Here is a 115,343-nt window from a genome sequence, read left to right on the forward strand (position 1 = left end):
AAACATTTAAATTTATCATGGCTGTGTGTTATAATTTTGCAATTTAAATATAGCAACTTTGCTATATCCAATCACCGCCACTTTTTAAACGTTTAGGACGCAAGTGATCAAATGTTAAAAAATATTTACGGTGATTTTACTCCGTTTTATCAATGGTCGTTTCTTCTTCATCGAGCGGCGCCGGCGGGATTTTATCGACATTGCGTTCGATTTCCTGTGTCTCTACATGGACCGCAAATTCAGACGGTTCAATTGGTATTTCCATTTCCGTAGCATACTCCCGTGTAAAAATCGCACCGAAATAAAGAATCGCTGCAGTATAATATACCCAAAGCAAAATAAGTACAAATGAACCTGCCGCCCCGTAGGTATCCTGCGTGGCCGAACGTTCGAGGTAGATGCCTATCAGGTAACGACCGATAACAAATAATATAGCCGTAAACAGGGCACCGGCACGAACAGTCTTCCATTGAATATTGACATCGGGCAAGGTTTTAAAGATCACGCTAAAAAGGATGACAATAACCACAAAGGAAATGACAAAATTGATGACGTTCATCAGCACGACCGTTATTTCCGGAAAATAGCGCTGCAGCTGCCCGGTTAGGGCCAAAATAATGCCGTTGACGATCAAGGTAACCACCAACAGAAAGCCCAGGCCGATTACGAGCGAAGACGATAGCAATCGGTCCTGAATTAGTTTTAACCAACCCTTTTTTGGTTTTGGGCGTACATGCCATATTTTATTGATGGAGTTTTGCATATCGCCAAAAACCGTGGTTGCCCCGATAATCAGGGTCACTATACTGATCACCAGCGCCATATTGGATTTGCCCGACAGCTGAAGGTTCTGAATAACCTCTTCAATCTGTTTGGCGGCGCTATTGCCCACTAAACCGTTCAGTTCGGTAAAAACCTTTCCCTGAATGGCTTCGGCACCATAAAATATTCCGGCCAATGCGATCATTAAAACCAATATTGGACCAATGGAAAAAACGGTATAATACGATAATGAAGCGCTGTATTTCATGGAGTCTTCATTGATAAATCCCGATACCGTATTTTTCAGTATGGTCCAATAGGTCTGTAGCTTGCTTGTCTTTTCCTTTTTTACATCCATTGCTGTCGTGTTTTTAATCTTTATTTTTCAAATTCTGTCTTGTCTTATAAGAAAGAAACTCTTAAATAGGCCAGAACGTTTGTTTTTTTTAGGAAAATATAGTTCGCGTTATACATTTTCTGCCTGCATAGTAGCATAGCCTATGCGAGGAAACACGAAATAAGTCCGCTCAAAATCAGGCAGTAAGCCGCCACAAATTATCATAAAAGAAATAAAGCAAACTAATGATTAATCTTCCTTGTTCCTCTACAAACAGCATATAAAATTTAAACAGCATACAAGATTAAAAAATAGTATAACGAAAAGATGAAAAGTAATCAGAACGACCCGAATATATTAAATGACCTTATTAAAATCAACAATGACCGCATCGAAGGATACGAGCTGGCTATTGATCTGGCCAACGAGCAGGGCGAAGGTGCCCGGGAAGCTGTGTTCAGAAAGATGATCGGGCAGTCTGAAAAGTTTATTGCCGAACTCAGTCCACTGGTTGAGCTTGCTGGCCAATACGCGACTGACCGGACAAAATTAAGCGGTGAGCTTTTTCGGCTGTGGATGGTGATCAAATCAAAATTATCGGGCGGTAATATGCAAGATTTATTGGAGCATTGTGAGCGCGGCGAGGCAGCGTTCCGAGAGGTTTACGAAAAAGCGCTGGCGGAGGAAAACAAGCTGTCTATCGGGGCCAAAAACTTGATCCAGATTCAGCTGAGCCAGCAGCGGGAAGCCCATGAAAACATTAAAATTCTGTGCGGGATCTAGATTTTTCTGCATCAATGAGTCAATGCAAAAATAGTAAGAAAAAAAATAGGCTAGGGAACCAATCCCTAGCCTATATAAATACAATAATCTAACTTGCCTAAGTTATCCAAAAAAACCACTGTCAGCGCAAGAATGTTTTAAAAATTTTTCGAAATTTAATTTCCTATTCGCGCCAAACGTCCGTACATCTCCACAAAAGCGCATTGATCTAACAGCCACTTGGATTTTTGCTTTTTCTCCAAAGTCCAGTCGACATCAAACAGCCCGTCGTGATCCCTCATTTTATACCATGCGCGGTCTAGGTTTTTCGCAAAAATGTCCAGATACTTTCTATTTCCATCCTGTTCAAATAAACTGATATATCCTCTCATCATTACAGCATGAAACCATACATTACTATTCTTTAACACTGGAAAAGTATCTTGGTCCATGGACTGAAAAAAATACGCTAGACAAGCTTTTGCCAGCTCTTGGGCATCGACCAGATATTTTTTTTCCTTGGTAAATTTGTAAAGCAACGCTGCTGCTTGCAACATCTGTCCAGCATTATAGGAATACTTGGCTTTACCAATATTTCCATTGAGCTGAATATTATCCCAATACAGCTTGTCCGCAGGATCTTGCAGTCCTGCCTTTGTCCACTCATATAAATGTCGCGCTTCATTCAGATAGTCTTTCTCCTGAGTAGCTTCAAATAGCTTTAGTGCAAACACTGCCGCAGGAGCATTGGAACAGGTATTTTTAGATTCCTTTTTCTGTTCACACCAATAGATTCCACCACCGAGCTTGTCGTCCGCACCGCTTTTTACAAAAGCCCAGATCTCTTTCGCATGCTTGAGATAATCGACCTTTTTTGTCTGCAGATAACTATCGGTAAAGTCAATACCCAACCAGACGTTATCATCATAAAACCGGTCTGATGCCGGAGCAGAATTGATATAGGAAGCATAACCAACGGGCTCCCTGGAATGATCCCTATATTCCATTAATCCTAGTAGCACGCGCTGGTCAAGGATCTTTTGATAAAGGGCTTTGTTCTTTGGGAGCTCCATCAATGTATTTACAGCGGAAAAGCTCCCCGAGAATGGCCATAGGTAGGCATATTTCTTTTGCCCGGCCGCCTGTTCGGAATTATCAAGATAGTCCGCTTTAAAGCTCGCGTCGAAAGGATATTTCTCAGTCAACAGCTGGTTTTTGGTATTTCCATACTTAGCGTAAATAATAGCTAACGTTCTTTGGGCACGTTCGGCAGACTGTCCCTTATTGAGTTGACCATAGCCTGTTAAATAGCATAAACCCGACAGCAGCACGGTCGTCGTTATCTTAATGATTAGTTTCATCAGCATATGTACTTTAAGAAGCCCCCGGAACCTTTTGGGTCAGGAAGACTTCTTTGTATTCATTCCATTATTTTAATTTATTTTCATAGCTTGCTAATCCTTCAAAAAGCATCGCAGCACTTGCATAGGCAGTAATTTCACTATTGCCAATAGGGGGTTGCGCCCAGGACGGACCAAAGAACAGCGTCGGTAGACTTGTTCCCTTGGTCCAGGCAATTTTACCATTATTGACCAGAAATTTCTCAAACTTACTGCGGTAGGCTGCATCAATTCCTTCCTGATTTAAATAGTCTACAAAATATCGTATAAATATCCCTTTAAACAATGCGCCGTCGCCGCTTCCCTCGTCGCGCAAAATATTATTCCCGCCATCGATACAACGTGTGATTGTGTAATAACTAATTTTTTGCGCATCAACCAGATAAAGCTGATCTTTAGTAATCTTAAAAAGCTCCACTGCGGTACCAAGGAACGTCCCCTGATTATAAGTAAGCGTCGTCATATCCACATTACCTGTCTGACCATTAATATTATCATAAACAGCGCCTGTTGACGGATTATACAAGGTTGCCTTTTGCCATTCGTAGATCTTCTTGGCCCAGGTCAGGTAGTTTTCATCTTTTGTCAAACGATATAATCTAGCTGCCAGAATGCTAGCTGGCCCATTCGAGCAGGCATTTTTACTATAGCGCATATCTTTCTTCCAAGCCAATCCGCCGCCTGCATATTGCTCATCCCACGCACCAATAATATCTTTCCATAAAAGTAATACGGTGTCGAGGTATTTTTGCTCCTTGGTAATTTCATATAAGCGCAATATGGTCAGTGCATTCCATTCCATATCATCATAGAATACGTTATAATAGGTATTGCCATTTTTGATCTTCACACCTTCAAACCATTTGCTGAAATAGGCACTATATCTGCTGTCCTTCGTTCGTAGATAGGCATCGATAACAACATCCATGGCATGTGCATTGGGCCAATATTGAAATCCCAGATCGGATTGATTGATCGCATTGTTAAAATACCCGGACTCATTCCAGAACCCGGCAATCATCTTATCGGAAACCTGTGTTGCAATAGCTGTCCAGCTTTCCTCGACGGTGTCTTCATACGGGTAGCTGTCCTCAATCTTGGTGCATCCAAAGAGTAGAAACAATAGGGATGACAGTATAATCATTTTATTCATCGGGTCTCCTCCTTTAATTTGGTACGACAGTATGCGTATAGTCTTTGTCGCCTTGTAAAATCATCGCTATTTTTGTTGGATGGCCGTCTACTGCATCTACAAATTTCCATTTATCATCCCATTGCGAAAGATTGGACAATATGCGAACGAAATAATAAGAAGGAGCTGATGAACTATTGGGCGGACTGTCCGTCCCGTTTTGAGTTCCCAGCTGTAAGGTTTCAGCCTTTCCGGCCTTAACGGTTTCCATTTGGAACTTATAACGTTGGTCGCGGCCCCAACTTTCCTGTTTAAAATTGATGATACCCGTTGCAGCCCAAATTCCCTTCCCTTGATAAGGTAGATCCAACACTACAGCTCCGGATGGCGAGAAATAAACGCCCATGTTTTTGATCTCTGTGTAGGTAACTGCTGCAACATTGAAATCTATTCGAATACGATATACTGCGGTCTTAGCAATGCTGTTACTTCCGGTTTCACCTTCTTTTATTTTGGTTTGATCTTCCGAATAGAAAACACGTCCCTCAGCAGACTTGCGATCCGTAAAAATATATTTTTTACCGGCTTCCAATTTTGTAAAGATCTCATATTCACCGTTCCCTACCAATTTAAAAGGTAAAGATGAGGCAACATCCGTCCCACCCTCAGTTGCCTCTCCAGTGATAAATAATTCATCGGGGATTTCCGCAAAGCCTTCCAGTGTTTTGATGTTCAATACCTTCTTAGCTTTGCTCAACACCCGTTTCATTCCACGGATAGCGTAGACTGACCAGATTACATCGCCGCTCTCACCAGGGTTGATCCCCGCTTTCGTCGCGACCTGATTCAATATTTTGTGACTGATATTGGCGCCGTTTGAGTTTCCATTATTATCCGACGTAACTGTATAAAGAGGCTTGCTAAAATCGCCGTCGAGCTTGTCAAAGACAACTTCATATTGAGCTGCCCCACCGTCGGCAACCAAGGCCGACTCCCATTCAAAATACAGCGCGGCGGAGCTGGAACTTAATAAGTTGACAGCTTTTCCATCTGCAGGGGCATATAGGTTCTCAACAGCAGACACCTCTGCGTCAGCGTATTTCATATCGTCTTTTTTACAGGAAACGATGCTCGCAGCCAATGCGACCATTGCTATAACTTTAAAATACCATTTCATGTCTTTATCCTAAATTTATGGTTCGAAACGTACATTTTTTTAATGCGACGTTTGCGCTAATTTTTTTAATTAAGTTTAGTTTGAGTAGCCCTGATTGTTAGGCAATAAATTTTTATTTAGATCGATCTGGGTTCGTGGTATCGACCAAAGATAGTCTCTACTTTCATCAAATCGACGGATATCCAGTTTGATATTGCTATTGTTACTACCATATTTAGCACCCAATACCTGGCCGTCCAAATAAGTTTTACCGGCCTTCCAGCGCATGATATCATAGTAACGCAATCCCTCAAGTGCGAGCTCGCTTCGCCGCTCATTTCGGACAATTGTTTTCAGATCCCCGGTAGTCGGAAAGTCTAACGCTTTTGATGCTTCAAAACCAGCCCGCTGACGAATAGGTCTGATCGTCATATCCCACACTGCTGCATTGAGTTGTCCCAGTGCTTCTTTTGCTTCTGCATACATCAATAAGATATCGGCGTACCGAAACATGATGATGTTCAATCCTGCATCGTATTTTACCGTTGCTGTTACATCGTAGTATTTCTTTACGTAATACCCTGTGGCAGAAGCGTTGGCACTTGCACCCTGATATTCGTCGAGCCGTTCCTTATCGCTTGTACCCGAGCCGGGTTTAATAAAAATCTTGCGTGTTGTACCGTCAAAATCTGTCCATTGTCCGCCATGGAAAACGATGGTTGCGGCCATGCGTGGATCGCGGTTCACATAGGGATTACTATCGTTATATTGCGGATCCGTTGCAATGGTATTTCCGCCCAGTGTCAAATAATTATCAACCAGACTTTGCAATGGTGCATATCCGTTTAAACGTGCCTGTGCAGAGATCGGTGCTGCATCATATAACTTATTCCAGGTTTTTAATAAAGGTACATAGGCATAATCCAGAATAACCTCTGAATTATATTCATTGGCTGCAGTAAACAACTCCGGATAACTGCGGAATAAAGCGTAAGTGCCAAATTCCGTTTGTTTTTTTATCAGATTTTCACAGTATTCCAATACTTTATTCCAATTGCTTTCATAGAGATAGGCCCGGGCTTGAAAGGCTGAAGCGGCCCCCTTGGTAATCCGGCCACGGTCGTCTACCGGTAAAGCATCTCTGTTCGGTAGATCGGCCATACATTGATCCAACTCTTGATGGATAAAGGCCATGATAGTCGCTTTTTCTGTCCGAGGAAGAGTCTTAGACTCTTCCAATGAGATATCTTTCGTGAAGAAAGGCACAGCGCCATAGAAATTAACAAGTCTAAAATAGAGAAATGCACGGATAAAGCGTACCTCGGCGATACGGCGTTTTTTGAGTGCCGCATCCATTCCGGGTACACGCTCTACATTCTCTAGATAGACATGGCAGGTCTTAATACCACCGTAAAGATCGGACCACTCTGCCCCAAAGCGGCCCAGTGTTGGATCGGCGGTTCCATTACGAATTGCGCGCTGGTCTGTGTTTGAGCGCCCCTCAAAAATATTATCACTCAGGGCTTCATCATTCCACATACGATCTGCTGAATACAGCTGATTATAGGCCATATTGACCATTTTTTCGGCGTTGTCTGGATAGTCCCAAAAATTTTCATCGGTAAAGCGATCTGTTGGCAGCGTATCCAACTTATTACAGGATGTTAATTGGAGAATTGCCATTAAACTCAAGCCTCCAATAAGTATCTTATATAGTTTCATTACATAAAAGGTTAGAATTGAATATTTAATCCACCGCCATAGTATTTCAACGTCGGATAATTGCGGGCACTATTGGCCGAACCACCCATGTTAGAATCAAATTCGGAGGATTCGGGATCTATCCAGGAGTTTTTGCTCAAAGTCAGCAGGTTTTGGGCATTGATGAAAAAGCGAACACGCTGCAATCCCAATTTCGACACGACTTCTTTGGGTAACGAATAACCTACCTGTATATTTTTCAATCGAGCGTATTTCCCGTTGAAAAGATAGAGATCAGAATCTTTCCCAAAGTTGTTGGTCGATGCTGTTGATCCATTTGCAGTCAGTCGGGGCCAGCGTCCATCAATATTGGTGGGCGTCCAGTAATCGAGTTGATGCTGATAAATGGTATATGAATAATTCTGATGAAATGGTTCGATCAACTCTCCCCGGATCATCATATCGCGCTTGCCTACCCCTTGCCAGAACATACTAAAATCAAAATCTTTATAATTCAGGTTATAGGTAAGACCAAATGTAAACCGGGGGAATCCATTGCCCAACACAAAGCGGTCGCGTGCATCGATAATTCCATCGTTATTGCGGTCGACATACTTTACATCGCCGGGGCGCAGATCTGCTGCCGTAATACCGCTCGGCAAGGCCGAAGTTTCAATATCCGTTATATTTTGAAAGAATCTGGCCATCTTGTACCCATAATAGGAATTATAGGGTAGCCCAACACGCGTTAATTTAGTAATGTTATCGACTGTCGAAATACGGTCATCGCCGGGCATCGCAATAATCTTATTGTGACTATCGCCCATATTCGCATTGATCGTATGGTGGAAATCGCCTGTTGTAGCCCGGTAGCTAAGGTTGATTTCCCAGCCCTCATTGTTCATTTCACCTAAATTCTGATTTTTTAGGGAGGTTCCGAATGTGGAAGGTATTTGAGGCGACATCAAGATATCAACTGTACGCTTTTTAAAATAATCGAAACTGGCCGTTAATTTATCATGAAAGAAGGTGGCGTCCAACCCAACATTGAAATTATAGGTTTTCTCCCAGCGTAGATCCAGGCTGGCATAATTAAATCCCGCAGCAGAAACAGGTTTGTTGTTAAATCCATAACTGTTCTGATAGGATTCATAGGTAAAATAATACGCATAGTCGTCTACGGCCTGATTGCCAAGAACACCATAGGTAGATCTGATTTTTAGGCTACCGACATGTTGTTTATACCAATTCATAAATACTTCGTCGGATGCCCGCCATCCGAGGGATCCCGAAGGAAAGAAGCCCCAGCGATTAGCTTTCGAGAACTTAGAAGATCCATCGTAGCGAAAGCTAAATTCGGCAAAATACTTACTTGCAAAGTCGTATCCGGCACGACCGAAGATCGAATTGATACTATTTTGCAGTGTCCCATTTGGTGTCACACGGGCACTCACGGGATCGATAACTGTCCCTGTCGTAGGTGTGCCGAGGACAGGATCAGTAAATTTCATTTTCAGTTCGTTTTGTCGGCGTGTATAGGATTCGTTGGATGCTCCAAACAGACCTGATACATGATGGCTGCCAAAATTTCGGTCATAATCCAGAAGGAGTTGAAAGTTTAACAACGAGGCTTTTTCGTTAAAATCTTCGGTATTGCGGTCTGAATTGACGTAGACCTGAGGTTGCGTGGCATCTGGACTGGAATATAATGGCACCTGGATTCTACGGATAGAACGGTGATCGGCATAGATGTCCGCTCCGAAGATACCACGCAGTTTTAAACCTTCGAACAGTTTTGCTTCGAGATTCAGGTTGATATTAAAATAGTCGTTATCATTTTTAATATAGCCGCCTTCATTCAGTTCGGCCAGAGGATTTTGATCTGTCAGTGCATTGTTGACAAGATATTTTCCATTATCAGCCTGCATGCGATAGTAGTAATAAGGCGGAAGTCTGGAAGCATTGATAATGGCACTTCCGGCCGTGTTGCTCATGTTGTTGTTGCGGGTATAGGCTAAGATTGAGGTCAATTTAAAACGTCCGATCTCTGTACTGAGGTTGCTCCGCAAATTGTACCGCTTAATGCCAAAGTCCTGTCCGACAAAGTTGCTGGGCTGATTGTAAAAGCCGCCGGAAAATAAATAGGAACTTTTATCTCCACCCCCGGCCACACTGATATTATATTTTTGCTGGAAAGAGTTTTTCATGATTTCCGGCAAGTTCCACCGCTCGATATCCTGATGGGCATATAAGTCTGCAATAGCCTCTGGTGAAAACTGCGGATCCATTCCTGAGTTGGTCAGTGCAAGATTACGAAGGGTCGCATTTTCATATCCTGCAACAGGTGAAAATAAAATCTTAGGTTCTTGCACGCCCCACTGGGTGCCGACAGTCACCGCAGGCCGCTGATTTTGGCGTCCTCTTTTGGTGGTTACCAAAATAACGCCATTTGCAGACCTCGAACCGTATATAGCCGTAGAACCGGCGTCTTTCAATACCGACACCGTTTCGATGTCATCCGGATTGATCTTATTGAGTGTTCCGCCTTCTGTAATAATTCCATCGATCACCACCAGCGGCGCATTACTGTTTATGGTAGATATTCCACGAATATTGATATTCATCGAATTATCATTGGGGTCCATGCTTTTCTGTTGGATGGTCAAACTGGGTGAGGCTCCTTGAAGGGCTTGCGTTACATTGCCTACAGGTCGGTTTTCGAAAGTCTTCGCACTGATCTGGTCAACGGCCCCAACAACACGCTGACGTGTCGTGGTACCATAGCCGATTACGATAACTTCTTCGAGCTGACTGTTGCTATTTTTCATGATCACATTGAGCTGCCCCGATCCATCGGTCCGCAGGGAAGACAGTTCTCCGCTCAATGCATCATAACCAACAGAGGAGAATACCAAGGTTGCTTTGGGTGAAAGATTTGTGAGGGTAAATAGACCATCACTATTGGTGGTAGTACCTATAGATTCATTTCCTTTGACCCGCACAGAGACATTTGCGAGCGGTTCGCCACGTTCATTGGTCACACGTCCTTTTACGGGGACTTGATTTGGGGTAATCGTAAACTCCATCGGTACGGACGTTATGGAAGCTTTTGGCTTATCATAAATGACCACAGTCTTATTATCCAACTGGTAGGACAAGGGCTGATCTTTAAAGATCTGGTCTAATACATCCGACAATTGACGGTCCCTAACTTTTATGTCAACAGGCTTCGCGTTTACCATCTGCCGTTCAGTGTACAGAAAATTGTATCCCGTCTGAGATTTGAGTTCCCTAAATATTTTCTTAAGGCTCATGTTGGAGTATTCTAATGTTACCTTTTGTGCAAAGGTGGTAGCGCTAACCTGCATAAAAGTAACTAAGATAATTATGGTTGTCAATCGCATAATAAGCCATAGTTTACGGAATAGCAGATACGCTATCTCCTTTTTTCTGATATAATTTTGATACATTTGTAAGGTTTATTTGCAGTGTATTCGAGTCGTCCAAAACAGAAACATACTGCAGATTGGATAGTTAAAATTTAATTGTCCCAAACGGCAACCGAGCTCCTTCAGGATCTTGGTTGCTTTTTTATACCCCCCTTCGTGGCTATTCGTTTTGTCGTTTTTTGTTCATCGGTTCGTTTATTTAGGTTATTGTGTCATTAATTATTTAGCGGATTATTACGGCAGTACATGTATTTTTTTTCCGTCGATTCTGAAATGAACGGCACCCGTTTTTTCGAGCAGGCTTAAGACTTTTTGAACATCATCAAAACGCGATATTCCGCCACCAAATTTCTCGGTCGTTTTTTTACCTTGATAGATGACCTCCACATTATACCAGCGTGCCACCTTGCGCATGACACTTTCGATATCATCTCGCTCGAACATAAATTCGTTGTTTGTCCAGGCAATAACCGGCGCAGTATCTATTGGACGGGATTTTAGCACCCCATGAGCTGTAAGGCTCGACTGCTCACCCGGTGCTAATAACAATTTTTGACTGTGGGAACTGACCTGTACACGACCTTCCAGTAGGGTGGTCTGTACCGCCGATTCGTCGGCATAACTATTTACATTGAAATGGGTACCGAGCACTTCGACCTGCTGATCTGCTGCCTGCACAATAAAGGGGTGTTTGGAATCCTTCGCTACTTCAAAATAAGCTTCACCGGTCAGTGTGACAGTTCTGTTTTTTTGATTTGCAAAACGAACCGGATAGCTGAGCGAAGAAGCCGCATTGAGCCATACTTGTGTACCGTCAGGTAGCTTAATCCGATAGGTTTCTCCTTTGGTTGTCGATAAGGTATTTTGCTCGATTTCGCCCTGCGAATTATCGCTGACTTCGTAAATCAATTGGCCATCTGTTGTTTTAGAGATTCTTATACCCGATTCTTCCGCAATCCGACCGTTTTGTGTTTCATGTAGATGAATCTGCTTGCCGTTGGCCAGCGTTAAGGTCGCCGATTGTTTTCCGGGTGATATCACATGTTGTGCAGCTTGCGGAGATACGTTTTTAGTTTCAATGGTAAGAAACCAGCGACCAATAAATAATAGTCCGATAACAGCAGCTGCGCTTGCGCCAATACGTTTCCAAGTCCATAGCGATTTTGTTTTTGGTTTATTGATCTGGAGATGCAATTGGTCCCAGGTATTATCCAGTACGGCCAATAAAGTTGGATCGTCCAACAGATGTTGATCGGCGGGATCGTCCAAAACCTCCTGGATGAGTTCTTGAAGTAATATTTTATCCCTGCCTGATTTTACATAGGACAAAAACGCACGGGAATTTTCTTCGCTAAGTTTTCCCTGTATATATCGCCTTAACGTATATCGAAGTGTTTTCTTTTCCACAATTGGTTATCCTCTTTTCAGCTAATACACTTCAGCGGTAAACGTCATCTGCTCTACCTGCAAATTTATTTTACTTTTTTTCTGTGCAATGAAAATTAGATGCGTTAATGCTGTTGGAGAAGTATAAAAGAAATAATGAGCAATGTGGATTTATCCAGGATCCCATGCTTCTCTTTGATATATTTTGTAGCTTTTACGATGTGGTCGTTGATGGTGGATGTCGATATACTCAATAAGTCGCTTACTTCGGCGTAGGTTTTGCCCTCAATTTTACAAAGTTTGTAGATCAATTTGCGTTGTGGCGGCAGCTGGTCAATGGTCTGAGACAACCATTCTTCATATTGCTTTTCATAGAGTTCTTCTTCGACGTGACTGTATAAGGCTGTATTGTGAAGGCTAAGATATGCCTGAACTTGTTTTTCGAGGTTATTTCGCCGGATAAAATTATAGACAGTATATTTGGCGATCTGGAATAGATAAGATCGAAAAGACTGCTCGGGATCAATCAACTCCCGTTTATCCCATACTTTAATAAATACTTCTTGTAATAGTTCGACTGCGTCTTCTTCGGACTTGACCATCTTACGGATGTTGAGATAAATACGCCCGCTATACCTACTGTAGACCTGCCGAAAAGCACGCTGGCAGCCAGAACGCAGGGAGATCAAGACAGACTTCTCTTCAGTATCGTCGTATTTTTGTGCGTACATTGTCACGTTTTACCCTTTCATTACTAGCAAAGATTGCTATTTGTTTATAATATCCGGTTATTGATCTCCAATCTTAACATTTGCTTACAAGCTAATAAGCGTCACAAAAAACAATTACATGATGCAGGAATATTTTATAAGTTGGTCTTTCACGCACTGTGTCTAGTAATTTGTGGATTACTCCCTTAATCTGGTTACGAACAAATATAATAAAACTAAAACGGTTTTGCTTTTTTTAATAAAAATTTAAAACGATTAACAAATTTTGATTTTTCTCAAACATGCATAGCAGGAATTCATCCGGCACATAAAAAGGAGACTACGATTTTACTTCGTGTCTCCTTCATAGCCCAACAGTACCTGTCGAAGCTTTTCTTCAGACCTCCTTCCCACGCTTACTAGGGCAATAGGTGAGATCGGCCCCATCGCCAAAGAAGAAACAGGAGCAAGGCGAAGCCCATGATCCAAACCTGCTGGGCAGAGCGCATTTGGATACCGCTTTTTTCATGGCTGACCTGCTTTTGTTTTTCCTGTTGCCTTTTTTCAGCCAGCTCCAGTACCTGTTTACTGACTCTTTTGGCTGACTCATGCAATACTAAACCTCCCGACCGGGCAGACAGACCACTATCGGGATAGAAACGAAAAGCACTGTCCGTCCAAAAGTACCAAAGGCGGGAAAGCGTATCCTGATGGTCAGAATATAACGTTCGGAGCTGCTCGGTATACTGCCGGTGCGCATCCGTTTCTTGTTGTTTCTGATATTTTTTACTTTCGTAGACCTTGCAGGAGCCCAGCAAGAATAAGAGTCCCCCATAAAATATCATCTGGCATAGCCTTGTGTTCATCCTTCCTCCTTTCAGTCCAGCCAATTTGAAAACGCATAAATGGTAGCCAAGGGGCGCCGCTTGGACAACACACGATTATCCACATTACCTTCCACAGTCACGATCCAATTACCCTCCTTTTTGCGCACAATCCCCACATGATTGATACGCTGGAGACTAGGGCTATAAATGGCGAAGAGATCTGCCTGCCGCACAGTCCCCTGCTCGATCTGCCGTGCCGTATAACGCCGAGTCATTGGAAAAAGTGCCGGGCTCCAGGCATTGCGCGGAGCTGCAAGGCCAGCTTTGCCATAACACCAAGAGACAAAAGCCGCACACCAGGCATTTCCTTTCCCAAGCCCAACATAGCGCAGATAGGTTTCTACCCGCTTACCATCGTTTTTTCCTGTCGCCTCCCGCACGCCGATTTCCTGTACGGCGAGAGCTACAATCCGTTCGCGCGTACGCGGTAGGGTATTGCAATGCGCTGAGGGGAGATTCTGATTCACTGATTCTACATGGATATTTACAGATCCAGCGTAGTTGCCAGATAGATTCGAATACGCTACAGCAGCATTGCGAGCACGGCCAGGAAAGAGAATAGCGATAGAAAGAATACCGAAAAATAGATAATGCATTGTTGCCATGAGGTCAATTGGTTAAAGTGAAGACTAAATTCCTGCCGGAAAAACTTAAAAGGCTGCCAAAGCATTTCCTGAAGCCAAAAGCAGCAATAAATAGCCGCTAGACCAGCAAGTATACCAAAGAGCAGCAAGGAGAGGGTACCAAGATCCAATACCCCAGCTGTCGGATCGATTGCTTGTAGCAAGAATCCCGATAAAATAAAAAATAAAAGAAGACAGGCCAGTACGATGCCAAGCAGCTGCCTTCCCGTTAAAGGCCAATAGATATCCTCGATATCGGAGACCATTTGTTTTTGTACATATTCCATTTTACTTTTTTAAAAAATTATTTAATCAGATAAGTCCCTAGATACTGGCTCCGTGCATACTTTATACCATCTCTTTCGCAGCAGACAATATAAAGCAAGAGCTCTTTTCCGAGCAGTGAAGGCGGGATATCCAAGGCGACCTGTTTCTCGCTGCGCAAGGCTAGGCGCTGACTTCGGATCGCCACACCTTCTTTCACCTGATATGCGATCAGTTTGACATGATCATCCCAGGCACAAAATGAGGAAAAACTATCGTAACTGACCAGTATCCGCCCAGTTTCCTCGACTATATCTGAGACCAACACCCCAGGCAACGTACCGTCGCTGAGCCATACTTTTTCGGGATCCACAAAAGGTCCCTCTTCCTCTTCAGCAATGGCCATGTTAAGTACATGTGAAAGGGCGAGGTTAAAGGGATATACGAGTCTTTTTTTTCGTTTGGCTAGAAATTTATATCCATCAGCCAGAATCGATTTCAGTGGTGACAAAAAACTCATTGCCAGCGCAAAACGTTTCTGCTGGTCAAGTTGGGCAGCAGACCGTTTCTTATTTGATTTTTTCTTCATAATAGAAAAAAATAGAGGGGAATATCATCCATAGCGGACGATATTCCCTATGAATAACTAAATGAGCTGTATCAGCCCCAAATAACTACTTTTGGATACGCGCTTTTTCTTGCGGTCGGCCATAAAGATCCACAGATGCGCCGAGCCACCGAGCAAATGTGCAGGCACTACAAAAGTCGTGGTACCTACCTGGCGGGTTGGCACGATAGAGGGTGCCAAAAACTCGTCCTGTTCGGGATGATACCCGATGATGTACACACCGTCATCGTCTGCTGAGCCGTAGATGTCATTGTTGTTCGAATCCCAGGTGACCGTCATCTCTTCATCGGCGAAAGACGCACCTTGGGGCGGCCCCAGAAAAAAAGCTCCGTCGGCAATTCGGATTTTACTATAGTCCAGTGTAAAGCCCGGATAAGTACCCTGGATAGCCAAAGGCAGATTAAACTGAAACGCAGCATTGAGGGGTGTCTGCCGATCGGCTTTTTTCTGTCCGAATCCGACCTGCAGGTACGAATTGATGGGCATTAAAAAACGCATCAGCAATTTGAACTTTGCCTGCGTGATCAGCTGCTCCTGACTAGCCGGTTTATTACTCTTTTTATAAAGCCCTTTGAGGTAGTTGATACTCTTCCAGCTGGAGCCTATCACGGAGCCGGTCTTACCGCTTATACCTCCGTTTATTCCATTTACTATTGTTCCCATTTTTCTGTTTTTTAAAAATTAAACCCTTGTCAGTGGCTAAGACATACCGGTATTTAAGTCTGACTCCACAAACGTAAAAACTTAAAAAACAAAAACATACAGCAACAAAAAGACTGACAGAACATTGGCAGGAGCAGTTCGGTAATTAGGCAGGGAGCTGGCAGGACAGCCCCCATATACCATCCTTTTTATACACTTGCACCCGACCAACACCCAAGCAAGTCCCGGCCCTGCTCGGGCTTTCCAGCAGTTTTCATGCGGTCCGCTTCGAGTCACACCCGAACAGATCCCGATGGCCACCCGAAGAAAACCCAAGGAACGGTCGAACAAAGGTAGGCGAAAGGTTGAAGATGGGAAGGTGTTGGTCAGGTATTGCTCCGAAAGACAAAATAAAAAGGTCCTCCGAAAACGAAAGACCCCAAAAATAATCTCAATCCATCCTGGATTTACAGATTCCAGTAGGCACGTTTAAACCGTTCTACGCTGGTCTGCAAAAACAGGCGTTTGCCATTTTCCTTACGTACCGTTCCGAGCATCCCCTTATGCTGGTATCGGTATAAGGTTCTCTCGCTGATACCGACAAATTCCTGTACGTAAGCCGCATCCCACCAGACCGCAGCGCCTTCATCAGGGATTTCATTCTTGATTTGCATTTTTTGCAATTTGCTGTACAGCATATGGAGGGCAAACAATATCGTAGCATCATTCCCTTTATGTGTATTTTTTCGTGTTTTATTCAAAATTATCTTCATAAAATCAGTATTAACATTACATCCTTTGACTCGTGTTCGCCATCTCTTTTCCCTCCCTGACGATACCATGTATCTGAAACTTACCACTAATGGAATTCTGCTCAATCCACTGGTCAAAATATTGGTATTTTCCCTTTTCACCGCGGTTTATTTCTATACCAGGAAGGAATACATGATGGGCAGTCACCCCCAGCACGTGCTTGAGAGAAACCGCAACACTTCGGTGTACCTGTGCAAAACTCGCCTTGGGTAACAGGGCGAGCATATTACCGAACGATTCGTTGACTTCAACGAAAGTTTTATCATTCATCCATATTCTGGTCTGATTATTTTTTGCTTCAATATAACAGATCTCATCATAGTTTAGCCTCTTTTTTACAGCCCCCCGTTCCCCATAGAAAAAGCACTTATTATCATCATTCAAGTTATTTAAACCATAATGCTGAATTCTCTTTTTTGCTCTGTCCATAGCTTTATAAAAACGTTCCTGTTCGAAGGGCTTGAGAAAATAATCGGTTACCTCGTAGTGAAACATTTTGTCGCCTACTTCTCTATTCGTACTGCAAACAATCACCTGAAGATTTGCAATACCCGTGTTGCCCCGCTTGAGACTTTCCAGCTGCCCCAAAATATCCAGTCCCCCAACGATGGGCATCTCAATATCAAGAAATAGAATATCCAGTTTTAAGCGACGCAAGGCCACTAAGGCTTCCTTGGGATTGGTCGTCGCATACACACATTCGACACCATCTGTCAAGTCTACGTATCTTTTAAGATCATCTACAACATCAGGATCATCATCCACAATCCCCACACAGATTTTTTGGAGCCGTCCCTCCTGCTTTAATATTTTTTTTATTGTATCCATGTTAAAAATTTATATCCAAGTTCAAGTAAAATATGCCGTCAGCCATTTGTTTTATCAAGGAAAATGCTTCGCCGTATTCCAGACGGAGCAATTTTGTCAATTGTTCTAAACCAGTGCCTCCTTCTTCAAAGATCCAGGCAGACTGTGATGAAACCTTATTGGTACAACTTATTGATACCCTCTCCATATCACTAAACACATAAATAATACTTTCAAAAGAGCTGTCGCTATAATCGCCGTGTTTGACCATATTTTTATACAGGCTCAATAGCATCATGGGAATAATCGGATGGTTCCAGTCCTGAATATCCGACTGCAGATGAATGTGATGCTCACCATACAGGCGCATCAGCTGCTTCAGATAAAAGAGCTCATCTTCCAATTTTCCCGATATATGCTGTCTAAAGTTCATCGTTCGTATAGCATAGGCTTCCAGACCAAAGAACAATTCTATTCGGTTCAGAACTGCAGGTCGCTTTCGTACCAGACGGGTAAAGCTCTGTGTCAGATTGCCCATGAAATGAACGGCCCAGTTACGAAAAAGCCTTGCTTTCAGACTTTCTAGAGAATGTATTCTTTTCCATCCCAAATGCCTGAAAAGACCTGCACTGAGATTGTAAATGATCTCAATAGCCAGAATTAAAATGCCTTTGAGCACAAAAGTCACATAGAAAGTAAATACGTCGATTCCAAAGTCTACCGCTCTGAACAATTTGGGGTTTTTGAGTACTTTCCGGCTAAGCTCTGTCGGAAATTGATATAGCAGCAGAAAAACTGCCAGGGCTGTCAGCAAAAAATAACCGATCATGATGCCCATCCGTTGCAAGGTAAAACGCCTAAATAGCGCACGTCGCAACCAAGCCCGATTCGTATAGCTAATGCCCAACATTAAAGGGGCCATTACTATGATAACAAATACATGCCACCAGCCGAATTTATAGATATTGACTAGGCTAATCAAAGCAAAATAGCATCCCCAGAAAATAAGGTGAAAACTCGTCGATAATGGTTTAAGAATCCTGTCCTTGCTCATAATTGGTTTAGGTAATAAGAAAAAACAAATCTTTATTTTAACAAATAAATTATTTTAAGAGACAATTTATCAATTAAAGAAGATTTACACAACCTTAGCCCAAAAAAAATACGTTTAAACGTTCAACCATATTTTTCTGAACTTTTGACAGGCTATTTCAAATTCCTTGATTCCAATAACCACCGAACGGCGAGTCGCCAGATCAAAGAGCATTCTTTCCTCCCCCACAACAATCGGAAGCCAACAGCTTTGTAAAGGCATCTGCTCTTGTTTTATCTGCAGCTCATGATCAAAGATTGCTGGCAAGCATTCCCATTGGATCAATTCTTCCGCAGCAAGGTCCCCTACAAGATCAAGGATATGCTGCAGTGCCGGTTGGTAGTCGGATTTACTGTTCACATATCGTCCTTCCTCTCCAAACCGAAGGGTAATTTGCCCGTCTACCATTGTCATGATGGCAGTTCTAATCGGTATTCTTGTCCAATAGCTCAGGATAGCGATCCCTTCCCGTAAAAGCAGCTCCGATCCATGCAGTCTGACTGGTACCCATCCCTTTGAGGCGGGACCAGCACTAAGCTGCCCATCGATAAAAAAGATCAGGTCGTAGTTCTTCCGCAGTGCTTCCTTGAGCTTTAAGAGCGGATTGCCCTGATCAGCACGAATGAAGATTAATTCGTCCTCGGTCGCTTCCCGGCCAAAGGAGAGCCGGAACTGCTTCCTGTAAATCTGTCCCTGTGCTTCAAAAACATCCGAACGCAATAATATGGCCAGTTTATGCCCGAGCAGCATCAACACCCTTGCGATCAGGCCATATGGACCAATATGCAAGCAGGCCCAGATGCGAGGTCCCAGATCATTGGTAGGCCAAGCTTTGATCAGCTGCGCTAATAAATTGTCATCTACCTGATAATGCTGCTGATTGGACCATTCCTGATGTATTCGCAGGAAATGGATTAGGGCCCCTGCATGCGTAATCAATTGCCAGTGATATAAGAGTGCTACAGCTTTGAGCGATCTATGCCAGCTGTGGCTATTCAGGGCTAATGTATCTGTCATTAAATCGGGGTCATTCCCCATACTTTGAGGTATATTGTTCATACGAGTTCGACTAATTGGTTATCAAAAAAGGGTGTCCGGATCACCCATCAGGTTACTACTAATACTTAGAAGTAGTAGATATCACATTTTTCCTCTTCGGTGTCGCTCAAGAGCTGAGCTGTTTCCGCATGGGAAAACGTGCAAAGCGCCTGGTTAGCCAAAAGCTGCAATTCTATAAAAAGCTGTTCCATATTAATTTCATCTTTTTTGTATCCGTCCAGCACCAAACTTGCCCAGTTTGGTCACTTTGCTTTCGGGCCAGGAAAGCGAGGTGATCACAGTGGCGAATTTGGCAGAAATCCAAGACATCAACTTCATTTTTGGGTACATAGGTTTTGGATTAGGGTGAAATGCCATTTTTTTACTCCGTTAAAATTCACCCTACTTCTAGACCTGTTCGCCATCTCCCCAGATCTATGTACACTTTTTTTTGAAAAGCTCGCTCCTATTTACTAGAATACATTTTTCAACAGATTAAAACCAATAAATCAAACAGTTAAACCAGCCATTATTAGTTAAAGTTGATCTTTATGGAAAGAAGTTATGACTTTGTCCTGCCACAGGAATATGAGCCTGTTACCTCTCCGATACAGCGTCTGACTTATCCTATTCGCAATGCCCAGGTACAGCATTGGCTATCGGTACATAACTGCATCTGCGAGCAGACTTTTGATGGCCGCTATGGCTATCTCTATTATTATGAATTTTGGATGGAACATGAAGAAACCATCCCAATCTATACCTCAATGGGCGACCTACATCTTACCTACCCTTTGCTAAGTGACTCCCCCTTAAGGCAAAGCCATTACACACAGGATTTTGCTATTGAATTTGCCAAAGGGCGGGGTGCTTATCTTTATCTTGCCAAAGGCGAATACCGATTAACCATTCCAAAAGGTCGTCACATCTTGGTGGGCTTTATTTTGGATGCCGGGCTTTTTCGGCCACCTGCCAACCGGCACTTCGGTTTTTTGGATCATCTGGTACAGGCCAAGAAGAATCAGTCACCGCAGTCGGACAAGAGTGTTACCTTCCGTGTGGGCGATGTCACCAAGCAGCAGCTACAATTGCTTTTCAGCAAGATCAACCCCAATATCCTCGACAATGAACATATGCTCTTAAAGCAGCTGATCTTTCTGATCCAGCTGAGCCGTTTTAAGATACAAGACGATGGCAAGGAAGAACTGATTGAGCAGGCGAGGAATTTACTGCAGATAATGATTTTGCACCAAGGGGCGCAGGTTCGGTTATGTGATATAGCTGGAGTACTGAGGAAGTCCAGAGATTATATCAACGAAGAACATAAAAAAAAGTATAAGTGCACATTTCATGATTATCGGAATCAGCTGCTATTGCATCATATTGCTTCCACTATCGTGGGCAATGAGAAATTGGCTACTACGGCCGAAGAGTGTGGATTTAGCAGTGTTATTGAACTCAACAAATTTATCAAAAACCAAACAGGACTTACTCCGGGATCTTTTAAGCAGCAGCAGGAAAATGCGAGCAATGACCCCTTATCTGCCCGAGGTGCTCAAGAACCGCCTTCCTAACCAATCCTGTTTTCTGCCAACCGATCGCTTGTTTTCTGCTTAACGCTCGGCTTTTTATCGCTGTAATTTAGCATTGTAAAACTTAGTAAGCGATCAACAAAAACGGCAATGGAACAAAACGGAAAATATATACAGTATGATGGGGCTGCAGCAGCGAATACAGTTCAAAACGTGAGGTCACGTAGCTGGTTAGGGCGCAAATTCACTGGGGTGGTTTCGTACATCAGGAAGCATCCCCAGGAGTTTGTCTTGCAGGTATTGACTTTTGCTTTGCTCTGCCTGTGGATCTATGTCGGGTCGAAAAAGGTATTCACCTACGCCGAATTCAGAGCATCCATGATCAGGCAGCCTTTTGCCGATCAATATGGCATTGTACTGTCGTATATCCTGCCAGCCGTGGAATTAGCCACAGGCATCCTCTTTATTTTTGAAGGGACAAAAAGAGTGGGATTTTGGGCAACGCTTATACTGATGCTTATTTTTTCAGGTTATGTGATTCTTGCCCTACGCGATATCTGGGGCAGTATTCCCTGCGATTGTATACTCGAGTTTCCGATCAGCTGGAAAGCCCATCTTTGGGTCAACTGCTTGATCACAATTGCATGTACTATAGGCCTACTGCTTGATAGAAAGATAAGGATTTCGCATCAGAGGAAATTGATGACGAGGTTAGCTTCATAAAAAAATTAGCAATAGTTGCCACAGCGGAAGCTGAGCCCTAGGCTGGTTCGGCGGAAGGGCACGTCTGCCAAAAGACATAGGGCTTCTCGCCCTTGATAAGCTTCACTTGCCGATCAAAAAGAGAATAACTAATACAATTTTTAAACACTAAACATCGATATGCTATGCATATGAGAAAATTCAAAATTAATGTAATGGCCTTAGTAGCTTTGGCCGTTGCAGGAGTAACTGGGGCGACATTGACCTCAGCAGGATTGAGCAAGAAAAGCTCAACTCCATGGATCGAAGTAACAACTAACTCTTCATCCGATCCCAATCAAGATCAATTGGGCGATGAGATTTCAGATCCGACAACAGGTAGTGGTCCTTGTGTTTTGACAGTTAAATCCCAACGTTGTGCTGTGCAATTCAATAATCCAAACGATCATGATCTTACCGACATGACCGTCGAGGAAGCATTGCAGCAGTCTGGTGTATCTATAGCAAAGAAAGCCTATAGGCCCTAATGAAAAAAAAAAAGGGCCTTGCAATATGCAGGGCCTTTTAAGTTTAACGAGGTATCTGTATCACATCTGAATTTAACATCACACTCTGCGGAATTGGGAAAATATATCGTACATCATTAGGATTAAGGATATATTCCTTTCCTTCATAGTTTCTATGTAATACAATTGCGGTTTCTTTCGATAGATTTAATCTCCGAAGATCCATCCACCTAACTCCTCTAAAAAGCAGCTCTTTTTTGCGTTCATTAAGCACAAATTTTAATGCCCCCTCCTGGTTCAATACTGGAATGGACACAGCACTCTCTCGCTTAAACCTACTTGTCAGTAGCCTTTTGAGGTATGACATGCCTTGATTTATCTCCCCTTTCCTGACTAAACATTCGGCCAGCGTAAGGTAAGACTCATCTAGGGATAATCCCGAAAAATCCACGTAATTTCCACCATATGTACCTCTGAACGTTATTTTCTCCGGATCCTCCGATCTAAAAAACAGGGTTTTTCTCAGATCATTTTGATCAAAGGAATTATAAAAGACATCCGGAATTTTTGCATACGTTTCGCTTATCAGTTCGGCATAGTCTGGCATATCATAAAATAATATTTCCGTATTTCCTGATCCATAGGATGGAAATGGAAAATTCAAATTCGGATCAAGGCTATTGTAATTTAGTAATGTATGATCAGCCTGAATCGTCTTCATGGAATAGGCAGAAGCACTATTGTAATCTTCAAGAACGAGATAAACTCTGGCAAGCAAGGCCTGTACGGCAACTTTATCAGCTCTATAAATCGAAAGTCCTTCCTGTGGCAAAAGCGATTCTGCCTCCAACAGATCTGCTATTATCCTATCATAAGTTTCCTGAACAGTATTTCTTGCATTTTTTTGCTCAGGGTCACTTTCTGTACGCAGCGGAATTCCATAGATAGATCGTTGCTTATCTGCGGGTAATGCAGCAAATTGCATCGCCAAATTAAAAAACATTAAAGATCGTTGAAACAAGCATTCACCTTTAATACGATCATAACGTACTTTATTTGTCTCATTTCTTGCAACTTTTTGCAGTCCTTCCAAAATAATATTACAATACAATATCCGACGATATGCACCGTTCCAGTCTTCGCTTTCTGCGTTTCCAAATATATCAGGTTGCCATAAAAAGGCAGCCCTTTCGAAATCTCTTGACACGAGGCCTACGGAGGCATCATGAACTTCGTACTCATCGCCACTTATCATTCCTAATGTATGACTTGAAGACTGGTTCATTGTCATTGAATTGCCTAGCAAACCATCGAAGTCATCCAGCGTTGTAGGAACGGTTTGACTTTTGTCCCGTTTTAGATCCAGGTAATCCGGATTACATGCCAGCAGAAACATGCTGCATAAAAATAATAGTAATGTTTTCATCTTATTAGCTCTTAAAAATCAAGTTGAACGCCTATTGTGTAAGTTCTTGGTTTAGGATAATTAGCTTGATAAAAATCGGGATCCAATCCTGATTTATTCGCCCTATACAGCATGCCTAAATTATTAACGACAGCAAATACCCGGGTTTGAACAGATTTTACATTCCTCCATTTGAAGGTATAAGCCATTTGTATATTGGAAAGCCGTACAAAATCACCTTTCTCAATCAATGCCATCGAGTTTGCATAAAGCGCATCCCTTCTATTATCCACGTTTGTGGGCGTAGCAGGCACCGTCGTAAACTGCTCATCTCCTATTTTCTGCCAACGTCGTTCATAGTCACGATTGCCAATACCATTCGCAAAAAGTTTGCTATAATCAATAGATGCTCTTCTGAGGTAAAATCCCATTTTAAACTCAATGTTTGCATTTAGTTCGAAACCCTTATAATTAAAGCTCTGCATCAGACTGCCCTGCCAGGGCGGGAATCTGAGACCTACATATTCGAGGTCTTCGATCTTCGCATTGTTCATATATTTCAGGTAATCCTGATCACCGCTCGGCGTCAAGATCATTCCATTTTCGGCACTTAGCCCCCCAAATTTCCATGCGTAAAGCTGATCAAGTGACTTTCCTACTGTCGGAACAGGACTAGTTACATAGCTTGAAGTCGAGACCCGAGAAGCAGCCATGTAATCCGTCACCTTATTGCTTGTATAGCTCAATAGTGTATTGACTGACCATTTAAAATTACCCTGCAATAGCAAAGCACGTAAATTGAAATCAAGACCTTTGGTGATCATGTTGGCATAATTCACTAAGTTATCGATGTAATAAGTACCGTCTACAGGACTAATTCCTGTGGTGGGGTCATACAGTTCCTGCCCGATGAGATCGGTTCCTTTTTTATGGAAGTACTCGACCGAACCTGTTAATCGCTGTTTCAAAAAGCCAAAGTCTAGTCCAAGATTTAAGATTTTTATTTTTTCCCAACGAAGATTTGGATTGCCCGCACTGCGGAGCTGGCTATAAGGCAAACCGGTCATCAGATCATAATTATTAAAGAAGGCCGAGGGCAGGGCACTCAATGCGGCATTGATATTTCCATTGACTCCATAGGTAGCCCTAACATCCAGTTGCGAAAGCCAGCTATTTTTAAGGAAGTCAAAGGCAATTAGCTTTTCCTTGGCACCCAAAGACCATAGCGGTACACCTTTTTGATTGGTCTTTACACCAAAGATATTCGAGGCATCCCAACGTACACTGCCGCTGAAACTATGTCGGTCTTGTATGGTTAATGATGCATTTGCAAAATAGGACAAGAATCGCTCGGTGATATCCTGCATATTATTGGGCGGGACAGGAACACGGGCCGAACCGTTTGGTCGCAGCTTGTACAGGGTAGTATAATCGAAAGCAATCTGATTCGTCAATATATCCCTGTTGTAATCAAATAAACGAAATCCAGGCAGATCTTTCGTCAGGTTGGCACTGATCTCCGCTCCAGCCAATGCGCTGAGTTCATAATTAGTAGCAAACTTTTTCTGATAATTTCCTTGCAAACGAAAATTATGATTAACAATATTACGGTTAGTGCCACCTTCCAATATACCACCGTATGGGATGATCCGCGTCATATCGGTCTGCGTGTATTGGTTGACAAGGTTACGTACATAATAACTGTCCTTATCGTACCAATTCTGCGAGCTGTTGCTTATATTCTGGTATTGATATTTGAGATCCAGAGACAATCCGTCAAGCAACCTATAATTTAATCCGGCCGCGAGCAACAGATTCTTGCTTTGGGTCGTTTTATTTAAGAGCTCACGGTCTTCCAATGGCTTAAAATCCCAATTGAGCAAGCCTGTGCTTTCAGCCTGTTCTACATATTCCCGTAGATATTTATAGTTGGTTGAAGCTGCAGTACCATCCACATTACGCAGAAAAGTATATGGAGATAAGGTTCTTGTTCCGTTCAGATTCGTCAAGTTATAACCATTATTGGCATTGTCTAACCTTGCAACCTGCACTTCGGTATTCAGTGTTAGCTGGGATGTTAATTTAAGCTCATTAGCTCCACGCAGCGTGTACCGCTGTGCTTTATTACCGATTACATTCAGTAGATCCTTATTGAAGCTACCCGAAAGCACAAAACGGTTTTTGGTAGAACCACCGGAAAGCATCAAGTTGTAACGCTGCGTTACTGCCTTTCGGTAAAGCTCCTCTTTGGCTTCCTGCCGAATATCCTGCATTTCCATACGGTTTTTAATCTGGTCAAATTCGGTCTGATCGATCTTATTTTCCTTCAATTTGAACAAGAGCGAGACATAATCGGGCAGCATTGTCTGATTGGCTTTCTTATAATAACCACGGTCGAACAATGTTTTTTCGACCTCCATCATGCTTTTGGAATCCAGAAAATTGGGATTGTAAAAAAGGTCGGGCCGATCGGACAGGACAAGCTGAGTACCGAAGCTTACTTTTATGGCATCGCCTGTCCGTCCTTTTTTTGTTGTAAGCACAATCACTCCGTTACCAGCACGTGCCCCCCATATACTGGCGGCAGCGGCATCTTTTAATATCGTGATACTTTCAATGTCATCAGGATTGATCGTATTGATACTTCCTTTGTATGGAAAATTATCGAGGATAATCAATGGCTCAGTGCTGGACTGAATGGAACTCAGCCCCCGAAGCCGTAATGCAGGTTCGCCTACATTTTCATTGACATTAAACTTCCGATCGAACTGGAGGCTTGGAGTAATACCTTCAAGTCGTTCAATGATGCTACCATGGGGATTAAACTGCAGTTGTTTATTGTCAATAGTATTAAACGAACCCGTTACACGACTTTTGTCCACCTTGTAATAACCCGTATTAACCAATACCTCGTCCAATTTTTGTTGACTAGCGGATAGTACAACGCTAATATGCTGGTCCCGCCCCTGTTCCAGTCCTATTACCTTGCGTTCAAACCCAACCATACTAAATTGGATACGGGAGTTACTGCCCAGGAGGAAAGCAAAGGAACCATCCTTTGCACTCGATTGCTGCAGCCCTTGGGGCAACAACACAATTGACACCTTTTCTAAGGGATTTCCGGTACTATCGGACACTATCCCGGTGACCCGATTTTGCGCCCATAATAGTGCTGGGAAGAGATAGATATAGAATAAAATGATATGTTTCATTTTCTAGCAAAGATTAAGGATTAACGATTGATATTTTTGACTTGCGAAACGCGTAGCATAGGTACTTTTTGATCCATGATAACGATTTTCATACCGTAGCGTTTCAGTTCCTGTTGTACAGACTGTAGCTCCGTTGCCTGTCGCATGGATTTAGGGAATGCAAAAGATGCCATGAAATCATTTGGTATATCCGTTTCGTTAATGACAGCATTTTCATCTAGCTTGAGCTGTTTCATATTTCTGAGCGGTGCAGAAACAAATAGCTGAAAATGTGGCTGATCAAAAAAGGCAACCTTTGCCTGTACACTATCGGCAGATTGCTTTGCTGATAAGGGCTGCTGCAATAGCTGTTCTACGGCCGATAATGGCTTAAGTCTTTGCAGTGCAGCGTACCGCTTTCGGGGGCCTCGAATAAGCTCTACTTCTAATCCAAAATGAGCAAGTATTGCCTTTTGAAGCCTTTGCTGTAATAGATGCATGGCGTCAGCATCATTATACGATGCCGGTAGTTGTAGGGCATAGCTATAATAATTGTGCAACATCCAATCCTTTACTTTCAAGTCCTGTGCATAGTCGCCTTGATAGCTTGGTACAGGTTCATTAAAAGATTGCTTTTGCAGGGTAGATGGCAAAACATTCCACTGAAAAGCTGATGTAATATCAAATAGTTGGAAGACATCCTGATGAAAAGCCTGATAAATAAGCTGGTCCAATGGATTATTGATTGAATAGATCAACATACTATCCCTGCCACGATGGATAGTCAGGGGAACCGTAAAATATTGATCCACAAACCCAGCCATCTTAAAGCCCTTTTGATCGACCAAAAGATCTGCTTTACCATTGTTCACTGTAAACAAGGACTTGTTTGGATCTATAGCTTTAATAGCATTGTTCTGCACCATCTTGGGCATATCTTCATGTAGGATCAATGCGATATTCTCCTTGGAGACATAGTCTGACTTGGGCTTAGCGACCACCTTACCTTTGTAGATCCAGATCATATGCGGTAGGCTTTGGTGCGGAAACATTTTGGCCAATACCGTATCCTCGGTAATGGACCGATAGTTCCAAGCAAAACGCTCGGCTATTTTGATCAGATCTTTACTAGACTGATAAGTAACTGGGATAATCTTTACTTTGGACGGATCCAATTCTTTGGAGATGGAATCCATTTTCATCAGGTAGTACAGACAAGGCTTACACCAGTTGGCCCAAAAGTCCAATAGGATTAACTTGTCATAATCGGCACTCAGATCACTGATTGATTCAGCTTTAGATTTAAGGTCAAATAGCTTATACTTTGTTGTATAGAAATTTTCCGGCACTTTATCGCCTACATATAAAGAACTTGAATCGGGCGTATAAAACTGTGCTTTTAGCATAGCTGGAAAGCACAATAGACATAAAGCAATTAAAAAATTCAGTTTTTTAACTGCTGATCTTGAAAGTAGCCCATCGGCCCCGCTGTTCTTGCGGGGCGTCTGAGCTGATAAACTAAACATAGAAACTAAGAAGTATAAGATCACAGGTACTGTGATCTTAAGTATTTGGATATATAGCAGTGCACTGCTATTGGATTGTAATTTGAATTTTTTCATCATTTTAGGAATTGGCGTTGGATTGGGATACGCGATGAAAGAAATCTGAGATCGCTTTAGAAGTATCTATCGCTTCTTTGTTTACCTCTAGTGAAATAGATACCTTACCAAGATCCAATTGAGTCATGTGGATCATTAAATAAGCTATCAGGACCCGGAGAAGTTCGACGGAAAATTCAGACAATTGCGGATTATCTTTCGTTTTTTCGTTATCAACCGTATCGGGATGCAAAACAACAATATAGTCTTTAATTGCACTTAGAGGATACTTATCCCAAAAGTCTTGAACATTTTTCACAGGATCATATCCTGCTCTATGAGTTTCATAAATTACCAAATCCAGTAGAATCAGGTGAGCGTAATTAGATCTCATTCATTAGATTTTTAATGGCGAGTTTAGAGCATACCTATTCCAGTCCGATTGAATCGGTTGCTTTTTAGGCCGTAAACCGCCCGTAATAAAATTGATTAATTGGGATAGCTAGAATTCTATTGAATGGGTATGACTCGGTATATAATTGGGCATCTCGAATTCCATAGCTGATGTGACCAGGCCGTTGCTGGCTGAATCGCACCGAGCTACTCGGGGGATTTTATAAGGTTTTTTGTGATTTGTTTCTTTTGTTTCATAGCTCTAATTTGATAGAGCCTCAATGTCTACTTATTAATTAGGCCGAGGCTACTGAAAGTTCGAGCTCCCGGTGGTAATCGGGGGTAGTTTCCTACCAGACACAATCAGTAAGACCTCGGCCCAACAATATATATCATTGTTCCGAGGTGTCTACTTACTGCTCGTGTCTTAATCAATTACCACATTGCTCGAACGAGATCTTACGAAGTAAACACCTTCTAATTTCCTCAACAGAATAGAAAAGTGAAAATACAGCTTATTTACGTCTTAATCATATATAGTTTTATTTCTATAGTTACAACTATAGACAAATATAGTAATAACTATAGACATTGCAAAAAAATATTTTGCGATGACCAAGAAATCCCAATTTGAGCTTGAAATTGTAAAAAACAGCATACAGATCCGGAATAGTTACAATAAATCACAATCCTATTTTGCGATGTTATTAGACGTGACAGATGGATATATTGGAAACATTGAGAATCCAAATCGGCCGGAAATGTACGCCCATGATCAAATTAATGCAATTGCTATTGATCTTGGAATATCACCACGATTATTTTATCCTGATATAGCCATCGATCAGCTATTACCAAAAAGAGATGCTCAAGCGAAATTAGAAAGAACCAATTTAATCAAATTAGGCGTAGACAATTTGATTAACTCTAATTTCTTCGATTCAAAAAAATCAATTAAAGAAATCATAGTAGAACTTAATCAACAGGATTCATATTTAAAACTAGATCTCACTAATAAGGATTTAACAGATATACTTCGACCTATTGCCAAGTTAAACGCTTTGAAAAGTGTAAAGGTTGGAACAAAAAATTATTACTCGAAGTCTTAGTAACCAATACTAATCTATTTTTTGTAAAAAGGACAACAGTGCGAAATGATATCAAATTTAAGGATATTTATTTGGGAGTCACTATTCTTCCTTTTTGTTTAGATGAGCACAGGTTCTTGAGGTTGGAAGGAGCTAAAACAAGTTTTATTTGTTTGGGAACCTTTCTCCATTTCTTAAAATTGTTTTAATAGCATAATGAAAAACTTTGATAATAAAGCACTTCTGATCATTGGCCTGATTATCGGCTTTTTTTCGGGAATTGCTTTCGTAAATAATTGGCTCATTCTAAATAAAGGATTCCCAGCTGTAGGACTTTTTAAAATTCCTTTCGAAGCTTCAATATGGGGTACTGTAAGCGACTGGGCGATACTTTTTATTACTGCATTTACGGCAATATATCTGGTTAAAACTTTTAGAGAGCAAAGGGTAATTACACAATTGGAACAGAGGAGATTTCTAGACAGTTATCTCCCTATATTGGAAGTAAACGATATTATTTATACTAATTCAAAATCACATAGTGAAACAAAGTTCAATGTAATCATTAAATCCAATGCCCTACAAAATTTAGAGATTAGTCATAATTTCCCAGATTATATTGAAGTTGAAATTCCTTCCGTCATTAAAAACGTAATGCTCGCAAAAGAAAAAAAATTATCGTTCTGTGTTATTATGGAACTAAACCCAGTTTTCATTGAAATAAAACAATACTCAGGGCACACCATAATTTTTCAATATCAGGATTATCTCGGCCACAAGTATAAACAATACTTATTTTTTCTTGGCTCAGACAATGTATACATGCAACCCGCATTCAGAATTGATAATTAACAGTTGATTTAGTTTATATTCATATTTCAGGGTACGATTATCAATTTTGATAACAATCTACATTTCATCCCTTGTTCAATTATCCGATAGAACCAAAATATCGTAATCACTAAATCGTAATCACTAATTTAAAAATATGCCATTCCTTCATTGACATACTCATCTTCCACCGACTTGCCCTTAGCAAGACTTCTAGGCGAAATCACCTTAGACGGAATTGTTATCTCACAGATGATTCTAGCAATTTCGATTAATTCGTCATGCATCGTCGTGGTAAATGGAAAATTTAGTTCATAAGGTAAAAGAATTAATTATTGCTCATTTTATTGATTGTTTGACATATTTCATTTATTATTTATAAATTATCATCATTTATTTATCCAAGTTATGATTGACAAAAATTTTAAGATAGAAGGAACATGTAATGCCATATTTAAGGGGGTTTCAAACACCAAATTCCCAGGACATATTCATTTCAATTACCAAACAGGAGGAACAATAAGTATATCCAGTAAATCTTTTAATAAAATATTGGATCAAAGAGATCTAATTCTAAAACAATCAATAAAAATAATTTCAGGCATTCTCAATAATGGAAAAAAATACACCATATTAAATCCATTTTTAGCAAAAAGAACTGTTTCCGGTGGAATTTATACTCTCGTTTTTACATTCAAATATCTACTGGAAGATTCCTCTTTTTCTTCGATAGAGTCTATATCTTGTCGGAAAATAAGTTTTAAGATATCAGGATTAAACAACTATTTGTATACTGGAAAAATAGAATTTAACCGCGAAAATAAATCAGTACAAATAATCAGCACTCTACCCGAAGATAAAACATTCCAAATTGACGATAATCTGTCGGTAAGTTTTTCTTGGTTACATATCGTTAATACAAAGATGGAGGGATTGAGTAAAACTATATCTAAAGACGTTATTGTGGAGTTAATCCTTACAAAAAAAGCACCTTTAAGACATTTACTCAGCATTTGTGAGAAGATAGAAGTGTTTTTCAGCATCTTATTTAACCAAAAGGTTGTTACATATGACTATACATCTGTTGCTTTTATACAGAGTAAATTTAAAATTTACTCTCAACAATCTGATTTAGATAATAGGTTATCTCAGTTAAGATTTCATGAAAATATTTTAGAATTAAAAAATACCCCTGACATTTTAGAAAGTATTCTTTCAAAATATCTAAAAAGATTTGATGATCTGAGGGATATTTATTTGATTATTTACGATAATTTAAACAATACAGGTCAATTTTCTACAAATCAATTTTTAAATGTGGCCCAAGCACTTGAAGCTTATCACCGCATACTATTTGATAAAACTAAAATTCCATCTGAAGATTTTAAACCTTTAGTAAAGCGTATAAAAAATACTTTAGAAAAGAGTGATTATACATTTATATCTAATAACATCGCTTTTTCAAACCAAATAAATTTAAAAGAAAGGCTTGATAATTTATTAGAGATTTATGGAGGAGATTTTCTTGAACACATTGGATTTGATGATGAATTCTGCAAAAAAATAAAAAATACTCGAAACCTGCATACTCATTTATCTGATAAAAAGAAATCTCAAATATTTGAAAATGATATAATTCACGCAACAATAAAAATTAATATTACATTAATATTTTTCATTTTGCACTACCTTGGAGTAGAAACAAATTTTTTAAATCAATCAATGATAAGGTTCTGGCAACGGAGATATTATTTTATTACCGATATTTAAATTCGATTATATTCAATTCCAATTCAAAATACCAGCTTTAAATGCTAAAAATCACAAATATTCTATTATACTATTTTATTTCATTTAAATTCATTGTATCTTAACTACAAATCTTAAACTAAACCGCCATATTATCAAAATTAAAAAGTATTAATGGGAGAATTATCGAAATCAATTGGAGAAAAGGGAGAAGAAATAGCTAAGTTTTTATTTGAAGAAATATTAGGCTACTCCAATCTTGATACTGGAATAAAGCTGAATTGTATTCATAAAGTGAAACATAAAAGCAACGGAGCTAAAGGCGAAAGAAGTACACATGGTATAGATGGTTTCGTTTCTTTCAAATCACCTGTAGAAGACGAAATATTAGAATTAATATTAATGTCTTCGAAATATACAAAAAGCTCATATCCTTCCTCAACCAAAACTAAGACTACTTTTAAAGATCATCTAAAAGATCTGGCCCAAACATTCGAATGCTTTTCAAATTCCGAATTTAGAAATAACACACTAAAACAGTTCAGTGGAATTAGAAGATCAGATACCACAGGGGTTTTGGTATGGCTTTCCGAGGAAGCGCCAAACAACACGTCCATATTAGGAGAGATCAGTAATTCTATAATTGAATTTGATATGGCTTTTGATAGCGTTATAGTTGTTGATAATGCTCGTATAAATTTTCTATATAATAGCATATTTAACTTAAGACAGTTGGAAGGAAATGATAATATTGATTTTGTTTATATAAACAATTCATTAAATCCAAATTCATTTGCCGAAGAGCCCTTTGGCAAGGTTTTTCCAATTCAATATTTGTATTCTGATATTATCCCTATAAGAGTTTCAAAAGAAGGTAAAGTTGAACTTCATATATTTTTAAATATGGAAATTAATGCATTTGCTATGGAACAGATCATTGGATTAGCCAGCTCAATAAATACATTAGGAGCTATCAATAAAACAGTTTTGAATTTTAAAAATTATAGCTCACTTGATCATAAATCTCTAGTGACAACTTCACTAAGGAATTTTAGACAATTTCAATTTGAGAAAAACTTTTATGTTCAAAAATTTCCAAAAGATTTTAAAAATTAAATCATGAGTGATTTTTCATATTTACCTCAAGGTGACCTAATAAGACAGTTATTAGTTAAAACCAATATAACTGATTTCAAAGTTTATACTCTTTTAAGGGAGAAGGGTGTCTTTTTATCTAATCAAGAAAAAAGCAGTTCTGTACCCTTATTAATGAAAACAGTTATCAGCCCTGGTGACTTCCAATATTTTTTAGAGACACAGAAAACAAAAGAGGACAAAACTAAATACAGAACAGCAAGCATTCATTGTGAGCAAGATTTTTCTTTGACTGATGTAATAGAAAACGGAATAGATATAAATAAACTGATTGAAGAAAGTACTCCTTATAAACAATATTTTAAAGTAAAAGGCAGTCCAACATTCTACCTTGCAGATAGTGATACGGCTATTCTAGATTATGAATTGGAAAGAGAAAACCTATTATTTGATTTTCACAGCAAAACGTCTACGCATTCTGGAAAGGTAATTATCAAAAAAAATAAAGACAAAGGCCTCCAGTTAACTTTACAACAGAATATCACTGCTAAAGAAACCCTCAGCGTTAATGAACTAATCATCAGGAATGTAAAAAAAAGATTGACTGATAAATCAATCATTAAAACTGAATCAGATTTTGTTCGAATTCGATTTTGTGATTTTGACAATAAAAAAAGGGTACAATTTCTTCAATCATTCATTTTAGCTAAAATCGTCTATTTAACATTTTCTAGTATTTCAGATGTTGACCTATATTTAGATGAAAAGGTAGAAAGCCATAAGGATATTCAAAAATTTTTAAATGAAATAGATAATCTAAAATTAAGTGGGAAGGCCTTACAGGATCATATCCTTCTCAATAACTCTGCTTATTATCCGAAGCTTATCTTAAGTATGATAAAGCTTAAGTATAATTTAAATTATCAAGGGTTGACCGGCAAGTGTGATATTACATTTAGTTTCCCAGACTATATCGCCAAGACAAAAGATATCAATTCCGAACTTCAAATAATATTAGATGTTCAACTGGATAAAGAGTTTAAATCCTATCAAAACCAACAAAAAATTAATAAAGAAATTTATGATATAATCGAAAAAATAAAAATATCTAAATTTAATCAATATAAATCGACAGGAAATATTGTTTAAGAGTAGTAATTAAAAATTGAAGGTTAATCACACTTTGTAATCAAATAAATTTTGAATAACTTAGAGAGAATAGTCGAAAAATTCGGCACCTATTTTGATTATATAACCTTATATTTGCAAAAATTTTTGAGTACAGCAAATGGCAGCATTGGAACAAATAAAGAGCTTGATTCGTTCGTTTGGCGAAGGAGACGACAGTCGTTTCTATGCTACTGCTATGCAAATAGCTGCCGCTGAAGCGCGCCAAGGCCATACTGCCTTAGCCGAAGAGCTCAAAAAAATGATCGACAAAGCTAAACTCTCTAAAAGTAAAGAGTCTGTTCTGATCAAAAAGCTTCCTGTCAATAGTGCTCAAAAAGAATTAGAAGATTTACTGGAATTAGTTCGCCCTGAGGTAAAACTTATGGATATGGTACTTTCAAAAAATGTACGAAACTCTATCCAGCGTGTACTCGATGAGCAACGTAAAATAGGCATCCTCGAAAGTCATGGTTTGACTGCTCGTAGAAAGCTTCTTTTTACTGGTGCTCCAGGCTGTGGTAAAACAATGAGTGCGCATGTTTTGGCGAGTGAACTGGGCCTCCCCCTATTCATCATCAGGCTCGATGGGTTGATTAGTCGATATATGGGTGAATCCATTGCCAAACTTCGTCTAGTATTTGACGCAATGCGGGATTTTAGAGCTGTATATCTTTTCGATGAGTTTGATAGCATTGGTACCTCACGCTCCGCTGGAAATGAAGTAGGCGAAATAAAACGTGTACTCAATAGTTTCTTACTACAGATTGAAAAAGATGATTCGAGAAGTTTGATAATCGCTGCAACAAATCTCCCAGATGCTTTGGATGTGGCACTATTCAGACGTTTTGATGATATCATCCAGTTTCCTCTTCCTACTGAGGAAGATATATACCAATTATTTGATTTAGAATTCACTGGGTTTGACCTCCCCTCTACTATAGATCTAAGAAAAGTTACTCATAAAGCCATCGGATTAAGCTTTGCAGACATTCACCGTATTGTAAGTGATGTATGGAAAGATTATCTCGTCTATGGCGATAAAAATGTGAGTGAAGAAAAAATACTACATTATGTAGAAGGAAGGAAAAGACCTTTTTAAGGGACTTATTCTTTTTTCCAATATGCCAGAAAATAACCTACCCCATCTAGTAATAGATGGAAATTTTTATGATGCCAAAAATTACACCTCTAATATTCAAGGTGGTCCTACTGTATTAGCTCGTGGCGGTATTAATCGTCAGCAACAAGGAGATTTCGTCAAAGTCAGATTCGATGAAGCTTTAAATGACTTTTGGAATGGTAAACAGATTCAAGACTTTGTTTATATAGTTTTTAAATCCGCCCCGGACTTCCCACTTGATATTGATAAATTTGATGATAAATCTAGTTTCCGCATTGCATTTACGAGGATACTTGAGGGCAGAGATAATGATGGGAATGCTTTTGAGTACCAAGAGGCTGGAATATACTTAGACAAAACAGCAATCACTAACTTTCTAAATAAAGTAGATGAATTTCTTACTAAGAATACACCTCAAAGTGAAAAGGCGGGCAATCCTAAACCTAGAAATTATTCTTTAATAGCAAATATAGAGGATATTCGTGCTGCCACTCTAGCAGCATTTTGGCAGGAGCCTGAAAATGAATTTCCTAATGCGGACGAAAGTATTTGGTGGGAAGTATGGTTAGATTACGATAATAACAATGACTACATTAAACAGTGCAAAGATTTTCTACAGCAACAAGGAATCCAAATTGGCCAACAGTGGATCTGCTTTCCTGAGCATACTGTAGGATACATTAAAGGTACTCCGCGGCAAATGGAAAACTTACTCTATTTAGAATGTCTAAGTGAGTTACGTACACCTCGTGATTTGACAGATTTTTTCACATATGCTACGCGTATCGAACAAGATAATTGGATTAATGATTTGTTACAACGAGTATCCAATAGCTCTGACCAAAATAAAATATCTGTATGTCTATTGGATACCGGAGTAAATCACGGTAATCCATTATTAACTCCTCATATTGAGGAACGCTATCTCTCTACAGTTTTTGCCGATGGCCATGTTGCAGACAGAACTAATATGCGTAGTGGCCATGGAACTCCCATGGCGGGATTAATCCTGTACGGAGATCTATCTGAAGTATTTGGCCACAACCACCCTGTAAACATTCCCTTTAAATTCGAGAGTGTAAGAGTTATAGATCACAACAAACCACATGACCTCCTGAATTATGGTTTCGTAACGATCGATGCTGTCTCTAATGCCGAAATCATGAATCCCGATCATAAACGCGCAATTTGTATGGCTGTAACATCTAATGATAATCAGCATTTGGGGAAACCGTCACTTTGGTCCGCTACTATTGATATGCTTTCTTTTGGAACAGAAGATATTAATGAAAGAAACTTGTTTATCATTTCTTCTGGAAATTTAGCAGACGAAATTCGTAATGAATATCCACTAATAAATGATGACCATAGTATTAATGATCCCGCACAAGCATTTAACGCTATAACGGTAGGAGCATATACATTGAAAGATCAACTAGATTTTAATCTATTTCCCGAAGCTGAAATTCTAGCAAATAGAGGAGCTATGTCACCGTGTAATACGACATCTTCTATTTGGGCAAATGAATGGCCTAGAAAACCCGACATTGTAATGGAAGGTGGTAATCAAGCGATACAACAGGGCGCTGTATTGAGCCCGGATTCACTTCAATTATTAAGTACTTCCTGTGGAAAAACGTTAAACATGCTTACAGCATTTGGAGACACCAGTGCAGCCACGGCTCTCGCCAGCCGGTTCGCCGCACAACTTTTCATCCAATACCCGCATTTTAGGCCAGAAACCATAAGAGCTTTGATGGTTCATTCCGCTATTTGGACACCGGCCATGTTGGGAAACCGAAACTTGGGGGATTTATCTTTTGCACAAAAAGTCAAACTTATACAAACCGTAGGATATGGTGTTCCAAATCTTCAACGGGCAGTGCATAGTGCCTCAAATTCACTTACTCTAATATGTGAAGCTGAATTAAAACCATATCAATATAATGAGTCGAGGATTAAAACGGACCAATTTCATTTATACAACTTACCTTGGCCGATAGATGCATTAGCAGAATTATATAATACACCGGTAAAATTAACTGTTACCCTATCCTATTTTGTCGAACCAAATCCTGGGAATAAAAGATATGCAAAGGCAAACAACTATATGTCGCATGCATTAAGATTTAAAATGAACGATACGAACGAATCTCCGGATGCATTTGCAGGAAGAATTAGTGCTGAAATGCGGGAAGATGATTATCAAAATGAGGGCCGCGAGCGAAACTGGAAATTGGGTGAAGACATACGGAATAAAGGATCTATTCATAAAGATATATGGGAAGGCAACGCTGCTGATTTAGCAACTCGGAACATTTTGGCAATATATCCGACAACAGGATGGTGGAAAACTCGCAAAAAACTAAAACGCTATGAAAATACAGTTCATTATAGTCTAATCATTAGTATTGCCTCCCCAAATAATGATATTGATATCTATACTCCTGTAAAAAATATGATCGAAGCTAAAGTACCTATTCCTGTTGAAATTAGAGTTTAAACGTATAGGGTAAGTGAATGGTTAAAAACATCAGGATCTGAAACCAGATACATAAATTAGGGGATTCGAAGTAAAAGAATCAAGAGCTCAACTATCAAAATATAGATAAAGTATAATTAGATGATTTATATTAGCCAAATCCGAAATAAAAAACCTACAGAGGGCCGCGACCATTATCCGTATAATATTCCGTCATTGTCTGCACTGGATGAACTAAAATTTCGGAGTCCTGTGACCTTCATCGTAGGAGAAAATGGTATAGGAAAATCAACACTAGTAGAAGCGATAGCCATCAATGCCGGCTTTAATCCTGAAGGTGGAAGCCGCAATTTTAATTTTAGCACCATGGATTCCCATTCCGCTTTATTTGAAGATATCCAAGTAATACGAACGGCATATCGCAACAGAGATGGTTATTTTCTCAGGGCTGAAAGTTTTTATAATGTTGCCACCGCAGTAGATCAATATGAAGCTCAGAAATCCTATGGTGGATCGCTCCACGAACGTTCTCATGGTGAAAGCTTTCTCTCATTATTACATCATCGCCTAAACGGAAACGGACTCTATATCTTTGATGAGCCAGAATCGGCACTGTCTATAATAAGCCAGTTAAACATGCTGAGCCGAATAAGAGAGCTTGTAGAACTGAGATCCCAATTCATTATCGCAACACACTCCCCCATCCTAATGGCCTATCCCGAAGCTGACATCTACCGGGTATCTGAAAATGGAATAAAAATGATTGCATATCAGGATACCGAACAATACAAATTGATGAAGTATTTTATGAATAACCACGAACGGATGCTATCCGAATTTGGCTTCGATTTTTAAATCAAAAAAATGGAAAACAAAAATAAATGCAAAGAACTCATTGGGAAAATAGTTGTGTTATATAATCGTTAATTTCATAATTGATACATAAAATATGGGGTATTTATTATAGTTTTATGGCTAGCTAGTTAATCTAAATTAAAGTCGGCAAGAAATATTTTTCAGCCAATATCAGCTTTAGAAATGAAACGTATAATAACAGTATTCTTAGTTTTTTTATCAATGCAGATTAATGCACAAGATCTTAAACACCTTAATGATGTCGCAAGTAACGACGGCATACCTCGTGGAAAAGCAATTATCTATGGTAATTTCATCCAACGATTAGGATTCAGCAGTGGAGGTTTTCCGCAGGACATACGTTTGATCAATACAGAAACAAAGGAGGTTTTTTCATTTAGAGTGAAGCCGACATTCAAATCATCAAAGGAAAATATCTTCATATATACCATTGAGCCGGGTAACTACGCTATTCTAAATTATTGGTGGACCAATAGTAAGTGGTATGGTGGCAAAATGTATACAGAGTATATTTTTAAGAATACGGATACAACAGATGGCTTTGAAGATAAAGTAAATGCTGGCCTGATAAATATAGATGAATTAGAACGCTTTACTTTTAAGATTACAGAAAACTCATTAAACTATCTGGGAACCTGGCATTTTAAAACGCCTCCTGTTTCATTCACGGATGACAAGGTCATACTCGACAAGAAAATGAAAGATAGGTACAAAGCCATTGACTTTTCACAAGCTAATCTAGTTATACCAAACTAATAAACTCAAATCAGGAATTGACAAAACATGTCATGTAAGAATCTCAAGCATTATAAAATATAACAACAAGACTCTTAGCGCATTGCAATATGAGAATCGAAAATAAAAGAGTTATTAATAGAAGACAAATTAATAAGGCTATTATAGAGGATGATAAAAAAGGTTTAATCTTGACAGATTCAAACCTAAATATTCTAAATAATCTTGGTTTTGAAGAATTCCGCCTCTTAGATTTTGCCCCTAATGGCCATATTATACTTTTGAATTCCAAAAATTGGCTAACAATACGAAATGCAAATAAAACGACAATTACAGCTTTTGACATTGAGACTAAACAACAACTCTTTTCTACAGAAAAGTTCCTGGGATATAGAAGCATAATAGATAAATCATCTAACTATTTTTTACTTGAATATTATCGTGGACTATGTTGTGTAAATATTAAAAACGGTGAGGTAGTTTTCAAAAAAGATAAAGTCGACAAAAGTCTGTACAATGCAGATTTACACCTTAAAAGCAATATTATTTATATTCCAACAGAGAAAAAATCTATTTTAAGGTATCACTTTGACAATCACTGTTTCGATGAAATAAAACTTGATAATGTAGGCGGTACGAGTTGGATCAAATTTGATAATACCCAAGCCTATTTATTGATAAGTGACAAAAAAAATTCATTGCACTGCTTTACACACGACAACATGGTGAAACCGATATGGTCAATAAATTTTTCCAAATTTAAAAAAGATAATAGAATTTGGTGTTACAATATCATAACAACTAAGAGCAATTTAGGTTGTATTCATGGATTTATGCCAGAAAGTGGCCAAAATGCGTACGCAGGAGGTACATTATATATTTTCGATATCCTCTCAGGCGAAATAATTGACTCCTTAGATTATGCAAACATTCAGGAAAAAATAATCACCGATTTTCAAATAGATGAAATCATTATTGATGACTTGACGTCACTATCATTGAAAACTAAAACATTTCGACAGACACTGATGGCGTCATATCTACAATAGCGCTGAATAAATATGGATCATTTAGAACCTATACCATTATGGACATTGGTAGCTAACATCAAACAGGAAATTAGCTATGGTCAAGGGAAAATAGAAACCCGCTATGGCACGAAACAGTTTAGCCCGGGCACCAAAGTGTATATTATTGATTGGTATGCTGGGATGTGCCAAGATATTACCGTAATCGGATTGTCCAGAGATACGAAAAAATTAATTACCATTGTTATACGGGCAGAATGGATCGAAAACTTCCGCGTCAAGTTATGCTACAACCCTAAAGTATGCTCAAAAATAAAGACCTACTTTGATAAGGAGGAAACTGGAATGCAGCGGTATACAGAAAAATTTGTAAATGATATGTTTATCGGTATACCTCAATGGAATGAACCGCTCAGTTAGTTGACGGTGGATCATTGAATAAAATATAACAGCATCAATTCCTGTCGCTCTATAATCCATAATTTAAGATTGTCTTCTCTATATGTTAGAAGTGTTAGTTACTTCATTGAGATCTTACTATCCTAACCTCAATCCCAAAAGATACAATTCTGAATTTCTCCTCCAACAGTATCATAAATAAAAACGTGATGTATGAATTTAGTAAATTGCATTATGGAAAAGAAAACATTTTGACATCATCTGTTAAATTATTCGCGCTATTTTATGAAAGTATACTTCTTAATACCCGTTTTATTTCTTGCTTTCGCTTGTCAAAGCACAACTAAAAAAACACCTAAAGCAAAAGCTCCAGAAGAAACTTTCAATTATTCCGCTTTTGAAAAAGACTATGCGGAAATACTGGAAGCGATATTTAACCATGACACTTACATCAATCGATTGATCATAACTGAAAAACCTGAGACTTATATTGAAAACAAATTTAAAAAAGATCTGATACATACGTCCTATAAGAGGGTTATCCTCTGGGGGATGCTATTGGAATCCGGGAATTGTTTGACCATCTTGGTTATAACATGCAGGATTCAATCGGTTTCCTAAATCAGACAAGAGCCAGGGATACAGTCTTCATTCCCCAATCGATCACTCACAAGTATATGGTTAAAGACAGCAATAGATTGACTGAGGAAGAACGTTTCTTAACGAAACTGGTCTTCCACTTACCTATCCTGACACGTGACGGTCAAAAAGCCTTTGTATCCGTGGATCATATCTGCGGTGGATTATGTGGCCAGGGGTGGTATTTTATTCTTGAAAAAATAAAAGGCAAATGGAAGGTTGTTAAATATGAGGATACTTGGATAGCTTAAGACCAATAGCAACATTGGATGATCACGAACGCGGCTTGAATAGATTATTGGATTATGAAACGAACAGTATTTTCAATGGCGTATTAAAAAATACTATATGCTATTTTTACAGCAAATTTGTATTTTGTAACCAATTGGTAAGAGCAATATGATGGCAGACGACGAACTAGAAAATGTAGATCCAGACGATATCAGCGATTTACTCGTTAAAGTTGAAAAGTCATTTGACATGAAGTTTGAGAGCACCGAACTGATGCACATTTTCACTTTTGGTGAACTATGTGATCACATTGCCAATAAAATTCAACTAGCACATTCGAAAGACTGCACAAGCCAACAGGCTTTTTATAAACTGCGTGATGCAATGGCATCAACATTTCAAATAGACCGGAAAACAATCGCAACCGGCACTACTCTCCTTGGTCTTCTGCCAAAACAAAGCAGACGTTCTATGGTAAAAAAATTGGAAGTGCACTTGGGATTTAAACTTCATATCCTACGACCGCCCTACTGGGCATCCGTTACACTTGCGATTTTACTGGTGACATCTTGCGCTGCACTATTCTTTAATTGGCAGATCGGACTTGCAGGACTTGTATTTTCAAATGCTGGACTTTGGTTTGCAAAAAAATTCGGCAACATACTTAACCTGCAAACAGTTGGGCAATTAGCAAAAAAAATGACACGTGAAAGTTATTTCAAATCTAGACGTAACCCGAACACTTTTAATAAAAGCGAAATTGAAAAAATACTAGTTGATTTATTCAGTAATGATTTAGGGATAGACAAAAGTAAACTAACAAGAGAGGCAAAACTCAGCTAAATCCCAAGGAGGGTACTATATTTGCCACGCAATTACTGAACAACAGACAAATTTAAATAAGGCTATTCTACATGCAAGACCACTAGTTGCATAAAATTTCTTTAAATTAGGTTTGTGGACAGAACAACAGATATAATTATTATTAAGTCAATTGACCAACTTCCATCAATAGATGAAATCAAATCCATTTCAAGAGAAAGAGCCCTAAAACTTGTTTTTAAAGGAAATATAAACAAGCAGCGCGAACAAATTGGCCAAAATCTCGAATATGAACTTTCTGGATTCCAGGTTTTGATCCATACAATAGACCCTGAACTTAACATTGTAAAACTAATTACAGATAAAGAAATTGAAGACCACCAATAATTTTTTGAGCAATGTGCAAAAGATTACAGGCAACTAGGCCAACAATTAGTGTTTATGCTGGTTGACAAACTTGATTTAAATTTAAACAAGGATTTTCCAATGGATACTTTTAATGAGTTAAAGTGGGATGAACGACAGATCGGGAAAGTTGCAGAATGGAAATATTTTGTCCATGGTTTTCATTGTGGTTTTCAAAATATAATAACCCGGCAGTATATTGAGGTTTCGCTTGTTTTCGGGCTTGAGTTTGGGGATTTAGATCCGTATTTTTTTGTGAAGTTTATCCTATCTTCACAAAACTATCACCCACTGCCAATTCCCCTCTTTGAAGAATATGCTGACGGGTCAAGAATAATAAAAAAAATGACCTCATTAGGAAAATTTGAAGAGATTCCTTCTAATGTCCCTGGGCACACTGGCATTGCCGTCACAGATAGAGAGAAAGTTGAGATTAAATCCGACTTGGATTTAGAAAAAATATTCGTAAAACATATTGAGGAAATTAAAAAGAAACCTAAATTCAACCTTTGGAAATTTCTTAGCCTAAAAAGATGAGCCTAGCGATAATGGTGTTTCATATGCGTGATTTACAAAAATTAGGACAGAATTGCTCCCGTTGGAATAAGGAACATCCCTATACTAGTAATAATTAAACAAATTATTACTAGTATACTTAGCAACACGTAGCTAATCCCTCCATTTTTATAAGTAAATGCCAAAGTCTGAAAAGCAGCAATAGCTAAACTTAAAAGCATAAACCAATTCCATATGATTGTAATAGTATCTGCTAAACCAACATTATCAACAGCACTATAGATTATGCTCGTTCTAACCGTAACTGTTATAAGAAACGAAGATATCCCGATAATTAAGTTACACTTGTAAAATGTATTTGGCTCTTCAATCATGTTTGGCGTTGCATTAAGCACTGAATTTATTATTATACATCAGGGTATGATTGTAAATAATGAATCGTAATCACTAATATTTAATTTCAAATTTTAAATCCTAATAATCTTACCACCGTTTATCCATACGGAATTATAGAAGCAATTGATTAGTAAAAACTATATATTGCCTTTAAAGTACGATCTTCAAAATAATGAGCTTTTGCAGCATCCGACTTTCGCTGTATGGAGATCAAAAAACCTTTTTCATCGTAACGCATTTCCAGCTCGCTTACTTTTCGTCCATTCCAGATATCTTCCATCAGTTTCAGGTTTCGGTTTTGATCATAGACATACTTTTCGGTTTTGGAATCAAGGGAAGAAGGTACATCGGTAAGTTGTAGTAAAAGCCCATCCTTGAATTGGTACAATTCTGATGGTGTTTTCTCAACAGCACAGCCATTATGTAAAAACAACACTGCCGGATATCCTTTTACATAGTAATATGTCTTTTTTTGATAACAAGTATCTAGATTACCACTATTCTTGCTAAAATTGAAATATTCGGTACGTTCTTCTGCCTCGAATTCGTTTTCAGTATAGTAACGATATTGCAAAGAAGAAAAATCATTATTTGCCGTCATTCTCTTCCAAATGCTTTCGTCTGGTAAAACACCCTCTAAAATCATTCTGTCCACTCCTCGAACTTGCTCTCCCTGCCAATCATTGTTTTGCGGCCTATTTGGCATCTGGGCGTTCAAAGTGAAAGTTCGGATGATATCAACTTTGTTATTCTTATTGTATTGATAGCTGCTGACTTTTACGATGCCATTGGAATAATCTATCCTTGCTTTTTTATCGATGAAACCATCTGAATTATAGGAGTATCTAGTATAAAAAGCGGTATCAGGTTTTTCGTTATTATATCGTATGCTCCTCATACTTACGATCGTACCGTCGGGGTTAAAATCGTAAATATATTTCATCCCAATCTTCTCTTCACCCTGAAGCAGAATACGTTTTACTTTATTGCTTTTTATAAAATTAGAATTGAATGAAAAAACGGTTTTTGTAAAATAATCATCGTCCTCTAAGGGGTTAACATTATAGAATGGTAGTACCTGAGCTTTTCCCACAGCCACAAAACCAATAAACAACATAAGGGTCAAGAAGTAGCAAATATTATGTTTAGTGTATATCATACTTTCAATTAAGAGGAATTTTGGTCCCATCAAAGTCTACACTCAAAGATAGTCACTTCCCCATTAAGACCTGCACCTTAAAACAAAAAGTCGGAATAAAATCTTCAGCTCACCTTATCAATAGGGTATTTTCCAATATTTTCCATTTTTGCATCCGCTGTTGTCTGATTCGTATCTCAGCTTTTATGATTTATTGAAATCGAAAATTGACAAAATTTTGGTTACCCATCCTTTAACATTTTTATGACTGGTTAAATGGAAATAATTCTTAACTACAAAAGGAATCATTTTTAAGTTAGGAAAGCTCTGAATATATACCAATAAATCAGATTCTGTATTTATCCTTTCTAAAACCGACAGGACTCGCCCCTCGATAAGGCTCCTTAATTGACTAACTCTTTCTTGCTCAAGCATAGAACTGTCTAAACTTAATATTCTGTTAATAAGAAGTAACTCATCGTAATCTGACGCCCCTAGACGTTTAAAAACATGCATTTTAAGGTCGTTCAATTCAAGATTGTTAATAATAAATCCATAATCAATATAATAGCTATCAGAATAATATGATTTGTATACTGAAATTACTTTATTTATTCCAGGGCTTTTCAATATCCAAGTGTTTTTATTTCTAACAAACTTGTGTGGTGATAGAATTTGATCTACTGCTTGCTTAAATTTTATCTTATCCATAATTAATAAAACTCTAAAACCGTATTAAAACTTATCCTAAAATAGTTTTTCCAAAACAGTCTCATATCTTTCTAATTGACTAATTCCTTGTCCCGCAACTGCTTCCAATATCTTATAGCCTTTATGTAGAAGATTCCCTTGCTTCAGGTTCGATTTAGTAAAACTTTCACCTGCCCCAGACTATAACATTAGAGGATAATTTCTATTTGATGGGATTGGTCTAATTGAAAAAACTAATCAAATTTATGTGTTTTAAATGGATTAAATTCGTTGGGAATTCCTTCAGAAATGATGGAATATAATTTCCAAAAATCCGAACTGTACACATTAGTATCATAACACAAAGAGTCACCTAAAATATTTGAGTTCGGCGATAACCGTTCCCTGTTTCAATCACAGGTTTATTAAATTCTTTCAATCTATTTATAAGTTCACAACCAGCTTTAACGGTAAACTTTGTACTATCTGAAATACGAGCTATGACAAAGCTATTATCGTCCCTTTCAGTCAACTGTCCAGACTTAGCAATAGCATGGTTTATTTTTTTGTAACATCTCCATCTTTCAAATGCGTAATTCAAATATTGACCTATATCAAGAATATCAAAATTTATTCAAGAAGGTCTTTACCTCATCACTAACTGGAGAATTATTATAATTTTCTATATCAGTATAGGCTTTACCTAAATCCTGTCCCAACCGTTTTTTTAAATTGGGGGTTTCGGAAAAATCCAATTTACCCAAAAAACTTAGATAAATGGCATTTTGAACTCGCTTATCAACTAAAGGCAAATTTTTCGTTAAAAAATTTACCATAGCATCAAACTTATCTCCATCATTTTCAGCTATCGCTTCCTGCATAAATCGCTTGAAACAACCCATTTGAAAGGTAATAGACGCCCTGTAATCTTCATCTGAAAGCTCCTCTTCCAAACTCGGAAACAAATCGATCAATTCCTTAATAAATAAATCTTGGTCTTTCATCATTATTATATTGGAACAACTTCCTTACTTTCCTCCCACTTTAATCAATAGAACTTGAATACGAAGATAAAATTAACGTTTAATATAATCCCTATATTCTTCCTGAACATGGCCTAGCCACTGCTCTACAGATTTTCCCAGTTTCAGCCTTGTTCTGATTTGATCGTCTGTTAAATACTGTATCATAAATAAAAACCTGATGTATGAATTTAGTAAATTATACTATGGAAAGGAAATCATTTTGGCATCATGTTTTAAACCATTCGATAGATTTATGAAAGTATGCTTTTTAATACCATTTTTATTTTTCATCATAGCATGCCAAAGCAATGATCAAAAACAGGTACCAGTCAAAATCCAAAAACAAGCATTTGATTATGCAATTGTTGAAGATGATTATGCTGAAATTTTGGATGCTATAATTGCCTATAACTCCATTTCAAATGAAGTAGCTAAAACTAATAAACCCATGGCCTATATTCACCAATGGTTCATCAAGGACTCGCTATATAATGCCTACGACAAAAACTTTATGCCTGACGGTCTGAGGATCCAAAAATTGCTGGGCTTAGTAGGCCATAGCCAGCAAGACTCTACAGGCTATCTCTATCAGGTCAAAGGAAGGGATACTGTATTTATTCCATTACAAATCAAAAAGAAATATAACGTTGCATACCATAAAAAAACAGAAACGAAGGAGCAATTTCTATCAAGCTATACATTTCACTTGCCTATCATGTCGCATGATCACAATAAAGCATTTGTATCATTAGACTATGTATGCGGAGCACTTTGCGGTCAGGGTTATGATTTTATCCTGGAAAAAATTAATGGAAAGTGGAAGGTGATAAAACGTGACTTTACCTGGATAGCTTAAAAAGATAGTGTTCATTGAGTTTCTCTCCTATTTTATCAACTAAAAGCTGTTTGCTTTTCCTTCTTACTATATTTACTTAAAAAGGATCGCAACCTTGGCTAGGTTTCGGTCGGGTTATAATACAACATCCAATAGACACAAAATGACACTCGAATTAATACCTGTAATAGAAATTGGATATAACAATCAGGGCATTCCAACACCAGACAAATATCCTTATTGGGAATACCCTATATTATGGGATAAATATAATGCTGAAAGCTACAAAAAAGCAGGTTTTAAAGACGATTTAACTCCATATTTAGCCGGTTCATCATTTTACGGTCTTTCTGAAATCAATAACAAAAAGCAAATAAGAAAAACAGGTCGAAGACCTAAAAAAGATCCTGCTAAAAACAGATACACGATCTCCTTCAATGAAGAAGAACATGCTCGTTTTTTGGCTCTTTTTGACCAATCTGGTATGCAGGTGAAGGCACATTTTATCACCTCCTGTATCTTTGAAAAGACCGTAAAAACAATTCAAATTGATAAAGGAACAGTTGATTTCTATATGCGACTGACTTCTTTTCACAGTCAATTCCGCTCTGTAGGAGTCAATTACAACCAAATTGTAAAGCTGTTATACAAGAATTTTTCTGAGAAAAAGGCTGCTGCTTTCCTCTACAAACTGGAAAAACAGACCTTAGAAATGGTCATTTTATGCCAAAAGATTATAAAAATCACTGAAGAATTTGAAGAAAAGCACCTAAAAAAGCAGTCTTAAAATGATAGCAAAAATTGGAAGAAGTGGAAATTTATATGGTACATTAGCATACAATCAGCTCAAAGTAGAGCATGAAAACGGACAGATTTTGTTTGCTAATAAGATGATTGAAACAGCAAGCGGACAATATTCTGTTACACAATTAGCCAAATCTTTTGCTCCATATCTTATTGCTAACCGCAATACAGAAAAACATACCTTACATATTTCGCTCAATCCAGATCCGAAAGATGAAGTCAATGACGATAAATTCAGGGAAATGACAGAACAGTATATGCGTGAAATGGGGTACGGTGAACAGCCTTTTATTGTTTTCAAACATACCGATATTGATCGTAGCCATATCCATATTGTGTCGGTTTGTGTAGATGAAGAGGGTAAAAAGATTTCGGACAAATTCGAGAAAATGCGGTCTATGAAAGTATGTCGTGAACTAGAAAAACAACACAGATTAATACCTGCAACGGAGAAAGAGCGTAACCAGAATGACAAGATTTTTCGCCCAGTTGATTACAAATCTGGAGATGTAAAAAGTCAAATAGCATCAGTAGTTCGTCATCTACCTACCTATTATAAATACCAAACGTTAGGAGAATACAACGCTTTACTTTCCTTGTTCAATATTACTACAGAAAAAATTGAGGGAGAATTACACGGAAAACCACAGCAAGGTTTGTTATATATTCCATTAAACGAACAAGGTGAACGAGCAGGTAATCCTTTTAAGGCTTCACTCTTTGGAAAGAATGCTGGACTTGCTTATTTAGAACTACATTTTGAGAAGTGTAAAACTGATATCAAAAATCACCCAAATAGGAAAACTATACAATCTGCTATTACTATTGCCTTACAATCTACAAATAATTAAATGGATTTTAAGAAACAGCTAGCTGAACAAAATATTAATGTGATCGTTCGTAGAAATGATGTAGGTCGTATTTACGGGATGACTTTTATTGACCACAATTCTAAAACGGTTTGGAATGGTTCTCGTTTAAGTAAGGAACTTTCTGCCAATACTTTTAATGATTATTGGAACAATAATATAAAACCTGAGATAAAAGAGATTGTGCAACCTCAATCTAAAATATCAAAATCCAACGATGCGGAAGATTTACCCGATGAAAAACCTCATCAGTTATTTGATTTCCTAAACTCGACTAAACAAGAAGACGATTTGATTGAAGGATTAGGCGGCTTGCTTATTCCCGAAACACAAGGCGAGGATTATGAGGAACTGAATTTTGCTAATCGGATTAAGAGAAAAAGAAAACGCAAGAAACAGTAGTAAGTAGCCAAATATAACCATTCAAAGCCAATGCCTACTAGGTAATAACACCTATGGCATAGAGCCTTTAAATTCACGCCCGAACATTAAAACTTTAGATAATGCAGGGAGAAGACGATTTAAGAGGGCTTGCCAAGATAATGGCTTTTATGCGGGCAGTCAGTATTCTTTTGGTGCTGATGCACCTTTATTGGTTCTGCTACGGTTTCTTTTTAGAACGTGGTTGGACGTTGGAAGTAATCAATAAGATATTAGGCAATTTCGACCGAACAGCGGGCTTGTTTTCACACACCCTTTACACCAAAGCATTTGCTTTGGTTTTGCTGGCTTTAAGCTGCTTAGGAACAAAAGGCGTGAAGAATGAGAAGATAACCTTGTCTAAAATCTATGTGGCGTTGAGCGTTGGGTTTGTGCTGTTCTTCCTAAACACACCGTTGCTAAAACTACCTCCGGCAACAGGCACATTTCTTTATATACTTACTATCTCCTTAGGTTATATCGCTTTGCTGATGGCAGGCGTATGGATGAGCAGATTACTGAAAAACAATTTAATGGACGATGTTTTCAATAACGAGAACGAGAGTTTCCAACAGGAAACAAAACTGATGGAAAACGAGTATTCCGTCAATCTGCCCACTAAATTTTACTACAAAGACAAATGGAACAACGGTTGGATAAACATTGTCAATCCTTTCAGGGCATCAATCGTATTGGGTACTCCGGGTTCCGGTAAATCTTATGCTATCGTAAACAACTACATCAAACAGCAGATAGAAAAAGGCTTTAGTATGTACATCTACGATTTTAAATTCGACGACCTTTCAACCATTGCCTACAATCATCTGCTGAAGCATCGGGACAAGTACAAAGTTCAGCCGAAATTTTATGTGATAAACTTCGACGACCCACGCAAGAGCCACCGTTGCAATCCACTCAATCCCGAATTTATGACGGATATATCTGATGCCTACGAAGCGGCTTATACCATAATGCTGAACCTTAACAAGTCGTGGATTTTGAAGCAAGGGGATTTTTTTGTGGAAAGCCCAATTATCCTTTTAGCTGCCATTATTTGGTATCTGAAAATCTATGAAGATGGTAAGTATTGCACGTTCCCTCACGCCATTGAATTACTGAATAAAAAGTATTCGGATGTATTCACGATTTTAACTTCATACCCGGATTTGGAAAATTATTTGTCGCCCTTTATGGATGCGTGGCAAGGTGGAGCGCAAGACCAGTTACAAGGACAAATCGCATCGGCAAAAATTCCGCTATCAAGGATGATTAGCCCACAACTTTACTGGGTAATGACGGGCGATGATTTTACGCTTGACATTAACAACCCGAAAGAACCTAAAATTTTGTGCGTGGGTAACAATCCCGACCGTCAAAATATTTATTCCTCAGCTTTGGGTTTATACAATTCGAGGATTGTAAAGCTGATAAACAAAAAGGGACAGCTAAAGAGTTCCGTTATCATAGATGAGTTGCCCACAATTTATTTCAGGGGACTGGACAATCTTATCGCAACGGCGAGAAGTAATAAGGTAGCGGTATGTTTGGGTTTTCAGGATTTTTCGCAATTAACAAGGGATTACGGCGACAAGGAAAGCAAGGTAATACAGAATACTGTCGGTAATATATTCAGTGGTCAGGTGGTTGGCGAAACAGCAAAAAGCCTTTCGGAACGTTTCGGTAAAGTATTACAGAAACGCCAGAGTATGACGATTAACCGCAATGATAAATCTACCTCTATTTCGACACAGTTAGACAGCCTTATTCCGGCTTCCAAAATCTCAACACTTACACAAGGTTTGTTTGTTGGTTCTGTATCAGATAACTTTGATGAACGTATCGAGCAGAAGATATTTCACGCCGAAATTGTAGTGGACAATGAAAAGGTAGCGGCAGAAAGCAAAGCCTATCAGCAAATACCGCAAATCTTATCTTTTGTAAATGAGCAGGGCGAGGATAAGATGAAGCAGGAAATAGAAAACAATTACAAGCAGATAAAATCAGACATTCTGAATATTGTTGTTAGTGAAATGGAGCGTATCAAGAATGACCCTAACTTACAGCATTTGGTGCAGAAAGAATGATTATACTAAATATTTTTGTGATTTTTCTATTAATATATTGTTAGAAGAATTAAAAGTAACAGCACCATTACGTCAACATATAAAATGCCAAATTTTAATACTCATAATTTAGCATTTGCTTAAATAAACAAATTAGTTACATTTGCATTATGGATAATACTTCTTGTACACGACAACAGGCAGACATTAAACAAATCAATCGCTGTAAAGAAAGAGTTTCGGAACTCCACAGTTCGTTTGACTATTTGTCGAACGCACTTGAATTGACTGGAAACAATGTAAGACTGAAAATTCTGTTTCTTCTTTATGAAGAAAAACGACTTTGTGTTTGTGATGTGAGTGAAATTCTTGGAATGACAATTTCAGCGATTTCTCAGCACTTGAGAAAACTTAAAGACCGAAAGCTTATTGAAACCGAAAGAGAGGCGCAAACCATTTTTTACTCATTGACAAAAGAGTATGAGAAAATGTTGGACCCATTTTTTAAAATACTTGACGATAAAAAAAATTTAGAAACAATATGGTAACGGACGGAAAACTAATTGGGACTGGACTTTTGACAGCAATAGCAGCTTCATTATGTTGCATTACACCTGTTTTGGCTCTCATAGCAGGAACAAGTGGACTTGCTTCAACTTTCTCTTGGCTCGAACCTTTTCGTCCATATTTTATCGGGTTAACTATTTTAGTGCTTGCTTTTGCTTGGTATCAAAAATTGAAACCGCAAAAGAAAATTGACTGCAACTGTGAAACAACTGAAAAATCAAACTTTATGAAAACAAAATCATTTTTAGGAATTATTACCGTTATGGCGGCTTTACTTTTATCATTTCCGCTTTATGCTCACATTTTTTTTCCAAAGACCGAAAGTAAAGCAATTATTACCCAAACTTCCAAAATTCAGAAAGTTGAGTTTACAATCAAAGGGATGACTTGTTCAGGTTGTGAACACCACGTTAAAACGGAAGTTAGTAAACTAAAAGGAATTGTGGAAGTTGTGGTTTCTTATGAGAAAGGCAATGCCATTGTTAAGTTTGACAACAAACAAACAAGTATTATAGAAATTGAAAAAGCTATCAATTCGACAGGTTATAAATCACTAAAAAGTAAAATTATATCATAATGGAAATTAAATTACAATCAATTATAACTTGCCCAAATTGCGGATACAAAAAAGAGGAAACAATGCCAACAGATGCTTGCCAATATTTTTATGAATGTGAAAATTGCAAGACAAGATTAAAACCATTACAAGGCGATTGTTGTGTGTATTGTAGTTATGCCAGTGTTCCTTGTCCATCAATACAACAGGATAAAAAATGTTGCTATTAGAAACCAATTAAGAGAAAAAAATGTTCAGTTTTTTCAAAAAATATTTTCAAAAATTTAAGAAGAATACTTATGCTATCAACAGAAAAAACATTATCAGAAGTAATTGAAGTACTAAGACAAAGGGGTTATACGGAAGACTTTAATCTATTGGAAGAAAACATTTCGTACAAAATAGACGGAGAGAAAGTTAATTTAAGGGACATTGTTATTGATAAAATTTATCGTTTTACTGGGCTTAATGACTTGGAAGATGAGGCTATCTTATATGCGATGAGAAACCAAAAAGATGGAGCAAAAGGTGTTTTCGTAAATGGTTATGGTACATACTCTGACAGTGCAGCAAACAGCATCATTGAGCAAATATCAGTTGACGAGGACGATAATGATGATTGGACGATAGAAAATTAAATCACAATGACTGAATTAGAAAAAATTTTACTGCAAAAAGCTATAAAACCCACCGCTATGCGTTTGTTGGTGGTTGAAAAGTTATTGAAACAACAATATGCAGTAAGTCATAAAGAGCTGGCAGAACAGTTTGAAAAAGCAGATAATATTACTCTCTTCAGAACACTTAAAGTATTCCTGGAATACAAACTTGTCCATACCATTGATGATGGAAGCGGAGTGATTAAATACGCACTTTGCCAATCAGGATGCAATTGTAATTTATCAGAACTGCACACACATTTTTATTGTACCGACTGCAAACATACTTTTTGCCTTACTGAAACAGAAATTCCGAACATCGAAGTTCCTCAAAACTTTAAATTAGATGGAGCTAATTTAGTTCTTAAGGGGAAATGCGACAAATGTAACAAATAGATTTTTTCAACTTTGCAATTCTATTGCACAATCTATTTATTTATATTTGTAGCTGATGAAACTATTTATATTCATATTCAGTATATATTTTCTGGCATTATCCGTAATGCCGTGTACTGATGCGTGTGGTATGGATACCAGTAATACTTCAAAATCAGAGCTTTCTAATACAAGCAATGGTCAAACGAAAAACGGCGATTTATGCAGTCCTTTTTGTTCTTGTGCTACTTGTCATACCGTTGTGAATTTTACGTTTCAAACGTTCAAAATAAACGAGGCAAAGCCAAGTCTTAGCAAGATACAAAAATTCCCACTTCAAAATTTCAATTTCATTTCCAATTATCACGGAAACATTTGGCAGCCGCCAAAGATTAATACTTAATATTTTCAGCAAATGTATTTATTGGTAATGGATGATATATTCATTTACTATTAGATAGGTGTATTATCTAAATTGCACATTTAGCTGTCCTTTCTGTAACGGACAGAAAGTATTTATATCCATTATTATTAATTATTAATCAAATGAATTGTGTTAGACAGTATCATAAAATTTAGCATTAAGAACAAGCTCGTCATTGGAATAATGACATTGTTGCTCATTATTTGGGGAGTGTGGAGTGCCACAAAATTACCCATTGATGCCGTACCCGATATTACAAATAATCAGGTGCAAATAATTACGGTTTGCCCCACATTGGCGGCTCAGGAAGTAGAACAATTAGTAACTTTTCCGATAGAGCAAAGCATTGCTAATATTCCCGATTTAGAAGAAACCAGAAGTATTTCTAGGTTTGGTTTGTCCGTAATTACAGTTGTATTTAAGGAAAAAGTAGACATTTATTTTGCCCGACAGCTCATTAATGAAAAACTGAAAGAAGCAGAAGAAAAAATTCCGAACGGAATAGGAACACCTGAACTGGCTCCGGTCAGTACAGGGCTTGGTCAGATATACGAATATATAATACATCCCAAAAAGGGAAGTGAAAATAAATACAATGCCAAAGACCTTCGTACAATGCAGGACTGGATTGTTGCAAGGCAACTGTATGGTACACCCGGAATTGCAGAAGTAAATAGTTTTGGTGGCGAGCTAAAGCAATATGAAGTTGCTGTTAATCCTAATCGCTTAAAGGCTATGGATATAAGTATTACCGATATTTTCAACGCTCTTGAAAAAAATAACCAAAATACAGGGGGAGCATATATTGATAAGAAACCAAGTGCTTATTTTGTTAGAGGTATTGGTTTGGTTACATCATTAGAAGATATAAAAAACATCAGTGTAAAAAATAATCCTGGCAGTGTTCCAATTTTTATAAAAGATGTGGCAGATGTACGATTTGGTAATGCTGTAAGATATGGGGCTATGACATATAATGGAGAAGTTGATGCAGTAGGCGGTGTGGTAATGATGTTAAAAGGCGAAAATGCCAATAATGTAATTGAAAAAATAAAAGAAAAACTTCCTACTATACAAAAGTCATTACCTGATGATATTATTATTGAACCCTATATAGACCGTTCAGTTTTAGTTGACAAGGCAATGAGTACCGTAGAAAAAAACCTGATAGAAGGTGCGTTGATTGTTATCTTTGTATTAGTACTTTTTTTAGGAAATTTTAGAGCCGGATTAATAGTAGCTTCCGCTATTCCATTAGCAATGCTGTTTGCCTTAGCGATGATGAATGTGTTTGGTGTAAGCGCCAATTTAATGAGTTTGGGAGCCATAGATTTTGGGTTGATTGTAGATGGGGCAGTAATTGTTGTGGAAGCCACATTACATCACTTAGGCTTACGGAAATCTAAACAAAGGCTTACACAAACCGAAATGGATGAAGAGGTTTTCCTGTCTGCCTCCAAAATTCGTAGCAGTGCAGCATTTGGTGAAATCATTATACTAATTGTTTACATTCCTATTCTTACGTTAGTGGGTGTTGAAGGTAAAATGTTCCGTCCGATGGCACAGACTGTAGGTTTTGCCATTTTTGGAGCTTTGATTTTATCCTTAACATACATACCAATGATGTGTGCTTTGTTCTTATCCAAAAAACCTTCGTATAAAGAAACCTTTTCTGACAGAATGATGAATTGGTTACAAAAAAAATATCAGCCTTTGCTTGAAAAAGCGATTAGCATAAAGTATTGGTTCGTGGGTATCGCCATTGCCATATTTGCGGTTAGTATTTTCTTGTTTAGCCGAATGGGAGGAGAATTTATACCCCAGCTACAAGAAGGAGAATATGCGTTTGAATTTAAAATGCCTATTGAAACCTCATTATCACAAAGTATAGAAACTTCGATGCTTGCTTCGAGAATTGCCAAACAATTTGATGAAGTAAAAATGGTGGTAGGTAGAACTGGAGCTGGTGAAGTACCTACTGACCCAATGCCTCCGAGTGCAACAGATTTAATAATTATTCTTAAGCCTGAAAGTGAATGGAAATCCGGAAGGACATACGATGAATTAGGCGATGCAATAGAAGAAAAAATAGCCGTAATACCTGGCATAATTGTCGAAAAAAGCCAACCCATTCAAATGCGTTTTAACGAACTTATGACAGGGATAAAACAAGATGTTGCAATTAAGATTTTCGGAGAAAATTTAGATACACTAGCGTTAAATGCCGATAAGGTTAGCAAAGTTATACAAACAGTAAAGGGAGTTACAGTACCTCAAGTAGAACTGGTAAGTGGGCTACCTCAAATTAATATTGAATACGACCGAACTCGTTTAGCCAATTATGGAGTAAATGTAGAAGATGTAAATAATGTTGTGAGTACTGCCTTTGCAGGAAAAAGTGCAGGTGTGGTTTTTGAGAATGAAAGGAGATTTGATTTAGTTGTGCGTTTAGATAGTACTTACCGGGGTAGTATTGAAGATGTAAACAATATGATGATACCCACCAACATAGGTAGTCAAATTCCTCTATCACAAGTGGCTACAATTGATTATAAATTAGGACCGGCGCAGATAAGCCGTGAAGCGGGAAAGCGAAGAATTGTAATTGGTTTTAATGTAGCAGACAGAGACGTTCAAAGTGTAGTAGAAGAAATTCAAAAAAAATTGAATAACCAAGTAAAATTACCATCAGGATATTATTTCACTTATGGTGGGCAGTTTGAAAATTTACAGGAAGCCAGCAATAGATTACTGATAGCTGTTCCAGTTTCTTTAATATTGATATTTGTACTGCTTTACTTTACTTTCAGTTCTTTTAAACAGGCAGGATTAATTTTTACGGCTATCCCAATGAGTGCAATTGGAGGAATACTAGCTTTATTACTTCGGGGAATGCCTTTTAGCATCAGCGCAGGTATTGGATTTATTGCATTGTTTGGTGTTGCAGTCCTCAACGGAATTGTATTGATAGGTATTTTCAATCAATTAGAAAAAGAAGGAGAAAAAGATGTATTGAAACGGGTAATCGAAGGAACTAAAATCCGTTTGAGACCGGTTTTAATGACTGCAACAGTTGCCAGTTTAGGATTTCTGCCAATGGCTTTGAGCAGTAGCGCAGGTGCAGAGGTACAAAAACCATTGGCTACAGTTGTTATCGGTGGTTTGGTAACTGCCACATTCCTTACCCTATTCGTACTGCCTTTATTGTACATCATCTTCAATTCAAAAATTAATTTAAAAAGAAAACTTAAAGTGAAACCCATTGCGACTATCGTTGTGTTACTGCTATCATTGGTAGGTTTTACAGCAAACGCACAGACGAAAGATTTATCCAGTGTTGATGAAGCAATAAACATTGCGCTGAAAAATAATCAAATCATAAAGGCTTCAGATTTAGAAATTGATGCAAGTAAAGCCTTGAAAAAAACTGCCGGAGAATTACCAAAATTAGGTTTTAATGCACAATTAGGGCAGTACAACAGTACAAAATTCGACCAGTCATTTGAAGTGGCGCAAACTATTCCTTTTCCTACTTTATTCGGAGCAAAAAAGCAATTGATTAATGCAGAAATAAAAGCGAAAGAATTACAGAAAAACCTTACGGTAATAGAGCTAAAAACGCAGGTCAGAACTTACTATTATCAAATCCTGTATTTGCAACATAACCAAAAACAATTACAACAGTTAGATACTCTGTACAGCGATTTTATAAAAATAGCACAGCTTCGTTATAAAACTGGTGATACAAAAAAAGTGGACATCAGTGCGGCAGAAGCTAAGAAAGGGGAAATTAATTTATTGTTAAAACAGAATAAAGTGTTTTTAAACAATGCTGTTGCCAGTCTGAAAACTTTGATGAATACAAGAGAGGATTTTCTCATTGTAGAAAATGGAATTTTTCAACCATTACAAATCAGTAATTTATTGGATAATGATGTAGTTGCAAGTCATCCCGCCATTCAATCCTTATATCAGGATGCTGTTATTGCAGAACAGACCAAAAAGGTAGAACGTTCGCAAGGTTTACCTGATTTTACAATTGGTTTTACAAATCAATCTTTAATAGGTTTTCATACTGTAAATGGCGCAGAAAAATATTTTAATTCTGGTAAACGTTTTAATTCTGTAAATATTGGCATTGCAATTCCTATCACTTATGGTGCTACCAAAGCAAGGATAAAATCTTTGGACTTCAGAAAACAGGCTTCCGAAGCCAATGCTCAGCAGCTGCAAAAAGCATTAACAACACAATTACAAAATGCTTTGCAACAATACCAACAAGATATGCAACAGTTTAATTATTTTCAGCAAGAAGCATTGCCTAATGCCAAAGAAATAGTATCAGCAGCACAATTAGGTTATAAAACTGGAGAAATCAGCTATGTAGAATATCTTTTTGCATTGCAAACCACAACCGATATTCAATTAAATTATCTGAAAAGTATTCAGCAGGTAAACCAGTCTGTAATCAGTATTTATTCTCTCATTAATCAATAAATAAAAAATGAAATTCAATATAAATAAAATCACGTTTGTAACAGTGATAACTGTTGTAATACTTGCTTTTTCCGCTTGCAATAATCATAAAGATGGGGATGGGCAAAACCAGAAGGCAAAAGAAATTCAAAAAGAAGAAGCCCACGAAGAAGTACCAACCATTGCCACACTTTCAGAGGAACAGATAAAGATAGTTGGAATAAAAATAGGCACAATAGAACAAAGGGAGCTGTCTGCAACCATCAAAGCAAATGGAAATCTGAATGTTCCCAATAACAATAAAGCCAATGCTACAACTTTATATGGTGGGGTGATAAGAACATTGAAAGTTCAACTTGGGGATTATGTTAGAAAGGGTGAAATAATAGCAACGATTGGCAATCCGCAGTTTATACAATTACAGGAAGAATATTTGAGTATAGTAAGTAGAATAACTTTTGCAGAGCAAGAGCTATCAAGACAAAAAGAGTTAAACGAAGGAAATGCTGGCGCAAAGAAAAATTTACAAAGTGCAACAGCCGAATTGAACAGCCTTCGTACTCGAAAAGCATCTTTACATCAACAATTACAATTAATGGGCATCAATCCCAGCACCCTATCAAACAGTAATTTGAAATCTGCGCTAACGGTAATTAGTCCTTTGAATGGTACAGTGAGTAATGTTTTCGCTAAAATTGGAAGTTATGTAGATGTTTCTTCTCCAGTAATTGAAGTTGTAGATAACAGCTCATTGCATTTGGATTTACAAGTTTTTGAAAAAGATTTACCACAAATAAAAATTGGGCAAACTATTCATTTTCGATTGACAAATAATCCAGCCACTGAATATGAGGCTACGGTTTTCAATATCGGTTCATCTTTTCAAAATGAGAGTAAAACTATTGTTGTACGTTGCCGCATAAAAGGTAATAAAAATGGGTTAATTGATGGAATGAATATAACAGGAATTGTAAGCTTAAGCAATGTGACCACACCTGCTGTTCCCAATGATGCCATCGTAAATACTGATGGTAAATATTTTATTTTCGTACAAACCGATAAAAAAGCAGAAGAACATCACGAAGAAGAAAGCCATAAAGAAGATGAGGAAACTGAACATAAGGAAGATACAAGCAATATAAATTTTGAAAAAGTAGAAGTATTGAAAGGGGTATCTGATATGGGGTATACCGCAATAACTTTTGTCAAGCAAATTCCTGTCAATGCCAAAATCGTTGTAAAAGGAGCATTTTTTGTAAACGCAAAATTATCTAATGCTGGAGAAGAGGAAGATTAACCAATAATAACTAAACAATGATAAATACAGATAAAAATCACAAGCATATTTATGATGCACACGGCAAGCAACTCTGCTGCACCGAGGAAAGCAAAAACGATGCCCAAACAAATACAGGGCAGAGTACTGATAATGTTTGTTGCTCAACGGATGAAAAAGTCAATCAAAAGAGTAATGAACGAAGTGAAGCTGTTGATAAAAATAGCGTTATAAAAATGTTTTTACCAGGAATTATTTCTTTGGTACTATTGCTAATTGCTATTTACTTAGACAATGCCTTGAAACCTGAATGGTTTCAAGGTTGGGTAAGAACTGTTTGGTATATAATAGCGTATGCACCAGTCGGATTTCCTGTAATTAAAGAAGCTTTTGAAAGTATTAGCAAAGGCGATGTTTTTTCAGAATTTTTGCTAATGAGTATTGCCACTATTGGAGCCTTTGCCATTGGTGAATACCCAGAGGGTGTCGCTGTAATGCTGTTTTATGCTGTTGGCGAAGTCTTTCAGTCATTAGCAGTTAAAAGAGCGAAAGCAAATATCAAGAGCTTGCTTGACCAACGCCCCGATGAAGTAACTATTCTAAAAGAAAATCAACCGAAAACAGTAAAGGCGGAAACAGTAACCATTGGTGACATCATACAATTAAAGCCCGGCGAAAAATTAGGATTAGACGGAACATTATTATCCGAAACTGCATCATTCAACACAGCAGCTTTAACAGGCGAAAGCAAGCCCGACACCAAAGCAAAAGATGATACGGTATTAGCAGGAATGATAAACCTAAATACCGTTGTACAAGTAAAAGTAACAACTGCATATACTGATAGCAAGCTGAGTAAAATTTTAGAATTGGTGCAAAATGCTACTGCTCAAAAAGCACCGACAGAATTATTCATTAGAAAGTTTGCAAAAATATACACACCGATAGTTGTACTGTTAGCTATTCTAATTACAGCATTGCCCTACTTCTTTGTAGAAAATTATGTGTTCAGCCAATGGTTGTATCGTGCTTTGGTATTCCTTGTTATCTCTTGCCCTTGTGCATTGGTAATAAGTATTCCTTTAGGCTACTTTGGCGGAATTGGGGCAGCGAGTAAAAATGGAATATTGGTTAAGGGAAGCAACTTTTTGGATGTTCTTGCCAGCATACAAAATGTAGTAATGGATAAGACAGGTACAATGACGGAGGGCGTATTTAAAGTTCAGGAAGTTGTATTTGACAAGGCATTTGATGAGAAAGAAATTTTAGAAATGGTCAATGCTTTGGAAAGCCATAGTAGCCACCCCGTAGCAACTGCCATTCAAGAATATGTAGGCGATGTAAACCACAATATCCCATTAGAAAATATAGAGGAAATTGCAGGACACGGACTAAAGGCTAATGTAAATGGGAAAGAATTATTGGTAGGGAATTTTAAGCTGATGGATAAATTTTCTATTACTTATGACATAGACCCGAACAGCATTGTCTACACGGTAATCGCAGTGGCTTATGATAGAAAGTTTGTTGGTTACATTACCATTGCGGACAGCATAAAAGAAGACGCACAGGAAACCATAAATCTATTGCATAAGCTCAATGTTAAAGCTACTATGCTTAGCGGAGATAAAAGTACGGTTGTAAAGTATGTAGCGGAACAGTTGGGGATAGATAATGCTTTCGGAGATTTATTGCCTGAAGATAAAGTAAACAGAGTTAAAGAAATTAAAGCCAAAGGCGGAAGCGTTGCTTTTGTTGGCGACGGTGTAAACGATGCGCCTGTTGTGGCTTTGAGCGATGCGGGTATTGCAATGGGCGGTTTGGGAAGCGATGCGACCATTGAAACGGCAGATGTGGTAATACAAGACGACAAACCGAGTAAAATACCTATGGCAATCAATATAGGCAAGCAGACAAAGAAAATCGTTTGGCAAAATATAGCTTTAGCATTCGGAGTAAAAGCTATTGTACTAGTTTTGGGAGCTGGGGGCTTAGCGACTATGTGGGAAGCTGTTTTTGCCGATGTTGGGGTTGCCTTATTAGCTATACTAAACGCAGTAAGGATACAGCGGATGAAATTTTAAGATTAGAACATCCTAATGATGAATAAAACAGACAATTCGTAAGAAAGGCAAAAGTTATCAAATGTCAATTTGTCGAAGGAGAAGAAGAAGAAGAAAAGACCTTCGCTCTTTATGATACTTTTTGGGATATTTTTTAGCTCTGTGTCTTATTGCTTTGATATACATAAAATTAGACACTATTATATCTATCCCTATCACTAAAAATGGACTTATTAGTTCTGTATCGAGCAAAAACCAAAGTTCCAAAAGAGAAACCCGAAAATGCAAATTTCTTTCAAATATGACAGTATTTGGGCTTCTCTATTATTGTTTAAAAAATAGATTTAGGATAACGGATGGATAAATTTTATAACGAAACGCTGGCTAAGCTGGAAAACGAAATCAAAGAATTTGAGATTGAAGCAGACTGTTCGATAGAACGCATTGAAGCAGTTATACAACTTATTATCAAATGTTTATTCGACGTAAAAAAATATATTTTAAAAAGAGGATTTAAGAATGTTGATGAAGAAATTCGCTTTTTTAAATATCAAAAGCCAATTATCGTTTCAAAGCTCATCTATTATAATGCCATCTATAAAATCGAAACGAGAAGACCGTATGGAAATAAGCGTACCAAGAAATATTTTGTCAAAGAACTGAAAAAGCTAAAAAGGTTCTTTGAAAATAACCTTGATTTTTATAAGTATTACCGTAGCAATAATTCTTTCTTTGACGAACAATTTTTTGTACGTGGCAAGCACGATATAAGACTATGGTTAGACACTTTTTATTTTGAGGCAGACCATCGCTTTTCTACTTCGCACGATTATAAGGTTGCCAAGATAATTGCTAATGACCTGATACAGGTATATTTGGAAGACAGGTTAAATAACATCAACGTTAAAAAGGTTTCAGATAATTCGTTGATATGGACAGCAAGCAAAACTGCACTCACGGAACTCATTTATGCACTGTACTCCCACGGTGCATTTAACAATGGGAATACAGAAATAAAATTGATAGCCAAAACGTTTGAAGATGCCTTCAATATTGAGTTAGGCGACTTTTACCATACGTTTATGGAACTTAAAGCCCGCAAAATAAACCGAACGAAATTCCTCGACAGGCTGTGTGAAGCACTGATAAAGAAAATGGACGAACAAGATGAAAAACAGTAAGTATATATGTACACAGGCTTTATTCCTCTTGGCAAGAAGTCAGAGTAATTAAACTTAAATTGTAAATTTGTTTATTGCTTATGTATTAAATACTAAACGTAGTCAGTAAATAAATATGAATACAATCTTTATTAAAAATATGGTTTGCGACCGTTGCATTATGGTGGTACAAAACGAATTGGAAAAACTGGGATTAGATGCTAAAAATATAAAACTGGGCGAAGTTATTCTTTCCAAAGAAATAACATCTCTGGAAAAAGAGAATTTGTCCAAAACTTTAGAGCCATTAGGATTTGAAGTAATTGACGATAAAAAAGGCAGGATAATAGAAAAGATAAAGAACATTATCATTGACCTGGTACACCATCAGGATAGTGATGTAAAAACCAACCTTTCCGATGTATTGAGTGACAAATTGCATCACGATTACAATTACCTGTCCAATCTGTTTTCAGAGGTAGAGGGTACAACCATTGAAAAATACTTTATCGCCCAAAAGGTAGAGAAAGTCAAAGAATTGTTGGTGTATGATGAGTTGTTATTAAGTGAGATTGCGAACCGCCTAAATTATTCGAGCGTGGCATATTTGAGTAACCAGTTTAAAAAAGTTACCGGGCTAACACCAAGCCATTTCAAACAGATTAAAGAGGATAAAAGAAAACCGTTGGATAAAGTGTAAGTAAATCTTACAAATCAAATCCAAAATTTCACAACAGTACCCATAAATATAATAGCCAATTTTGTATTGTAAATTAAAGCAGGCAAATATGGCGACAAACAGAGAAAATATATACATTCCATTGGAGGATGTAGAAAGCGAACACTGTGCATTAATCGTTGAAAAGGGATTGGCACAGGTAAAAGGCGTAGAAACCCATAAAGTAGAGCTGAACAACCGAAGGGCAGCGATTACAGTAGATAGCAATGAAACCGTAGGCGAGGCTGTTAAGGCAATTAAAGATTTAGGTTACGGAGTTCCTACGGTTAAAAGTGCTTTTCCGGTATTGGGCATGACCTGTGCATCCTGTGCGGGCAGTGCCGAAAGCATTGTGAAATACCAACCGGGAGTAGTTAATGCTTCCGTGAACTTTGCAACGGGCAATCTTACCGTGGAATATCTGCCCAATATGACCGATGCCTCCACCTTGCAAAAAGCGGTTCAGGGAGTAGGTTACGACCTATTGGTTGAAGACGAAACCAAGCAGCAGGAAACGCTCGAAGCCATCCACGAAAAGAAATTCCGAACCTTGAAAAACAAGACCATTTGGGCAATTATCCTTTCCCTGCCCGTGGTAATCATAGGAATGTTCTTTATGGATATGCCCTATGCAGACCCGATAATGTGGCTCTTTTCCACGCCCGTTGTAATATGGTTGGGCAGGGATTTTTTTGTAAACGCTTGGAAGCAGGCAAAGCACCGTTCCGCCAATATGGATACGCTGGTGGCATTGAGTACAGGTATTGCCTACCTGTTCAGTGTTTTCAATATGCTGTTTGCCGACTTTTGGCATCAACGGGGACTGCATGCTCACGTATATTTTGAAGCGGCTGCCGTTATTATCGCATTCATCCTCTTGGGAAAACTGCTGGAAGAAAGAGCCAAAGGCAACACCTCTTCAGCCATTAAGAAGCTGATGGGCTTGCAGCCAAAAACGGTCATCGTGGTACAGGCGGACGGAACGGAAAAGCAGACCGCTATCGAAGACGTAAGCGCAGGCGATGTGATACTCGTAAAGCCCGGTGAAAAGATTGCGGTAGACGGCATGGTCATATCGGGCAATTCGTATGTGGACGAAAGCATGTTAAGCGGTGAGCCTGTACCTGTATTGAAAAAAGAAAAAGAAAAAGTATTTGCAGGAACGATTAACCAAAAAGGCAGCTTCCGGTTCAGGGCGGTAAAAGTGGGCAAAGAAACCATGCTTGCCCACATCATCAAAATGGTGCAGGATGCACAGGGAAGCAAAGCACCCGTACAGAAACTGGTCGATAGGATTGCGGGCATCTTTGTTCCCACAGTGATAGCTATTGCCATCCTGACATTTACGCTATGGTTGATTTTGGGAGGCGAAAACGGGGTTGTTCAAGGTCTGTTGGCAGCCGTTACGGTATTGGTCATTGCCTGCCCCTGTGCTTTAGGCTTAGCGACACCCACCGCTATTATGGTAGGCGTTGGTAAAGGTGCTGAAAATGGCATTTTGATAAAGGATGCCGAAAGTTTGGAACTGGCCAAAAAAGTAAATGCCATCGTTTTGGACAAAACCGGAACCATCACCGAGGGAAGACCACAGGTAACGGGCATTAAATGGCTGAACAATGAGGACACTGCAAAAGAAATCCTTTTGAGCATCGAAAAGCAATCCGAGCATCCATTGGCAGAAGCCGTAGTGAAGCATCTTGGCGATGTAGCGGCCACCTCTTTATCCATGTTCGACAGCATTACGGGCAAAGGCGCAAAAGCAGACCATGACAACGAAACCTATTATGTAGGCAACAAAAAGCTATTGGCAGAAAACAACATTGCCATTGCCGGAGAATTACAAGACCAGGCCGAAGAATGGGGCAAACAGTCTAAAACCGTTATCTGGTTTGCAAACAGCAAAAAGGCTCTTGCTGTAATCGCTATCGCCGATAAGATTAAGGAAACATCGGTGCAGGCTATCCGGGAAATGCAGGAAATGGGCATTGACCTGTATATGCTGACCGGAGATAATGAAGCTACCGCTAAAGCCATTGCGGAGCAGACAGGCATCAAGCATTACAAAGCCGAAGTTTTGCCACAGCATAAAGCCGACTTTGTGAAAGAACTGCAAAGTAAAGGAAAGGTAGTGGCAATGGTGGGCGATGGTATCAACGACAGCACCGCATTGGCAACAGCCGATGTAAGTATCGCAATGGGCAAAGGCAGCGACATCGCAATGGACGTAGCCAAGATGACCATCATTTCGTCCGACCTGACCAAGATACCGCAGGCAATACGCTTGTCCAAACAGACCGTAGCCACCATCAAGCAAAACCTGTTCTGGGCGTTTATCTACAACGTAATCGGCATTCCGGTAGCGGCAGGCATCCTTTACCCTGTTAACGGCTTCCTGCTCAACCCGATGATTGCGGGTGCGGCAATGGCATTGAGCAGCGTGAGCGTGGTCAGTAACAGCCTGCGGTTGAAGTGGAAGAAATAAAACAGTAAATCTCACAAATCAAACAAGAAATTACACAACAATAACTAACTGAATAGTACGGAAATTTGCATTATCAGATAACTCTAAAATTTGTAAACAATGGAAAATAAACAATTTCAATTCAAGACGAACATCAATTGCGGCGGCTGTATCGCATCTGTAAAGCCGCACTTGGACAAGGCAGAGGGCATCTGCCATTGGGAAGTGGACACGGCCAACAAGGACAAGGTACTTACCGTGAAGTCCGAGGGCATTACCGAGCAGGAAGTAATATCGACCGTGCAAAAGGCAGGCTTCAAAATAGAACCTTTGGATGCCTAAGCCAGCAACTTTTTGAAATGCCCTTTTTCCGACCGAATTTCCATGAGGTTGGGTTGATGAAAAAGGGCATTTTATCAATTCTGAAAAAAGGCGATAGGTTATTGCGTATATGGCATTATTTTTCCATATAGCAAAAAAAACGTAAAACGATATAAAAAAAACCAATCTAATTTGTAACTTTGTTGCGTTGAAAAATTATAGAATACATATAGGCATTTTGACATTGTTCTGTTTGGTTTTCTTTATGATGCCAAGTCAGAGCTATGCCTGTTCCAAAAATTCAACAAAGACCGAGCAGTCTTTCTGCTCAAAGGAGAAATCCAAAAAATCAGAACATAAAAAAGGTTGCAAGAGCAAATCCTGTAAAAAATGCAAAAGTGACAAATGCGGGGGCGGTTGTTCCCACAGCTCTTGCAGGTGCGGTGCTTCAACCACTTCCCTAAATGTCCCAACCGTAATCGAATTAAAGGCAAAAAATCACTTAGCAGCAGCTAAAAAGCAAAAATTCGGTTTCAAAGAAGCCTACTATTCTTCGGGCTTTTTCTCCATTTGGCTACCGCCTAAAATAAGCTAAAACTATGGCCTGATAGCCATAGGTATGTCCTGTCAGAAGCTGTTCCGGCTTTTGCAAATCCCCTATTTGTATCATTTATTTAAAATTTAAAACAGAAATGGGTTTATCAATCCCCCGTTTCTCAAAATGTAATTATTATGAAATCATTATCAAAAATAGTGATGGTAATCGCCGTATTACTATCATCAATAAACGGCTTCGCACAAATCAAGAATGCGAAAACAGAAACCGTAAAGATTTACGGCAATTGTGGTATATGCAAAACCACCATCGAAAAGGCAGGTAACGTAAAAAAGGTAGCCAGTGTGGACTGGAACAAAGATACCAAGATGGCTACGCTCACCTATGACGGCGACAAAACAAATCAGGATGAAATCCTGAAACGTATCGCTTTGGCTGGTTATGACAGTGAGAAGTTCCGTGCGCCGGATGACGTATATGCTAAACTGGCTGGTTGCTGCCAGTATGATAGACCAGTGAAGACGGTTGCCAAAAACAAGGAGGCGGGAATGGACATGAATGCCGGACATGGCAATCACGACCATAGTCAAATGGCAGCTAACAAAGATGCAGCCCAAAACCAATCACAGCTAAAGGCTGTATTTGACAACTACTTTTCAGTGAAAGATGCTTTGATAAAAACCGATGCGGCGACCGCATCTGCCAAAGCCGCTGAATTGGCTGCATCCCTTAAAGCAGTCGATATGAATAAGCTATCGGCAGAGGAACATACGGCTTGGATGAAAGTGATGCAGGACTTGACGGCCAATGCGGAAAGCATTTCAAAATCAAAAGATGTTGCAAAACAAAGAAGTGCTTTTGCGGCACTTTCGGGAAGCATCTACACACTGGCCAAAGTGTCTAAACAGGATACTCCCGTTTATTACCAGCACTGCCCTATGTACAATGGAGGTAAGGGAGCCAATTGGCTAAGTAAAGAGAATGCTGTTAAAAACCCATATTACGGCTCACAGATGCTTACCTGCGGCAGTACGGTCGAAACCATTAAATAACAGGTCTGAAAGCTATGGTACAGTACAATGACATGGTGCAGGCGCTTAAAGACCTAAGACAGCGTGGATACAGTATGGACTTTAGTCTGTTGCCGGACTGCCTGTACTGTGCGTCAAGGAGCCTGAAACTAAAACCGGAGGATTTTACGGTTACGGAAACCCATAGGTTTGAAAGCCTCGACAGCAGTCCTGATAACAATGCCGTGATTTATGCCATATCGTCCAATGATGGTAAGAATAAAGGCGTACTTGTGGATGCCTATGGTGCTTATGCCGAAGAAATGACCCATGAGATGGCAAAAAAATTAAGTGCAACATAACTTTTAAAACCCCTTATTATGAAAAAATACACGTGTCCCATGCACCCGCAGGTGCTAAAAGACGAACCAGGCAAATGCCCGCTTTGTGGCATGGCACTGGTTCCCGTTGGCGGTAGCTCAGTTTCTCATGTACAAAAATCAGGACATGGGCATTCCGGGCATTCTCATCATAACCAAGCCAGAGATAGCTTTAACAAACATGAGGGGCATCATACAGGCGATTTTCTCGCTCGTTTTTGGATAAGCCTCGTCATTACAATCCCTATCCTGCTCCTGTCACACATGATACAGCAATGGTTGGGTTTCAGCCTTGCTTTCAATGGAGATAAATATGTGCTGCTGGCATTGGGTACAGTGATTTATAGCTATGGAGGCTTGCCGTTCCTAAAGGGAATGATTGGCGAGGTGAACGCCAAAGCCATAGGGATGATGACACTTGTTGCTATCGCTATATCCGTAGCCTATGTCTATTCCGTAGCCGTTGTATTTGGCTTGCAGGGCATGGACTTCTTTTGGGAACTGGCTACGCTTATCGACATCATGCTGTTAGGGCATTGGCTGGAAATGCGTTCCCAAATGGCTGCTTCACGGGCTTTGCAATCATTGGTTGCTTTGCTGCCTAACGATGTCACGGTGGAGCGAAACGGAGAAGCGGTAAAAATAAAGCTTGAAGACCTGCAAAGCGGTGAAACGGCTATCATAAAACCGGGTGAAAAAATTCCAGCCGATGGATTGGTACTGGAGGGGCTTTCGTATATCAACGAGAGCATGCTTACCGGAGAAAGTATTCCCGTGAAAAAGGAAAAGGACGGAAAGGTCATCGCAGGCTCTATCAATGGCGATGGTGCGCTTAAAGTTAAGGTAACAGCCGTTGGAAAAGACAGCTACCTGAACAGGGTTATCAATCTTGTGCAGGAGGCACAAGCTACTAAGTCCAATACGCAAAACCTTGCGGACAAAGTTGCCAAATGGCTCACCTTTATTGCCATTGCCGTTGGCATAGGCACATTTGCCTATTGGTATGCAAGCAGTGGAGATATTGCCTTTGCGCTTGAAAGAATGGTGACGGTAATGGTAACGGCCTGCCCGCACGCATTGGGCGTGGCTATCCCGTTGGTGGTCGCCATTTCCACAACGCTATCGGCGACCAATGGTCTGCTCATCCGCAACCGCACAGCATTTGAAACCACCCGAAAACTTTCCACTGTCATTTTTGATAAGACCGGAACGCTCACCAAAGGTTCCCATGCCGTAGAAAAGGTTATACCGTTAACAGACGAATATAATGCCGATGAGGTTATCCAGTATGCTGCCGCAGTACAGCAAAATTCGGAACACCATATCGCCAAAGGCATTATGGCTACATTGAAAGAAAAGAGCCTTGCCTTATGGAAGTCTGAAAACTTCAGCTATATGCAGGGCATAGGTGTTAAAGGTGTTGTGAACGGGAAAAATGTCGTAGCTGGCGGCCCGAATTATTTCACCGAAAACCACCTTTCCCTGCCTGAAATTCCAAACGAAATCAATCAAGAGGCCGAAACGGTCAACTTTGTCCTCATTGATGACCGGGTAATCGGCATCATTACTTTGGCAGACAGCATCCGTGAGGGTTCGGCACAGGCGATTGAGGAACTCAAAAAAATGGGCATCAAGTCCTTTCTGCTCACCGGGGACAACGACAGGATTGCTGCTGCCGTAGCCGGAAAATTGGGTATGGACGGGTATTTGGCTAATGTGCTTCCGCACAACAAGCAGGAGAAAGTAAAGGAGTTTCAGGCAAAAGGCGAAATCGTAGCAATGACTGGTGATGGTGTAAATGATGCACCTGCACTGGCACAGGCAGATGTGGGCATTGCCGTGGGTTCCGGTACGGACGTGGCTGCCGAAACAGCGGATATCATATTGGTAGACAGCGACCCGAGGGATGTGGTCAAACTGATTGACTTCGGCAAACTTACCTACAAAAAGATGGTACAGAACCTGATATGGGCGGTTGGCTACAACGTGGTGGCAATACCGCTTGCGGCAGGCGTACTCTATCCGAATTTTGTTTTAAGTCCCGCTATGGGTGCTGTGCTGATGAGTGTAAGCACCATTGTAGTGGCTATTAACGCAAGTTTTTTAAAAATCAAAAAATAAATAAAAATGAAAAATCTAACATTATCAATCATTGCTGTTATCATGGCATTTGTAACAGTATCATGCAATCAGGCATCCAACAAAAACGAGCAGTCTTCAAGTGATACTGCTGTTGTATCACAAGAACAGTCAGCTTCCCAACCAAAAGAGGATGATACGGTAGCTGCGCCCGTTGTGAGTGAAACTCCGAGCGGTCAGGAAGCAAAAGCAACAGGAAAAGAAGAAGCAAAAAACTTTTCTATTGCGCCCATAGTTACCGATTATCTGTCCTTAAAGAACGCCCTTGTTTCGGACGATGACAAAGCTGCCGCCAGTTCAGGGAAAAAGCTGTTAGCTACCCTGAATAAAGTGGACATGAAAGCCGTTCCTGCCGATAAGCACAAAAAGTACATGGACATAGCGGACGATGCTAAAGAACATGCAGAACATATCGGGGAAAATGTCGGCAACATCCACCACCAGCGGGAACATTTGGCCTCGCTTGGCGAAGATTTGAAAGACCTGATTGATTTGTTCGGTACATCGCAAACATTGTATCAGGACCATTGCCCGATGTTCAATGACGGTAAGGGTGCTGTTTGGTTCAGCGAAAACAAGGAAATCAAAAACCCTTACTACGGTTCTAAAATGCTGACCTGCGGTAAGGTGGAAAAAACAATTAACAGCAAATAAAATTCAGGGTTATGGAAAATATGCAAAACAGTCACCATGCGGGTCATTCCTCGGAGCATGGCACGCACAATACAAAACATGCTTCGGCCATGTACAAACGCTTTGCGGTGATGGCTGTCGCAATGTTCGCAGTGATGTATTTTATCATGTACGCCATGATTGACGGGTGGCAGAACCTGATACCCAATATCAACAATTTGTACATGACCCTGCTGATGACCTCGGCAATGCTGCTTATCGAATTAGCGATAATGAAAGTAATGTACCCCAACAGGAAGATGAATTGGGCGATAGCCATCATCTCGGTTGCTGTTGGCATCTTTTCATGGTTTGGTATCAGGGAACAAATCAATGTCGGGGACAAGCAGTTTGCAAAGGGTATGATACCCCATCACGCAGCAGCCATATTGATGTCCGAAAAGGCACACCTGACCGACCCGGAACTGATAGAGCTGCAAAAAAATATACTTAAAACCCAAGCGGAAGAAATTGAACTAATGAAGCGCAAGCTAAAAGAGTTTGAAGAAAGTAAATAATAAAATTTAAAAAAACAAGTTTGGACATGAACAAAATAATAATTGGCTTTATTTCCTTATTAACCCTGCTATTCACCGCTTGCGGTCAGGCGGGGTCAAATAAGGATGAAGCGGAACAGCAGCATTCGCAGGCAACTCCGGAAAGCAACGGACATACTACCCAAATAGGTGAATTGGTTCCATCGGATGAAGTCTGCATGGTCAACGATGCCTATATCGGCAAAAAGCAGTTTGAAGTAAAATTTGATGGTAAAACCTATTACGGATGTTGCGAAATGTGTAAGGAACGTATTCCAAAAGATGCGACCGTGCGGATGGCGATAGACCCCTATTCCCATAAGCAGGTAGACAAAGCTAATGCGGTGATTGCTGTGACAGGAAATAACGGTGAAGTTTCTTATTTTGAAAACAAGGAGAATTATGCCAAGTATGTGAAAAAACAGTAGACACAAAAAGATGAAGCCACAATAAAATAATTATGACCATAAAGAAGAAAATCATATTGGGGCTGGCTGTCGTCCTGATTGCCATACAGTTCTTTCAGCCCTTACGGAACCAGGCGGTTGAAGTGCCAGCCACCCATATCGAAAGGGTGTACGCCGTACCCCAAAATGTAAAGGCTATCCTTGTTCAGTCCTGTTATGACTGCCATAGCAACAATACCCATTATCCGTGGTACAGCCGTATCCAGCCCGGCGCATGGTACATGGCAGAGCATATAAAAAAGGGGAAAGAGGAACTCAACTTTAGCGAATTTGGCGACTATTCTGTCCGCAGGCAGCGAAACAAGTTCAGGGCTATGGCCGGGCAGGTTAAGGACGGGGAAATGCCATTGTCATCATACACACTAATTCATCGCAATGCAGTATTGTCACCGGAGGATAAGCAGGTTTTGATAGCGTGGTTTAGCACAATGGAAGACAGCATTAAATAAAATTTTTCAAATCATGAACAGATATAATAAAATACCTATAAGAATTTTGCAAACAGTGCTGATACTGCTTTGCACGCAAACGCTGTTTGCACAGAGAGTGGTGCATTACGAGCTGTATGTAAAAGATACGCTTGTAAACTATGCAGGTAAGCAAAAAAGGGCAATTGCCGTAAACGGGCAAATCCCCATGCCCACCCTTACCTTTACCGAGGGCGACACTGCCGAAATAGTGGTGCACAACCAATTGAAAGAAAGCACATCACTTCACTGGCATGGTGTGTTCCTGCCCAATAAAGAAGACGGTGTGCCCTGGCTTACACAAAAACCCATCGCACCGGGCACAACCTACACCTACCGTTTTCCGATTATCCAGCATGGTACGCACTGGTACCATTCCCACTCAGGATTGCAGGAGCAGATTGGCATGTACGGAAGTTTTATCATGAAGAAAAGAAGCGATGATAAGACATTCAGAAAAGGAATTGACGATTTGCCGACCGTTCCAATTATATTAAGTGAGTGGACAAATCTTAACCCCGATAATATCAACCGTATGCTACACAATGCAAATGATTGGGCGGCCATTAAGAAAGGCGCAACACAATCATATGTTGAAGCTATTAAGGAGGGAAAATTAGGGGTAAAGGTAAAAAACGAGTGGAAGCGGATGCTGGCGATGGATGTCAGTGACATTTACTATGATAAAATCCTAATAAATGCTAGCCATAGCACCGATTTGAAAACAATTGATGGTAAAAAGCTAAAAGCAGGCGACAAAGTCAGATTGCGTGTTTCCAATGGAGGGGCGTCTTCATATTTCTGGCTACGGTATGCTGGAGGAAAAATTACAGTAGTAGCGAATGATGGGAATGATGTTGAGCCTGTAGAGGTGGACAGGTTAATCATTGCCGTTTCTGAAACTTACGATATTGTAGTGACTATCCCTCAAGATGGTTTGGCTTACGAGTTCTTAGCAACAACCGAAGACAGGACACAATCTGCGAGTTACTTTATAGGTGATGGGGTCAAACAGCTTATTTCTCCACTCCCACGATTGAAGTATTTCGAGGGGATGAAGATGATGAACGATATGATGAAAATGAATGGCGATTTGGACGATATGGGCATGAAGATGAGCCTTAACCAAATGGACATGAATGTAGTGATGTATCCCGAAATTACCGGAGATGCAACAAAAAAAGCAGACCACAGTAAGCATGAGGGTATGGATATGGATAACGACGCTAACCGTTACAACGCTAATGCCTTGGGAGACATCAAAACATTAAATTATGCTATGTTGCAATCACCTTATAACACCTCTCTTCCAAATGATGCGCCTGTAAAAGAGTTGAAATTCACACTTACTGGCAACATGAACCGCTATGTATGGAGCATGGATAATAAAATACTTTCGGAAACTGACAAAATACCTGTAAAAAAAGGAGAAATTCTACGGATTACCATTTATAATAATTCAATGATGCGGCATCCAATGCATCTTCACGGATTTGATTTCAGGGTGATAAACGGAAAAGGCGAAAAATCGCCGCTTAAAAATGTGTTGGATATCATGCCTATGGAAACAGATACCATTGAGTTTTTAGCAAATGAGGAAGGTGATTGGTTCTTTCATTGCCATATATTATATCACATGATGGCGGGAATGAACAGGGTCTTTGAAGTTGGAGACTACAATAACCCCTATCTACCCGACAAGGCAAAAGCCTATAAAGAATTGCAAAGAGAAAGTAATATGCCTCATTTTATGGCACAAAACGATTTTGCAACCAATGGTAATGATGGAGAAGCTATGCTAATGAATGCACGCTACCAATTAGGAACAGAATGGCGTTTAGGCTATAATAGTATGCACGGTTATGAAGTAGAAACCCATTTAGGTAGATACATTGGAAAGATGCAATGGTTCATGCCCTTTGTAGGTTTTGATTACCGCTACCGTAAAATGGGAGAAGATGAACACGAAAAGAACATATTTGGACAAACCAACAAGAAAGACACCCGCAGGGCGTTCAGTTTAGGGTTTATGTATACGTTACCTATGCTGGTCAATTTTCAGGCAGAAGTATATCATGATGGAATTGTGAGATTGCAGTTAATGCGTGAAGATATACCAATTTCAAAAAGACTAAGAGGTGGTTTTATGGTGAATACCGACTTAGAGTATATGGGAGAACTTAGGTATATCATTAATAAGAATATAGGTATACGTACCCACTATGATAGCGATATGGGCTTTGGTGTGGGGCTGGCATTGACTTATTAAAATTAAATAACTAAGGGTTGTAAACTGCATAACCGTAAAAAAATATCGGTAAAAAAAAGGAGGTGATGCAGGTGTAATTCGCAAAGACTAACCTGCATCATACTACAACCCTTTAAAGTATGCAACAAAAATCTATCTATCGTTCCATCATCAATACGGTAGAGGTTGAATTTTTTTAAGCAGTAATTGCATCATAAGCTAATACGAACACTGTTAGCTTTTCTGTATTAACCAATAATATATTACATCAAAATGAAGCGAATGGATAAATTTTACAATGAAACATATCTTAAATTGGAAACTGCAATCCAGGAACTGGAGATTGAAACCGACTGCCCCATAAAAAGAATTGAAGCCGTTATACACCATATCATACAAAGCCTTGCCGACTTAAAGGACTTTGTACTGAAAAATGACTTTAAGAATATGGAAGAAGAAATCCATTTTTTCAAGTATCAGAAACCTGTTATTGTTTCAAAGCTCATCTACTACAATGCCATCTATAAAATCGAAACAAGAAGACCCTACGGGAACAAGCGTACCAAGAAATATTTTACCAAAGAACTGAAAAAGCTAAAAAGGTTCTTTGAAAACAACCTTGATTTTTACAAGTATTACCGCAGCAATAATTCTTTCGTTGACGAAAAATTCTTTGTGCGTGGCAAGCACGATATAAGGCTGTGGTTAGACACATTTTATTTTGAAGCAGACCATCGTTTTTCTACTTCACACGATTATAAGGTTGCCAAGATTATTGCCAATGACCTGATACAAGTTTATTTGGAAGACAGGCTCAATAACATCAATGTGAAAAGGGGTTCGGACAATTCATTGAAATGGACGGCAAGCAAAACGGCACTGACTGAACTCATATATGCACTGTACTCCCACGGTGTATTTAACAATGGGAATACAGATATAAAATTGATTGCTAAAGCATTTGAAGATGCCTTTAATATTGAATTGGGCGATTTTTACCATACGTTTATGGAACTGAAAGCCCGTAAGATAAACCGAACCAAATTCCTTGACAGCCTGTGTGAAGCCCTAATAAAAAAAAATGGACGAAAAGGACGAAAAGTAACGACTATTATAATACGCCACGAGGTGAATGAACGCCTTTTGTCCGTATAATGCTTTCCTGCACCTTTGGGGCTTCATTCTGCTTTTCTGCCTGCTCCGAAGCATCTTGTTTGGTTTCCGGCGTAATAGATAGCTGTATCTTTCTTTCTACGGCAGCCAGTTCCGTTTTAAGATCACTCAATCGACTTTCCTTAGCCCAAGTACCGTTAACCACTTCCTGAAGTATCGGTAGGTCTTTTGGTATTTCAGCGATTTTCTCCTGCTCCTGCTTCACAAAGCCCGGCAGTTTTTCCAAAGCCCTTAAAAAATTCATTGCGGCGGTTTCGGGGTCTTTTGCCATCAGACCGTTATTGTAGGTGTACTTGATATTGCCCTCGCCAGTTATAAAAAATCTATTGACCCTTTCGAGTGTTGAATTATCCTTTGGAAGTTCTGTTTTAACCAATAATTGAAACCGTAGAGGTTGCCTATTTCACGATAGTCGCCTGCCGTGCGGGCTTTGTTCGCAATCTCGTTCAGTTTTGCGCCTATTTGTTTCGGATTTGCATTGGGCGGCAAGCCATCTAACAGCACAGGGTTTTCGATTGTAAATATAAAATATTTAAAAGATGATAAAGATCTTGAAGGAATAATATCACTTCAGGGAGAGGTGCGCATGGGAGGAAGTAATAAAATAGTACCAAATGCAGAAATTGAAATTCGGGATACAAATAATAAATTAATTGCTAAAAAAACAGCTGATAGTAAAGGAAGATTTAAGTTTACCATAAAAACTGAACCTACTGTCGGGAATATTAATATAAATGGATCCGATGGAAATTCATTAGGTGAACTTGAAATCGCAAAAGTTGATATGGGTCGATTTTATTCACAAATAGAAATAGCTGTGAAACTGTTTATTATAAATGGAGTTATGAAAAGCACAGTACCCCTTTCGAAAAAAGAGATTAAAGAAATCAAGAATCAAAATAATAAATAGATATAAATGAGAATCAACTCAGAAAAATTATTAATATTGAAATGAGTTAGATTTTAGAGGTAGGTACAAGCAAGTTAAAAAAAAGCTTTTGATGGTGCTAAAAATTTCATCTTGTTTACAACGGAATCTATTCATATAAAGAATTTTTGTTTATTATTTGAAATATAAAAAAGGTCCAAATTTATAATGGCATTACGCATAAAGTTAAACCTTTGTGGTTTTAAACTTCTTCTTTTGCTAACACTCTTTAGCTGTTCCACAAAGAAGAATTATAACGACTGGGTTGATATAGACCAAAACAACTGCAGCAGCTATAGCCAACGAGGTAAAGGTTATACAGATGATGAGATATCGCCTTTAATAAAAGGCAAAGTGAGAATGTGCCATAATAATGAAAATGTTCCTTCTGCTAGAGTTTTCTTTCTTAGTTCAGAGAGTGATACAATTGGTACAGCCATCACCGATAAAAATGGAGAATTTTCGCTAACGATCCCATCCGAGGGATTGCTCCATGGAAAAATTATTGTAGATACATTTGGAACGGGGATGACTATCGAACATGTTTACATTGCGACAAATTTTAAAACCTACGCCTTAGACATAAAATTACCAAGGCAGCCCATGTATATTAATGAAATAGGTTCAAAAAAGGACCAGAAAAAGTTGAGGAAAGAAGTTGAAAAAGCAAATAGAAAACATAGATAGGTGTTATAAGTTGATCTGGGCTATTAAAATTTTAGTCTTTTTTTTGATCTTTTGTTTCTCATCATGTTCTGTCATCAGACCTAAAACAATAAACAATAAAGTATTGGGCGGGTACGAATCTTCAAGCTATTTAGACGAGAACGATTCGGAAGATTCTGTGACGATTTCAGGCATTATCACTGAAGCTAAGAAAAAAAGGAAGGTACCCAATGCAGAGATACGATTTTTAGACTCGGAAGGAAATACGCTCAAAAAAGTATCTTCAGACACAGATGGATCATTCAGTACAAGACTGGCAAAACTCACAAAATTTGGAAGTATCGAAATTGATGGAAATAGTGCTGGTTTTCTCACTATAGCAAACATAGACTTTGGTATTTTTGTCAATAATACCAGAATAAAAGCGAGATTATTCAAGTACGATTATTCTGCAACGGAGTTAGAATTTTACAAGAAAGAAGATCGAGACCAGCTAAAGCGAGAGATAGAAGAAATGAAAAAACAAAAGAGGTAACAGCATCGTACCACAAAGTGTATTAATTATAGAAATGGAGACTGTAACATGAACTGTGTCAGAGGAATAATTCAATAAGATTATGTATATTCAATTATTCAAACGACACGGTCATGAAAGAAAAAGACCCATTCGACTTTGAACGCTTCAAGGCAGAAGCCATGCAAGGTCTTTACGAAGGTAAAAGTTTGTCTCCCAATGATGGCGTCCTAGCGCCGTTAATGAAGCATCTGTTGGAATCAATGATGGATGGAGAACTGGAAAACCACTTGAACGAAGAGAAAGCTTCGGGCAATAGCAATCGTCGAAATGGCAAGACAAAAAAGACAGTCCGAGGTCTCAATTGTTAATTCGCATATAGATACCCCCAGCAATTCGCATTAAAATGCCACCACCTTAAACAATTAAGGTTTTACTTGTTGAGAGTATAATAAACTCTCAGCGTTATGTATAAAGTGGCTATGTACAATACGATAAAAACACTTTTGGAACACGGCAAATCTTTGCGGGAGATCTCAAGGGAACTTGGGATGTGCCGCAAGACCGTTTCGCGTATCCACATTTAACATGTATTGTTTTGATAGAGGACTGCGTAAGCTGGTAACCGCTGAACTCGAAAAGATAGAAGTCGCAATCAGAGCAAAAATGATTTATATATTGTCTCATCAATATGGTCCTTTTTGGTATAGTGCCCCTAACCTGTTCGAATCTCTCCAGCTCCACTTAAGGGGACACTTAATAGAAAGCACCCCCTTTCTTTATACCCATAAAGAACTATGAGTCAAAATGTTAAAACACCTACACATAGAGTTAGAAAATTTCAACAAAATGTTTAGTCTTAGGTTATCAATTATTAGCAGACGTGGTCATTAAACCGAAGCATTTCTAAACACATCCGGCCGTTATGATAAGGACATTTCCAGAAACCCGCCTTATCATCGTTACGATTCATTTGTCCATCGGGCAATACACTCCAGTACCATTCTCCAAATTGAACATCAATAAGTTTTGTCTGAATAAATTTCCAGACATTTTCTGCTAAATCTAAAAACTTGGAATCAGGTACAATTTTGGACAGATAGCTATAACCAACTACTGCCTCGGCCTGTACCCACCAATGTCTTTCGTCATCTAAATGACCATCTCTAAATTCGTAAGCCATACTTCCGTCAGGAAGGATCCCCTCCACGGCGGCGAGGCCAATGCTGGTCACAATATCTTTGATGGATTGGGAGAGTGCGGGAATATTCAATACGGTAGTAGCTTCCCACAAAAGCCATGCTGCTTCAATATCATGACCATATGATATGGTATCAGTTGTTGAGTTCCACTCCCGATCAAAAAAAAGATTGAGATGCCCTGTACGCGAATCATAGATTTTGCTAACGAAAAGATCGACCAGATCCTTTTGGGCTGAAATTAATTGATCATCTGGCCACACCTGTAGCAGATTGGTATAGGGCTCAAGAATATGTAAATGAGTATTCATGGTCTTGACCTGATTCTCGTCTTTTTCACTCAGCCGCATATCGGCTATCGGTGACCAGTCGCGCGAAAATGCTTCCAAATATCCGCCAGACTCATCATCAAAAGTATGCTCAATCAACTTAAAAAGATCTATTGATAACTCCAAAGCTTCGGATATTCCCGTAGCTCTGTAAAACTCCGAGAAACCATACAGTGCAAAGCCCTGTGCATAGGTCTGTTTTTTTGTATTGAGGGGCTTGCCCTGATAATCAAGCTCCCAATAAACTCCCCCATATTCTTTATCGATAAAATTATCGCGTAGGTAGTGGTAAGCCCGTTCAGCCATTCGTAAATAGGATATATCGTTAAATTGGCGATAGGCAGCTGAGAACGTCCAGAGGATCCTCGCGTGCATAACAGCTCCTTTGCTAGCATAGGGCACCAAATGATTATGCCCATCCATCTTTCCGTAAAAACCGCCAAATTCCAGATCGACCATTTTTTCACTCCAAAATGGAAGTATGTTGTTTTCAAGTATTTCTCTAAAACGATTCATTTAATTCAAGCTAAATGTATTGATTCATCTATTTTTTTTCAAGATCAGCCTCTCTTTTATTCTTTAGATCATTAAGGATCAGATCCATCCGTTTTTCGCTCAAAGGGTAAAAACTTATGAACAACACGGATAATACAGTACCGATTGCAGGGAAAAAACTCAAGAACATCCGAATACCATGAAGTGCTTCGTCACTCTGCTGCTGATTGGCCTGAAAACCATAATAGGCCAATAGCCAACCTGTCAGAGCCGTCCCAAATGCCCAGCCGAGCTTCTGACTCATCGATGAAGAACTAAAGATCAAACCTGTTGCCCTATTGCCTGTGCGTAGTTCGGAATAATCTGCACAGTCGGCATACATCGACCAAAGCAAGGGAAATACGCTCCCGGCGCAAATACTGATGAGTACCTGAAGAGAAAATATAAGAATTAGATCTTCTTTGCCCAACCAGTAAAAGGCAATACTTCCCACCGTAGCAATAAGCATGGCAATCATATAGGTGCTTTTTTTTCCGATACGATTACTGACAGGAGCTGCTAATACAACACCTAATATATTAGCAGCTTGCCCAAGGGCCAAATAAAGTCCACTTAATACAAATGGTACCTCAAAAATCATGATTCGGTCGATTTGATGCTCCTCAACATAATACTTGAAGTAGTATAGCGTTGCTCCATCCCGAATGGAATTAAAAACAAGAGCCGCCACCCCGGCTCCCAGCAGTATCCACCAAGGACCATTTTTTAGCAAGTCTCCGATATCTTGCTTTAATGTCGAGTGATGCGCCGTCACCTCTACAACCCTTTCCTTTGTCCAATAAAAACATAGCAAAAAAAGTATCGTTGAAAATGCAGCAATAACTAGTGCAGCCATAAACCAACCATGCTGAAGTGACGTAAGATCTGCTCCCGCCTTACTGAAAAAATCTATTAATGGGTTGAATAAAAGCAGGGTAACAAAACTCCCGATATAGGCGAATGTCATCCGAAAGGTAGCCAGTACATTACGCACTTTGGGAAAGGGACTCATTACACCCAATAATGATGCATATGGTACGTTGATCGCCGAATACACCATCATCATCAAGGAATAAGTCAGGTAGGCATAGATAATTTTTCCGGTATGCGAAAAATCAGGCGTATAAAATGTTGCTGCACCGATCAAACCAAAGGGTATGGCAACATAAAGGATGAATGGTCTGAACTTGCCCCAACGGCTCCGTGTACGGTCTGCAAGTGCACCTATAATGGGATCGAACAACGAGTCCCAAACTCTGGTGATCAAAAACATGGTACCAACAGCTTTCGCCTCCATACCAAAAATATCGGTATAAAAAAACATCAGGTACATACCAAACAGCTTCCAGAACATGGACGACGCTGCATCTCCCAGGCCATATCCGATTTTCTCTCTCAACGAGATTTTTTCATTTTCAATTCTCATAAGTAGGTATTCTGGATACAAATCTAACTATTCAGATTTTTTGAAGCGATCGTATGTACGACCTTGACTGATGCTGCTGACCGAAATCCATCCTGGGCTGTATTAAAACAATAATCAAGCAATCTGTCTATCGATGATAAGGCGACATGCATCCGTGTATCGCTCGAAGCATAATAGATATAAACGGTACCATCGGGGTCTGCGATCCAGCCATTTGAAAAGAGTACGTTGGAGACATCTCCTACTCTTTCTATACCCTTGGGTGCCATAAAATGTCCCGCGGGTTCAGCAATTATTTGGTCGGGATGTGCCAGATCTGTTACAAAAAGATAGAGTACATACCTAAGGCCTGCAGCACACATCCGTACGCCATGTGCCAGGTGTAGCCAGCCACGCTCGGTTTTAATGGGCGCTGGCCCTTGCCCATTCTTAAGCTCTTTAATGGTATGATAGTGTCGGTGATTTATAATTTTCTCTTCGGAAACAACCGCATTTTCCATACTGTCTACCAGCCCCCAACCTATTCCACCACCTTTGCCTGCATCAATAAAACTATCCTGTGGACGTGTGTAAAGTGCATACTTACCATCGACAAACTCGGGGTGGAGGACCACATTGCGCTGCTGACTGCTGGACTGTAAATCTGGCAAGCGTTCCCATGTGACCAAGTCGCGAGTACGTACAATGCCGGCAGCTGCAACTGCCGAAGATAGATCACCAGCAGGAGCTGCGGGATCTTTGCGTTCGGTACAGAAAATACCATAGATCCATCCGTCCGCGTGTAGAGTGAGACGCATATCATAGATATTGATATCTGGAATTTCGGTCTCGGGAATATCTATCGGATAATCCCAAAAATGGAAACCATCTATGCCATTTTCACTTTCGGCAATAGCAAAAAATGACTTGCGATCGTTGCCCTCTACACGCACAACCATAATATATTTGTCCTGCCACTTGATTGCCCCAGCATTGAATGTCCCATTGATGCCGAAACGCTCCATCAGAAAGGGATTTCTCTCCTCATCAAAATCATAACGCCAATGAAGTGGTGTATGATCAGCAGTCAGAACTGGATAGGTATACCGCTCGTATATCCCATTTCCTGGCAATAATGGCGTATTTTTTCGAGAAATTAGTTCCTGATGTGCTTGTTCGATAGCTTGTCTACGATTTTCAAATATTAAATTCATCTTCTATAAGTATAGTTTTGTTTCTCTTGTATATTTTCTATTTCTTGTGCTCTTTAAAGATCTGTTGGACAAATTTTTCCAATTGTCCCCTCCAGAATGACCATTCATGGCCAGCATCTGCCTGGTCATAGACATAATCAACCCCATAGCTTTTCAACTTCTGGAGAAAAGCTAAATGTCCGTTGTACCGAGGATCTTTGGTACCACAGCTGGACCAGATATAGACAGCTTGACTATTGGAAGAAGATTTTAAAGCTGACATATTGGGGATATAGCGATCAAAATCAAATGCTGGATCACTCAAAAGTCCCGAGCTAAATTGACCTATATATTGGAAAGTATCTTTATTTCGCATACCGATCACGAAAGCCTGCCCTCCTCCCATAGATAAACCAGCTATGGCCCGAGATGACTTATCCTTACCCACATTAAATCGTTGCTCGACAAGCGGCTTCACGTCGTTTAGCAACTCATCTTCAAGAAGATCCATCCCTTCAACTGAACTACCCCCGGCCCATGATCCATCCGTTAGACCATTGGTCATAACCACCAACATGGGTTTTATTTTTTTTTCGGCAATCAAATTATCCATGATATACGCAACACGCCCATCACGAAACCAACTCCCCTCATCATCTCCCCCACCGTGCCTGAGATATAAAACTGGCAGCGGTTTAGTTGACTGGACAGCTTGGGGTGGCACATAGACATAAAGGTTGCGCTGCTTATTTAATTTGCTAGCGGTATAGGTTAAGATGCGGAGTTCTCCGTGGTTGACGGCTCTTAACTGATCAACGGCAGGCTGACGTGCTATAATTTCCAATACACTGCCATACACTTCTGTGCCGTATTTGACTTTAGGATTGGCTAAATCTATAGAACGTTTTCCATCTACCACAAATACATACTGATAAATACCTGGCAATAGGGAGCTCGTAGATGCCGTCCAAACACCGCTTGTATCCTGTTCCATCGCCAATCTCATAATGTCCCAGTCGCCAATCTCGACCTGCACTTTGCTGGCTTGGGGAGCCTTCACACGGAAGGTAACCCGTCCACTGGAATCAATCGCAGGTGAAAATTTGCCTGTCGATGCCTGCCACCATCCGGCTGTGCTAAATGAGGATCCGTCCTGCTGTGCTTTAACAGGCAAATAGAGACCTAACAACGCTGTGCCCAATAAAATTAGTTTTTTCATCTGTATATCATTTGTTTTCAATGGTAATGAGGCCGCCAGATCTATTCTTCCCACTGTGTGGTTTGAATATTCATGGTGGTTTCATAATTTTTTATTCTGATTTCCAGCAATAGGTGCCTACTGCTCCAGCAGCTAACTTGATCATGCTGAATTTACCCTTATACTGAACTTTTACCTCCCGATCATAGAATGAACTGTTTGCAACAATCAGGACAATCTCTTTTTTGGGAGTAAGAAACGCAACATTGGGCAATACTCCACTATTCTGTACTGTAGTAACGCGTTTGATATCCGCGTTTTCCTCGTCCGTGGTAATGTCAATACCTTGATCATAAGGAGCATTGGAGGAAACACGTACCGATCCCGGCGGAACGAATTTTGAAATATGTGCAACAACGTAATAGGCCACATTTCTTGATACCTGATCTCCATCAATGGTAAGTGCGCCCTGACATATGGCACATCCACCATTATCTGTATGGGGATCATTATTGGGATCTGCGGCCAAATTCCACAATATCATATTCCGGCTCCAATTGCGCATGGTTCCGATAACAAGGCGTTCGGTCTGGTAGGCAAGGTTGCTGATTTTACTTTGGCTAGATTGAATGACCATCTGTTCTGTAAAATAGATATTTTTGTCAGGTCTAGCTTGATGCACCAATGACATCGTACCAATGTCACCTCCATAGTGGTGGAAACCGGATCCATCTACATATGGACCAATAGCAGGGTCATTCAACAGGGTCAATGGATAATCTGGCCGATCACAATTATGATCAAAAAGAATAATTTTTGTATCCGGCTTCAATTTGTTAAAGACGGGCAGTAAGTGGTCTCTTAGAAAATTGCGCATCTGCGATACAGAAAATGGCATACTGGGAGTATTCCTCGAATTGAGTGGTTCATTTTGCACGGTGATCATATGAATAGGGATCCCATTTTTTTCCATTTCCTGTACATAACGTAAAAGATAACGGGCATATACAGGATAACAGTCCGTCCTTAATGAACCGCCTTGAAACAGCTGTCCCACTTTCATCCACACAGGAGCAGTCCAGGGTGAAGCCATAATCTGAATTTTGGGGTTGATGGCCAAAATTTCTTTGAGTACAGGAATGACATGTTCGTAATCATGCCCCAGGCTGAAATTCAAAAGATCCGGATCTGCCTGGCCACCACTGAGATCATTATAGGTATAAACAAAGCTATTTAGATCGGATGCACCAATACTTAAACGGATAGCACTAATGGCGATTCCATCTCCGGCACTGAAAAGTTCGTGTAGAAGCTTAGACCTTTTATCGGGTACCATCTGATGTATCAGTTGGGCACTACCACCCGTCAGCGCAAACCCAAATCCATCAATAGTCTGGAATGCCTGTCTTTCGTCAATAACGATAGGTAGTTGACGCCCCCGTGATGTCGGCTCGAATACTGCCGGCGGCCCTGCGGAAAGCTGCGAAAGAGGCTGATCGTGGGTCACCCACTGGTTTAATTTGTGTTCTTGCGCCTTCAATTGAAAAACAGATAGGATCGCAAATAATAAGGCATATAATAATTTTGGATTTGGTCGTCGAATAATCATAATTTGTGAGCCTAGTCTGAATATTACAATTGGTTATCTTTTAACATCTCTACAGCAAATTTACTTGGTAAAGCTTACCTCGACTAATACTATTTTAGCAGTAGGTAATTCAATTCGAACTAAAAATCATCAAAACAACACGTAAACATCACTTACGGCGTATACTATTTTATCTCCAAATTGGCCAAACTAGTAAAAAAAGCAGTAAACTGCTCCTCTAACACCAATTACCAATCACTAGAATACAACACTGTTAGGGATAAACTAGACTCGGATAATTGACATAAAAATCATTTGTAGCCACTTTAATGGCATTGAAATTACCGTAGTTATCATTTTCCCATGGATTTTTCCATGCACATACGCCTGCGTACCCGTTCCAATAGCTTTGTTTGTAATAATTGGCCAGAGTAATATTCCAATTGCCGGAATTATTATAGGATGAGCTGTTGACATCATACCCCGGTGTTTCTCCGATCAAGACAGGTTTATCACCATTATCTAACCAATAGCCGATGGTCGTGGTAAATGGCGCCCCGGAGGATTGCCACTGGTACCAATGGGGTGAATAAAAATCTAAATAGGCGTTGGAATTGTTGTACTGCGCCTGCAATTTTGCATTGCTATAATTATTGCCCCCATAGGTATCCCATGATGTGTACCTATCGCTGTTAAAAATAATCCACATTGAACCTACCGTCACCGGCTTGGTAGAAAATTGGTTTGTCTTGGCCGCACACCATGCAATGAAACGCACGACATTGTTCTTATTTAAATTGCCACAGTTTGCATCACGCCACATATGCTCTGGCTCATTGCAGATATCATATCCCATAATGGTGGGTTCATTTTCATAACGCTGCAGAAAGGGGACAAGAAAATATTCGGTATACCACTGGGTTTTGTTGACGTCATTGATGATCTGCCTAAATTGATTGTACTTGCTGCTGGTATTCTTTACCATATCAAATGACCAAAATGTAACCAGCAGATACACTCCCTTTGATTTAGCGATCTGAACGAGTTGGTCCATATCTGTCCAGAACTGACTACTGGCACCTGTGACAAGACCGTCACCGTTTAAAGACGGACTATGGCTCCCCGACCCATGCACCCAGATTCTAGCAAGGTTAATTTTATTATCCTTATAACGCTGAAACTCATTGCTCCACCAGGTGTAATCAAAATTTCTACCTAAAAAATCTAAAGTATAATCGCTTTGCTTTTGCCAGGCTGTGTTGATACCATTGAAAAAAATCTGCTTTGAGGCAACATAAAATTTATTGCCCGAAATAGTCACGGCATCAGTGATTGAAGCCGGAGCAACACCATTGTTCAAAGCCATCTTTTTCTGCTTGGGCAGAGATTCTGCAGCCTGATCAAAAGCTTTTTTTTGGCAGCTGTATGACAATATGATCAAGCAGATACACCATAATTTACATAAAGATCTCATAATTGTTTATTTTGGTTATTCTAAGATAGTGAGCTAACGATATTGCTGGCTAATACTTTATTAACAAATAGTTGTACAAGGGTGTAATTATTCTACTCACCCAGCATAATTACCTGATCGGAACCGTATAATGCTTTGATCTTAGCCTCACTGTTCTTTTCAAAGACCAATTCTGACCAGCCCATAAAAAACACCCAATTGGGCTGGTCTTTAAGTACCTCAAGTGACGGTAATACCTGGCACTCTCCGATCGCCATTGGCCTTCCTGCTGCTACACGAACGATCGCATCATACTTTTCATTACTAAACCCCGTGTGATCATCGTATACATCAAGCGAAACAATATCCCAATAGGATCTTCCGGGATTATACAGCTCGACGTCAGTATCCAGGCTTTGAAAATCTTGAACATTCCAAACCCAAATTAGATTATCGAGCTCTTTTTTCTTAACCATAAAGTCATGTACATACCGGTAGAGTCTAGCGGTGCCTTTTTCTCCCGGGCGTCCCCCCCACCAAAATTTCCCCTGATTCATCTCATGAAAGGGCCTGAACAGAGCGATGACCTTGTTGTCTTTCAATCGCTTTAGATAAACTGCAATTTCTTCCATCATCGAGACTAATTTACCATGCTCTAAGGTCCCTTCTATAAAAAGGTTTTCCCACTGGCTGTCTGTCAAATGACTTAAAACGCCACGTCCGTCATCCCAGCTACAAGGTTGTCCATTGACAGGGTTGCAGGCGTGCCACATGATATTAACAATTGCACCCTGATGGAATTGGCTGATAGCCTCATCAATCATAGTGCTCCTGTGATCAATATTTTCCTGCTGAAATAAAAAATCACCGCTCCACAGCTTCGGATATCTACCTACTAGTTTGTTTATGGCATTGGTCCAGCGGGCAGGCTCACTATTGGGTTCGCGATTGTGTATACCACCAATAACACGCTTTCCCTTAATCCGGGATAGGTAATCCATTATCTTTTGCTTTTCTTTTTTAGCCGACCACGAAACAGAATCATTGACCTGCGTATTTGCCGCCAGCGATTGGCTAGTCAATGTTTTACAGCCGATCCCGGTGATCACGATTAATGAACTACATAGTAGCGCTAGTGACTTGAATATATTTTTTTCCATAATAGGTGATTTGTTACTGTCATTACTTAATAATATAAAGCTTCTCTTTTTTAGATCCCACAAAAAGATCTTTCAATAATATTTTTCCATCCTGATGATCTTTCAGCTCTTCTGCCTGATATTTTAATGTAAGCGGGTCAAATGATTGGATCTCCTTTTTGTTTCCGATGATGTCCAAAATCTCTACGCTACTACTAAAAACCTCATTCGTGGGATTGTAAAGATAGATATAGAGTTCCTCGCCACATTTTACGCCATAGGCTTCAAGCCTACCGGCTTTTAATGCCAATGGCTTGAATTCTCCTTTTCCATTCAGCAACATACGGTCGCTCAATTGCCGTACCCCACGATAATAAGGTAGCATATCCCTATTCTGAAAGTATTCCCACCACCAGCTCATCGGTAGGATCGGTGTTGATGAGAAAAGCCCATACCAGAGACCCCGTTTGAAATCTAATTCCATCTCATATGCAAAATCATCAAAATTTTGCTGCCAATCCCATTCATAGCCAAACTCGCCAATGACATAAGGCTTTTTATGTTTTGTGGAGTATGCATTGATTTCTGAGGGTATCAGATCAGTATGTTTGTAAATGTGTTTTTGATTGATATCTATTGCCTCGATATCATTGAGCCCCGGGATATCTCTATGGGATATGCTGGTAGTAACAATGTGTTTATATGGATCTATCTTTTTTAAATAGGTAGCCATTTCAGTATGCCATTCTACAATAGCTTTAGAAGAAATCGGCTTTTCCCGACCATTAAACTGTATATTATCTACTTCATTCAGAAACTCCCACATAGCAATATGCGGTGAATACCCCCAGCGTGACACAATGTAGCGCAAACGATTTTTATAAAGCGTTTTAGCCTCTTCGGCTGCAAAAAACTCGTCCGTCGTCTTTACCCCTCCGATATTATCGGATCTGAAATTACCCATTCCCAAAGTAAGCATAACATATAAATCGAGTGAATCGGCAAGATCGACGAGATGATCGAGCCGGCGTACTGCGCTGGGGTTAAAATGAGCTGGATCTGACTGGTAGCGATCATTGTTGAATCCGTCCTGAAAATCTATGGGCAAATTCCAGGGACAGATCCAGGTCCTAAAGAAATTGCCGCCATTTTCAGCAAATTCGGCAAGCATACGGTCATAATTATAAACGGAAGCATTTTGGTGCAGTGCTGCATAATATTTTGAATCGTCTTTACGCCTTGATTCCCAACAGATGTTTTCGGCTATCCCACGAAAGGATGTACCGTTATCAAATTGTAAGGACCAGTTATTTTTAACACTTAGAAATCCTTTTTCTGCCGTTTCCCGCACCCGCGCATCGAATTTCCTAGATGTGGCGACTATTTTTCCATTTTTGCTCAATACGAACTTAAAATGATAATCGCCATGCTGTCTGGGTGAGAACCGGGCATTCCATTCTGAAATATCCCCAGATTGCCCCTTTACATAAAAGCACGGCTGAAGCAGTACCTCACCTGATGCTGTATATATCTCCATGTCAAGCTTAATGTCTTCCTGCAAATAAGGGTTTGTCCAGGTCGATTTAAGTTTTATAACGAAATCCATCCGTCTTCCTTGAAGTGCTGCTGACTCCTTAAAATCGACAGAAATAATCTGGGAAAATGTAGTTACTGGAAATATGAAAAAAAAGATTATTCCAATTAAAAAGCGCATACCTGATTAATTGACGGTTACACCATCGGCCAATACATACATATTGGGGAGGTCCTTTGAAAATAAACTTATACTGCTCCTAAATAGCGTTTTGAAATCATCGGCTGAGGGATGCCCTTTCCATGGTCCATAGAAATGTATCCCTTGCTTTAATGGATCGTATTCATTTCGCCACATAACGACCATACTGATTTTTTTACCAACGAGTGGAGTGAGGATCTGCTCGGTCCAATAACTGACATAGGGTACATTACCATTTCTGATCCCTTCAATTCCTGTTTCGGTAACACCAGCAGGCTTTTTCTTTTCTAAAGAAAGCTCTTGCAACGAGTTTAAATTGGAAAGAAACGCTTGGGTATTTGTACCATGATAACAGTCCATACCGATAAAATCGACTAATTCATCCCCCGGCCAGCGGAATAGCAGATCTTCTTTCCGTCCATTATTGTCCCGTTGTGGCGATATCGCAAAAATAAAATTATGTACCCCTTTCGCTACTGTCAAATAAGATAACGTAAACTTCCAAAGCGCTATAAACTCTTCACTAGTCGTACAAGAACTTCCCCACCAGGACCAGCTTTGGGTATGTTCATGAAAAGGTCTAAAGATAACAGGAATCAATTTGCCATTGCCATCCTTCAATGAAAGTGCAAACGTGGCGAGATTATCCAACCAACTTTTAAATTTTAAATTTGTTGCACTTCCATCGGTCAAAATTTCTTTAACAACTGTTTTTGATGAATTGTCCCATGAATCCCCGCCCGTCAAGGGATTGTTTAGGTGGCACATAGCGGTAATAACTTCACCACGGGAACGCGCTTCAAGGATAGCCTTTTTACGGGCCTCGTTTAAAGTCGCTCTGGTACGGCGGTCATCCATCAATTCAGCAAAATCAACACTAAAAACTGCGGGGTAGTCGCCTACAATTTCGTAAACGTCAGATCTACCGGCAACTTCCTTCCATTCTCTGCCGTAGATCAGATCATCATGATGGCCAAACATAAAGCCTTTGTCTTTTATCTTCCATAATTGGGAGTAGAGCGCTTTAGTTTCTGCCGTCGCCTGCTTGTCAAATAATCGGAGTTCGATTTGTGAGGGTTTTTCTCCGGGCTTTTGATCTGTGGCCGGATCAGCCTTGGTACATGCCGTTCCACCTATTAAGATGGACACGGCATACATAAATAACTTCTTCATGATTTGGATCAATTACGCTTTTTCACTTCCACCCAATATCTTCTGGGCTTTTTCACAAACTTATCATAGTCTGTATAGATTGCAGACCAGTCGTCATTACCGTTCAATGAAAAAGCAAAAGCATTGTTAACAATTGTTTTAGCCTGTTTATTGCCAAGATCCTCGGTACCAGGACCAAGAAAACTACAATTTACGCTGCTTCCATCTGCGGCAATTAGCGTCAAGATATCGGTTGTGTAGTCCCGCTCCCATTTCCCTTCACCCTTCGGTATTTTACGATAAAATTTATTGACATCTGTTTTGGGGTCTGGTGTATAAATGAAATTGGCATATTTTCCGTCAGCGCCGGCATCATTTACAAATGTACCCGTAGTTTTACCTGTCGGTGTTACTCCTGTCAGTTTAAAGGTTATGCTATTATCCAATTCCACTTGAGGACCATCAGATACAGGCCATATCCATGGTTTACTCGTTAAGGATAAAACCGCGCCACCACCATATTCAGGCCCTGTACCACCATAAAGTACAAGTCCGGTAATATCGTAGGTACCGAGGATCGTTTCGGTAAAAGGCTCGACGATGACCTCCCATTCTCGAGATTCACCTGTCTCTGCTGTCACGGTATAATTATACTTATAGTTGCCGGCAAGAAAATTGACTTCAGAACCAGAGGCAGGCGAAACAGTAGCGCGATAAGATTGTTGGATCACAGGTTTCACTTTGGAAAAGTCAGTATTGTCCTCCACCAATACTTTTACTTTCACTGTCCCAGCGGCCCTGTCTACAACTGCTGCTCCTATCTGCGTAAAGCCTGTCCCCATGGAAAAGTTTTCAATGGATTTCTCATTGCTCTCGACTCCCTTATAGGGATCCTTTTTACAACCAAAGACTGTAAAAACCAATATCAAATATGCTGCAAAACCAGCTTTATATGTTTTCAGATTCATAATAAAATAGTTATGGTTTCAATAATGGGTTTGTATCAATTTCACGCTGTGGAATTGGAAAAAAGTATGCTCCTGAAGTGATGGATTTACCATACTTTTCTACCAAAACTTTTTCCATCAGATGATTGCGTCGTAAATCAAACAGCCTATTCCCTTCAAATGCAAGCTCTAGTGCACGTTCTTCAACTACTGCCTCACGAAATGCAGCGACCGATAGATTTGCTGTAAGCGGGCCTAGGCCTGCCCGGCTACGGATTTTATTCACCGCAGCATATCCCTCAGCTGTAGGACCAGCAGACTCTGCATAAACCAGAAGAATATCCGAATAACGTATCACCGGCGAATTGGTACTCATTTTATCTGCATCCCGAAGTGGATCAATGTACTTTCGGGTAAAAGGTCGCGAGAAATCCGCAATACCAAGTTTAATGGTTTTGCCATCGGGATTGACAACTTCTGAAACAATAAGGTCTGTTTTCCTCTTATCACTTGAGTTGTAGCTGTTGTAGTGCGCGGCCTCCATCTGAAAATGGTTCCACCCTTTACCAATATTGATTATTGTAGTCTCAGGATCGCTTGGATTGTATGGAATACGCATTGCAAAACCGGGATCAGGCAAAAACATGTTCGGTAATTTGGAATAATTCCCCTCGCGCTCACCTGAGCGATCTACAGCAGCGTCAAATATGTGTTCGGAAACGGCAGCTTTTTTATAAATTTCAGTATTCCAGATATCAGGTAACACACTTGTAAAATTAAAAATTTGCTGATCGTTGATCACTTTTGCGGCATATGTATTCGCTTCAAGATAGAGCTTTGTCGCATCAGTTACAAATTCGTAGCCTGGCGAAGTTGAAGCTTTTGAAGACGCCATATGGAGGTATACCTTTGCGAGTAATGACTGGGCAGCACACCGATTTGCCCTTCCCTCAAAATTTTTAGAAATTGACATCAATTGTTCCCCTTGCTTTAGATCAGCAATGATAACATCGTAAACCTGCTGGATACTTGACTTGGCTACAGGGATCTGCTCGGCCTCAACAAGGGGTTCTAAACGAAGCGGAACTTCACCGAATAGACGCACTAGATTAAAATTGTGAAGTGCACGCAAAAAATAAGCCTCGCCGATAATTTGATTGCGGTCAGCTTCCGCCATATTAGGAACGTTAGGAACATTGGCTATTACGGCGTTAGCACGTGAAATACCACGATAAAGATATGTCCATAGATTATCAAGATCTGAATTTGTCGAGGTAGTCCGTAATTGATCCAGTTCAAAATTTGACTGCCCTGCATCTGCTTTCGCTGTCAGATTCTCAGTCGGCAATTCAGTAATAATGTAATAACCCCTAGAATAATATCCGACTTCAGGCAAAATGGCGTAAGCATAGATCAAGCCTGAAAGCGCATCTTGCCCCGTCTTGTAAAAAGACTTTGAATTAACTATTCCATAAGGCTCTTCTGTTAGTTTAGAACAGGATATAAAAGTACTGCTGATTAGTCCTAAAAGACAAATAGGTATAAAAAGTTTATTGATTTTCATGGCTGTTTAATTTAAAATCCAACGGATAATCCAAGGGAATAAGTTCGAGGTCGTGGGTAATTACCCCAGTTGATTCCATCCAATCCCATCTCGGGATCAAAACCCTTGTTAAATTTGGTAAAAGTCAGTAAGTTATTGCCGGCGGCAAACAACCTTAATGTGCTGATGCCAGCAATCAGGCCCGGCTTAAAATTATAGCCAATGGTAACATTTTGCAGTCTAAGAAAGGAACCGTCTTCAACGAAAAAATCCGAAGCTTTATAGCCTCGCGTATTATTGGCTCTAGGATATAACTGACTTGGGTTATCGGGCGTCCAGCGCTGCACTTGCCTGCTCGGTGTCATCTTTTGAAGATCGAAAACATCATTCCCATATACGCCGTAAAACTGGGCACTTAGGTCAAAACGCTTGTACGAAGCACTGGTATTAAAGCTATAAATGAATTTAGGTGTAGGGTCGCCAATTACTGTACGGTCATATGTAGGATCTATGGTCCCATCAGACTCGCCCTTAGGGCCGCTGATATCGACGTATTTAATCTCACCTGGTAATGCCTCCCGCCCAGTAAGTCCGGCACCTATCCCTTCCTCCAATGTTTGAATTATTCCATTTGCACGATAACCATAGAACGTATACATTGGTTGGCCAACGATAAAATGGTTGACATTCTGACGTACCATTTCAATCAATGATCCTGTGACAACACGGTCACTCTCGCCCATTCTAACCACTTTGTTACGGTTGAGAGCGAAATTGCCACCAACAGACCACTGTAAACCGTCGGTTTGAATTACTTTAGCATTGAGTCCCAATTCGAAACCACGGTTACTTATTTCACCATCGTTTACCCATTGTTGATCAAAGCCTGAGGATGGTGAAATTGTACGCGTACGGAGTAAATCTTTCGTCTGCTTGTCGTAATAATCTGCCGTCAGGGTAAAGCGCTGGTTCATAAACCCGATATCCAAACCAATATCGAAAGATGTTGTCGTCTCCCACTTTAGGCTTTTGTTCCCTAAGCCACCAACGACAGTAAGCCCCTGCTCATTATTGGCTCCGGCCAAGCCCGGACCAAAGCCCGTCATAAAACCATTTTGTGATCCTACAAAATAGCGCTCAGAGCCATAGCGGTCCATGGTCTGATAAGGAGATATCCCCTGATTACCTGTCAATCCATAACTTGCTCTAAATTTCAGCTCGGAAAATGCGCCCAGGTGTTTAATGAATTCTTCTTCACTTATTTTCCAGGCGAATGCTGCTGACGGGAAAAAGGCCCACTTATTATTGTCCCCAAATTTAGTAGAGCCATCTGCGCGACCGGTCAGGGTAAAAAGATACTTATCTGCTAAAGCATAATTTACCCGTCCAAACCAAGAATTCAATGTAGATGAAGAGAGTCCATTACTGAGTGTCTTTGTCTTTGCACTGTTGAGATTTTCATTTTGAAGGTTATCGTTGACAAAATTCATCCCTATCAAATTACTCGTTCTGGTTGTTGATGTCTGTAAAGAGAAACCTCCTACAATATTAAAGCGATGTATATCGTTAAATGTCTTGTTGATGGTGAGATAGTTTTCATTGACTAGCTCATTATTGTTATAGTTGCTAATAGAGCCATAACCTGTATTTTCATAACCTCGAAATGTCACAGTGGCTGGCTCGTAGATATCACCAACAGAATTACCAAACTTAGTACTTAACTGTGTCCTAAACTGAAGCCAATCAGTAAATTTTATATTAGCAAATACTGTAGCCAAGACGTCTATAGTCTTTGACTTGTTGAGCACTTCATTAGCAATCGCTATCGGATTACCAAAATCCGTAGCCGATGTACGAAAATAGTTTCCATTTTTGTCATAAACAGGGAATATACGCGTACGGCCGGCACTCAAATTTTGCCCTTGATTGTTCGTATGTGTCAATATCACATTTGTACCAGCGGAGATAGCCTCAGTTAATTTTTGGTCTAAATTCAATCTGCCGGTATATTTGTCATACGCATTTTTTATCGCGAGTCCCTCTTCCTTATAATAATTACCGGACATGGAGTATTTTGTATTATCTGAACCTCCATCTACACCAAGCGTATAGTTTTGGGAAAAAGGGTTTCGATAGACTAAATCTGCCCAGTCGGTATTGGTGGTCCACTGTGGTTTATTGGGGTCCAACCCGCGCAATTCAGCTATAGACGGAAAGTAAACCCCACTCCTAACTTCGCCTAGATAAGGTAATTGACTTAAAGGAGTCCCCCCATTTAATGCCGCCTCATTTGCATAAACAGCTTCTTCGATGCCATCACGCCAAAGATCAGGTTTGACAGCTAGTGTCGAAATAGAATTTAAAGTGTTTAAAGATATTCTTGGTTTACCGGCTCTTGCCTTTTTGGTGGTAACCATAATAACTCCATTGGCCCCACGCGAACCATATATTGCTGCTGATGAGGCGTCCTTAAGTACTTCGATGGACTCAATATCTTCAGGATTTATCTGTTTTAGATCTCCTGCATCACCCCAGGGAAATCCATCAACAACAACAAGTGGCGCATTGGATCCATTGAGAGAGCTATTACCACGGATACGTACTGTAGCGCCAGCTCCAGGCTTACCGCTTGAAATTGCCACTTGGACTCCAGGGATCTTTCCTTGCAATAATTGATCCACTGATGAAGCCGGAGTCTTGTTTAGGTCCCCACCTTTGAGTGTGGCCACAGCGCCTGTAAGATCACTCTTTTTAACTCCGCCGTAACCGATAACAACCACATCCTCGAGATCGACTGTGGCGGTTGCCAAAACTGCATTTACAACTGTTTGATTATTTAATTGGACGTTTTCGGTCTTGAGTCCGAGCGAAGTGAAGGTCAAAACTCCTGTTCCGCCTGGCACAGAAATCTGATAATTCCCTTTTTCATTTGTGGTGACTGCCTGATTTCCATATTTTACTGTTACTCCAGCTAAAGGCTGACCCTGATTGTCCCGAACGGTTCCGGAAACTAATCGACTCTGAGCAACACTTAATTGAACGGCAAATAGCGCACTGCAAAAAAGAGTATAAGTCGTCAATAAACTTCTTCTCATAATATATAACATTTAGATTTATAAATTGCTTACTATGGGTAACTTCTATTAAGCATACGTACTGTATATCCCTTTCTTAATTGGTTAGCCTCAAGTATTAGACAAATATATTCCAATACCCCACTTAAAGATCAATACTATTTTAACCAAATGTTATACTCAAATTAAAATATACCCCATCTTACAATCAAAACCACAAAATACTATATATATTATTTTAACTCTTAAATGAAAACACGGCTGCCACTGAAGTTGAGTCTATAGGCAGATGGGGTACAATTTTTTTTACGTTTGAATGCCCGGTTAAAGTTGGAAATATTATTAAAACCACATAGGTAACAAATCTCAGCGACTGTATTGCTCGTCTCTATTAACATTCTGGTAGCGTGGCCAAGTCTTATTTCATTGAGATTGTCAATAAATGTTTTTCCTGTACGTTTCTTTATAAACCGGGAGAAAGAAACTTCGGACATATTGACCAGTTCGGCGACGTCATTAAGGGAGATCAATTTGCTGAAGTTTTTATTCATATAATCAAATGCTACATCTAAACGACGGCTTCGAAAATTCAGTGATTTGTCCAAAAGCATATCTCCCTCAACCAGTAGTTCAGTGTCTTTGCTTACCGATAAATCCCGCAAAATTAGCATTAATTTTATCACTGAATCAAACCCCACCGTTTTATGCAAATTCAATATTTCGGGTGCGATTGACTTAATAGTGCTTTTCGAGAATTTTATACCAAAGCTGCTTACTTGCAACATTCTTTTAATAAAATTCAGTTGATTTTTATTTAAAAATTGATCGCTAAATAGATCTTTATTCCATTGCACTGTCACTTCAACAATATTCTTTGATCTACAATTATTATTGAACCAGCCATGTGGCAAATTAGGGCCTGTCAAAACGAGCTCATAATCTCCAATTTCTTCAATCCTGTCTCCGACAACTCGCTGAGCACCGGAAGCATTCAAAATCATATTTAATTCGTACTCCTCATGGTAATGATATGGAAAATCAAATTTATCTTTAATGCGATGAAACACAGTGAAGCATTCTGTTTCTCTTAATGGAGTGACTTCTTTGATCGGATGGTGGCTCATAATTGTTAAAATACTATTATCTAAAATAACACTATAGTTATTAATAAACAATAACAGAACAATCAAATAGTATGAATCAAGCTATTATCAGTTAAAATAGTATTATATTTATGATACTCCCCAAATACTGGATAACTGTTTAAATGTTTAAATTAGCAGTTAATAGATGAAAAAACACGAAGAAAGTTTAGTGCAAGCTTCAAAGCTAAAGTAGCTATCGAAGCTATTAAGGAACAGCAAACGATTCATGAGCTTGCCTCTAAATATGAAGTTCAAGCTACGCAGATCAATACCTGGAAGCGGGAATTCTTAGATAATGCTGAAGCAGCATTTACGACGGATAAGCCTATGGTTAATGATGATTCGAAAGAGAAAGAGCTCTATTCGAAGATCGGCGAACTCCAGATGCAGGTTGATTTCTTAAAAAAAATCTTGGGCAAATGAGCACAGAAGATAAACGTAAGCTTATTTGCCCGTCCCACCACCATCTGAGCATTCATAAACAGTGTAAAATCATAGAACTCCCTCATAGCAGTTACTATTTCAAATCTAAGGGAGTATCTACGCTGAAGCAACAGCTGATGAATGCGATAGATCGCAAATTTCTAGATTGTCCATTTTATGGTGTTAAACGTATGACTGTTCACCTGTGTAAAGACCTGGGGTATTTTGTAGGTGAGAAACGTATTCGGAGGCTTTATAAGCTCATGAACCTTAGGACGATATATCCGAAGAAGAATTTGAGTAGATCAAACAAAGCTGATTATAAGTTCCCCTATCTTCTGAGGAATCTCAAGATAGAACGAATAAATCAGGTGTGGCAGGCTGATATAACCTACATCCCCATGTTCCGGGGTTTTATGTACATGTTTGCTATCATCGATGTGTATAGTAGAAAGATCATGGGTTGGGGAGTTTCCAATACAATGAATGCAGAATGGTGCAGGGATATCATGCTTGAAACGATTGAAAAACACGGTAAACCAGATATTTTTAATACAGATCAAGGCTCTCAATTTACTTCCAGTATCTTTGTTCGTGCGCTGCAAGATGCAGAAGTTCAAATATCTATGGATGGCAAAGGTCGTGCGATCGATAACATTTACATAGAAAGATTTTGGGGTTCACTAAAGAGAGAGAAAATCTATTTGAATCCTCCTAACGCAGGGATGGATCTCTATCAGAAAGTTAACGCTTATGTTACCTTTTATAACACGATAAGACGGCACGATTCGCTTGATGATGAAACTCCAGACACTGTTTATTACGCAAAGAAAGCCTCATAATTGGTCGGTGCAATAAGGAAAGCTGGTGGTAGGTATAATATTTCCCTCTTTTTCAAACACCCTCAATCACTTTGGGGAGGGGATTTGAAAAAAGAAAAATATTAGCAAATACAGTCAAAAATTGAAGATTATATATTAAGTTTGAATTTAGTTGTCCAACAAACCGGCAGTATCATAGAGCTCCTGCCACAATGTGGTGATCAATATGCTCGGCTCTTCCCCCATACGCTTTTTTATATGCGTAAAAGAATTTTTCAAGCGGATTAATCTTGCATTGAGATTTCCGGAGCAAGGTTTCCATGTCCAAATAGTTTTTGACGGTTTGTCTGTGCATGCACAGATGCCGTGCCATGGCACGTATGGAATATCCTTTTTTCTGTAATTCCTTCAGTTGCTCAAACCGCTTTAAGCGGATCCCGCCATGAGCTGAATCCGGAGAGCTTCTGTTTTCAGATAGTGAGCTTTGATTTTCAGCTATTTGTTGATCGTCAACCCGCAACTGCTTATTGGCCAACAAAGCTGTGGCTTTGCTGTAATGCCTAATCAAAACTTTCTGTACAGCCTCACTTAAATTTTTCAACACCTTTTGCTGGTGAAAAATCGCTTTTTTCAATCAACCGTAGTATAGTCGTATCGCTAGTGGGTATAGACAATATGGTACAAATCCGCTGAGCAGGCCTTCCTCCGGCAAGAAGCCCAAGTTGTCTGATCTTACTTTCCAGACGCTCAGTCCTCCGTTTATATGGCCTGAAATGACTCTCGAGCCTCTCGGTGAATATTTTGAACGGACATTCGTCTTGATGACAATAAAATTTACGAGAGCGAAGAATAATTCTGGAAGTTTTACCAAAGACAGGAAGGTCTGCGATCTTGCGGGTGTAATAGCTGTGGATTCTTTTCGAAGTGATGCAGCAGTTTGAACAGACAGCACTTTGGGTAGTACTCTGCACATAAACTACCAGTACATCTTGCTGGTTATCTACTGATATAATCCTGAAGTTATCACCATCGTCCGAAAAAACAAGTTTTGATGCATTCATTAAAATATGAACGCTAATTGAAGACAAATATAATGGTATTACCACCAAAAGTGGGGAAGAACCAACATCAGCCAGTATGGCAGTTGAATAACAGTTTTAAACGCACTACGCATCCCTAATTCTAATTCAATTTTGAGGGGTCAGCTTGTTCAAGTATATCCAGACTTCACATTTTTTATTTGCTCATGTTTGTTATTGCGATATTCGGAGATGTATACTTTGCAAAAATAAATTAAGCACGAAATTAAAGTAGCTCAAAATTTACCTTTTAACTGGATATGCTGCACCACAGTTTTCAACCGATTGTCTGTGATAGCTATCCTGTCAAATCCTGTTCCTGTCGATTTAAAAGTGTTGATACCGTTTTTAAATCCGCTTTTGATCTGGTTTCCGCTCACATTGATATCTGATGATCTGCGTACCGAAGAAGATTGAATATCGATACCGACCTCATTGGAATCATTCCCCTCAATAATATTTCCCTCTACGGAACAGTTGTCGACCGTATATAACGAGATGCCCGTTTTCCCAACACCCAAAACAACATTTCCGGCAGTTTGATCCAGGGCTAAAAATCCACTTTCAAAATATCTTGTTCAAAAAATTATCCTGTCTATCAGACTATCAACGAGATGTAATGCGATAGATATGCAATTCTATTTCTTATCCTATGCAAAGTCGATCGAAGAACAAATCTGTTAGATTTGTAAGACTGCAAATGATCAAAATCCAGATAGAATAGATAAATGTTCCTAATATGAAATCAATATTTGAGAAAAACATAAGAGAAGCGGTCATCGAAAGAATTAATTTATTACACGAGGACAGCGATGCTCTTTGGGGAAAAATGACAGTAACGCAATTATTAATCGAGCAATATGAAACATTTGAAAAAGCTACATTTGTACATTGGTTCTTTGGTAGAATGTCCAGAGCCCAATTAGGTCAGTTCATATACAAACATTGCAACCACCATTTAAAGCAGTTTGGAGCGTAACCCAAAAAGCCACGGAACCGCTACATGTGTTAGACGTTATAACGGGTTCGTTCGAGGGCAGGTATCTGAAAATGGAATAGGTCATTATTGGTGTAATGTTTCAACACGCAGGATTGTGTTTAATCTCGGATATGATCTATTATAAAAAAAGCGCCATTGAACAAACTCAAGTTATTTATTTATATTTGATCTGCTCAATTTCTTTAATTTGAATAGTATTCTACTAATATAAATGGGAAAACCTGTATTTTTATATCTGATTTTATTTTTTATAGCCACAATTTCCAAAACTAAAGCGATTGCTTTAAAAGACTCCTCAATTCTCAATCTTACTAATCTCATTCAAAATAAAGATACTTTTGTTGAGCAAAAAGAGCTTTATCTTTCCCTGATAAAAAAAAAGCTGGACAATAGCACCGAAAATCTGAATCTAAAATTTGAATTACAAAAACAGCTGAGTAGCTCATACGCATCCTATAAATCTGATTCCGCTATTTATTATGCTAAGAAAAATTTGGAACTGGCAAATAAACTCCAGAGTCCAAATTGGATACTAGAAACTGAATTAGACCTTTCTCTACATTATCTGGTCGCAGGTATGTACATTGATTCTAAAGATATTTTGGATAGAATACCCATCCAAAAATTAAACAATCACCTAAAAATAAAATATCTGGATGCTCAAAAGAACTTTTTCAAGTTTTATGCATACCATAATTATAACCAAAAAAATTATTTAGCAATTAGCCGTAATTATCGTGATTCTTTATTAACGCTGCTTGATGAATCTTCGAATCACTACAAAATGGTATATGCAGAAAAACTGATCGACCTGAACAAAATAAAAGAGGCTAAAGTAATCTTGAATTCAATATTCGCGACAATAAAGGAAGATAGCCATGAAAAAGCAATGCTTGCATTCTCACTTTCAGAAATATACCGAAAGGAAGGCAATGTAGGCAAACAGTGCGAACTGCTGATTATATCCGCAGCTTGCGATATTAAAAATGCGATAAAAGAAAATACTTCCATGCAAGCGTTAGCATTTTTACTGCACCAACAAGGTTACATCGATGAATCCTATATGTGTATAAAATCATCGCTTGAAGACGCAATCTTCTGCAATGCTAAATTTAGGACCTATGAAGTTTCTCAAATTTTCCCAATTATTGATACCTCTTATCAGGAACATCAAAAACAAAAAAAGGAGCAATTGTTTACGTTTTTAATTGTTGCTTCCGTCCTTTCCATATTATTGATACTAGCGATAATATATGTTTATAAACAGATGAGAAAAGTGAGTAGGTTCAGGCTCGAATTATTTAAAGCAAATCAGGATCTCAATAAACTAAATGACGAATTACAAACTAAAAATGAAGAGTATAAAATTGTAAACAACAAATTGTCCAAAACGAACAATTTGTTGTATGAATCCAATCACATCAAAGAGGTATACATCGGACATTTTCTTGATATCTGTTCAATGTACATCACGAAATTGGAGAAATTTCAGACCTTAATAAAGAAAATGATCATGGGAGACAAAATCTCGGAGCTCCTTAACTTGGTTAAATCTAACGAGAGAATAGACAAAGAAAAAAAGGAACTGTTTAATACCTTTGATCATATTTTTCTTCATCTCTTTCCCAGTTTTGTAGACGATATAAACTCGTTGCTGACCGAAGATGGAAAGATAATGCTTAAAACGAATGAGCTCTTGAATACCGAATTGCGCATCTTCGCCCTAATCAGACTCGGTGTAAATGATTCATCCAAAATTGCTGGATTTCTCCATTGTTCCTTAAACACAATTTATACTTATCGGGCAAAAATTAAAAGCAAAGCTATCATAGATAAGGATGAATTTGATAAAAACATCATGCAGATCGGAACGATTAAAAGTATTTAGAAACAAGACACCCGATACGTTTAAATACCCATCTATACAGCTCTGATTCGCTGTATTACATATCGTACTGCGTGTTAAATTTAGATTATTCGGTACGCTAAATGTTAATTCCCTACCTAATTTACTGCTGTTATATCTATATTTTTCTAAAGAAAAATATAGATATAACAGCTAATAATCAAATACTTAAACATTCACCAGACTTATATTTTGCGTTTACGATCTTTTTCCTGGGATTTGGTTTCTCTAGATTTGGAACTGTAACCAATGGCTGTTTTAGAAAATACCTAAGCAGCAAAAAAGGGATAATTTAAAAATTTTAAACAACCAATTTATGAGGGTAATCTATTTAAGACAGTGCTCGTCTTTAAAGTATCTATTAACTGTGTTTATGTGGATACTGATAATGACATGGGTACAAGCTCAAGAAAAAAACATTCAAGGGAAAATTCTTGATGTGACAGGTAAACCAATGGCCGGTGTTTCTATTACCGTATCCGGAAAACCAAAAGCTACTAAAACAGATGACGAAGGAAGATTTTCACTATCCGCAGTAAATGTCGGGGATAAATTACAGATAAGTTTTCTAGGCTATAAAAAATTGGAAAAGAATATTGATAACGCCACTGTCTATAATCTAACGCTTGAAACAAATGAAGAAAGATTAGCGGACGTTGTAGTAGTTGGCTACGGAACCCTAGATAAAAAAGAAGTAACCAGCGCCATTACACATCTAAACGGTAAGGATCTCAACGTATTTGGTGGAAATGGCGTACTTAATGCTCTTGCTGGCAAGGTAGCGGGACTCAGTGTAGTAAACACTGGCCAGTCAGATCCGAATTCCTCTCCCAGTCTGCAACTACGTGGTGTGTCTTCCCGCAACGCCGGACTTGGACCGCTTTATGTGGTTAATGGTGTTCCTGGGGGAAATGTTGACAACTTAAATCAAAACGATATTGAATCAATCGATATACTCAAAGGAGGTGCAGCTTCTGCTATCTATGGAACACGTGGGAGCAATGGCGTAATTATTATCACAACAAAAAAAGGCACATCTGAGCCTTACGCATTTTATGATGGATATGCGAGTTTTGACTTACCGAATAACCGTATCCAGGTTCTCAGTGCCGAAGATTTTTTAAAACACAACCGAGGAACGGATTTTGGAGGAAATACCAATTGGTATAACGAAGTATCGCGCAAATTCGCCTTTAATCAAAAAAATACGCTTCAGTTAGCTGGTGGAAACAGACAAACCAATTATATCGTCTCATTTGACCTGCGCAATGCTCATGGATTGGACTTACGTTCAGACAAGAAAGAATACGGGGCGCGGTTGAATCTGTCCCATACCTCGGCCAATAACCTGTATACAGCCACTGTAACCATTGCGCCCAGGTTCCTTAAAGCAAATAATGCCAGTTATAATGCATTCAATCAAAGTTTGACACTAAATCCGACATTGCCGGTGATGGATGCAAAAAATCCAAACTTATTCAATTATATCAATACGGGTTTTTCTGGTGCTTATAATCCTGTTGAAGAACTTCGCACGGTATTGGATGGAACCGAGGGCAAGTACCTGGACTGGAATGCAGCTTTTAAACTTAACATTTTGGAAAACTTGTCTACACAGGTAACGTTGGCACAACAATCTTCTGATTTTTTTGATTTCAATTTTACACCGTCCTACAATACAGGCGCGATTAATGGAAATAGTGGTAGAAATTCAGCAGGAAGAAATTATAAAAAAAGTGACCAGTATGTATTTGAATGGACAGGAAACTACAAACAAAGTTTCGGAAGACATAATATTAACGTATTAGGAGGATATGCATATAATTATTTTCTGTATTCAGGAATGAATGCGGGTAACCAAAATTTCCCATCCGATGTACTGACGTATAACAATCTGGGCTCAGGTCAATATGACGTCCCTATTCCTACCAATCCACAGCCGGGTGATTACACATTCAGATCGGTTGGTTCATATAAAAATGATGCGAAACTGATCGCTTTTTTTGGAAGAGTAAATTATGATTTGGCAAATAAATATTATGCATCGGCAAGTTTGCGCTATGAAGGCTCTTCTAAATTTGGAAGACTGAACAAATGGGGTTATTTCCCCGCGCTCTCCTTAGGCTGGCGAATTATGGAAGAGGATTTCTTTCCGAAAGCTTCTTGGATCAATGACCTGAAACTTCGAGCAGATTACGGTGAGACGGGTAATCAGGACTTTGGCAGTTACCTTTCGTTAGATACTTATCAAGGTTATGGTTATTTTGCATTTAACGGGGCATCGTACCAAGTTTGGGGTCCCAGTCAGAATACCAACTATGACCTTCGTTGGGAAAAAGCACAGAACTTAAATTTCGGCGTCGATTTTGATCTTTTCCAACGAAAAATAAGTGGTAGTATCAATTATTATGTACGTACCAACAAAGATCTACTAGGCTCCTATAACGTTCCGGTTCCACCATTCGTGTTAACAACAACCTTTGCCAATGTAGGTACTATGAAAAATTCGGGCCTGGAAGTGCAATTGAATGCTAAAATCCTCACCCAGAAAGATTTTTCATATTCGGTAAGTTTCGCTGGAGCATCAAATAGCAATAAATTCGTTTCCTTTTCAAATGACATTTATAAGGGGCAAAACTTTCAATTCATGTCCTATATGCCTTCGCCGGGGTCTCCCGGACCAGCTCAACGTTTGGAAGAAGGACGGAGAATCGGCAGTTTCTATATGTACGAATCTGCCGGTATCGACGCCACTGGACGTTTGATGGTGTATGATAAGGACAACAATATTATACCCGGAAACACAGCAAAGGAAGAAGATAAACGTTTTGTAGGCAATGGATTACCATTGTTTACCGCCAGTTTGGGACAGAACTTTACCTACAAAAACTTCGATCTTTCGGTATTTTTACGAGGTTCATTTAAATACGACCTCTTTAACACGACCGCTTTTTATTTGGGAACCCCAGTTACGCAATCTGGTGCGAACGTGCTCAAATCGGCTTATGGAAATGGCAAATATGCTGCGTTGACCAATGCAGAGACCTATTCTACTCTTTCGGATTACTTCTTGGAGAAAGGTGATTTTGTAAAAATCGACAATATTACGATTGGTTATAATATCAAACCTCCTGTCAAGCAAATCAGTTCGATCCGGGTGTATGCCGTAGCACGCAATCTATATACTTTCACCAAGTTTACAACAGGTGATCCTGAAGCAATATCCGTTAATGGACTGACACCCGGTATAAATACTTCCTTGTCTTACTATCCATCGACGGCACAATTCCTAGCAGGCTTACAGGTTAAATTCTAACGATTAAACACAACAAAGAGATGAAATTTTCATTACGTTATATAATTCCCCTTTCCATTAGCACCCTAATTTTGGGAAGCGCAAGCTGTACCAAGCTTGACGAAACCTTATATGATAAAATTACTTCTGACAATTTCTTACAGAAAAGAGAAGATGTGATCCGTGATTTTTTGAGACCGTTTGAACATGCCTTTTGGTCGATTCAGGGTGGTGGTCTATTTTACGCGCAGGAACTCCCTGCCGACCAATTGATGACCCCAAATAGGGATGGCGACTGGTTTGATGGAGGCAAATACCAACGGGCTCATTACCATACCTGGACAGTTCAGGATGATTATACCAGTGATATGTGGAAAGCTCTTTTTCAGGGTATCAGTTTAGCTACAAACTCGCTTGAGGATATCGAAAAAGTGGATATCCAAAAAGTTCAGATCACTGAAGCGGAAAAGGCCGACTTTGTGGCTGAGCTGAAGACACTCCGGGCCTGGTTCAACCTACGGGCTTTTGATTTATACCGGAATATTCCACTGGTAACAAAAGTAAAGGGTGAAACTGCAACTCCGCCGCAAGCGACACCTGCTGAAACCTTCGCCTTTATTGAAAAAGAGCTGAAAGATGCTATTCCCGGATTGCCACTCCGTCAGGATCTCGGCACAACGGGTATTGGTAGATGGACAAAAGGCGGAGCCGCAGCCTTATTGGCCAGACTTTATCTGAATGCTGAAGTTTATACGGGTCAAAGCAAATATGCTGAATGTGCTGCGGTATGTCAGGATATCATAGACGGAAAATATGGCAATTACCAATTGGAAACGATATGGTCAAAACCTTTTGATTACGATAACGCAAATTCAAGTGAAGTTATCTACGGATTCCCTGCAACTTTGGCCCGCACACACTGGCATTATAGTTCGGATATGTATTGGTGGATGGCACCGCATCAGGCTCAAAATTTCTTCGGCTTTACCGATTTCGGAAATATGAATACCCGCTATGCCCTTCAGCCAGGACGGGATGTGGACAGTGTCGAGTATAATTTTGCCCTCGGTAAGCCCTTTATCAAATTTCAGCGCTATCCAGATGATCTTCGATTAAAGAAATATAAAAATCTTGGCAATAGTAAAAGAGAAGGTATGTTTTTGTTCGGTTACCTCCCCTATTATAGCGATCCGACAAAATTGGTCAAAAGCAACCGAGGATATACCATCTTTGCCCGTGATCAGGTGGGATGGTTTAAAGATACCCCTCCGGGAACAAAGATCGCAGATAAAGAATCCAATATGAACCATGCAGATGACAACTCTGGCTTATGGGTTGCGAAATATCCGATATATCCTTCTAAGGATCCAAATACCATTTCTTCGGCATTTGCAGAGATTAGACTTGCTGAAATTTATTATTCACTAGCTGAATGTAAATATAGAACCGGCGATAAAGGATCCGCCGCAAAATTGTTGAATGCGGTGCGTAAGCGTAACTATCCAACTGGCTCAAACAGCCTGTACCTGGAGTCGGGACAGCAATTGAGCGATCAGGAAATGATCGATGAATGGGGTCGTGAGTTCCTGGTCGAAGGAAGACGCCGAACCGATTTAATTCGTTGGGGTAAATTCAATTCTGGAAAATGGTGGGATAAAGAACCTGATAATAGTGATCATACTAAAATTTATCCTATTGGACAGAGTGTTTTCACACTAACTCCGTCATTGCAACAGAATCCCGGATACTAATCAGTTTTAGTAAGTATAAAACCTTTTGAAAGTTATGAAATTTAATTGGAATATAAGATTGTCGGCTTCAAAGCAACTTGGAAATATCCTGCTATGGGGCGTATGTTTAATAATGGTGCAGTCCTGTTCGAAAGAACTGGATGCACCTACTCCACTGCCATTCGAAATTACGGATATTACAGCATCTGCTGATAAAGTGGTCATTAATCCGAGTAAGCCGTCTGAGGATGCGCTTACGGTTTCGTGGCCGGCATTTTCAAACTCAATGATCTCTTATAAAATAATCCTGGCTAACGGTGAGCAACGGGATAGTGTAGCAGTCGCCTCTGGAGCGATAAGCAAACGGTTTACCCAGGGTGAATTGAACGCTATACTAGTTGAAAAATTGAAGATGACGGTCAATATAGAGTCCAAACTGGATATTACGGTGCTCGGACTAATTCCGTCAAAAACGCTGTCAACTACATCGAAAACAATCAGCATACAGGTTGTTCCTGGTCCGGTCGGTGCGGCGTATGCATCCCTATGGGTGGTGGGCGATGCTACGCCAAATGGCTGGAATATTGAAAACCCAAATGCAATGAAGAAAGATCCGACCAACGCCTTTCAGTTTAAGTTTAATGAAGTATTGAATGCTGGTGACTTTAAAATCCCTGTAGCGACAGGAAATTGGGGGACAGATTTCTTTATGCCTTTAGCAAACCATCCAAAACTTTCCGAAACTGGTGTTCAGCTGGTTCCGGGTGGAAACCCTGATTATAAATGGAACATCGCAACTGCTGGCGCTTACAAGATTCTGCTTAATATCAGTGCAACCCCATTTATAACGATCAAACCTTTTACCCCGTACAAGCAGATATGGCTCGTAGGGGACGCTGTGCCTTCTGGCTGGACAATAGATAATCCAACACCAATGGTGCCTACAGCAGGAAACCCTTATGAGTTTACTTATACAGGCTCATTAAAAGTGGGCGAATTTAAGATCCCAACCGCAACCGGAAGCTGGGACGGAGATTTCTTCATGCCACCAACCAATGGAGAAGGAACAACAGGAAAAGATGCAATAATTATCGCTGAGGGTAAAATCGACAACAAATGGAAAATTACCGAAGCTGGAACGTATAAAATTACCTTCAACCAGCTTTACGAAACAATTTCAATTGTCAAAAATTAGGCCATATGAGACGATTTCATCAACTCGCTACACCACTTGTATTTTTGAACATGCTGTTTATGACAGCATGTTCAAAAACTCCTTCAAATGATATAACCACAAAGATAATTCATCCAGACAGTTTGCAAAATCCGTTCGTCGGCCCACTATATTGGAGCCCTTACGAATATAACTTCGAAACGGATGGTTATATTCCTGAAGATGAATGGGAAAAGAATATCAACTGGATTGACAACAACCTAAAATCTTTAGGTTACAAGATGGTCTGTATCGACGGCTGGGGCGACGACTTTAAATACAACGCCGATGGTTATCGTACAACCCACTCGTCCAAATGGAAGCACGACTACGCCTGGTGGTCCGATAACCTGAAAGGTAGAGGGATGACTTTGGGAATATACAACAACCCCCTATGGGTAATCAAATTGGCTGCTGATGCTGGTGTAAAAATTAAAGGAACGAATATTCCCCTTTCCAGCATCATGAAAGAAGATGAACAGGCCACCTGGTTTAAGTGGGTACAAGTTGACAAACCGGGAGCCGAAGAATATGTCAAAGGATATATTCAATACTATGCGGATATGGGTGTGCGCTATCTACGCGTAGATTTTCTTTCCTGGTTTGAAGATGGAAAAGATAGGAATATGGGGACAGTAGGTCCAGTACGTCCGGCGGCGTACTACGAGAAAGCTCTTCGGTGGATGCGTGAAGCCTGCGATAAAAATGGAATTTTCTTAAGTCTGGTGATGCCACATCTCTATAATGATGCGCAGGTAGAGCAAAAATACGGACACATGATCCGCGTCAACGACGATGTTGGAGATGGCAAATGGTGGCGATGGAGCGACAATGAACGTGGAATCAAACGTGTTGGATGGTCACAATATGCAAATGGCATGGATGGTCTGACCTATTGGTCTAACATTTCAGGCAGAGGAAAGATGATACTGGATGCTGATTTTCTTCGGATTAATACTTTTTCCAATGATCATGAAAAGAAGAGTGTCATCTCAGCCTGCTTTATTTCTGGCGGCGCTGTCACAATTGGAGACCGTTATAATTCCATCGGTAAAAATCTTTGGCTTTACCAAAATAGGGAACTACTTGCTTTAAGAGAAGATGGATTTGTCGGAAAACCCTTAACCAACGATCCGAAAGATCCAAAAAGCCAGATCTGGAAAGGTCAGTTGACCAATGGTGATTGGGTCATAGCCCTTTTTAATAGAGAGAGTAACTATCAAACCAGAGGATTGAATTTTACAGATTTATCTGGCAGCCATTGGCGGGTAAGGGATTTATGGAAACATGAAGACCTGGGGACAATGAGTTCCTATCTTGAGAATATTCCACCACATGGTGTAACAGTTTTGCGATTAACGAAGTAATCCAAAGCTCATAACAATACTGAATTTTAATATATATGCTAAAATAGAAATGATGAAAAAATCAATTTTTCTTTTATTTGTCGTCTTTTGCTGTAACGGGATCGTAGCACGGGGGCAACAGATAAAATCGCCCAATGGAAGATTTGAACTGGCCTTTGGATTGACAAAAGAAGGTACGCCAACCTACGAATTAAAGTTTAAAAACAACGTGGTAATCAAGACCAGCAATCTGGGATTGGAACTCAAGCTCAAACCGGATGAAGAATTAAACTTAAAGGGACAAACGGATGGTGAAACCCAGATAAAAAAGAAGAGCTCGCTTTATAGCAATTTTGAAATCTCCGATTCAAAGACCAGCACTTTCGATGAAACATGGCAACCGGTATGGGGAGAAACTAAAAATGTAAGAAACCATTATAATGAACTCGCTGTCACATTAAACCAAAAACAAACAGAGCGCCAAATTATTATCCGTTTTCGTTTATTTGATGATGGTCTCGGTTTTCGGTATGAATTTCCACTGCAGAAAAACCTAAATTACTTCACTATTAAAGAGGAACGTAGCCAGTTTGCCATGACTGGTGACCATACCGCTTATTGGATTCCTGGCGATTATGACACCCAGGAATATAATTATACCACATCTAAACTATCTGAAATAAGGGGTTTGATGGGAAGCGCTTACGAAGGCGGCAACGTCTCTCAAACCTCCTTCTCGCCAACGGGGGTACAGACCTCGTTGATGCTAAAAACCAATGAAGGTGTTTACATCAATTTACATGAAGCAAGCTGTCTGAATTACTCGACGATGCACCTCAATTTGGATGACAAAAATTTTGTTTTTGAATCTTGGCTTACGCCAGATTCACATGGCGATAAGGGTAAAATGCAAGCACCCGCTACCTCACCTTGGAGAACAATTATCGTAAGTGATGATGCAAGAGATATATTGGCGTCTAAGATGACCTATAATTTGAATGAGCCAAGCAAAATACAAAATACTTCCTGGATAAAGCCTACAAAATATGTAGGCGTGTGGTGGGAAATGATTTCCGGTAAGAGTAGTTGGTCCTATACAAATGAATTTCCGTCTGTCCAGTTGGGAATAACAGATTTCAGTATGGCAAAACCAAATGGTACCCATGGCGCGACAACAGCAAACGTTAAAAAGTATATAGATTTTGCTGCGAAGCATGGTTTTGAGGGTGTTTTGGTTGAAGGATGGAATATCGGATGGGAAGATTGGTTTGGCAATGATAAAGATTATGTCTTTGATTTTGTCACGCCTTATCCTGATTTTGATCTCAAAGGATTAAACGATTATGCACACGCCAAAGGTGTGAAACTGATTATGCATCATGAGACATCCGGATCTATCCGCAACTATGAGCGACATATCGATACAGCCTATAGGCTGATGAACCAATTGGGTTATGATGCTGTAAAAAGTGGGTATGTAGGAAATATTCTTCCATTGGGTGAACACCACTATAGCCAATGGACAAATAACCATTTTCAGTATGCTGTAGAAAAAGCAGCTTCCTACCAAATTATGGTTAATCAGCACGAAGCTGTACGTCCGACGGGTGTAGCACGTACCTGGCCAAATTTGATAGGCAATGAATCTGCTAGAGGTACAGAATACCATGCATTTGGTGGCATAAAGCCCAATCATGTAACTATCTTGCCTTTCACAAGACTTATTGGCGGTCCAATGGATTATACCCCCGGTATTTTTGAAATGAACCTCGCCAATGGCGCCCATGTGAATAGTACGTTGGCCAACCAATTGGCGCTATATGTAACGATGTATAGCCCTTTGCAGATGGCAGCAGATTTTCCGGAAAATTATGATCGTTTTCCAGATGCTTTTCAATTTATTAAAGATGTCGGGCTGGATTGGGATGACAGTAAATATTTAGAGGCTGAACCTGGTCAATATATTACCGTTGCCCGTAAAGAAAAAAATACAGAAAAATGGTTTTTAGGAAGTGTAAATGGAAATTCCAGCAGAACATCGAAGATAAAATTTGATTTTCTGGATGAAGGAAAGACCTATTTGGCAACTATTTATGCTGATGCGTCAGACGCAAACTATAAGACAAAACCACAAGCGTATACAATAAAAACTACAAGAGTAACGAAAAAGGACACGATCGTTCAACATTGTGCCGCAGGCGGTGGTTATGCTGTTTCGATTGTCCCAATCAAAAAATAAAGGCAATTGATGAGATCATAGGGAGGATTTTTCGGATCCAAACGGAAATGAATCCCTAAATGTCTTATCCATTTCTATAATTAATAAGGCCTTCTTCCCAATCTCACTTATGATAGTTTAACGGATCGATATAACTAATGTTCATTAGCGAACTTTATATCGGACCACCAACGAGATGCAATGCGTGATATATGCGGTTCTATTTCTTACATCCTGTTTTGTAAATTCAAAAACCAGTAAAGCGATATCATGAAGCTAGTTGCGAAAATATTTTAATTAAAATAGCGCTGAATAAATATGGATCATTTAGAACCTATACCATTATCGACATTAGTAGCTAATATCAAACAGGAAATTAGTTATGGTGAAGGGAAAATGGAAACCCACAAAGGCTCTAAACAGTTTAGCCCGGGCACCAAAGTGTATATTATCGATTGGTATGCTGGGATGTGCCAAGCTATCACTGTAATCGGCTTGTCCAGAGACACAAAAAAAATTAATTACGATTGTTATACGGGCCGAATGGATCGAAAACTTCCGCGTCAAGTTATGCTACAACCCTAAAGTATGCTCAAAAATAAAGACCTACTTTGATAAGGAGGAAGCTGGAATGCAGCGGTATACAGAAAAATTTGTAAATGATATGTTTGTCGGTATACCTCAATGGAATGAACCTATTTAACTCTCACAACGATAATGTGAGTTACCTTTGCCACAATTGATTATGTATATGGTCAAATATTGTCCATTACAGTAAATTACTTTGTACTAAATTTTAGATAATGGTCTTTCATCGGTATCCCATCTGCAGTACGGAATGCATTTCCTGTAATGATAATTTCATAGGTTTTGTTTGGTTCTAACTCCCAATCAATGATAACAGATTTCTTATCTGAAGAATAACGATGTCCTTTTATCAGCGGAAAACCTTCTTTGGAAATCCCCCTAAATGACCGTCCCTGTCCCAATAAGGGCCTGTCGAAATTTATCTTCAGCTCCCTTAAGGTGTTGTTGACATTGGTTTGTCCATCCTGAATTCCCTCAAAAGAAATGATTTTTGGTCTTCTTTCTTCAAAAGCTGCATCTAAAGAAGAAATATCTGCAGCGTAAGATCGATAAGCTTTCGCAATTACAGGCATATAGCTCTCTAAAGTAGGATATAAGTCTCGCTGACGATCAAAGTGTTCAAGTTCATCAACAAGTTTCTCAATCCAAAGAAATCCCCTATCTAGCTGTCCATTGGTTTCCTTTGAAATCTCTTCGAAGCTGAAATTATGATCTTTTTGATATTTGATAACCGCAGCTCGAACCAATGCCTCGTTCAACATCGTTTGCCAGCTACCGTATGCCTGCCGGTTCATTTTCTCCTTTACAAGGCTATATAATTTTTCGCCGCTGTCTCTAAAAATTGTCGTGTCTTTTTCCAATAAATAATTAACAAAGGAGTGGTTAAACTCGTGAAGTAATGTAGGGAAATAGCTCTGTAAAGGAAATTCAGC

The 115,343-nt window shown here is 39.4% G+C and carries 99 protein-coding genes and 5 pseudogenes (1 of these 104 running past the window's edge); 61 read left to right on the top strand and 43 right to left on the bottom strand.

Annotated elements, in window-relative coordinates; genetic code table 11:
- Positions 1-136: 136 nt before the first annotated feature.
- The gene (locus B4Z47_RS04675; protein WP_159333185.1) at positions 137-1,120 is read right to left on the bottom strand and encodes a YihY/virulence factor BrkB family protein; all 984 of its coding nucleotides are present in this window, start codon (positions 1,118-1,120) and stop codon (positions 137-139) included.
- 306 nt (positions 1,121-1,426) lie between these two features.
- On the opposite strand from B4Z47_RS04675, the gene B4Z47_RS04680 reads away from it, so the two are divergent.
- Positions 1,427-1,882, top strand: coding sequence for a PA2169 family four-helix-bundle protein (locus tag B4Z47_RS04680; RefSeq protein ID WP_159333186.1), 456 nt, complete (start codon positions 1,427-1,429; stop codon positions 1,880-1,882).
- A gap of 155 nt (positions 1,883-2,037) precedes the next feature.
- On the opposite strand, the gene B4Z47_RS04685 is transcribed toward B4Z47_RS04680, so the two are convergent.
- The 17 genes from B4Z47_RS04685 to B4Z47_RS04765 all read right to left on the bottom strand — a co-directional run bounded on the left by B4Z47_RS04685 (position 2,038) and on the right by B4Z47_RS04765 (position 19,802).
- The gene (locus tag B4Z47_RS04685; protein ID WP_159333187.1) at positions 2,038-3,222 is read right to left on the bottom strand and encodes a glycoside hydrolase family 76 protein; all 1,185 of its coding nucleotides are present in this window, start codon (positions 3,220-3,222) and stop codon (positions 2,038-2,040) included.
- A gap of 67 nt (positions 3,223-3,289) precedes the next feature.
- Positions 3,290-4,414 (bottom strand): glycoside hydrolase family 76 protein, encoded by a 1,125-nt coding sequence (locus B4Z47_RS04690; RefSeq protein WP_159333188.1) that lies wholly within the window; start codon positions 4,412-4,414, stop codon positions 3,290-3,292.
- 13 nt (positions 4,415-4,427) lie between these two features.
- Positions 4,428-5,570, bottom strand: a complete 1,143-nt coding sequence (locus B4Z47_RS04695) for a SusE domain-containing protein (protein WP_159333189.1) — start codon at positions 5,568-5,570, stop codon at positions 4,428-4,430.
- Between the two features lie 75 nt (positions 5,571-5,645).
- Positions 5,646-7,271, bottom strand: a complete 1,626-nt coding sequence (locus tag B4Z47_RS04700; RefSeq protein WP_159333190.1) for a RagB/SusD family nutrient uptake outer membrane protein — start codon at positions 7,269-7,271, stop codon at positions 5,646-5,648.
- A gap of 11 nt (positions 7,272-7,282) precedes the next feature.
- Positions 7,283-10,564 (bottom strand): TonB-dependent receptor, encoded by a 3,282-nt coding sequence (locus B4Z47_RS04705; protein ID WP_236560252.1) that lies wholly within the window; start codon positions 10,562-10,564, stop codon positions 7,283-7,285.
- Between the two features lie 369 nt (positions 10,565-10,933).
- Entirely contained in the window at positions 10,934-12,106 is a 1,173-nt protein-coding gene (locus B4Z47_RS04710; RefSeq protein WP_159333191.1) for a FecR family protein, read from the bottom strand.
- Between the two features lie 104 nt (positions 12,107-12,210).
- Positions 12,211-12,816, bottom strand: coding sequence for an RNA polymerase sigma factor (locus B4Z47_RS04715; protein ID WP_159333192.1), 606 nt, complete (start codon positions 12,814-12,816; stop codon positions 12,211-12,213).
- A 398-nt stretch (positions 12,817-13,214) separates the two neighbouring features.
- Positions 13,215-13,661 carry a hypothetical protein gene (locus B4Z47_RS04720; RefSeq protein WP_159333193.1) on the bottom strand — a complete coding sequence of 149 codons (447 nt, stop codon included), beginning with the start codon at positions 13,659-13,661 and terminating at the stop codon, positions 13,215-13,217.
- Between the two features lie 11 nt (positions 13,662-13,672).
- Positions 13,673-14,287 carry a CHAP domain-containing protein gene (locus B4Z47_RS04725; RefSeq protein WP_286726896.1) on the bottom strand — a complete coding sequence of 205 codons (615 nt, stop codon included), beginning with the start codon at positions 14,285-14,287 and terminating at the stop codon, positions 13,673-13,675.
- Positions 14,206-14,592, bottom strand: a complete 387-nt coding sequence (locus B4Z47_RS04730) for a hypothetical protein (protein WP_286726898.1) — start codon at positions 14,590-14,592, stop codon at positions 14,206-14,208. The genes B4Z47_RS04725 and B4Z47_RS04730 overlap by 82 nt, the downstream gene beginning before the upstream one ends.
- Before the next feature lie 17 nt (positions 14,593-14,609).
- Positions 14,610-15,158, bottom strand: coding sequence for a DUF6266 family protein (locus B4Z47_RS04735; RefSeq protein ID WP_070568210.1), 549 nt, complete (start codon positions 15,156-15,158; stop codon positions 14,610-14,612).
- A gap of 57 nt (positions 15,159-15,215) precedes the next feature.
- Positions 15,216-15,860, bottom strand: coding sequence for a DUF6266 family protein (locus tag B4Z47_RS04740; protein ID WP_070568213.1), 645 nt, complete (start codon positions 15,858-15,860; stop codon positions 15,216-15,218).
- A gap of 446 nt (positions 15,861-16,306) precedes the next feature.
- A complete protein-coding gene (locus tag B4Z47_RS04745) occupies positions 16,307-16,612 on the bottom strand; it encodes a hypothetical protein (protein WP_157698533.1) in 306 nt (101 codons plus the stop codon).
- Between the two features lie 16 nt (positions 16,613-16,628).
- Entirely contained in the window at positions 16,629-17,480 is an 852-nt protein-coding gene (locus B4Z47_RS04750) for a LytR/AlgR family response regulator transcription factor (RefSeq protein ID WP_115050273.1), read from the bottom strand.
- 1 nt (position 17,481) lies between these two features.
- The gene (locus B4Z47_RS04755) at positions 17,482-18,513 is read right to left on the bottom strand and encodes a hypothetical protein (RefSeq protein ID WP_286726899.1); all 1,032 of its coding nucleotides are present in this window, start codon (positions 18,511-18,513) and stop codon (positions 17,482-17,484) included.
- Between the two features lie 114 nt (positions 18,514-18,627).
- Positions 18,628-19,611, bottom strand: a complete 984-nt coding sequence (locus B4Z47_RS04760; RefSeq protein WP_286726900.1) for a hypothetical protein — start codon at positions 19,609-19,611, stop codon at positions 18,628-18,630.
- Positions 19,612-19,676: 65 nt separating this feature from the next.
- Entirely contained in the window at positions 19,677-19,802 is a 126-nt protein-coding gene (locus tag B4Z47_RS04765) for a hypothetical protein (protein ID WP_286726902.1), read from the bottom strand.
- Between the two features lie 339 nt (positions 19,803-20,141).
- On the opposite strand from B4Z47_RS04765, the gene B4Z47_RS04770 reads away from it, so the two are divergent.
- The 3 genes from B4Z47_RS04770 (at position 20,142) to B4Z47_RS04780 (ending at position 22,351) form a co-directional block, all read left to right on the top strand.
- Positions 20,142-21,164 (top strand): helix-turn-helix domain-containing protein, encoded by a 1,023-nt coding sequence (locus B4Z47_RS04770; RefSeq protein WP_286726903.1) that lies wholly within the window; start codon positions 20,142-20,144, stop codon positions 21,162-21,164.
- 108 nt (positions 21,165-21,272) lie between these two features.
- Positions 21,273-21,845 (top strand): MauE/DoxX family redox-associated membrane protein, encoded by a 573-nt coding sequence (locus tag B4Z47_RS04775; RefSeq protein WP_286726904.1) that lies wholly within the window; start codon positions 21,273-21,275, stop codon positions 21,843-21,845.
- 170 nt (positions 21,846-22,015) lie between these two features.
- On the top strand, positions 22,016-22,351 hold the full coding sequence (locus B4Z47_RS04780) for a hypothetical protein (RefSeq protein WP_286726905.1): 336 nt from the start codon (positions 22,016-22,018) through the stop codon (positions 22,349-22,351).
- Between the two features lie 43 nt (positions 22,352-22,394).
- Here the strand turns inward: B4Z47_RS04780 and B4Z47_RS04785 are convergent, their stop codons facing one another.
- From B4Z47_RS04785 to B4Z47_RS04800, 4 genes are read right to left on the bottom strand one after another with little or no spacing between them, the layout of a single operon-like run.
- Positions 22,395-23,756: a RagB/SusD family nutrient uptake outer membrane protein gene (locus B4Z47_RS04785; RefSeq protein WP_286726906.1), complete on the bottom strand. Its 1,362-nt coding sequence runs from the start codon at positions 23,754-23,756 to the stop codon at positions 22,395-22,397.
- An 11-nt stretch (positions 23,757-23,767) separates the two neighbouring features.
- Complete coding sequence (locus B4Z47_RS04790) at positions 23,768-26,947, bottom strand: SusC/RagA family TonB-linked outer membrane protein (RefSeq protein ID WP_286726908.1); 3,180 nt, start codon at positions 26,945-26,947, stop codon at positions 23,768-23,770.
- A 20-nt stretch (positions 26,948-26,967) separates the two neighbouring features.
- A complete protein-coding gene (locus B4Z47_RS04795; RefSeq protein ID WP_286726910.1) occupies positions 26,968-28,551 on the bottom strand; it encodes a TlpA family protein disulfide reductase in 1,584 nt (527 codons plus the stop codon).
- A gap of 1 nt (position 28,552) precedes the next feature.
- Positions 28,553-28,921, bottom strand: coding sequence for a hypothetical protein (locus B4Z47_RS04800; protein ID WP_286726912.1), 369 nt, complete (start codon positions 28,919-28,921; stop codon positions 28,553-28,555).
- Between the two features lie 610 nt (positions 28,922-29,531).
- Here B4Z47_RS04800 and B4Z47_RS04805 point away from each other — a divergent pair.
- From B4Z47_RS04805 to B4Z47_RS04875, 15 genes and pseudogenes are all read left to right on the top strand, one after another.
- The gene (locus tag B4Z47_RS04805; protein WP_286726914.1) at positions 29,532-30,029 is read left to right on the top strand and encodes a hypothetical protein; all 498 of its coding nucleotides are present in this window, start codon (positions 29,532-29,534) and stop codon (positions 30,027-30,029) included.
- Between the two features lie 195 nt (positions 30,030-30,224).
- Positions 30,225-30,860 carry a hypothetical protein gene (locus tag B4Z47_RS04810; protein WP_286726915.1) on the top strand — a complete coding sequence of 212 codons (636 nt, stop codon included), beginning with the start codon at positions 30,225-30,227 and terminating at the stop codon, positions 30,858-30,860.
- Positions 30,861-31,247: 387 nt separating this feature from the next.
- Complete coding sequence (locus tag B4Z47_RS04815; protein ID WP_286726917.1) at positions 31,248-32,609, top strand: HEPN domain-containing protein; 1,362 nt, start codon at positions 31,248-31,250, stop codon at positions 32,607-32,609.
- Positions 32,610-32,762: 153 nt separating this feature from the next.
- The gene (gene gapS4a / locus B4Z47_RS04820; RefSeq protein ID WP_286726918.1) at positions 32,763-33,704 is read left to right on the top strand and encodes a GapS4a family protein; all 942 of its coding nucleotides are present in this window, start codon (positions 32,763-32,765) and stop codon (positions 33,702-33,704) included.
- A gap of 3 nt (positions 33,705-33,707) precedes the next feature.
- The gene (gene gapS4b, locus B4Z47_RS04825) at positions 33,708-34,832 is read left to right on the top strand and encodes a GapS4b family protein (RefSeq protein ID WP_286726919.1); all 1,125 of its coding nucleotides are present in this window, start codon (positions 33,708-33,710) and stop codon (positions 34,830-34,832) included.
- A 139-nt stretch (positions 34,833-34,971) separates the two neighbouring features.
- The gene (locus B4Z47_RS04830; RefSeq protein WP_286726921.1) at positions 34,972-35,952 is read left to right on the top strand and encodes an AAA family ATPase; all 981 of its coding nucleotides are present in this window, start codon (positions 34,972-34,974) and stop codon (positions 35,950-35,952) included.
- A 22-nt stretch (positions 35,953-35,974) separates the two neighbouring features.
- The gene (locus tag B4Z47_RS04835; RefSeq protein ID WP_286726923.1) at positions 35,975-38,476 is read left to right on the top strand and encodes a S8 family peptidase; all 2,502 of its coding nucleotides are present in this window, start codon (positions 35,975-35,977) and stop codon (positions 38,474-38,476) included.
- A gap of 120 nt (positions 38,477-38,596) precedes the next feature.
- Positions 38,597-39,310: an AAA family ATPase gene (locus B4Z47_RS04840; RefSeq protein ID WP_286726924.1), complete on the top strand. Its 714-nt coding sequence runs from the start codon at positions 38,597-38,599 to the stop codon at positions 39,308-39,310.
- 183 nt (positions 39,311-39,493) lie between these two features.
- Positions 39,494-40,087: a hypothetical protein gene (locus B4Z47_RS04845; protein WP_286710023.1), complete on the top strand. Its 594-nt coding sequence runs from the start codon at positions 39,494-39,496 to the stop codon at positions 40,085-40,087.
- Positions 40,088-40,176: 89 nt separating this feature from the next.
- The gene (locus B4Z47_RS04850) at positions 40,177-41,115 is read left to right on the top strand and encodes a hypothetical protein (RefSeq protein ID WP_286710022.1); all 939 of its coding nucleotides are present in this window, start codon (positions 40,177-40,179) and stop codon (positions 41,113-41,115) included.
- A 12-nt stretch (positions 41,116-41,127) separates the two neighbouring features.
- Positions 41,128-41,514 (top strand): hypothetical protein, encoded by a 387-nt coding sequence (locus tag B4Z47_RS04855; protein ID WP_286710021.1) that lies wholly within the window; start codon positions 41,128-41,130, stop codon positions 41,512-41,514.
- 575 nt (positions 41,515-42,089) lie between these two features.
- Entirely contained in the window at positions 42,090-42,383 is a 294-nt protein-coding gene (locus tag B4Z47_RS04860) for a hypothetical protein (RefSeq protein WP_286726925.1), read from the top strand.
- Positions 42,384-42,531: 148 nt separating this feature from the next.
- Positions 42,532-43,206, top strand: a complete 675-nt coding sequence (locus B4Z47_RS04865; protein WP_286726927.1) for a hypothetical protein — start codon at positions 42,532-42,534, stop codon at positions 43,204-43,206.
- Positions 43,207-43,320: 114 nt separating this feature from the next.
- Positions 43,321-43,572, top strand: coding sequence for a hypothetical protein (locus tag B4Z47_RS04870; protein ID WP_286710018.1), 252 nt, complete (start codon positions 43,321-43,323; stop codon positions 43,570-43,572).
- A gap of 15 nt (positions 43,573-43,587) precedes the next feature.
- Positions 43,588-44,127, top strand: a pseudogene (locus B4Z47_RS04875) (DUF6896 domain-containing protein); the annotation flags it as partial.
- A gap of 502 nt (positions 44,128-44,629) precedes the next feature.
- On the opposite strand, the gene B4Z47_RS04880 reads toward B4Z47_RS04875, so the two are convergent.
- The 3 genes from B4Z47_RS04880 to B4Z47_RS04890 all read right to left on the bottom strand — a co-directional run bounded on the left by B4Z47_RS04880 (position 44,630) and on the right by B4Z47_RS04890 (position 47,334).
- Positions 44,630-45,661: a hypothetical protein gene (locus B4Z47_RS04880; protein WP_286710016.1), complete on the bottom strand. Its 1,032-nt coding sequence runs from the start codon at positions 45,659-45,661 to the stop codon at positions 44,630-44,632.
- Between the two features lie 183 nt (positions 45,662-45,844).
- Entirely contained in the window at positions 45,845-46,351 is a 507-nt protein-coding gene (locus B4Z47_RS04885) for a DUF4304 domain-containing protein (RefSeq protein WP_286710015.1), read from the bottom strand.
- Between the two features lie 602 nt (positions 46,352-46,953).
- On the bottom strand, positions 46,954-47,334 hold the full coding sequence (locus B4Z47_RS04890) for a DUF7674 family protein (protein ID WP_286726930.1): 381 nt from the start codon (positions 47,332-47,334) through the stop codon (positions 46,954-46,956).
- Between the two features lie 199 nt (positions 47,335-47,533).
- Here B4Z47_RS04890 and B4Z47_RS04895 point away from each other — a divergent pair, with 199 nt between their 5' ends.
- The 26 genes and pseudogenes from B4Z47_RS04895 to B4Z47_RS05015 all read left to right on the top strand — a co-directional run bounded on the left by B4Z47_RS04895 (position 47,534) and on the right by B4Z47_RS05015 (position 76,982).
- Complete coding sequence (locus B4Z47_RS04895; RefSeq protein ID WP_286710013.1) at positions 47,534-48,211, top strand: hypothetical protein; 678 nt, start codon at positions 47,534-47,536, stop codon at positions 48,209-48,211.
- 334 nt (positions 48,212-48,545) lie between these two features.
- Complete coding sequence (mobA, locus tag B4Z47_RS04900; protein WP_286710080.1) at positions 48,546-48,977, top strand: conjugal transfer protein MobA; 432 nt, start codon at positions 48,546-48,548, stop codon at positions 48,975-48,977.
- A 1-nt stretch (position 48,978) separates the two neighbouring features.
- Positions 48,979-50,265: pseudogene (mobB, locus tag B4Z47_RS04905) on the top strand (conjugal transfer protein MobB).
- A 98-nt stretch (positions 50,266-50,363) separates the two neighbouring features.
- A complete protein-coding gene (mobC, locus tag B4Z47_RS04910; RefSeq protein WP_286726945.1) occupies positions 50,364-52,367 on the top strand; it encodes a conjugal transfer protein MobC in 2,004 nt (667 codons plus the stop codon).
- A 149-nt stretch (positions 52,368-52,516) separates the two neighbouring features.
- Complete coding sequence (locus tag B4Z47_RS04915; protein WP_024566613.1) at positions 52,517-52,894, top strand: ArsR/SmtB family transcription factor; 378 nt, start codon at positions 52,517-52,519, stop codon at positions 52,892-52,894.
- Positions 52,888-53,490, top strand: a complete 603-nt coding sequence (gene merTP / locus B4Z47_RS04920; RefSeq protein ID WP_024566614.1) for a mercuric transport protein MerTP — start codon at positions 52,888-52,890, stop codon at positions 53,488-53,490. Before B4Z47_RS04915 ends, merTP begins: the two co-directional genes overlap by 7 nt.
- Positions 53,490-53,699, top strand: a complete 210-nt coding sequence (locus B4Z47_RS04925; RefSeq protein ID WP_078679374.1) for a GDCCVxC domain-containing (seleno)protein — start codon at positions 53,490-53,492, stop codon at positions 53,697-53,699. The genes merTP and B4Z47_RS04925 overlap by 1 nt, the downstream gene beginning before the upstream one ends.
- A 69-nt stretch (positions 53,700-53,768) precedes the next feature.
- Complete coding sequence (locus B4Z47_RS04930) at positions 53,769-54,107, top strand: hypothetical protein (protein ID WP_024566615.1); 339 nt, start codon at positions 53,769-53,771, stop codon at positions 54,105-54,107.
- 6 nt (positions 54,108-54,113) lie between these two features.
- Positions 54,114-54,524, top strand: coding sequence for a Fur family transcriptional regulator (locus B4Z47_RS04935; protein WP_024566616.1), 411 nt, complete (start codon positions 54,114-54,116; stop codon positions 54,522-54,524).
- Positions 54,525-54,579: 55 nt separating this feature from the next.
- A complete protein-coding gene (locus tag B4Z47_RS24690; protein WP_031504363.1) occupies positions 54,580-54,906 on the top strand; it encodes a DUF6660 family protein in 327 nt (108 codons plus the stop codon).
- A gap of 150 nt (positions 54,907-55,056) precedes the next feature.
- Entirely contained in the window at positions 55,057-59,424 is a 4,368-nt protein-coding gene (locus B4Z47_RS04940) for a CusA/CzcA family heavy metal efflux RND transporter (RefSeq protein WP_286726933.1), read from the top strand.
- 7 nt (positions 59,425-59,431) lie between these two features.
- Positions 59,432-60,700 (top strand): efflux RND transporter periplasmic adaptor subunit, encoded by a 1,269-nt coding sequence (locus B4Z47_RS04945; protein ID WP_115050241.1) that lies wholly within the window; start codon positions 59,432-59,434, stop codon positions 60,698-60,700.
- A 17-nt stretch (positions 60,701-60,717) separates the two neighbouring features.
- Positions 60,718-62,763, top strand: coding sequence for a heavy metal translocating P-type ATPase (locus tag B4Z47_RS04950; protein WP_115050239.1), 2,046 nt, complete (start codon positions 60,718-60,720; stop codon positions 62,761-62,763).
- A 335-nt stretch (positions 62,764-63,098) separates the two neighbouring features.
- Entirely contained in the window at positions 63,099-63,923 is an 825-nt protein-coding gene (locus B4Z47_RS04955; RefSeq protein ID WP_002981101.1) for an RteC domain-containing protein, read from the top strand.
- A gap of 115 nt (positions 63,924-64,038) precedes the next feature.
- A complete protein-coding gene (locus tag B4Z47_RS04960) occupies positions 64,039-64,602 on the top strand; it encodes a helix-turn-helix domain-containing protein (RefSeq protein ID WP_031503029.1) in 564 nt (187 codons plus the stop codon).
- 88 nt (positions 64,603-64,690) lie between these two features.
- Positions 64,691-67,102 (top strand): heavy metal translocating P-type ATPase, encoded by a 2,412-nt coding sequence (locus B4Z47_RS04965; RefSeq protein ID WP_115050237.1) that lies wholly within the window; start codon positions 64,691-64,693, stop codon positions 67,100-67,102.
- A 99-nt stretch (positions 67,103-67,201) separates the two neighbouring features.
- Complete coding sequence (locus B4Z47_RS04970) at positions 67,202-67,423, top strand: heavy-metal-associated domain-containing protein (protein ID WP_002981097.1); 222 nt, start codon at positions 67,202-67,204, stop codon at positions 67,421-67,423.
- Positions 67,424-68,134: 711 nt separating this feature from the next.
- Positions 68,135-69,010: a DUF3347 domain-containing protein gene (locus tag B4Z47_RS04975; RefSeq protein ID WP_034735069.1), complete on the top strand. Its 876-nt coding sequence runs from the start codon at positions 68,135-68,137 to the stop codon at positions 69,008-69,010.
- Positions 69,011-69,024: 14 nt separating this feature from the next.
- Complete coding sequence (locus tag B4Z47_RS04980) at positions 69,025-69,330, top strand: hypothetical protein (RefSeq protein WP_002981094.1); 306 nt, start codon at positions 69,025-69,027, stop codon at positions 69,328-69,330.
- Positions 69,331-69,348: 18 nt separating this feature from the next.
- Positions 69,349-71,469 carry a heavy metal translocating P-type ATPase gene (locus B4Z47_RS04985; RefSeq protein WP_034735068.1) on the top strand — a complete coding sequence of 707 codons (2,121 nt, stop codon included), beginning with the start codon at positions 69,349-69,351 and terminating at the stop codon, positions 71,467-71,469.
- 6 nt (positions 71,470-71,475) lie between these two features.
- Positions 71,476-72,141: a DUF3347 domain-containing protein gene (locus B4Z47_RS04990; protein ID WP_002993266.1), complete on the top strand. Its 666-nt coding sequence runs from the start codon at positions 71,476-71,478 to the stop codon at positions 72,139-72,141.
- 11 nt (positions 72,142-72,152) lie between these two features.
- Complete coding sequence (locus B4Z47_RS04995; protein ID WP_002993268.1) at positions 72,153-72,677, top strand: DUF305 domain-containing protein; 525 nt, start codon at positions 72,153-72,155, stop codon at positions 72,675-72,677.
- A 26-nt stretch (positions 72,678-72,703) separates the two neighbouring features.
- On the top strand, positions 72,704-73,123 hold the full coding sequence (locus B4Z47_RS05000) for a hypothetical protein (RefSeq protein ID WP_070566707.1): 420 nt from the start codon (positions 72,704-72,706) through the stop codon (positions 73,121-73,123).
- Positions 73,124-73,155: 32 nt separating this feature from the next.
- Positions 73,156-73,611 (top strand): heme-binding domain-containing protein, encoded by a 456-nt coding sequence (locus B4Z47_RS05005; RefSeq protein ID WP_070566710.1) that lies wholly within the window; start codon positions 73,156-73,158, stop codon positions 73,609-73,611.
- A 13-nt stretch (positions 73,612-73,624) separates the two neighbouring features.
- The gene (locus B4Z47_RS05010) at positions 73,625-75,898 is read left to right on the top strand and encodes a multicopper oxidase family protein (protein WP_115050235.1); all 2,274 of its coding nucleotides are present in this window, start codon (positions 73,625-73,627) and stop codon (positions 75,896-75,898) included.
- 261 nt (positions 75,899-76,159) lie between these two features.
- A pseudogene (locus tag B4Z47_RS05015) lies at positions 76,160-76,982 on the top strand (RteC domain-containing protein).
- Between the two features lie 6 nt (positions 76,983-76,988).
- Here B4Z47_RS05015 and B4Z47_RS05020 read toward each other — a convergent pair.
- Positions 76,989-77,426 carry a hypothetical protein gene (locus B4Z47_RS05020; RefSeq protein ID WP_286726937.1) on the bottom strand — a complete coding sequence of 146 codons (438 nt, stop codon included), beginning with the start codon at positions 77,424-77,426 and terminating at the stop codon, positions 76,989-76,991.
- 102 nt (positions 77,427-77,528) lie between these two features.
- Between B4Z47_RS05020 and B4Z47_RS05025 the strand changes: the two genes are divergently transcribed.
- The 6 genes and pseudogenes from B4Z47_RS05025 to B4Z47_RS05045 all read left to right on the top strand — a co-directional run bounded on the left by B4Z47_RS05025 (position 77,529) and on the right by B4Z47_RS05045 (position 79,959).
- On the top strand, positions 77,529-77,960 hold the full coding sequence (locus tag B4Z47_RS05025; protein ID WP_139145004.1) for a hypothetical protein: 432 nt from the start codon (positions 77,529-77,531) through the stop codon (positions 77,958-77,960).
- A 186-nt stretch (positions 77,961-78,146) separates the two neighbouring features.
- Complete coding sequence (locus tag B4Z47_RS05030) at positions 78,147-78,665, top strand: hypothetical protein (RefSeq protein WP_070566717.1); 519 nt, start codon at positions 78,147-78,149, stop codon at positions 78,663-78,665.
- Between the two features lie 103 nt (positions 78,666-78,768).
- Positions 78,769-79,179, top strand: a complete 411-nt coding sequence (locus tag B4Z47_RS05035; RefSeq protein ID WP_139145005.1) for a carboxypeptidase regulatory-like domain-containing protein — start codon at positions 78,769-78,771, stop codon at positions 79,177-79,179.
- Positions 79,180-79,292: 113 nt separating this feature from the next.
- Positions 79,293-79,523 (top strand): annotated as a pseudogene (locus B4Z47_RS05040) (IS256 family transposase); the annotation flags it as partial.
- Between the two features lie 117 nt (positions 79,524-79,640).
- Positions 79,641-79,745: a helix-turn-helix domain-containing protein gene (locus B4Z47_RS24695; RefSeq protein WP_368072492.1), complete on the top strand. Its 105-nt coding sequence runs from the start codon at positions 79,641-79,643 to the stop codon at positions 79,743-79,745.
- A 1-nt stretch (position 79,746) separates the two neighbouring features.
- Positions 79,747-79,959 carry an Abi family protein gene (locus B4Z47_RS05045; RefSeq protein ID WP_088162435.1) on the top strand — a complete coding sequence of 71 codons (213 nt, stop codon included), beginning with the start codon at positions 79,747-79,749 and terminating at the stop codon, positions 79,957-79,959.
- A gap of 73 nt (positions 79,960-80,032) precedes the next feature.
- On the opposite strand, the gene B4Z47_RS05050 is transcribed toward B4Z47_RS05045, so the two are convergent.
- From B4Z47_RS05050 to B4Z47_RS05110, 13 genes are all read right to left on the bottom strand, one after another.
- The gene (locus B4Z47_RS05050; RefSeq protein ID WP_070566725.1) at positions 80,033-81,202 is read right to left on the bottom strand and encodes an AGE family epimerase/isomerase; all 1,170 of its coding nucleotides are present in this window, start codon (positions 81,200-81,202) and stop codon (positions 80,033-80,035) included.
- A gap of 28 nt (positions 81,203-81,230) precedes the next feature.
- A complete protein-coding gene (locus B4Z47_RS05055) occupies positions 81,231-82,646 on the bottom strand; it encodes an MFS transporter (protein WP_070566727.1) in 1,416 nt (471 codons plus the stop codon).
- Positions 82,647-82,669: 23 nt separating this feature from the next.
- Positions 82,670-83,839, bottom strand: coding sequence for a glycosidase (locus B4Z47_RS05060; protein ID WP_070566729.1), 1,170 nt, complete (start codon positions 83,837-83,839; stop codon positions 82,670-82,672).
- Between the two features lie 37 nt (positions 83,840-83,876).
- On the bottom strand, positions 83,877-85,037 hold the full coding sequence (locus B4Z47_RS05065; RefSeq protein WP_070566731.1) for an alpha/beta hydrolase: 1,161 nt from the start codon (positions 85,035-85,037) through the stop codon (positions 83,877-83,879).
- A gap of 91 nt (positions 85,038-85,128) precedes the next feature.
- On the bottom strand, positions 85,129-86,625 hold the full coding sequence (locus B4Z47_RS05070) for a glycoside hydrolase family 30 protein (RefSeq protein ID WP_070566733.1): 1,497 nt from the start codon (positions 86,623-86,625) through the stop codon (positions 85,129-85,131).
- 253 nt (positions 86,626-86,878) lie between these two features.
- Positions 86,879-87,970 carry a hypothetical protein gene (locus B4Z47_RS05075; RefSeq protein ID WP_198385963.1) on the bottom strand — a complete coding sequence of 364 codons (1,092 nt, stop codon included), beginning with the start codon at positions 87,968-87,970 and terminating at the stop codon, positions 86,879-86,881.
- Between the two features lie 200 nt (positions 87,971-88,170).
- Positions 88,171-89,217: a glycosyl hydrolase gene (locus tag B4Z47_RS05080; RefSeq protein WP_083295979.1), complete on the bottom strand. Its 1,047-nt coding sequence runs from the start codon at positions 89,215-89,217 to the stop codon at positions 88,171-88,173.
- Between the two features lie 22 nt (positions 89,218-89,239).
- The gene (locus tag B4Z47_RS05085; protein WP_070566737.1) at positions 89,240-90,910 is read right to left on the bottom strand and encodes a cellulase family glycosylhydrolase; all 1,671 of its coding nucleotides are present in this window, start codon (positions 90,908-90,910) and stop codon (positions 89,240-89,242) included.
- Between the two features lie 6 nt (positions 90,911-90,916).
- Positions 90,917-92,104, bottom strand: coding sequence for a glycoside hydrolase family 26 protein (locus tag B4Z47_RS05090; RefSeq protein ID WP_286726938.1), 1,188 nt, complete (start codon positions 92,102-92,104; stop codon positions 90,917-90,919).
- 8 nt (positions 92,105-92,112) lie between these two features.
- Positions 92,113-93,051 carry a hypothetical protein gene (locus B4Z47_RS05095; RefSeq protein ID WP_201303565.1) on the bottom strand — a complete coding sequence of 313 codons (939 nt, stop codon included), beginning with the start codon at positions 93,049-93,051 and terminating at the stop codon, positions 92,113-92,115.
- A 10-nt stretch (positions 93,052-93,061) separates the two neighbouring features.
- Positions 93,062-94,594, bottom strand: a complete 1,533-nt coding sequence (locus B4Z47_RS05100; RefSeq protein WP_070566742.1) for a RagB/SusD family nutrient uptake outer membrane protein — start codon at positions 94,592-94,594, stop codon at positions 93,062-93,064.
- 11 nt (positions 94,595-94,605) lie between these two features.
- Entirely contained in the window at positions 94,606-97,668 is a 3,063-nt protein-coding gene (locus B4Z47_RS05105) for a SusC/RagA family TonB-linked outer membrane protein (RefSeq protein ID WP_157698540.1), read from the bottom strand.
- A gap of 224 nt (positions 97,669-97,892) precedes the next feature.
- Complete coding sequence (locus B4Z47_RS05110) at positions 97,893-98,771, bottom strand: AraC family transcriptional regulator (RefSeq protein WP_070566744.1); 879 nt, start codon at positions 98,769-98,771, stop codon at positions 97,893-97,895.
- A gap of 162 nt (positions 98,772-98,933) precedes the next feature.
- Here B4Z47_RS05110 and B4Z47_RS24700 point away from each other — a divergent pair, with 162 nt between their 5' ends.
- Complete coding sequence (locus B4Z47_RS24700; protein ID WP_070566746.1) at positions 98,934-99,215, top strand: transposase; 282 nt, start codon at positions 98,934-98,936, stop codon at positions 99,213-99,215.
- Positions 99,203-100,057, top strand: a pseudogene (locus tag B4Z47_RS05115) (IS3 family transposase); the annotation flags it as partial. The gene B4Z47_RS24700 and the pseudogene B4Z47_RS05115, both read left to right, overlap by 13 nt.
- Positions 100,058-100,229: 172 nt before the next feature.
- On the opposite strand, the gene B4Z47_RS05120 reads toward B4Z47_RS05115, so the two are convergent.
- The 3 genes from B4Z47_RS05120 to B4Z47_RS05130 form a co-directional block, all read right to left on the bottom strand.
- On the bottom strand, positions 100,230-100,670 hold the full coding sequence (locus tag B4Z47_RS05120; RefSeq protein WP_139145007.1) for a hypothetical protein: 441 nt from the start codon (positions 100,668-100,670) through the stop codon (positions 100,230-100,232).
- Positions 100,621-101,097 carry a transposase family protein gene (locus tag B4Z47_RS05125; RefSeq protein ID WP_070566753.1) on the bottom strand — a complete coding sequence of 159 codons (477 nt, stop codon included), beginning with the start codon at positions 101,095-101,097 and terminating at the stop codon, positions 100,621-100,623. The genes B4Z47_RS05120 and B4Z47_RS05125 overlap by 50 nt, the downstream gene beginning before the upstream one ends.
- A gap of 254 nt (positions 101,098-101,351) precedes the next feature.
- Positions 101,352-101,636, bottom strand: a complete 285-nt coding sequence (locus B4Z47_RS05130; RefSeq protein WP_070566755.1) for a right-handed parallel beta-helix repeat-containing protein — start codon at positions 101,634-101,636, stop codon at positions 101,352-101,354.
- Between the two features lie 218 nt (positions 101,637-101,854).
- Between B4Z47_RS05130 and B4Z47_RS05135 the strand changes: the two genes are divergently transcribed.
- The 8 genes from B4Z47_RS05135 (at position 101,855) to B4Z47_RS05170 (ending at position 114,408) form a co-directional block, all read left to right on the top strand.
- Positions 101,855-102,094, top strand: coding sequence for a DUF1569 domain-containing protein (locus B4Z47_RS05135; protein ID WP_070566757.1), 240 nt, complete (start codon positions 101,855-101,857; stop codon positions 102,092-102,094).
- A gap of 232 nt (positions 102,095-102,326) precedes the next feature.
- Positions 102,327-104,003 (top strand): DUF6377 domain-containing protein, encoded by a 1,677-nt coding sequence (locus B4Z47_RS05140; RefSeq protein WP_070566759.1) that lies wholly within the window; start codon positions 102,327-102,329, stop codon positions 104,001-104,003.
- Positions 104,004-104,394: 391 nt separating this feature from the next.
- Complete coding sequence (locus B4Z47_RS05145; protein ID WP_286726939.1) at positions 104,395-107,337, top strand: SusC/RagA family TonB-linked outer membrane protein; 2,943 nt, start codon at positions 104,395-104,397, stop codon at positions 107,335-107,337.
- 20 nt (positions 107,338-107,357) lie between these two features.
- Positions 107,358-109,067, top strand: a complete 1,710-nt coding sequence (locus tag B4Z47_RS05150) for a RagB/SusD family nutrient uptake outer membrane protein (protein ID WP_070566764.1) — start codon at positions 107,358-107,360, stop codon at positions 109,065-109,067.
- Between the two features lie 34 nt (positions 109,068-109,101).
- Complete coding sequence (locus B4Z47_RS05155) at positions 109,102-110,241, top strand: SusF/SusE family outer membrane protein (RefSeq protein WP_070566766.1); 1,140 nt, start codon at positions 109,102-109,104, stop codon at positions 110,239-110,241.
- Positions 110,242-110,246: 5 nt separating this feature from the next.
- The gene (locus B4Z47_RS05160) at positions 110,247-111,626 is read left to right on the top strand and encodes an alpha-galactosidase (RefSeq protein WP_139145008.1); all 1,380 of its coding nucleotides are present in this window, start codon (positions 110,247-110,249) and stop codon (positions 111,624-111,626) included.
- Between the two features lie 49 nt (positions 111,627-111,675).
- Positions 111,676-113,844, top strand: coding sequence for a glycoside hydrolase family 97 protein (locus B4Z47_RS05165; RefSeq protein ID WP_254667718.1), 2,169 nt, complete (start codon positions 111,676-111,678; stop codon positions 113,842-113,844).
- Positions 113,845-114,141: 297 nt separating this feature from the next.
- The gene (locus tag B4Z47_RS05170; protein ID WP_070566772.1) at positions 114,142-114,408 is read left to right on the top strand and encodes a hypothetical protein; all 267 of its coding nucleotides are present in this window, start codon (positions 114,142-114,144) and stop codon (positions 114,406-114,408) included.
- A gap of 194 nt (positions 114,409-114,602) precedes the next feature.
- Here B4Z47_RS05170 and B4Z47_RS05175 read toward each other — a convergent pair whose 3' ends face one another.
- A protein-coding gene (locus B4Z47_RS05175) for a DUF4932 domain-containing protein (protein WP_286726940.1) crosses the window boundary here: on the bottom strand, positions 114,603-115,343 show its 3' portion. Its footprint extends 693 nt past the window's final position; 741 of the gene's 1,434 nt are visible here — the last part of the coding sequence; its start codon lies off the right edge, out of view — the gene reads right to left on this strand; the stop codon is at positions 114,603-114,605.

Source organism: Sphingobacterium sp. UBA2610 (assembly GCF_002339225.1).
Classification (GTDB): Bacteria; Bacteroidota; Bacteroidia; order Sphingobacteriales; family Sphingobacteriaceae; genus Sphingobacterium; species Sphingobacterium multivorum.

Bases quoted from the DNA above. Each gene is read 5' to 3' on its own strand.
- B4Z47_RS05110 (WP_070566744.1), bottom strand. From the start codon at position 98,771: ATGAGCCACCATCCGATCAAAGAAGTCACTCCATTAAGAGAAACAGAA.
- B4Z47_RS04765 (WP_286726902.1), bottom strand. From the start codon at position 19,802: ATGGAACAGCTTTTTATAGAATTGCAGCTTTTGGCTAACCAGGCGCTT.
- B4Z47_RS04770 (WP_286726903.1), top strand. From the start codon at position 20,142: ATGGAAAGAAGTTATGACTTTGTCCTGCCACAGGAATATGAGCCTGTT.
- B4Z47_RS04750 (WP_115050273.1), bottom strand. From the start codon at position 17,480: ATGGATACAATAAAAAAAATATTAAAGCAGGAGGGACGGCTCCAAAAA.
- B4Z47_RS05065 (WP_070566731.1), bottom strand. From the start codon at position 85,037: ATGAAAAAACTAATTTTATTGGGCACAGCGTTGTTAGGTCTCTATTTG.
- B4Z47_RS04695 (WP_159333189.1), bottom strand. From the start codon at position 5,570: ATGAAATGGTATTTTAAAGTTATAGCAATGGTCGCATTGGCTGCGAGC.
- B4Z47_RS05135 (WP_070566757.1), top strand. From the start codon at position 101,855: ATGAAATCAATATTTGAGAAAAACATAAGAGAAGCGGTCATCGAAAGA.
- B4Z47_RS04705 (WP_236560252.1), bottom strand. From the start codon at position 10,564: ATGAGCCTTAAGAAAATATTTAGGGAACTCAAATCTCAGACGGGATAC.
- gapS4b (WP_286726919.1), top strand. From the start codon at position 33,708: ATGAGTGATTTTTCATATTTACCTCAAGGTGACCTAATAAGACAGTTA.
- B4Z47_RS05095 (WP_201303565.1), bottom strand. From the start codon at position 93,051: ATGAATCTGAAAACATATAAAGCTGGTTTTGCAGCATATTTGATATTG.
- B4Z47_RS05045 (WP_088162435.1), top strand. From the start codon at position 79,747: ATGTATTGTTTTGATAGAGGACTGCGTAAGCTGGTAACCGCTGAACTC.
- B4Z47_RS04780 (WP_286726905.1), top strand. From the start codon at position 22,016: ATGAGAAAATTCAAAATTAATGTAATGGCCTTAGTAGCTTTGGCCGTT.
- B4Z47_RS04760 (WP_286726900.1), bottom strand. From the start codon at position 19,611: ATGAACAATATACCTCAAAGTATGGGGAATGACCCCGATTTAATGACA.
- B4Z47_RS05155 (WP_070566766.1), top strand. From the start codon at position 109,102: ATGAAATTTAATTGGAATATAAGATTGTCGGCTTCAAAGCAACTTGGA.
- B4Z47_RS04930 (WP_024566615.1), top strand. From the start codon at position 53,769: ATGCTATCAACAGAAAAAACATTATCAGAAGTAATTGAAGTACTAAGA.
- B4Z47_RS04935 (WP_024566616.1), top strand. From the start codon at position 54,114: ATGACTGAATTAGAAAAAATTTTACTGCAAAAAGCTATAAAACCCACC.
- B4Z47_RS04725 (WP_286726896.1), bottom strand. From the start codon at position 14,287: ATGGCAACAATGCATTATCTATTTTTCGGTATTCTTTCTATCGCTATT.
- B4Z47_RS05170 (WP_070566772.1), top strand. From the start codon at position 114,142: ATGGATCATTTAGAACCTATACCATTATCGACATTAGTAGCTAATATC.
- B4Z47_RS05060 (WP_070566729.1), bottom strand. From the start codon at position 83,839: ATGAATTTAATATTTGAAAATCGTAGACAAGCTATCGAACAAGCACAT.
- B4Z47_RS04980 (WP_002981094.1), top strand. From the start codon at position 69,025: ATGGTACAGTACAATGACATGGTGCAGGCGCTTAAAGACCTAAGACAG.
- B4Z47_RS04895 (WP_286710013.1), top strand. From the start codon at position 47,534: ATGTATGAATTTAGTAAATTATACTATGGAAAGGAAATCATTTTGGCA.
- B4Z47_RS04880 (WP_286710016.1), bottom strand. From the start codon at position 45,661: ATGATATACACTAAACATAATATTTGCTACTTCTTGACCCTTATGTTG.
- B4Z47_RS04745 (WP_157698533.1), bottom strand. From the start codon at position 16,612: ATGAAGATAATTTTGAATAAAACACGAAAAAATACACATAAAGGGAAT.
- B4Z47_RS04755 (WP_286726899.1), bottom strand. From the start codon at position 18,513: ATGAGCAAGGACAGGATTCTTAAACCATTATCGACGAGTTTTCACCTT.
- B4Z47_RS05105 (WP_157698540.1), bottom strand. From the start codon at position 97,668: ATGAGAAGAAGTTTATTGACGACTTATACTCTTTTTTGCAGTGCGCTA.
- B4Z47_RS04715 (WP_159333192.1), bottom strand. From the start codon at position 12,816: ATGTACGCACAAAAATACGACGATACTGAAGAGAAGTCTGTCTTGATC.
- B4Z47_RS05050 (WP_070566725.1), bottom strand. From the start codon at position 81,202: ATGAATCGTTTTAGAGAAATACTTGAAAACAACATACTTCCATTTTGG.
- B4Z47_RS05160 (WP_139145008.1), top strand. From the start codon at position 110,247: ATGAGACGATTTCATCAACTCGCTACACCACTTGTATTTTTGAACATG.
- B4Z47_RS04700 (WP_159333190.1), bottom strand. From the start codon at position 7,271: ATGAAACTATATAAGATACTTATTGGAGGCTTGAGTTTAATGGCAATT.
- gapS4a (WP_286726918.1), top strand. From the start codon at position 32,763: ATGGGAGAATTATCGAAATCAATTGGAGAAAAGGGAGAAGAAATAGCT.
- B4Z47_RS05070 (WP_070566733.1), bottom strand. From the start codon at position 86,625: ATGATTATTCGACGACCAAATCCAAAATTATTATATGCCTTATTATTT.
- B4Z47_RS04885 (WP_286710015.1), bottom strand. From the start codon at position 46,351: ATGGATAAGATAAAATTTAAGCAAGCAGTAGATCAAATTCTATCACCA.
- B4Z47_RS05075 (WP_198385963.1), bottom strand. From the start codon at position 87,970: ATGGCTTTGAACAATGGTGTTGCTCCGGCTTCAATCACTGATGCCGTG.
- B4Z47_RS04680 (WP_159333186.1), top strand. From the start codon at position 1,427: ATGAAAAGTAATCAGAACGACCCGAATATATTAAATGACCTTATTAAA.
- B4Z47_RS04775 (WP_286726904.1), top strand. From the start codon at position 21,273: ATGGAACAAAACGGAAAATATATACAGTATGATGGGGCTGCAGCAGCG.
- B4Z47_RS04860 (WP_286726925.1), top strand. From the start codon at position 42,090: ATGCAGGATTCAATCGGTTTCCTAAATCAGACAAGAGCCAGGGATACA.
- B4Z47_RS04890 (WP_286726930.1), bottom strand. From the start codon at position 47,334: ATGAAAGACCAAGATTTATTTATTAAGGAATTGATCGATTTGTTTCCG.
- B4Z47_RS24695 (WP_368072492.1), top strand. From the start codon at position 79,641: ATGTACAATACGATAAAAACACTTTTGGAACACGGCAAATCTTTGCGG.
- B4Z47_RS04785 (WP_286726906.1), bottom strand. From the start codon at position 23,756: ATGAAAACATTACTATTATTTTTATGCAGCATGTTTCTGCTGGCATGT.
- B4Z47_RS04840 (WP_286726924.1), top strand. From the start codon at position 38,597: ATGATTTATATTAGCCAAATCCGAAATAAAAAACCTACAGAGGGCCGC.
- B4Z47_RS04810 (WP_286726915.1), top strand. From the start codon at position 30,225: ATGAAAAACTTTGATAATAAAGCACTTCTGATCATTGGCCTGATTATC.
- B4Z47_RS05080 (WP_083295979.1), bottom strand. From the start codon at position 89,217: ATGGAAAAAAATATATTCAAGTCACTAGCGCTACTATGTAGTTCATTA.
- B4Z47_RS05010 (WP_115050235.1), top strand. From the start codon at position 73,625: ATGAACAGATATAATAAAATACCTATAAGAATTTTGCAAACAGTGCTG.
- B4Z47_RS04925 (WP_078679374.1), top strand. From the start codon at position 53,490: ATGGAAATTAAATTACAATCAATTATAACTTGCCCAAATTGCGGATAC.
- B4Z47_RS04955 (WP_002981101.1), top strand. From the start codon at position 63,099: ATGGATAAATTTTATAACGAAACGCTGGCTAAGCTGGAAAACGAAATC.
- B4Z47_RS05100 (WP_070566742.1), bottom strand. From the start codon at position 94,594: ATGAAAATCAATAAACTTTTTATACCTATTTGTCTTTTAGGACTAATC.
- B4Z47_RS04960 (WP_031503029.1), top strand. From the start codon at position 64,039: ATGAATACAATCTTTATTAAAAATATGGTTTGCGACCGTTGCATTATG.
- B4Z47_RS04945 (WP_115050241.1), top strand. From the start codon at position 59,432: ATGAAATTCAATATAAATAAAATCACGTTTGTAACAGTGATAACTGTT.
- B4Z47_RS05085 (WP_070566737.1), bottom strand. From the start codon at position 90,910: ATGCGCTTTTTAATTGGAATAATCTTTTTTTTCATATTTCCAGTAACT.
- B4Z47_RS05055 (WP_070566727.1), bottom strand. From the start codon at position 82,646: ATGAGAATTGAAAATGAAAAAATCTCGTTGAGAGAGAAAATCGGATAT.
- B4Z47_RS05090 (WP_286726938.1), bottom strand. From the start codon at position 92,104: ATGAAGAAGTTATTTATGTATGCCGTGTCCATCTTAATAGGTGGAACG.
- B4Z47_RS05165 (WP_254667718.1), top strand. From the start codon at position 111,676: ATGATGAAAAAATCAATTTTTCTTTTATTTGTCGTCTTTTGCTGTAAC.
- B4Z47_RS04915 (WP_024566613.1), top strand. From the start codon at position 52,517: ATGGATAATACTTCTTGTACACGACAACAGGCAGACATTAAACAAATC.
- B4Z47_RS05145 (WP_286726939.1), top strand. From the start codon at position 104,395: ATGTGGATACTGATAATGACATGGGTACAAGCTCAAGAAAAAAACATT.
- B4Z47_RS04735 (WP_070568210.1), bottom strand. From the start codon at position 15,158: ATGAAGAAAAAATCAAATAAGAAACGGTCTGCTGCCCAACTTGACCAG.
- B4Z47_RS04975 (WP_034735069.1), top strand. From the start codon at position 68,135: ATGAAATCATTATCAAAAATAGTGATGGTAATCGCCGTATTACTATCA.
- B4Z47_RS04815 (WP_286726917.1), top strand. From the start codon at position 31,248: ATGATTGACAAAAATTTTAAGATAGAAGGAACATGTAATGCCATATTT.
- B4Z47_RS04790 (WP_286726908.1), bottom strand. From the start codon at position 26,947: ATGAAACATATCATTTTATTCTATATCTATCTCTTCCCAGCACTATTA.
- merTP (WP_024566614.1), top strand. From the start codon at position 52,888: ATGGTAACGGACGGAAAACTAATTGGGACTGGACTTTTGACAGCAATA.
- B4Z47_RS04995 (WP_002993268.1), top strand. From the start codon at position 72,153: ATGGAAAATATGCAAAACAGTCACCATGCGGGTCATTCCTCGGAGCAT.
- B4Z47_RS05030 (WP_070566717.1), top strand. From the start codon at position 78,147: ATGGCATTACGCATAAAGTTAAACCTTTGTGGTTTTAAACTTCTTCTT.
- B4Z47_RS04985 (WP_034735068.1), top strand. From the start codon at position 69,349: ATGAAAAAATACACGTGTCCCATGCACCCGCAGGTGCTAAAAGACGAA.
- B4Z47_RS04740 (WP_070568213.1), bottom strand. From the start codon at position 15,860: ATGGGAACAATAGTAAATGGAATAAACGGAGGTATAAGCGGTAAGACC.
- B4Z47_RS04850 (WP_286710022.1), top strand. From the start codon at position 40,177: ATGAGAATCGAAAATAAAAGAGTTATTAATAGAAGACAAATTAATAAG.
- B4Z47_RS05140 (WP_070566759.1), top strand. From the start codon at position 102,327: ATGGGAAAACCTGTATTTTTATATCTGATTTTATTTTTTATAGCCACA.
- B4Z47_RS04830 (WP_286726921.1), top strand. From the start codon at position 34,972: ATGGCAGCATTGGAACAAATAAAGAGCTTGATTCGTTCGTTTGGCGAA.
- B4Z47_RS04675 (WP_159333185.1), bottom strand. From the start codon at position 1,120: ATGGATGTAAAAAAGGAAAAGACAAGCAAGCTACAGACCTATTGGACC.
- B4Z47_RS04990 (WP_002993266.1), top strand. From the start codon at position 71,476: ATGAAAAATCTAACATTATCAATCATTGCTGTTATCATGGCATTTGTA.
- B4Z47_RS04835 (WP_286726923.1), top strand. From the start codon at position 35,975: ATGCCAGAAAATAACCTACCCCATCTAGTAATAGATGGAAATTTTTAT.
- B4Z47_RS04685 (WP_159333187.1), bottom strand. From the start codon at position 3,222: ATGAAACTAATCATTAAGATAACGACGACCGTGCTGCTGTCGGGTTTA.
- B4Z47_RS04805 (WP_286726914.1), top strand. From the start codon at position 29,532: ATGACCAAGAAATCCCAATTTGAGCTTGAAATTGTAAAAAACAGCATA.
- B4Z47_RS05150 (WP_070566764.1), top strand. From the start codon at position 107,358: ATGAAATTTTCATTACGTTATATAATTCCCCTTTCCATTAGCACCCTA.
- B4Z47_RS04730 (WP_286726898.1), bottom strand. From the start codon at position 14,592: ATGGAATATGTACAAAAACAAATGGTCTCCGATATCGAGGATATCTAT.
- B4Z47_RS05005 (WP_070566710.1), top strand. From the start codon at position 73,156: ATGACCATAAAGAAGAAAATCATATTGGGGCTGGCTGTCGTCCTGATT.
- B4Z47_RS04795 (WP_286726910.1), bottom strand. From the start codon at position 28,551: ATGATGAAAAAATTCAAATTACAATCCAATAGCAGTGCACTGCTATAT.
- B4Z47_RS04855 (WP_286710021.1), top strand. From the start codon at position 41,128: ATGGATCATTTAGAACCTATACCATTATGGACATTGGTAGCTAACATC.
- B4Z47_RS05125 (WP_070566753.1), bottom strand. From the start codon at position 101,097: ATGAATGCATCAAAACTTGTTTTTTCGGACGATGGTGATAACTTCAGG.
- B4Z47_RS04865 (WP_286726927.1), top strand. From the start codon at position 42,532: ATGATGGCAGACGACGAACTAGAAAATGTAGATCCAGACGATATCAGC.
- B4Z47_RS04720 (WP_159333193.1), bottom strand. From the start codon at position 13,661: ATGAACACAAGGCTATGCCAGATGATATTTTATGGGGGACTCTTATTC.
- B4Z47_RS04845 (WP_286710023.1), top strand. From the start codon at position 39,494: ATGAAACGTATAATAACAGTATTCTTAGTTTTTTTATCAATGCAGATT.
- B4Z47_RS04690 (WP_159333188.1), bottom strand. From the start codon at position 4,414: ATGAATAAAATGATTATACTGTCATCCCTATTGTTTCTACTCTTTGGA.
- B4Z47_RS04800 (WP_286726912.1), bottom strand. From the start codon at position 28,921: ATGAGATCTAATTACGCTCACCTGATTCTACTGGATTTGGTAATTTAT.
- B4Z47_RS05000 (WP_070566707.1), top strand. From the start codon at position 72,704: ATGAACAAAATAATAATTGGCTTTATTTCCTTATTAACCCTGCTATTC.
- B4Z47_RS04950 (WP_115050239.1), top strand. From the start codon at position 60,718: ATGATAAATACAGATAAAAATCACAAGCATATTTATGATGCACACGGC.
- B4Z47_RS24690 (WP_031504363.1), top strand. From the start codon at position 54,580: ATGAAACTATTTATATTCATATTCAGTATATATTTTCTGGCATTATCC.
- B4Z47_RS04965 (WP_115050237.1), top strand. From the start codon at position 64,691: ATGGCGACAAACAGAGAAAATATATACATTCCATTGGAGGATGTAGAA.
- B4Z47_RS04970 (WP_002981097.1), top strand. From the start codon at position 67,202: ATGGAAAATAAACAATTTCAATTCAAGACGAACATCAATTGCGGCGGC.